118 protein-coding genes and 1 tRNA gene (2 of these 119 cut by a window edge) are annotated in these 109280 nt (G+C 64.9%); 61 read left to right on the forward strand and 58 right to left on the reverse strand.

From position 1 onward, the window contains the following. From KUW62_RS14920 to KUW62_RS14930, 3 genes are all read right to left on the reverse strand, one after another. On the reverse strand, nucleotides 1-75 hold the 5' end (the start) of the coding sequence (locus KUW62_RS14920; RefSeq protein ID WP_224816253.1) for a hypothetical protein. It extends 441 nt beyond the left edge of the window; only the first 75 of its 516 coding nucleotides appear in the window; the start codon lies at nucleotides 73-75; its stop codon lies off the left edge, out of view. Between the two features lie 17 nt (nucleotides 76-92). Continuing rightward, the gene (msrP, locus tag KUW62_RS14925; protein WP_224816254.1) at nucleotides 93-998 is read right to left on the reverse strand and encodes a protein-methionine-sulfoxide reductase catalytic subunit MsrP; all 906 of its coding nucleotides are present in this window, start codon (nucleotides 996-998) and stop codon (nucleotides 93-95) included. Nucleotides 999-1130: 132 nt separating this feature from the next. Next, complete coding sequence (locus KUW62_RS14930) at nucleotides 1131-2627, reverse strand: FMN-binding glutamate synthase family protein (protein ID WP_224817129.1); 1497 nt, start codon at nucleotides 2625-2627, stop codon at nucleotides 1131-1133. A 335-nt stretch (nucleotides 2628-2962) separates the two neighbouring features. Here KUW62_RS14930 and KUW62_RS14935 point away from each other — a divergent pair, with 335 nt between their 5' ends. The 3 genes from KUW62_RS14935 (at nucleotide 2963) to KUW62_RS14945 (ending at nucleotide 4945) form a co-directional block, all read left to right on the forward strand. Then, on the forward strand, nucleotides 2963-3433 hold the full coding sequence (locus tag KUW62_RS14935) for a fasciclin domain-containing protein (RefSeq protein ID WP_224816255.1): 471 nt from the start codon (nucleotides 2963-2965) through the stop codon (nucleotides 3431-3433). 91 nt (nucleotides 3434-3524) lie between these two features. Beyond that, nucleotides 3525-4031, forward strand: a complete 507-nt coding sequence (locus KUW62_RS14940; protein ID WP_224816256.1) for a fasciclin domain-containing protein — start codon at nucleotides 3525-3527, stop codon at nucleotides 4029-4031. 146 nt (nucleotides 4032-4177) lie between these two features. Continuing rightward, nucleotides 4178-4945, forward strand: a complete 768-nt coding sequence (locus KUW62_RS14945; RefSeq protein ID WP_224816257.1) for an SDR family NAD(P)-dependent oxidoreductase — start codon at nucleotides 4178-4180, stop codon at nucleotides 4943-4945. Nucleotides 4946-5039: 94 nt separating this feature from the next. Here KUW62_RS14945 and KUW62_RS14950 read toward each other — a convergent pair whose 3' ends face one another. From KUW62_RS14950 to KUW62_RS14970, 5 genes are all read right to left on the reverse strand, one after another. Further along, nucleotides 5040-5789 carry a M48 family metallopeptidase gene (locus tag KUW62_RS14950; protein WP_224816258.1) on the reverse strand — a complete coding sequence of 250 codons (750 nt, stop codon included), beginning with the start codon at nucleotides 5787-5789 and terminating at the stop codon, nucleotides 5040-5042. A 145-nt stretch (nucleotides 5790-5934) separates the two neighbouring features. After that, on the reverse strand, nucleotides 5935-8550 hold the full coding sequence (gene clpB / locus KUW62_RS14955) for an ATP-dependent chaperone ClpB (RefSeq protein ID WP_224816259.1): 2616 nt from the start codon (nucleotides 8548-8550) through the stop codon (nucleotides 5935-5937). Nucleotides 8551-8620: 70 nt separating this feature from the next. Next, a complete protein-coding gene (locus KUW62_RS14960) occupies nucleotides 8621-9148 on the reverse strand; it encodes a hypothetical protein (RefSeq protein ID WP_224816260.1) in 528 nt (175 codons plus the stop codon). Between the two features lie 253 nt (nucleotides 9149-9401). Beyond that, the gene (locus KUW62_RS14965; protein WP_224816261.1) at nucleotides 9402-9821 is read right to left on the reverse strand and encodes a DUF6855 family protein; all 420 of its coding nucleotides are present in this window, start codon (nucleotides 9819-9821) and stop codon (nucleotides 9402-9404) included. After that, entirely contained in the window at nucleotides 9818-10234 is a 417-nt protein-coding gene (locus tag KUW62_RS14970) for an SRPBCC domain-containing protein (RefSeq protein WP_224816262.1), read from the reverse strand. Before KUW62_RS14970 ends, KUW62_RS14965 begins: the two co-directional genes overlap by 4 nt. A 75-nt stretch (nucleotides 10235-10309) precedes the next feature. On the opposite strand from KUW62_RS14970, the gene KUW62_RS14975 reads away from it, so the two are divergent. The 4 genes from KUW62_RS14975 to KUW62_RS14990 all read left to right on the forward strand — a co-directional run bounded on the left by KUW62_RS14975 (nucleotide 10310) and on the right by KUW62_RS14990 (nucleotide 13036). After that, a complete protein-coding gene (locus tag KUW62_RS14975) occupies nucleotides 10310-10927 on the forward strand; it encodes a YafY family protein (RefSeq protein ID WP_224816263.1) in 618 nt (205 codons plus the stop codon). A gap of 318 nt (nucleotides 10928-11245) precedes the next feature. Further along, nucleotides 11246-11437, forward strand: coding sequence for a hypothetical protein (locus KUW62_RS14980; RefSeq protein WP_224816264.1), 192 nt, complete (start codon nucleotides 11246-11248; stop codon nucleotides 11435-11437). A 61-nt stretch (nucleotides 11438-11498) separates the two neighbouring features. Beyond that, nucleotides 11499-12188: an orotidine-5'-phosphate decarboxylase gene (gene pyrF / locus KUW62_RS14985; protein ID WP_224816265.1), complete on the forward strand. Its 690-nt coding sequence runs from the start codon at nucleotides 11499-11501 to the stop codon at nucleotides 12186-12188. 29 nt (nucleotides 12189-12217) lie between these two features. Then, nucleotides 12218-13036 (forward strand): GIY-YIG nuclease family protein, encoded by an 819-nt coding sequence (locus KUW62_RS14990; protein ID WP_224816266.1) that lies wholly within the window; start codon nucleotides 12218-12220, stop codon nucleotides 13034-13036. Between the two features lie 9 nt (nucleotides 13037-13045). Here the strand turns inward: KUW62_RS14990 and KUW62_RS14995 are convergent, their stop codons facing one another. Genes KUW62_RS14995 through KUW62_RS15005 form a run of 3 tightly spaced genes read right to left on the reverse strand, consistent with a single transcriptional unit; the run spans nucleotide 13046 to nucleotide 15061 of the window. Further along, nucleotides 13046-13912, reverse strand: coding sequence for a hypothetical protein (locus tag KUW62_RS14995; protein ID WP_224816267.1), 867 nt, complete (start codon nucleotides 13910-13912; stop codon nucleotides 13046-13048). Next, nucleotides 13905-14183 (reverse strand): NfeD family protein, encoded by a 279-nt coding sequence (locus tag KUW62_RS15000; protein ID WP_224816268.1) that lies wholly within the window; start codon nucleotides 14181-14183, stop codon nucleotides 13905-13907. Before KUW62_RS15000 ends, KUW62_RS14995 begins: the two co-directional genes overlap by 8 nt. Next, nucleotides 14183-15061 carry an SPFH domain-containing protein gene (locus KUW62_RS15005; protein ID WP_224816269.1) on the reverse strand — a complete coding sequence of 293 codons (879 nt, stop codon included), beginning with the start codon at nucleotides 15059-15061 and terminating at the stop codon, nucleotides 14183-14185. The genes KUW62_RS15000 and KUW62_RS15005 overlap by 1 nt, the downstream gene beginning before the upstream one ends. A gap of 123 nt (nucleotides 15062-15184) precedes the next feature. Between KUW62_RS15005 and KUW62_RS15010 the strand changes: the two genes are divergently transcribed. Next, nucleotides 15185-15640 (forward strand): GNAT family N-acetyltransferase, encoded by a 456-nt coding sequence (locus KUW62_RS15010; RefSeq protein WP_224816270.1) that lies wholly within the window; start codon nucleotides 15185-15187, stop codon nucleotides 15638-15640. Between the two features lie 18 nt (nucleotides 15641-15658). On the opposite strand, the gene KUW62_RS15015 is transcribed toward KUW62_RS15010, so the two are convergent. Continuing rightward, the gene (locus KUW62_RS15015; protein WP_224816271.1) at nucleotides 15659-15970 is read right to left on the reverse strand and encodes a hypothetical protein; all 312 of its coding nucleotides are present in this window, start codon (nucleotides 15968-15970) and stop codon (nucleotides 15659-15661) included. A 69-nt stretch (nucleotides 15971-16039) separates the two neighbouring features. Here KUW62_RS15015 and KUW62_RS15020 point away from each other — a divergent pair, with 69 nt between their 5' ends. Beyond that, a complete protein-coding gene (locus KUW62_RS15020; RefSeq protein ID WP_224816272.1) occupies nucleotides 16040-17293 on the forward strand; it encodes a DNA polymerase IV in 1254 nt (417 codons plus the stop codon). A 97-nt stretch (nucleotides 17294-17390) separates the two neighbouring features. On the opposite strand, the gene KUW62_RS15025 is transcribed toward KUW62_RS15020, so the two are convergent. Further along, nucleotides 17391-18248, reverse strand: coding sequence for an N-formylglutamate amidohydrolase (locus KUW62_RS15025; protein WP_224816273.1), 858 nt, complete (start codon nucleotides 18246-18248; stop codon nucleotides 17391-17393). A gap of 172 nt (nucleotides 18249-18420) precedes the next feature. Here KUW62_RS15025 and KUW62_RS15030 point away from each other — a divergent pair. The 3 genes from KUW62_RS15030 (at nucleotide 18421) to KUW62_RS15040 (ending at nucleotide 19171) form a co-directional block, all read left to right on the forward strand. After that, a tRNA-Val gene (locus tag KUW62_RS15030) sits at nucleotides 18421-18495 on the forward strand. Nucleotides 18496-18657: 162 nt separating this feature from the next. Then, complete coding sequence (gene ykgO / locus KUW62_RS15035) at nucleotides 18658-18783, forward strand: type B 50S ribosomal protein L36 (RefSeq protein WP_008562923.1); 126 nt, start codon at nucleotides 18658-18660, stop codon at nucleotides 18781-18783. 235 nt (nucleotides 18784-19018) lie between these two features. After that, entirely contained in the window at nucleotides 19019-19171 is a 153-nt protein-coding gene (locus KUW62_RS15040; RefSeq protein ID WP_224816274.1) for a hypothetical protein, read from the forward strand. 22 nt (nucleotides 19172-19193) lie between these two features. Here the strand turns inward: KUW62_RS15040 and KUW62_RS15045 are convergent, their stop codons facing one another. Further along, nucleotides 19194-19730, reverse strand: a complete 537-nt coding sequence (locus KUW62_RS15045; protein WP_224816275.1) for a DUF4329 domain-containing protein — start codon at nucleotides 19728-19730, stop codon at nucleotides 19194-19196. Beyond that, nucleotides 19727-21445 (reverse strand): peptidoglycan-binding domain-containing protein, encoded by a 1719-nt coding sequence (locus tag KUW62_RS15050; protein ID WP_224816276.1) that lies wholly within the window; start codon nucleotides 21443-21445, stop codon nucleotides 19727-19729. Before KUW62_RS15050 ends, KUW62_RS15045 begins: the two co-directional genes overlap by 4 nt. 249 nt (nucleotides 21446-21694) lie before the next feature. Here KUW62_RS15050 and KUW62_RS15055 point away from each other — a divergent pair, with 249 nt between their 5' ends. Beyond that, a complete protein-coding gene (locus tag KUW62_RS15055) occupies nucleotides 21695-22015 on the forward strand; it encodes a hypothetical protein (RefSeq protein WP_224816277.1) in 321 nt (106 codons plus the stop codon). A gap of 3 nt (nucleotides 22016-22018) precedes the next feature. Here KUW62_RS15055 and KUW62_RS15060 read toward each other — a convergent pair whose 3' ends face one another. The 14 genes from KUW62_RS15060 to KUW62_RS15125 all read right to left on the reverse strand — a co-directional run bounded on the left by KUW62_RS15060 (nucleotide 22019) and on the right by KUW62_RS15125 (nucleotide 33998). Next, nucleotides 22019-23227, reverse strand: a complete 1209-nt coding sequence (locus tag KUW62_RS15060) for a phenylacetate--CoA ligase family protein (RefSeq protein ID WP_224816278.1) — start codon at nucleotides 23225-23227, stop codon at nucleotides 22019-22021. A gap of 13 nt (nucleotides 23228-23240) precedes the next feature. Continuing rightward, nucleotides 23241-23849 (reverse strand): hypothetical protein, encoded by a 609-nt coding sequence (locus tag KUW62_RS15065; protein WP_224816279.1) that lies wholly within the window; start codon nucleotides 23847-23849, stop codon nucleotides 23241-23243. Next, nucleotides 23849-24691, reverse strand: a complete 843-nt coding sequence (locus tag KUW62_RS15070; protein ID WP_224816280.1) for an ABC transporter ATP-binding protein — start codon at nucleotides 24689-24691, stop codon at nucleotides 23849-23851. Before KUW62_RS15070 ends, KUW62_RS15065 begins: the two co-directional genes overlap by 1 nt. 174 nt (nucleotides 24692-24865) lie before the next feature. Continuing rightward, nucleotides 24866-26146, reverse strand: coding sequence for an ABC transporter substrate-binding protein (locus tag KUW62_RS15075; protein ID WP_224816281.1), 1281 nt, complete (start codon nucleotides 26144-26146; stop codon nucleotides 24866-24868). A gap of 79 nt (nucleotides 26147-26225) precedes the next feature. Next, nucleotides 26226-27311, reverse strand: a complete 1086-nt coding sequence (locus tag KUW62_RS15080; protein ID WP_224816282.1) for a branched-chain amino acid ABC transporter permease — start codon at nucleotides 27309-27311, stop codon at nucleotides 26226-26228. Nucleotides 27312-27374: 63 nt separating this feature from the next. Further along, the gene (locus KUW62_RS15085) at nucleotides 27375-27767 is read right to left on the reverse strand and encodes a hypothetical protein (protein WP_224816283.1); all 393 of its coding nucleotides are present in this window, start codon (nucleotides 27765-27767) and stop codon (nucleotides 27375-27377) included. 5 nt (nucleotides 27768-27772) lie between these two features. After that, on the reverse strand, nucleotides 27773-28759 hold the full coding sequence (locus KUW62_RS15090) for a branched-chain amino acid ABC transporter permease (protein ID WP_224816284.1): 987 nt from the start codon (nucleotides 28757-28759) through the stop codon (nucleotides 27773-27775). A gap of 34 nt (nucleotides 28760-28793) precedes the next feature. Then, a complete protein-coding gene (locus tag KUW62_RS15095) occupies nucleotides 28794-29300 on the reverse strand; it encodes a hypothetical protein (protein WP_224816285.1) in 507 nt (168 codons plus the stop codon). Between the two features lie 2 nt (nucleotides 29301-29302). Beyond that, nucleotides 29303-29743, reverse strand: coding sequence for a hypothetical protein (locus tag KUW62_RS15100; RefSeq protein ID WP_224816286.1), 441 nt, complete (start codon nucleotides 29741-29743; stop codon nucleotides 29303-29305). Further along, on the reverse strand, nucleotides 29736-30368 hold the full coding sequence (locus KUW62_RS15105) for a hypothetical protein (RefSeq protein WP_224816287.1): 633 nt from the start codon (nucleotides 30366-30368) through the stop codon (nucleotides 29736-29738). The genes KUW62_RS15100 and KUW62_RS15105 overlap by 8 nt, the downstream gene beginning before the upstream one ends. Next, the gene (locus KUW62_RS15110) at nucleotides 30361-30837 is read right to left on the reverse strand and encodes a hypothetical protein (RefSeq protein WP_224816288.1); all 477 of its coding nucleotides are present in this window, start codon (nucleotides 30835-30837) and stop codon (nucleotides 30361-30363) included. The genes KUW62_RS15105 and KUW62_RS15110 overlap by 8 nt, the downstream gene beginning before the upstream one ends. 52 nt (nucleotides 30838-30889) lie before the next feature. Further along, on the reverse strand, nucleotides 30890-31711 hold the full coding sequence (locus tag KUW62_RS15115; protein ID WP_224816289.1) for an ABC transporter ATP-binding protein: 822 nt from the start codon (nucleotides 31709-31711) through the stop codon (nucleotides 30890-30892). Further along, the gene (locus KUW62_RS15120) at nucleotides 31712-31966 is read right to left on the reverse strand and encodes a hypothetical protein (RefSeq protein WP_224816290.1); all 255 of its coding nucleotides are present in this window, start codon (nucleotides 31964-31966) and stop codon (nucleotides 31712-31714) included. A gap of 58 nt (nucleotides 31967-32024) precedes the next feature. Beyond that, nucleotides 32025-33998 carry an AMP-binding protein gene (locus KUW62_RS15125; RefSeq protein ID WP_224816291.1) on the reverse strand — a complete coding sequence of 658 codons (1974 nt, stop codon included), beginning with the start codon at nucleotides 33996-33998 and terminating at the stop codon, nucleotides 32025-32027. Between the two features lie 217 nt (nucleotides 33999-34215). Between KUW62_RS15125 and KUW62_RS15130 the strand changes: the two genes are divergently transcribed. Continuing rightward, nucleotides 34216-36123 carry a PAS-domain containing protein gene (locus tag KUW62_RS15130; RefSeq protein WP_224816292.1) on the forward strand — a complete coding sequence of 636 codons (1908 nt, stop codon included), beginning with the start codon at nucleotides 34216-34218 and terminating at the stop codon, nucleotides 36121-36123. Continuing rightward, entirely contained in the window at nucleotides 36120-36821 is a 702-nt protein-coding gene (locus tag KUW62_RS15135; RefSeq protein ID WP_224816293.1) for a response regulator transcription factor, read from the forward strand. The genes KUW62_RS15130 and KUW62_RS15135 overlap by 4 nt, the downstream gene beginning before the upstream one ends. Here the strand turns inward: KUW62_RS15135 and KUW62_RS15140 are convergent. Further along, nucleotides 36818-37294, reverse strand: coding sequence for a DUF2383 domain-containing protein (locus tag KUW62_RS15140; protein ID WP_224816294.1), 477 nt, complete (start codon nucleotides 37292-37294; stop codon nucleotides 36818-36820). The genes KUW62_RS15135 and KUW62_RS15140 overlap by 4 nt on opposite strands. A 131-nt stretch (nucleotides 37295-37425) precedes the next feature. Here KUW62_RS15140 and KUW62_RS15145 point away from each other — a divergent pair, with 131 nt between their 5' ends. Then, on the forward strand, nucleotides 37426-38481 hold the full coding sequence (locus tag KUW62_RS15145; protein ID WP_224816295.1) for a saccharopine dehydrogenase: 1056 nt from the start codon (nucleotides 37426-37428) through the stop codon (nucleotides 38479-38481). Between the two features lie 7 nt (nucleotides 38482-38488). Here KUW62_RS15145 and KUW62_RS15150 read toward each other — a convergent pair whose 3' ends face one another. From KUW62_RS15150 to KUW62_RS15170, 5 genes are all read right to left on the reverse strand, one after another. Then, the gene (locus KUW62_RS15150; RefSeq protein ID WP_224816296.1) at nucleotides 38489-38803 is read right to left on the reverse strand and encodes a DUF3775 domain-containing protein; all 315 of its coding nucleotides are present in this window, start codon (nucleotides 38801-38803) and stop codon (nucleotides 38489-38491) included. Nucleotides 38804-38873: 70 nt separating this feature from the next. Next, the gene (locus KUW62_RS15155; protein ID WP_224816297.1) at nucleotides 38874-39611 is read right to left on the reverse strand and encodes an SDR family oxidoreductase; all 738 of its coding nucleotides are present in this window, start codon (nucleotides 39609-39611) and stop codon (nucleotides 38874-38876) included. Next, complete coding sequence (locus tag KUW62_RS15160; RefSeq protein ID WP_224817130.1) at nucleotides 39611-40843, reverse strand: MFS transporter; 1233 nt, start codon at nucleotides 40841-40843, stop codon at nucleotides 39611-39613. The genes KUW62_RS15155 and KUW62_RS15160 overlap by 1 nt, the downstream gene beginning before the upstream one ends. A gap of 8 nt (nucleotides 40844-40851) precedes the next feature. After that, entirely contained in the window at nucleotides 40852-41616 is a 765-nt protein-coding gene (locus tag KUW62_RS15165; protein WP_224816298.1) for a DUF1365 domain-containing protein, read from the reverse strand. Beyond that, complete coding sequence (locus KUW62_RS15170) at nucleotides 41613-42905, reverse strand: NAD(P)/FAD-dependent oxidoreductase (RefSeq protein WP_224816299.1); 1293 nt, start codon at nucleotides 42903-42905, stop codon at nucleotides 41613-41615. Before KUW62_RS15170 ends, KUW62_RS15165 begins: the two co-directional genes overlap by 4 nt. 239 nt (nucleotides 42906-43144) lie before the next feature. On the opposite strand from KUW62_RS15170, the gene KUW62_RS15175 reads away from it, so the two are divergent. From KUW62_RS15175 to KUW62_RS15195, 5 genes are all read left to right on the forward strand, one after another. After that, nucleotides 43145-43708, forward strand: coding sequence for a sigma-70 family RNA polymerase sigma factor (locus tag KUW62_RS15175; protein WP_224816300.1), 564 nt, complete (start codon nucleotides 43145-43147; stop codon nucleotides 43706-43708). Between the two features lie 25 nt (nucleotides 43709-43733). Next, nucleotides 43734-44375, forward strand: a complete 642-nt coding sequence (locus tag KUW62_RS15180) for a ChrR family anti-sigma-E factor (protein ID WP_224816301.1) — start codon at nucleotides 43734-43736, stop codon at nucleotides 44373-44375. Nucleotides 44376-44449: 74 nt separating this feature from the next. After that, on the forward strand, nucleotides 44450-44653 hold the full coding sequence (locus KUW62_RS15185; protein WP_224816302.1) for a hypothetical protein: 204 nt from the start codon (nucleotides 44450-44452) through the stop codon (nucleotides 44651-44653). Continuing rightward, nucleotides 44650-44886, forward strand: a complete 237-nt coding sequence (locus KUW62_RS15190; RefSeq protein ID WP_224816303.1) for a hypothetical protein — start codon at nucleotides 44650-44652, stop codon at nucleotides 44884-44886. The genes KUW62_RS15185 and KUW62_RS15190 overlap by 4 nt, the downstream gene beginning before the upstream one ends. 7 nt (nucleotides 44887-44893) lie before the next feature. After that, nucleotides 44894-45547, forward strand: coding sequence for an RluA family pseudouridine synthase (locus KUW62_RS15195; RefSeq protein ID WP_224816304.1), 654 nt, complete (start codon nucleotides 44894-44896; stop codon nucleotides 45545-45547). 12 nt (nucleotides 45548-45559) lie between these two features. Here KUW62_RS15195 and KUW62_RS15200 read toward each other — a convergent pair whose 3' ends face one another. Both KUW62_RS15200 and KUW62_RS15205 read right to left on the reverse strand, forming a co-directional pair. Beyond that, nucleotides 45560-46198: a hypothetical protein gene (locus tag KUW62_RS15200; RefSeq protein ID WP_224816305.1), complete on the reverse strand. Its 639-nt coding sequence runs from the start codon at nucleotides 46196-46198 to the stop codon at nucleotides 45560-45562. Nucleotides 46199-46479: 281 nt separating this feature from the next. Next, on the reverse strand, nucleotides 46480-47913 hold the full coding sequence (locus tag KUW62_RS15205) for an aldehyde dehydrogenase family protein (RefSeq protein ID WP_224816306.1): 1434 nt from the start codon (nucleotides 47911-47913) through the stop codon (nucleotides 46480-46482). Between the two features lie 216 nt (nucleotides 47914-48129). Between KUW62_RS15205 and KUW62_RS15210 the strand changes: the two genes are divergently transcribed. Continuing rightward, complete coding sequence (locus tag KUW62_RS15210; RefSeq protein ID WP_224816307.1) at nucleotides 48130-48783, forward strand: peroxiredoxin; 654 nt, start codon at nucleotides 48130-48132, stop codon at nucleotides 48781-48783. Between the two features lie 87 nt (nucleotides 48784-48870). On the opposite strand, the gene KUW62_RS15215 is transcribed toward KUW62_RS15210, so the two are convergent. Further along, complete coding sequence (locus KUW62_RS15215) at nucleotides 48871-49491, reverse strand: L,D-transpeptidase (RefSeq protein WP_224816308.1); 621 nt, start codon at nucleotides 49489-49491, stop codon at nucleotides 48871-48873. 174 nt (nucleotides 49492-49665) lie between these two features. Further along, nucleotides 49666-50130 (reverse strand): Lrp/AsnC family transcriptional regulator, encoded by a 465-nt coding sequence (locus KUW62_RS15220; protein WP_224816309.1) that lies wholly within the window; start codon nucleotides 50128-50130, stop codon nucleotides 49666-49668. A 114-nt stretch (nucleotides 50131-50244) separates the two neighbouring features. Here KUW62_RS15220 and KUW62_RS15225 point away from each other — a divergent pair, with 114 nt between their 5' ends. After that, a complete protein-coding gene (locus KUW62_RS15225; protein ID WP_224816310.1) occupies nucleotides 50245-51033 on the forward strand; it encodes a phenylalanine 4-monooxygenase in 789 nt (262 codons plus the stop codon). A gap of 124 nt (nucleotides 51034-51157) precedes the next feature. Further along, nucleotides 51158-51469 (forward strand): hypothetical protein, encoded by a 312-nt coding sequence (locus KUW62_RS15230; RefSeq protein ID WP_224816311.1) that lies wholly within the window; start codon nucleotides 51158-51160, stop codon nucleotides 51467-51469. A gap of 288 nt (nucleotides 51470-51757) precedes the next feature. Here the strand turns inward: KUW62_RS15230 and pnp are convergent, their stop codons facing one another. The 5 genes from pnp to rpsO form a co-directional block, all read right to left on the reverse strand. Beyond that, on the reverse strand, nucleotides 51758-53887 hold the full coding sequence (gene pnp / locus KUW62_RS15235) for a polyribonucleotide nucleotidyltransferase (RefSeq protein ID WP_224816312.1): 2130 nt from the start codon (nucleotides 53885-53887) through the stop codon (nucleotides 51758-51760). A gap of 234 nt (nucleotides 53888-54121) precedes the next feature. Further along, the gene (locus KUW62_RS15240) at nucleotides 54122-54640 is read right to left on the reverse strand and encodes a hypothetical protein (protein ID WP_224816313.1); all 519 of its coding nucleotides are present in this window, start codon (nucleotides 54638-54640) and stop codon (nucleotides 54122-54124) included. Nucleotides 54641-54901: 261 nt separating this feature from the next. Then, the gene (locus KUW62_RS15245; protein WP_224816314.1) at nucleotides 54902-55612 is read right to left on the reverse strand and encodes a sterol desaturase family protein; all 711 of its coding nucleotides are present in this window, start codon (nucleotides 55610-55612) and stop codon (nucleotides 54902-54904) included. Nucleotides 55613-55797: 185 nt separating this feature from the next. After that, nucleotides 55798-56490, reverse strand: a complete 693-nt coding sequence (locus KUW62_RS15250; RefSeq protein ID WP_224816315.1) for a polysaccharide deacetylase family protein — start codon at nucleotides 56488-56490, stop codon at nucleotides 55798-55800. Between the two features lie 84 nt (nucleotides 56491-56574). Beyond that, the gene (gene rpsO, locus KUW62_RS15255) at nucleotides 56575-56844 is read right to left on the reverse strand and encodes a 30S ribosomal protein S15 (RefSeq protein WP_224816316.1); all 270 of its coding nucleotides are present in this window, start codon (nucleotides 56842-56844) and stop codon (nucleotides 56575-56577) included. A 405-nt stretch (nucleotides 56845-57249) separates the two neighbouring features. Here rpsO and KUW62_RS15260 point away from each other — a divergent pair, with 405 nt between their 5' ends. Then, complete coding sequence (locus tag KUW62_RS15260) at nucleotides 57250-58977, forward strand: calcium-binding protein (protein WP_224816317.1); 1728 nt, start codon at nucleotides 57250-57252, stop codon at nucleotides 58975-58977. A gap of 42 nt (nucleotides 58978-59019) precedes the next feature. Here the strand turns inward: KUW62_RS15260 and KUW62_RS15265 are convergent, their stop codons facing one another. The 5 genes from KUW62_RS15265 to rbfA form a co-directional block, all read right to left on the reverse strand. After that, on the reverse strand, nucleotides 59020-59904 hold the full coding sequence (locus KUW62_RS15265; RefSeq protein ID WP_224816318.1) for an alpha/beta fold hydrolase: 885 nt from the start codon (nucleotides 59902-59904) through the stop codon (nucleotides 59020-59022). Between the two features lie 3 nt (nucleotides 59905-59907). Next, entirely contained in the window at nucleotides 59908-60417 is a 510-nt protein-coding gene (locus tag KUW62_RS15270; RefSeq protein ID WP_224817131.1) for a DUF1643 domain-containing protein, read from the reverse strand. A 124-nt stretch (nucleotides 60418-60541) separates the two neighbouring features. Beyond that, nucleotides 60542-61447 carry a tRNA pseudouridine(55) synthase TruB gene (gene truB, locus KUW62_RS15275; protein ID WP_224816319.1) on the reverse strand — a complete coding sequence of 302 codons (906 nt, stop codon included), beginning with the start codon at nucleotides 61445-61447 and terminating at the stop codon, nucleotides 60542-60544. 33 nt (nucleotides 61448-61480) lie between these two features. Next, a complete protein-coding gene (locus tag KUW62_RS15280) occupies nucleotides 61481-62239 on the reverse strand; it encodes a phosphodiester glycosidase family protein (protein ID WP_224816320.1) in 759 nt (252 codons plus the stop codon). Continuing rightward, entirely contained in the window at nucleotides 62236-62655 is a 420-nt protein-coding gene (rbfA, locus tag KUW62_RS15285) for a 30S ribosome-binding factor RbfA (protein ID WP_224816321.1), read from the reverse strand. The genes KUW62_RS15280 and rbfA overlap by 4 nt, the downstream gene beginning before the upstream one ends. 112 nt (nucleotides 62656-62767) lie before the next feature. Here rbfA and dapB point away from each other — a divergent pair, with 112 nt between their 5' ends. Together dapB and KUW62_RS15295 are read left to right on the forward strand one after the other, a co-directional pair. Further along, nucleotides 62768-63577 carry a 4-hydroxy-tetrahydrodipicolinate reductase gene (gene dapB / locus KUW62_RS15290; protein WP_224816322.1) on the forward strand — a complete coding sequence of 270 codons (810 nt, stop codon included), beginning with the start codon at nucleotides 62768-62770 and terminating at the stop codon, nucleotides 63575-63577. Nucleotides 63578-63633: 56 nt separating this feature from the next. Further along, a complete protein-coding gene (locus KUW62_RS15295; RefSeq protein ID WP_224816323.1) occupies nucleotides 63634-63993 on the forward strand; it encodes a dihydrodipicolinate reductase in 360 nt (119 codons plus the stop codon). Nucleotides 63994-64005: 12 nt separating this feature from the next. Here the strand turns inward: KUW62_RS15295 and KUW62_RS15300 are convergent, their stop codons facing one another. Beyond that, a complete protein-coding gene (locus KUW62_RS15300) occupies nucleotides 64006-64188 on the reverse strand; it encodes a DUF1674 domain-containing protein (protein ID WP_224816324.1) in 183 nt (60 codons plus the stop codon). 88 nt (nucleotides 64189-64276) lie between these two features. Between KUW62_RS15300 and KUW62_RS15305 the strand changes: the two genes are divergently transcribed. From KUW62_RS15305 to rmuC, 10 genes are all read left to right on the forward strand, one after another. Continuing rightward, nucleotides 64277-65509 carry an RsmB/NOP family class I SAM-dependent RNA methyltransferase gene (locus KUW62_RS15305; protein WP_224816325.1) on the forward strand — a complete coding sequence of 411 codons (1233 nt, stop codon included), beginning with the start codon at nucleotides 64277-64279 and terminating at the stop codon, nucleotides 65507-65509. 75 nt (nucleotides 65510-65584) lie between these two features. Continuing rightward, nucleotides 65585-67324 carry a heparinase II/III family protein gene (locus tag KUW62_RS15310; protein WP_224816326.1) on the forward strand — a complete coding sequence of 580 codons (1740 nt, stop codon included), beginning with the start codon at nucleotides 65585-65587 and terminating at the stop codon, nucleotides 67322-67324. Between the two features lie 39 nt (nucleotides 67325-67363). Continuing rightward, nucleotides 67364-68956: a bifunctional phosphoribosylaminoimidazolecarboxamide formyltransferase/IMP cyclohydrolase gene (purH, locus tag KUW62_RS15315; RefSeq protein WP_224816327.1), complete on the forward strand. Its 1593-nt coding sequence runs from the start codon at nucleotides 67364-67366 to the stop codon at nucleotides 68954-68956. An 11-nt stretch (nucleotides 68957-68967) separates the two neighbouring features. Then, nucleotides 68968-69312, forward strand: coding sequence for a hypothetical protein (locus tag KUW62_RS15320; protein ID WP_224816328.1), 345 nt, complete (start codon nucleotides 68968-68970; stop codon nucleotides 69310-69312). Nucleotides 69313-69361: 49 nt separating this feature from the next. Continuing rightward, nucleotides 69362-69835: a signal peptidase II gene (gene lspA / locus KUW62_RS15325; protein WP_224816329.1), complete on the forward strand. Its 474-nt coding sequence runs from the start codon at nucleotides 69362-69364 to the stop codon at nucleotides 69833-69835. Between the two features lie 61 nt (nucleotides 69836-69896). After that, nucleotides 69897-70397, forward strand: a complete 501-nt coding sequence (locus tag KUW62_RS15330) for a DUF3035 domain-containing protein (protein ID WP_224816330.1) — start codon at nucleotides 69897-69899, stop codon at nucleotides 70395-70397. A 122-nt stretch (nucleotides 70398-70519) separates the two neighbouring features. Then, nucleotides 70520-71908, forward strand: coding sequence for a pitrilysin family protein (locus tag KUW62_RS15335; protein WP_224816331.1), 1389 nt, complete (start codon nucleotides 70520-70522; stop codon nucleotides 71906-71908). Next, nucleotides 71905-73224, forward strand: coding sequence for a pitrilysin family protein (locus KUW62_RS15340; protein WP_224816332.1), 1320 nt, complete (start codon nucleotides 71905-71907; stop codon nucleotides 73222-73224). Before KUW62_RS15335 ends, KUW62_RS15340 begins: the two co-directional genes overlap by 4 nt. Before the next feature lie 98 nt (nucleotides 73225-73322). Then, nucleotides 73323-75167 (forward strand): DNA mismatch repair endonuclease MutL, encoded by a 1845-nt coding sequence (mutL, locus tag KUW62_RS15345; protein WP_224816333.1) that lies wholly within the window; start codon nucleotides 73323-73325, stop codon nucleotides 75165-75167. A 3-nt stretch (nucleotides 75168-75170) separates the two neighbouring features. Continuing rightward, entirely contained in the window at nucleotides 75171-76658 is a 1488-nt protein-coding gene (gene rmuC, locus KUW62_RS15350) for a DNA recombination protein RmuC (protein ID WP_224816334.1), read from the forward strand. Here the strand turns inward: rmuC and KUW62_RS15355 are convergent. Continuing rightward, entirely contained in the window at nucleotides 76655-77104 is a 450-nt protein-coding gene (locus KUW62_RS15355) for a GAF domain-containing protein (RefSeq protein ID WP_224816335.1), read from the reverse strand. The two genes, rmuC and KUW62_RS15355, sit on opposite strands and share 4 nt — an antisense overlap. Before the next feature lie 7 nt (nucleotides 77105-77111). Beyond that, on the reverse strand, nucleotides 77112-78284 hold the full coding sequence (locus KUW62_RS15360; protein WP_224816336.1) for an acetyl-CoA C-acyltransferase: 1173 nt from the start codon (nucleotides 78282-78284) through the stop codon (nucleotides 77112-77114). A gap of 88 nt (nucleotides 78285-78372) precedes the next feature. On the opposite strand from KUW62_RS15360, the gene KUW62_RS15365 reads away from it, so the two are divergent. The 3 genes from KUW62_RS15365 (at nucleotide 78373) to KUW62_RS15375 (ending at nucleotide 81212) form a co-directional block, all read left to right on the forward strand. Next, on the forward strand, nucleotides 78373-78720 hold the full coding sequence (locus KUW62_RS15365) for an STAS domain-containing protein (RefSeq protein ID WP_224816337.1): 348 nt from the start codon (nucleotides 78373-78375) through the stop codon (nucleotides 78718-78720). Nucleotides 78721-78726: 6 nt separating this feature from the next. Further along, complete coding sequence (locus KUW62_RS15370; protein WP_224816338.1) at nucleotides 78727-79188, forward strand: ATP-binding protein; 462 nt, start codon at nucleotides 78727-78729, stop codon at nucleotides 79186-79188. 455 nt (nucleotides 79189-79643) lie between these two features. Beyond that, nucleotides 79644-81212, forward strand: a complete 1569-nt coding sequence (locus KUW62_RS15375; protein ID WP_224816339.1) for a gamma-glutamyltransferase family protein — start codon at nucleotides 79644-79646, stop codon at nucleotides 81210-81212. 8 nt (nucleotides 81213-81220) lie between these two features. Here KUW62_RS15375 and KUW62_RS15380 read toward each other — a convergent pair whose 3' ends face one another. Continuing rightward, a complete protein-coding gene (locus tag KUW62_RS15380) occupies nucleotides 81221-83491 on the reverse strand; it encodes a transglycosylase domain-containing protein (RefSeq protein ID WP_224816340.1) in 2271 nt (756 codons plus the stop codon). A gap of 328 nt (nucleotides 83492-83819) precedes the next feature. Between KUW62_RS15380 and KUW62_RS15385 the strand changes: the two genes are divergently transcribed. Beyond that, on the forward strand, nucleotides 83820-84158 hold the full coding sequence (locus tag KUW62_RS15385; protein ID WP_224816341.1) for a P-II family nitrogen regulator: 339 nt from the start codon (nucleotides 83820-83822) through the stop codon (nucleotides 84156-84158). A gap of 40 nt (nucleotides 84159-84198) precedes the next feature. Next, entirely contained in the window at nucleotides 84199-85593 is a 1395-nt protein-coding gene (locus KUW62_RS15390; RefSeq protein ID WP_224816342.1) for an ammonium transporter, read from the forward strand. 91 nt (nucleotides 85594-85684) lie between these two features. Here KUW62_RS15390 and KUW62_RS15395 read toward each other — a convergent pair whose 3' ends face one another. After that, on the reverse strand, nucleotides 85685-86317 hold the full coding sequence (locus tag KUW62_RS15395; RefSeq protein WP_224816343.1) for an SCO family protein: 633 nt from the start codon (nucleotides 86315-86317) through the stop codon (nucleotides 85685-85687). 109 nt (nucleotides 86318-86426) lie between these two features. Here KUW62_RS15395 and regB point away from each other — a divergent pair, with 109 nt between their 5' ends. The 10 genes from regB to KUW62_RS15445 all read left to right on the forward strand — a co-directional run bounded on the left by regB (nucleotide 86427) and on the right by KUW62_RS15445 (nucleotide 99575). Beyond that, nucleotides 86427-87842, forward strand: coding sequence for a sensor histidine kinase RegB (gene regB, locus KUW62_RS15400; protein WP_224816344.1), 1416 nt, complete (start codon nucleotides 86427-86429; stop codon nucleotides 87840-87842). A gap of 122 nt (nucleotides 87843-87964) precedes the next feature. Next, complete coding sequence (locus KUW62_RS15405; protein WP_224816345.1) at nucleotides 87965-89608, forward strand: PAS-domain containing protein; 1644 nt, start codon at nucleotides 87965-87967, stop codon at nucleotides 89606-89608. A gap of 45 nt (nucleotides 89609-89653) precedes the next feature. After that, nucleotides 89654-90175: a tRNA (adenosine(37)-N6)-threonylcarbamoyltransferase complex ATPase subunit type 1 TsaE gene (gene tsaE / locus KUW62_RS15410; RefSeq protein WP_224816346.1), complete on the forward strand. Its 522-nt coding sequence runs from the start codon at nucleotides 89654-89656 to the stop codon at nucleotides 90173-90175. Continuing rightward, nucleotides 90172-91101 (forward strand): aminoglycoside phosphotransferase family protein, encoded by a 930-nt coding sequence (locus tag KUW62_RS15415; protein WP_224816347.1) that lies wholly within the window; start codon nucleotides 90172-90174, stop codon nucleotides 91099-91101. The genes tsaE and KUW62_RS15415 overlap by 4 nt, the downstream gene beginning before the upstream one ends. Continuing rightward, nucleotides 91098-91787, forward strand: a complete 690-nt coding sequence (locus tag KUW62_RS15420; RefSeq protein WP_224816348.1) for a nucleotidyltransferase family protein — start codon at nucleotides 91098-91100, stop codon at nucleotides 91785-91787. The genes KUW62_RS15415 and KUW62_RS15420 overlap by 4 nt, the downstream gene beginning before the upstream one ends. After that, nucleotides 91780-94740, forward strand: coding sequence for a double-strand break repair protein AddB (gene addB / locus KUW62_RS15425; protein WP_224816349.1), 2961 nt, complete (start codon nucleotides 91780-91782; stop codon nucleotides 94738-94740). The genes KUW62_RS15420 and addB overlap by 8 nt, the downstream gene beginning before the upstream one ends. Continuing rightward, the gene (addA, locus tag KUW62_RS15430) at nucleotides 94737-98123 is read left to right on the forward strand and encodes a double-strand break repair helicase AddA (RefSeq protein WP_224816350.1); all 3387 of its coding nucleotides are present in this window, start codon (nucleotides 94737-94739) and stop codon (nucleotides 98121-98123) included. Before addB ends, addA begins: the two co-directional genes overlap by 4 nt. Before the next feature lie 59 nt (nucleotides 98124-98182). After that, nucleotides 98183-98503, forward strand: a complete 321-nt coding sequence (trxA, locus tag KUW62_RS15435) for a thioredoxin (protein WP_224816351.1) — start codon at nucleotides 98183-98185, stop codon at nucleotides 98501-98503. Between the two features lie 140 nt (nucleotides 98504-98643). Then, nucleotides 98644-99204, forward strand: a complete 561-nt coding sequence (locus KUW62_RS15440) for an ActR/PrrA/RegA family redox response regulator transcription factor (protein ID WP_224816352.1) — start codon at nucleotides 98644-98646, stop codon at nucleotides 99202-99204. Beyond that, nucleotides 99201-99575: a hypothetical protein gene (locus KUW62_RS15445; RefSeq protein ID WP_224816353.1), complete on the forward strand. Its 375-nt coding sequence runs from the start codon at nucleotides 99201-99203 to the stop codon at nucleotides 99573-99575. The genes KUW62_RS15440 and KUW62_RS15445 overlap by 4 nt, the downstream gene beginning before the upstream one ends. On the opposite strand, the gene KUW62_RS15450 is transcribed toward KUW62_RS15445, so the two are convergent. Beyond that, the gene (locus tag KUW62_RS15450; protein ID WP_224816354.1) at nucleotides 99572-99976 is read right to left on the reverse strand and encodes a putative signal transducing protein; all 405 of its coding nucleotides are present in this window, start codon (nucleotides 99974-99976) and stop codon (nucleotides 99572-99574) included. The genes KUW62_RS15445 and KUW62_RS15450 overlap by 4 nt on opposite strands. 21 nt (nucleotides 99977-99997) lie before the next feature. After that, nucleotides 99998-100903: a LysR family transcriptional regulator gene (locus tag KUW62_RS15455; RefSeq protein ID WP_224816355.1), complete on the reverse strand. Its 906-nt coding sequence runs from the start codon at nucleotides 100901-100903 to the stop codon at nucleotides 99998-100000. A 79-nt stretch (nucleotides 100904-100982) separates the two neighbouring features. On the opposite strand from KUW62_RS15455, the gene KUW62_RS15460 reads away from it, so the two are divergent. Further along, a complete protein-coding gene (locus KUW62_RS15460) occupies nucleotides 100983-101159 on the forward strand; it encodes a hypothetical protein (protein WP_224816356.1) in 177 nt (58 codons plus the stop codon). Nucleotides 101160-101165: 6 nt separating this feature from the next. On the opposite strand, the gene KUW62_RS15465 is transcribed toward KUW62_RS15460, so the two are convergent. Together KUW62_RS15465 and KUW62_RS15470 are read right to left on the reverse strand one after the other, a co-directional pair. Further along, nucleotides 101166-101651: a GNAT family N-acetyltransferase gene (locus KUW62_RS15465; RefSeq protein WP_224816357.1), complete on the reverse strand. Its 486-nt coding sequence runs from the start codon at nucleotides 101649-101651 to the stop codon at nucleotides 101166-101168. Then, on the reverse strand, nucleotides 101648-102235 hold the full coding sequence (locus KUW62_RS15470) for an HD domain-containing protein (protein WP_224816358.1): 588 nt from the start codon (nucleotides 102233-102235) through the stop codon (nucleotides 101648-101650). Before KUW62_RS15470 ends, KUW62_RS15465 begins: the two co-directional genes overlap by 4 nt. Nucleotides 102236-102443: 208 nt before the next feature. On the opposite strand from KUW62_RS15470, the gene KUW62_RS15475 reads away from it, so the two are divergent. The 8 genes from KUW62_RS15475 to KUW62_RS15510 form a co-directional block, all read left to right on the forward strand. Then, entirely contained in the window at nucleotides 102444-103496 is a 1053-nt protein-coding gene (locus tag KUW62_RS15475) for a hypothetical protein (protein ID WP_224816359.1), read from the forward strand. Nucleotides 103497-103876: 380 nt separating this feature from the next. Continuing rightward, nucleotides 103877-105262 carry an adenosylhomocysteinase gene (gene ahcY, locus KUW62_RS15480; protein WP_224816360.1) on the forward strand — a complete coding sequence of 462 codons (1386 nt, stop codon included), beginning with the start codon at nucleotides 103877-103879 and terminating at the stop codon, nucleotides 105260-105262. Nucleotides 105263-105504: 242 nt separating this feature from the next. Then, a complete protein-coding gene (locus tag KUW62_RS15485; protein ID WP_224816361.1) occupies nucleotides 105505-106092 on the forward strand; it encodes a hypothetical protein in 588 nt (195 codons plus the stop codon). 507 nt (nucleotides 106093-106599) lie between these two features. Beyond that, nucleotides 106600-107460 carry a phytanoyl-CoA dioxygenase family protein gene (locus KUW62_RS15490; protein ID WP_224816362.1) on the forward strand — a complete coding sequence of 287 codons (861 nt, stop codon included), beginning with the start codon at nucleotides 106600-106602 and terminating at the stop codon, nucleotides 107458-107460. Next, nucleotides 107457-108059 (forward strand): HD domain-containing protein, encoded by a 603-nt coding sequence (locus KUW62_RS15495; RefSeq protein WP_224816363.1) that lies wholly within the window; start codon nucleotides 107457-107459, stop codon nucleotides 108057-108059. The genes KUW62_RS15490 and KUW62_RS15495 overlap by 4 nt, the downstream gene beginning before the upstream one ends. A 142-nt stretch (nucleotides 108060-108201) precedes the next feature. Next, nucleotides 108202-108543: a DUF2853 family protein gene (locus KUW62_RS15500; protein WP_224816364.1), complete on the forward strand. Its 342-nt coding sequence runs from the start codon at nucleotides 108202-108204 to the stop codon at nucleotides 108541-108543. Nucleotides 108544-108613: 70 nt separating this feature from the next. Further along, nucleotides 108614-108928 (forward strand): DUF1272 domain-containing protein, encoded by a 315-nt coding sequence (locus KUW62_RS15505; RefSeq protein WP_224816365.1) that lies wholly within the window; start codon nucleotides 108614-108616, stop codon nucleotides 108926-108928. 271 nt (nucleotides 108929-109199) lie between these two features. Further along, nucleotides 109200-109280, forward strand: the start of a protein-coding gene (locus KUW62_RS15510) for a DM13 domain-containing protein (RefSeq protein ID WP_224816366.1). Its footprint extends 348 nt past the window's final position; 81 of the gene's 429 nt are visible here — the first part of the coding sequence; the start codon lies at nucleotides 109200-109202; its stop codon lies beyond the right edge, outside the window.

The following is a 109280-nucleotide window of genomic DNA, read 5'->3' on the forward strand; positions in this document are numbered from 1 at the left end:
CTGGATCTCCGTGGCGGGCAAAGGCGCGTCTTGCGCCACGGCGAATGCCGGGATCGCGCCCGCTCCCAATGCCATTGCGCAGGCTCGCATCATCAGAAGTTGGCTTCCAGATCCATGCCTTCATAGAGGCCTGCGACCTCCTCCTCGTAGCCGTTAAACATCAGCGTCGGTTCGCGGCGCGCGAACAGCCCCCCGCCGATGCGCCGTTCGGAGGCCTGCGACCACCGCGGGTGAGAGACGTTGGGATTCACATTGCTATAGAAGCCGTATTCCCGCGGGTTCGCCATATTCCAGCTGGTCGGCGGCTCCTCCTCCGTCAGGGTGATGCGCACGATCGACTTGATGGATTTGAATCCGTATTTCCACGGCACGACCAGCCGCATAGGCGCGCCGTTCTGGTTGGGAATTTCGCGCCCGTAGATACCGGTCGCCATGATGGTCAGCGGATGCATCGCCTCGTCCAGCCGCAGACCCTCCCGGTAGGGCCAGTCAAGCACGGGGACGTTCACGCCCGGCATCTCGTCGGGGCGCAGCGCCGTCTCGAACGCGACATAGCGGGCGCCGTCCTGTACGCCCACGCGGTTCAGCAGATCGGCCAGCTCGAACCCGTTCCACGGGATCACCATCGACCACGCCTCCACGCAGCGGAAGCGATAGATCCGTTCCTCCACCTCGACGTCGGACATGATGTCTTCGAAGGAATAGGTGCCGGGACTGTCGACCAACCCGTCGATCTCCACCGACCAAGGGCTTGTCGTGAGGGTATGGGCATTGGCGGCGGGATCGCCCTTGCCCGTGCCGAATTCGTAGAAGTTGTTGTAGGTCGTGATCTCTTCCCACGTGTTTGGCTCCAGCGCCTCCTGCGCGGTCGCCCGTCCACCGATCAGCCCCGCCCCCAACAGCGCGCCGGTGCCGGCCATGATCTGGCGGCGATTCAGAAACAGGCGTTCGGGCGTCACGTCATCCCATGTCAGCTTGGATTGATAGCGGCGGGCCATGTGGGTCGTCTCCTCGTCCTAGGTCGGGGCCTTGATGCACCATAGATGTGCCATCCCCCAAGGGCTGACATCACTTATCACGGAACGGTTAAGCGGCGTGATTGGTTTCATCTCCACGCTGGCGATGCCCGGTCAGGCGGCATTCACCCCGTCGGGATAAAGGCGGTCCATCGGCAGGCTCGATCCATCGGGCTGCACGAGCCGCACATGTTCGCGGCGCATCTTCCTTGGCTCGCTCACCCCGACGGAATGGGCGATCACCTCCACCTCCTTGACGATATTCTTCGCGTAATTGGCGACGCGCATGTCCTTGTCCTCAACCACCAACCCCTCCTGGAAGCGCGGATTATGGGTCGTGATGCCGGTGGGACAGGTGTTCTTGTGACATTTGAGCGCCTGGATGCACCCCAGCGCGAACATGAAACCGCGCGCGGAGGTCACGAAATCCGCCCCCGCCGCCAGGGCCCAGGCGACGTCGCCGGGATTGACCAGCTTGCCCGAGGCGACGATCCGGATCCGTTCCCTCAAGCCCGCCTTGTTGCGCAGGTCGGTCAGAATCGGCAGCGCCTCCCGGATCGACATACCCACCAGGTCCATAAGCGGCATCGGCGCGGCTCCGGTTCCGCCCTCCCCACCGTCGAGCGTGATGAAGTCCGGCGCATGTTCGACGCCCCGCGCGCCGACCGCCGCGAAAAGGTCGATGAAGAATTGCTCGCTGCCCATCACCGTCTTGATGCCCACGGGCTTGCCTGTCACGCGTCGGATATGGCCGATCAGGTCCAGCAACTCTTCCGTGTTGCCCGCTTCCCTGTGGCGGTTGGGGCTGATCCCGTCGCGGCCCTTGGGCAGGCCCCGGATTTCCGCGATCTCGTCGGTGATCTTGGCGGCCGGCAGGATACCGCCCTTGCCGGGCTTGGCACCTTGGGCCAGCTTCAACTCGAACATCTTGACCTGCGGCTTGGCAGCGATCTCTTCCAACTTCTCGTCGCTCAGGTTTCCGTCGGCATCCCTGACCCCGTATTTCGCCGTGCCGATCTGGAAGACAAGGTCGCACCCCCCCTCAAGGTGATACGGGCTCAGCCCGCCTTCGCCCGTATTCATCCACGCCCCCGCCATCTGGCATCCCCGGCTCAGCGCGCGCACGGCGGGTTTGGAGATCGCGCCATAGCTCATTCCGGAAAGGTTGAAGAAACTGCCTGCCATGTAAGGTGTGTCGCAATGCGGCCCGATGGTCAGCGGCTCGGAGCTGGAGAATTGGTCGTCCAGCGGCGGAAAGGCCGAGGGTACGAACAAGGGAGTGCCCACCACGGTTATGTTGCGGGTAGAGCCGAATGGCAGGGTGGAGCTTTTGCCCTTGCCCGCGTGTTTCACCCATTCCCGCTGCGCCCGGTTGAACGGCAATTCCTCCCGATCCATGGCGAAGAAATACTGCCGGAAGAATTCACCAAGACTGCTGAACAATCCTCGGAACCGGCCAAGGACGGGATAATTGCGCCGGATCGCGTCGCCGGTCTGGAACCGATCGAGGAAGAACAGGACAACCACGGCCAGCACCGCCAACCCGATGACCAGCCAGAACGCGATCGCCATCGCCTCCAGAAACACGCTGACACTTTCCATCGTTGGCATGTCCATGGTCACTTCCCTTCGCGCTGTCCGAGGCCCGCACCATGTTTCGCCTGCCGGCGATCCACAAGTTTCGTCCGGCGAAATGATGCGAATTTTCGCGAAATTCATAACGGCCGATCACATGATTTCACCTCAATGTGACTGGAACGCCGAAATCGCCCAGGCTTAGGCGGCGCGGCCCGTCCGTCAAGCGGTCCGGCGGAAATTCGCTTCACTTGAAAGGATATGGGGCTGTCGCATCTCGCCTCTCGTCGGACGGCCCAAGCGTCCGGCCCCGGAACCGGGCACACCCTGCCCCGCCGGGTTGACTGACAGACAGCAGAGAGAGTTTCACAATGCGTAACGCAATGCTTGCCCTTGCCGCTTCCATCGCGCTGGCCGCACCCGCCTTCGCGGATGCCCACTCCAACACCATCGTCGATGTCGCAACCGAGGCCGGTTCCTTCACGACGCTTCTTGCCGCAGCCGAGGCCGCAGGCCTGGTCGAGACGCTTTCGGGCGAAGGCCCGCTAACCGTGTTCGCCCCCACCGATGAGGCATTTGCCGCACTGCCCGAAGGCACCGTTGAGGGCCTTCTGGAAGACACCGAGGCGCTGACGGCCATCCTCACTTACCACGTCGTGTCCGGTGCCGTGATGTCCGGTGATCTGACCGACGGCATGACCGCGGCCACCGTGAACGGTGCCGAGATCACCGTGTCGCTCGATCCGGTGATGATCAACGACGCCAATGTCGTGACCGCCGATATCGAGGCGTCCAACGGCGTCATCCACGTGATCGACTCGGTGCTGATGCCGCCGATGTAAGCCTCAAGGGATAGCGGGGGTGGCTTGGACAGCCGCCCCCGTTTTCCACGCAAGACCACTATCTGACACTCAACACCGAAAGGGGACCAAAATGGACCGTCGTCAATTCATCACCCGCACCGCAGGCCTCGCCGCCGCAGCACCCCTCGCTGGCCTTGCCACGCCTGCACTGGCCGTGACGGGCAGCTCCAACATCGTCGAACTGGCCGCCGCCACGCCAGACCTGTCGACCCTCGTGACCGCCGTTCAGGCCGCGGGCCTGGTCGACACGCTGTCGGGTCGCGGAAACTTCACGGTGTTCGCACCCACCAACCGTGCGTTCGACCATCTGCCCGCCGGTACGCTCGACGCGCTGCTGGCCGACATCCCGGCCCTGACCAACGTGCTGACCTACCACGTCTCGCCCGATTACTACCCCGCGTCCCAGTTCGTGGGCCAGGTGGGTGCCGTGCATCAGACCGTCCAGGGCCAGCCGATCCGTGTGGATGGCCGCTCGGGCACCGTTCTTCTGAACGGCAACACGCGCGTGACGACGGCGGATGTCTTCGCCTCCAACGGTGTTGTTCACATCATCGACGCCGTTCTGTTGCCGCACTGATCGGTCCCTATCAGTCCGGCAATCCGCCCCGCGCAGGTCGTCCCCCTGCGCGGGGCTTTCTTGTGGGCGGGCCGGGCGCATCTGTCGGCTTGCCTCCCGCTGCGCTCTGGGGTTCCCTGACGTGACACCGCATCGGAGGGACGTCCATGAAGACCGCCATTGTCACCGGCGCCGCGCGTGGCATCGGCCTTGCCACCACCGACGAATTCCTGTCCCTCGGCTGGCGCGTGGCCATGGTGGATTGGGACGGGGATGAATTGGCCGCCGTCGCCGCAACCCGCAGGGACGTCCTTGCCCTGCCCCACGACATCTCCAACCCGCAGCAGGTGGCGGCGAGCGTGCGCGAAACGCTGGATACGTTCGGCCAGGTGAATGCGCTGGTCAACAATGCCGGCATCGCGGATTTCGGACCCATCGAGGAGACGGATTTCGAGCGTTGGCGGCGGGTGATGGCGGTCAATCTCGACGGGACCTTCCTGATGTCCCAGGCTGCCACACCCGCGCTGAAGGACACGCGCGGCGCGATCGTGAACATCGCCTCCATTTCCGGCCTTCGCGCCTCCACCCTTCGCGTGGCCTATGGCACGTCGAAAGCCGCCGTGATCGCGCTGACGCAGCAGCAGGCGGTGGAATTGGGGGAGCATGGGATCCGCTGCAACGCGGTCGCGCCCGGGCCGGTTCGCACGAAGCTCGCCATGGCGGTCCATACGCCCGATATCATCGCGGCCTACCACGATGCCCTGCCGCTTAACCGCTACGGGACAGAGGATGAGCTTGCCCAGGCCATCGTGTTCCTGTGCTCGGACAAAGCAAGCTACATCACCGGGCAGTGCCTTGCGGTGGATGGCGGGTTCGAAGCGACGGGGATCGGGTTGCCTGCCTTGCGGGGCGGGGCCGAGGGTTATCAAGGTTGATAAAGCGGGTTATCCATCTGAAGCAAAAAGGAATATCTGTTTCCATTAACCTGATGTTAAGGAACTAGGCGCTACTCACGCACCTCTCCGGCAATCACGCAAGCTCGGGTAGCATATCCTCAATCGCCTCGATCCGCGCCTCGGGGGCGGGGTGGGTCGACAGGAATTCCGGCGCGTTGCGCTGCGCCATCGCATCCATGCGCCGCCACAATTCCGCGGCTTCCGCCGGGTCGTAGTCAGCCCGGTGCATCAGGCGCAGACCGTAGGCGTCAGCCTCGATCTCCTGCCGTCTGGAATACGGCAGCAGCAGGCCGTACTGCGCGCCGATCCCCAACGCCCCCGCAATCTCCCTCGCGTATTCGACGTCTCCCAGATCCAGGATCGTCTGCACGGCACGCAGCCCAAATTCCGTTGCCATCTGCGCCTCGACCCGCTCCTTCGAGTGGTCGGCGTCGATATGGCCGATTTCGTGCCCGATCACGGCGGCAAGTTGCGCGCGATTGGCAAAGACCTGGAACATGCCTTCGAACACGCCGATCTTGTTGCCCGGAAGCGCGAACGCATTGGCTTGCGGGCTTGCGAACACCGCCACTTCCCAATCGCGTGGGTCGCGGTCGTCGGCCTCAAGAAGCGCGCGGGCCGTCTCGGACAGGGCTGTTGTAAGCGTCGTGTTCGCGGACAGGGGGATCTCGCGGCGCATCTGGTCCCAACTTGCCTGACCCATCTGTTGCAGCTGCGCGTCCGACACGAGGTCGGGACGGCGGCACGCCGCAAGCGTCGGTGCGGCAAGGGCCGCCACGCCAAGGCTCAGGACGCGGCGCCGGGACAGGCAGGTGACACACATGATTGGACCTCCGTGACGAAAGGCAAACCCTGCGTGTGCGGAATTGGTTCCCGGCCTGGGGAGGCACCTTTTCCACCCACACACATGAAAACGCCCCGCCGGAAATCCGGCGGGGCGCTTCATAGTCTTGGTGGTCAGGCGCGCCTTAATGCACGACGGCATCGTCCGGTTTGGGCCGGTTGGACGCCGCCACACGGTCGCCCACGATCAAGCCATCGGCACCGGCGGAGACGCTGACCTCCGAGCCGTCGAAGACATCGCCGGACAGGATCATTTCCGCCAGCTGGTCCTGCAACGCCCGTTGGATCACCCGCTTGAGCGGCCGCGCGCCGAAGACCGGATCATAGCCTTCATCGGCGAGCCACGTCATCGCGCTGTCGTCGAGCGAGAGGTGGATCTTGCGATCCGCAAGACGCCGTTCCAACCGCTGCAACTGGATCTTCACGATGCCATCCATATCGTCCCGCGTCAGGCGGTCGAAGACGATCATGTCGTCCAGCCGGTTCAGGAATTCCGGGCGGAAATGAGCGCGCACCGCGTCTATCACGTCTTTCTTCGCCTGCCCTGCATCCGTCCCTTCCGGCAGATGGCTGAGCGCCTGTGAGCCGAGGTTCGATGTCAGCACGATCAGCGTCTGCTTGAAGTCGACAACCCGCCCCTGCCCATCGGTCAGGCGACCGTCATCAAGCACCTGGAGGAGCACATTGAAGACCTCCGGATGCGCCTTTTCGACCTCATCGAACAGGATCACCTGATAGGGGCGGCGGCGCACGGCCTCCGTCAGGACCCCGCCTTCGTCGTAGCCAACATAGCCCGGGGGCGCACCGATCAGGCGGGCGACCGCGTGCTTCTCCATAAACTCCGACATGTCGATGCGGACCATCGCCTGATCGTCGTCAAAGAGGTATTCGGCCAGCGCCTTGGTCAGCTCCGTCTTGCCGACGCCGGTCGGCCCGAGGAACAGGAAGCTGCCCAACGGCCGCCCCTCGTCCTGAAGACCTGCCCGCGCCCGGCGCACGGCCCGGCTGACGGCGGAGACGGCCTGTTGCTGGCCGATGACCCGTTTGCCAAGCTCCTCCTCCATGCGCAGCAGCTTCTCCCGCTCGCCTTCCAGCATCTTGGCCACTGGCACGCCGGTCCAGCGTTCGACAACTTCGGCGATCTGTTCGGGGCGCACGGCCTCTTCCACCATGACGTCCTCGTCCTGGCTTTCGGCGGCCTCAAGCTCCTTCTCAAGCTGCGGGATCACGCCATAGGACAACTCCCCGGCCTTGCCGAGATCGCCCCGGCGCTTGGCCTGGTCCAGTTCGGCGCGGGCCTGGTCCAGCCGCTCCTTGATCGTGCGCGCACTTTCCAGCTTGTCGCGTTCGGCCTGCCACTTGGCGGTCATCTCGGCGGATTGCTGTTGCAGGTCGCCAAGCTCCTTCTCCAGCTTCGCCAACCGGTCCTTGGAGGCGGCATCATCCTCCGCCTTCAGCGCCTCTGCCTCGATCTGCATCTGCAGGATCTGCCGGTCGAGTGCGTCCAGTTCCTCGGGTTTGGAATCGACCTCCATCCGCAGGCGCGACGCCGCTTCGTCCATCAGGTCGATGGCCTTGTCGGGCAGGAACCGGTCGGTGATGTAGCGATGGCTGAGCGTGGCCGCAGCGACCAGCGCGGAATCGGAAATCCGCACACCGTGGTGAAGCTCATACTTCTCCTTGATGCCGCGCAGGATGGATACCGTGTCCTCCACCGTGGGTTCTTCCACGACAAGGGGCTGGAACCGGCGGGCCAAAGCCGCGTCCTTCTCCACGTATTTCCGGTACTCATCGAGCGTCGTGGCACCGACGCAGTGCAATTCCCCGCGCGCGAGGGCGGGCTTGATCAGGTTGGCGGCATCCATTGCGCCGTCGGTTTTGCCCGCGCCCACAAGCGTGTGCATCTCGTCGATGAACAGGATGATTTCACCGGCGGCATTTGCGATTTCACCAAGGACGGCTTTCAGCCGTTCCTCGAACTCGCCGCGATACTTCGCGCCCGCAATCAGCGCGCCCATGTCCAGCGACATCAGCGTCTTGTTGCGGAGCGATTCCGGCACGTCGCCGTTGATGATGCGCAGCGCAAGGCCCTCGGCAATCGCGGTTTTACCCACGCCCGGCTCCCCGATCAGGACAGGGTTGTTCTTGGTCCTACGGCTCAGCACCTGCATGGCGCGGCGGATTTCCTCATCGCGGCCGATGATCGGGTCGATCTTGCCCTCGCGTGCTGCTTCCGTCAGGTCGCGGGCGTATTTGTTGAGCGCGTCGTAATTGTCCTCGGCCGACGCGCTGTCGGCGGTCTTGCCCTTGCGCAGATCGTTGATCGCGGCGTTGAGCGCCTGTGCGTTGACAGCACCGGCATCGAGCGCATCCTTGGCCTTGGATTTCACCATGGCAAGCGCCGTCAGAAGGCGTTCGACGGCTACGAAACTGTCGCCAGCTTTCTGGGCCAGCTTCTCCGCCTCATCCAGAACCTTGGTCGTTTGCTTGTCGAGGTAGACCTGCGCGCCATCGCCCGTCACCTTCGGCAATTTCGACATGGCAAGATCAAGCGTCTCGCGCACCCGCTCCGGTGCGCCGCCTGCGCGGGTGATCAGCGTGGTGGCCAACCCCTGCTCGTCGTCCATGAGGGCCTTCAGAAGATGCTCGGGCACCAGTTTCTGGTGATCCTCGCGTTGCGCGATGGTCTGGGCGGCCTGAAGGAAGCCGCGCGCGCGATCCGTGAACTTCTCCAAGTTCATATCGTGTCTCCTTATCAAAGCGCCCGTTTTGGCCCCTGCCCGCTTTGCGGCACATGGGGTCGGTCGGGCCTCACCGATCTAGATGGGGAGGGCGCGCGCCATTCTCAAGATCAATTCCGAACTCTGCGGCCAGCGCCTTCGACCGTGCCCGCATCGCGGCGGAGCGGTTGGTCAGCCCTTGCCTGATCCGGTCGCCAAGATCCTCGGACGCATCCGCGCCCCGGCAATAGGCGTCGAATGCCCAGACCCGGAGGAGGATCTTGTCGTGGCCGTAAAACAGAAAAAGATGCGGACGCAGGAGCCGTGCCGCGTCGGGCGCGTATTGGGCGCATTGCAGCAGGTGCAAAGCGGCGTCGGGCTTGGTGATGTCTGGCAGCCGGTCGAACAGCGTCGCCAGGTGGTGCTGTCCCAACCGGGCCTTTTCCACGAGCGCCTTGACAAGCCACGTGGCCGCGACCTCGTCGGAACCTGGAATAGCGGCGATCAGGGCCGCTTCGGCCTCGGGCGACAGGTCGTCGGCAAGGACGGCCTTGAGCGACGCGGTGTGTTTGCCGTCAAAAGCCGCAAGCGCGGCGGCGATATCCTTGGGCTGACGCATAGACCGGAGTTTGCACGGGAACGTCGAGCCGGTCCATCGCCGTCACGCCGGGGCCCTGCAACAGGCAAGGTCGCGACCATGTGCAAGCCGGGCGCGGGCCTGCCCGTGGGGGTGGCGCCCCGAACTTTCCGACTTGCCACTTTTTTCCGCCAAAGCCCCTCCAGACCATCAGCGTGGCGTTGCGTGGCCAAAGCGCCAGCCCGTCGGGACGGGCAGGCCCTCGCCCGGCGCCTTCGGCTTGATTCCGGGCGAGTTACCCCAAATCCCGCGCACGGATCCGGTTGCCCCTCGGCTTGTGTTCCAGCTCTGCCAGGCCCAGCAGCTCCAGCACCGGCCCCACATAATTCGCGAACCGCCCGCGATACCCCTTGCGCAGCCCGTAATACCCACCGACCGGATTGTCCGCATCCCGCGCCCAGGCCTCCAACGTGCCGCCCTTCACCGGCTTGCCCTCATCGGCATTGCCCAGATCGACCCAATCGCCCCGCCTGCGCAGCATCTCCGCCGCATCGTCCACCGCCCGCCATTGATAGCTCAACTGCGTCTTGCCGACCTGCACGACCAGGGCGGGCGGATCGCGGGTGTCGTCACGCCACGCCTGGTATTCGCTGCTTCCCGGCGGCGTCTTCAGCCGCCAGGGGTCGTCCGCCGTTCCGTCGCCATAGGTAATCATCTCACTGCCTCCCTCGCCAACGCGGCGGCGAATTGTTCCATGGATGCGGTCAGATCGGGGATTTGCTTGAAGATAATGCCCGCCATCGGACCAGTATAGTCTTCTCTCATGTGAAATTCGGTCCCATCCGCAACCGGGCGCAATCGGAACCACCGGGTGCCCCGGAACAGGCCAAGCGGCATCCCGCTTGACCACACCATCTCCCCCGGGGGATTCAACCTGTCCACGCGCAGTTTGAAGGCGCGTTTCGGATCGACTTCGGACCAGAGCGTGATGGTGCGCCCTTCCGCGATCTGCCCCTCGATCTTCGTGATGCCGAACGTCCCGTCCTGTAGACGGCGCGCATCGGTTAGGATCGGCCAGATCCGCTCCGGGCTTGCCGCAATCACCCGTTTCGCCTCGTAGAATCTCATGGCGCGTCCTTCAGCTGAGTCGCCCCTGCCTAGACCCCCTTACATGACATCTTCTGTCATGTTTAAATCCACCCCATGCGCGCGTCCCGCCTCCTCCGAATCCTCCTGATCCTGCAAAACCGGGGGCGCCGGACGGCGGCACAATTGGCGGCGGAGCTGGAATGCGTCCCCCGCACCATCCTGCGCGACGTCGATGCCATGACGGAGGCGGGCCTGCCGATCATTGTGCATCAAGGCAACCAGGGCGGGATCGAGTTGGGCTTCAACTACCGCACCCGCCTGACCGGCCTGACGGAGGAGGAAGCGCGCGCGATGGCGATCCAGCTGTCCGCGCCGACACACGCCATCGACGCACTCGGGATGCCCGCCGCCCTGCATTCGGCGCGCGCCAAGTTCATCGAAAGCCTGCCCGACCGCGCGCGAAAAGCAGCGGAGGCCGCGCTTGCCGAAATTTCCGTCGCCGCGCCGGACGTCGCATCCGATCCCTACGTCATCGCCTTGGCCGAGGCGGTGCGGGACCGCCGTATCGTTCGCCTGCGCGCGCGGTCCGGGGCCTCCGTCGAATGCCACCCCGCGCGGCTTTCCTTCGATGGCGTGGCCTGGGCGCTGCACGATGCCCGCGCGCCGGACGTCGCGATCCCGCAGGGCGATTGGGGCGATCTGAATATCTCCGCCCGCCGCTATTGCGACTGACGGGAAGCGCACGCCGGTTTTCCCCGCAAAATGCGCCTCTCGCCTCCCCACATCTAGTGCAAGGGACATTCCCCCGATGTCCTTCGGCCGCGCCGCCCTCCCCTCAATTCGGCGCGGCCACCCCTCCAAGATACATGCCCATGTTTCGGGCGTGTCGGTCCGGGCCGCAGTTTCGGTGTTTTGCGGTTCGGGCCGGTCTCACAGCCCCGGAAAACCGGGGGTTGAGGTAAGGGGAACCATATCTCGACATGTTGAGTTGTACGTGAACATAACCCCCATAGATGGTGGTTTACGACCCCGTTAACTGGAGTATCGCTGATGTCGACCCAAGCCCTGAGTTTGCACCGCGTCGCTTATGATCCTGAAATGTCCGCCTTCCGTGCCGAGGCGCAGATCCTCGATGCCAGTGGCATCCACCGCCGCCCGATCCTGTGGCGCGGCCCCACCACGGCGGATTTCAAGCGCATCGCGCGCGGCCTGCGGGACGCGGCGCTTGGCGGCACCGCCTGACATGGACTTCCCCCGCCCGCGTCCCTAAACGAGGCGCGTGAGTTGAACCGGGGGAATGGCCATGGCCGATGATCGTCTAATCGTGGCGCTTGATGTGCCAAACGTGGTCCAGGGCCTCGACCTGGCGGAGCGTCTGGGCGACAGTGTCAGCTTCTACAAGATCGGGCTCGGCATGTTGACGGGCGGCGGGCTGGCGCTGGCCAATGAGCTGAAGCAGGACCACGGCAAACGCATCTTCCTCGACATGAAGCTCTTCGATATCAGCGCCACGGTGGAGGCGGCGGTGCGCGGCCTCAGCCAGTTCAATCTCGATTTCCTGACCGTCCATGGCGATCCGCACGTGGTGCGTGCCGCGAAGGCAGGCGCTGCGGGATCGGACACGAAAATCCTCGCCGTGACCATTCTGACCTCGCTCGACCGCGCCGATCTCGACGCTTCGCTGATCCGCGACGGCGCGATCCCCGACCTGGTCGCCGAGCGCGCCAGCCGCGCGTTCGAGGCGGGGGCCGATGGCGTCATCGCCTCCCCCCAGGAAGCCGCGATGATCCGTGGATTGCCCGAGGCCGATGGACGCCTGATCGTCACCCCCGGCGTGCGCCCGACCGGCGCGGCGCTCGGCGACCAGAAACGCGTCTCCACCCCGCGCGAGGCGATCGCGGCCGGAGCCGACCACATCGTCGTGGGCCGCCCGATCTGGCAACACCAGGACCCGCGCGCCGCGGCTCAGATGGTGGTGTCGGAATTGCCATGAGCCTTACTCTCACGACCCTTCTGAGGGCCATGTACCCGGCATTCTCGCCGCTCCAGACGAAACTGCATCTGGCACAATGGAACGGGTTGGAGCACCCGCTGGAGGTGTTCGAGGCGGGAGATTTCGATGTCTGGCAAGCCGCTCAGACGGCCAGGAATTTCAACCGGGATTTTGTCGTTTCTCTGATCGCTACGCCTTCACCGGACACCTGGCTCTTCGCCGGCTGCTGGCATGTGGAGGGCGATCCGGATTTTGGCCCGGCGGACTATGACACGCTGGTAGGGCGCAACGGACCAGACACTTACAACTATACGCTCACGCCGGTTGCGGCGACCGCCGATCTGTCGGGGCGATTGAACATCCGCTACATCAAGACCGCGCGCGCATCGTATCGCCTGTTTGAAACACTATCGGACCAATTGCTTGTCTCCTCCCTCATGGATGCTCCTCGCGGAACCCCGCGTTTCCGTGGCTATCGATCTGTCCGGCTAAAGTGGCGAACACTGCAGCGGATCATAGCCGAGCGTCCCGACGATTGGAGGACGGCCTTGTCGTCTGTCGGGGGCGTCTACCTGATCGTGACCGCCGATGGTCATCAATATGTTGGTTCTGCCCACGGCGAAGAAGGTTTTTGGCGCAGGTGGTCCACCTATGTCGAGACCGGAGGCCATGGCGGAAACGTTGGGTTACAGGCATTGATGCGGGATCAGGCCGACGTTACCCAGTCGTTTCAATTCTCAATCCTCGAAACAGCAGATACGGGGGCGTCGCGTGAACACATCATCGCACGCGAAAGCCATTGGAAACACGTTCTGGGGTCGCGATCTACGGGATTGAACCTCAACTAGCGCCGCGGCTCAGATGGTGGTGTCGGAATTGCCGGCCTGACCCTTTTCACGCGCCTTCTGCATCGCGCGTACCTCGGCCCGCGTGGGCGGAAGCGTCAGATCATCGAGCGTGTCGCAGTAGAATGCGAAGGAATTCGGCAGCCAGAACCGCGCCTCCAGGCTGCGGTGCTGGGTGGCGGCGAAACCCACGATGGGCGATTCCATATCGACCTCGTCGCGCCCCAGCGTCGGATGGGCCATGTCCATCATCAGGCAGGCCATGGCCGCGACACCCTCGGGCGTGGCCTCGAAGATGATCTGATCTGCCGCCGCCGGATCGAAGTCGACATGGTGGGCATCCGCCGCGCCCCAGCCATAGGCGAAAAAGGGGCGGTCCTGCGGATCGACCCTGTGGACGGGCGCCATGGCCCGATCCGCGAAAGGATGGCGCCAGACTTCCTGCGGCCAGTATTCGTACCCGGTGAATTGCTGCGGTTTCTGGCCGAAAAGCTTGTGGTCACGCGGCATCGGGTGGTCGATACGGGTATAAAAGGTCCGGGCGCGGCTCGTCGGATGGGTCAGGGTCAGACCCGCCCATTCGCGGCCCGACAAAAGCAGATGCATCAGCCACAGCCCGAACCGGCGCATCCCCTCAGCCTCGGCATAGACCTCGAACCCGTGGCTGACCCCGATCACCTCGAACGGCAGATCGTTGCCGGCGCTGTCACCGGCCCATCCCATGCTGCGCAGAAAGGCGGTGTCGATGACCATGCCACCGAATTCGGTAAGGTCGGCCAGCGCGTCCGGGAAATCCGCGGGCCGGAAGGTCAGGTCATCGTCCGGCCCAAGCGCCGCCACCTTCTCGGACAGCGGCGCATAGACCGACAGATCAGTCATTGATGTCGTGGTCGAAATTCTTCACCTGCCCCTGATACACGCCCAGCCAGCGCCGCAGCCCCAGCCAGGAAATCAGCGAAAGCACCGCGAAGACGACCAGAAGGATCGGCAGGGAAGCCGCCACGGGCACACCTATCAAGAGCAGGAACGCGATGATCCCCGCACCGATCCCGAACCCCAGCAGCAGGTAGGAGGGCAACAGAACCTCTCCCACCGCCAGTGCGATGGCCGCAACACCCCAGACCCACCATTGGCTCCATAGCGGGTCCATCAGCTGCGCCCTTTCAACATCTGGAACGCCTTGCCGAAGGCATCCACGGCGTCCGCGGGAACCACGATCGTATTACTGCCCGCTCCCGACGACATGGTTCCGATGGCTTTCACCTGCTCCAGCGCGATGTTGTATTGCACCGCTTCCAGCCCGCCCTTGGCGATGGCTTCGGCCACGACGCCCGTGGCGTAGGCTTCGGCGTCCGCGGTGATGCGGCGGGCCTCGGCCACCTGCTTGGCCTCGTAAAGCTGCGCGTCGGCGGCCAGCTCCACCGCCCGGCGCTGACCTTCGGCGCGGGTCACGGCGGCGCGCCGCTCGCGTTCCGCATTCAACTGCTGCAACATCGCGTCGCGCGTTGCCTGGTCAAGGTTCACGTCGAGGATTTCGGCCCGCGTCACCTCGATCCCCCAATCGTTCACCGCCTCTTCCACCTGCGCCTTGATCTGCGTGATGAGGGCGGAGCGGTTCGATTGCACCTCGTCGAGGTCCATCTTGCCCATCTCGGCCCGCACGATCCCGGCGACGGTCGTGGCGATCGCGCCATCCACGTCCCGGATACGGTAGACGGTCTTTTCCGGCTCCAGGATGCGATAGAAGACGGATGTGTCGATCTTCACCAGCACGTTGTCCTTGGTGATCGCGTCCTGCTCGGCATTGGGCAGCTGACGCTCCAGCACCGACACCTTGTGGGCCACCCGGTCCAGGAAGGGCACGATGAAGTTGATCCCCGGCCCCAGCACCGATTTGAGGCGGCCGAACCGCTCGATCACATGTTTTTCCGATTGCGGCACGATGCGGATCGCAAGGAATACGCACAGGATCAGGAATACGAATACGGCAAGCAGGAACAGGTTCCCGCCCAGAATATCTTCGAGCATGGCTAAAATTCCTCTGAATTGATCTTCGATCTTCATATGCTGAGGATATGCGGGTTTGGAGCCTCCGACTCCACCCCTAATCGACGGCGGAAATCCCGCAAAACGCAGCGAAAGGGCCTGAAAGTGACGATCCCGATGCGCAGGGCAGGACCCGAGGATGCGGATGCCGTCGCCGCCCTGGTCGACGCGGCCTATCGCCCCTGGATAGACGTCATGGGCATGACACCCGGCCCGATGCTGGACGATTACGCCGCGCGGATCGCACAGGATTGGGTCGGGCTGCGCGACGATGCGCAGGGACTGGCGGAGGTCATGGTGCTGATCGAGACCGATGATGCGCTGTTGCTCGACAACCTCGCCATCCGTCCCGACCTACAGGGACAGGGGCGCGGCAAGGGCCTGCTCGATGTGGCCGAAGCCGTCGCGCGGGACCGGGGTTTCACCCGCCTTCGCCTTTACGCGCACGAGAAGATGGCGGCCAATATCGCGTTCTATTCGCGCCACGGCTTTGCCATCACCCACCGCGTCACGGAACACGGGCTGCGCCGCGTCTACATGGAAAAACCGCTCACCCCTTGAACGCCGGGTGCCGCGTGGTCAGGCCAGCGCGATCCGCATCGGCCCTTTGCCCGGAAGCCGCACGACCTCTCCGCGCACTTCCATCTCCAGCTTCACCGTCACCACGTGCCAGCCCAGCTTGCCCAGCCGCTCCAGATCATCGGGCTCCATTCTTGCGCCCACCGCGTCACGCAGGTCCCTGTTCAGCATCCCCTCCGCGCCCGCCTCTTCCAGCACGGCGCGAATGGCGGCCCGGACGGCCTCGAATTTCCAGACCGGGATATTGCTCGTCGCGCCCTTGCCCTCCGCCGGAGTGCGGCAGGCGATCCGCTCTTCACTGTCCTTCGCCATGGCGCATCCTCCTCCCGCGCCTGACTACCACATCTTCCGGCCCGGCCCAAAGGCGCGTATCCTGCGCCCATGCCCGCCCTTTGCCGTGATTGCCTGGAAACCTTCGACAATGCACGCCGCTGCCCGGCCTGCCGGTCGCCGCGCGTCACCTCGCATCCGGAGCTTTACGATCTTCCCATCGCCCACATGGATTGCGACGCCTTCTATGCCTCCGTCGAAAAGCGCGACAATCCGGAGCTGCGCGACAAGCCCGTCATCATCGGCGGCGGGCGGCGCGGCGTCGTCTCCACCGCCTGCTACATCGCGCGGATCAAGGGCGTGCGCTCGGCCATGCCGATGTTCCAGGCCCTTAAACTCTGCCCCGAAGCGGTGGTCGTGCGCGGCCGGATGGACACCTATGTGGAGGTCTCCAAACAGATCCGCCAGATGATGGAGGAGATGACGCCCTCCATCGAACCCCTGTCGCTGGACGAGGCGTTCATGGACCTCACCGGCACCGCCCGCGTCCATGGCCGCCCACCCGCCGTGATGCTCGCCCGCCTCGTGAAGCGGATGCGGGACGAGATCGGGATCACCGGCTCCATCGGCCTCAGCCACAACAAGTTCCTGGCCAAGATCGCGTCGGATCTCGACAAACCGCGCGGCTTCTCGGTGATCGGCGCGGCGGAAACGCAGGACTTCCTGTCGGACAAACCCGTGCGGCTCATCTGGGGCATCGGCGCGGTCGGGCAGGCCTCGCTCAACAAGGCCGGCATCCACACCTTCGCGGACCTGCAAAGGTGGCAGAGGGAGGCGCTCCACGACCGCTTCGGCTCCATGGGGGAACGGCTCTGGCATCTGGCACGCGGCGAGGACCACCGGTCGGTCAAACGCAACCGCCCCGTCAAGGGCGTGTCGAACGAGACCACGTTCAACGACGACATCGCCGATACCGACCTTCTGGACGGCCATATCTGGCGCATGGCGGAAAAGGTGTCTGACCGCCTGAAGGCCAAAGGCATTGCCGGGCGCACGGTCACGCTGAAACTCAAGCGGGCCGATTTTAAACTGATCACGCGGCGCTCCACGCTGCCCGATGCGACCCAGACGGCGGATCGCATCTATTCCACCGCGCGGGCGCTCTTCGACCGGATGGAGCACCCCGATCCCTACCGCCTCCTGGGCGTGGGCGTGTCGGACCTGATCCCGGCGGAGCAGGCCGATCGGGAGGGGAATTTGCTCGACCCGCAGGAGGCCGCGCGGCTCAAGGCCGAACGGGCCACCGACGTGATCCGCGACCGCTTCGGGGCCGACGCGATCCTCAAGGGCCGCGCCCTGCGCTAAGGCTCTGGCCTTCTTTGCTTCGAAAATACCTCGGGGGGGCAAGGGGGGCCGCGCCCCCCAAAAGGGGTGGGAGGGCGGGCCCTCCCACCCCTCAAATCTACTCCGCGGCCAACGCCACCCGCCCGGGCATCGCGCCGATCACGCGGGCCAGCACCTGGGTGATGATCCGCTTCATCGCCTCGAAATTCCCGTTCGGACGCACCAGCCGTTCGTTCATGTAAAGCGCGCGGTCGATCTCCACCTGGACCGCGTTCAGGCCGCTGGCCGGACGCCCGTATCTCTGGGTGATGAACGCACCCGCGAAAGGCGCGTTGCGGCTGACCACAAGGCCCGCATCCAGGAAGCCTTCCTCCAGGATGTCCACGATCTCCGTGGCCGCCGATGCGCCGAAACGGTCGCCCAGCACCACGTGGGGCCGGGGCGTGCCGGGGCGCACCACCGCGTCCAGCGCCTCGTGGGGCATGGAATGGAAATCCAGCAAGACCGCGCGCCCAAAATCCGCTTTCGCCGCGCGCATCAGGCGCTCCAATTCCGCGTGATAGGGCTTCCAGACCTGCGCGATCCGCGCCTCCGCCTCCGCGCGGGTCAGCTTGCCGCGATAGATCGACCGCCCGTTGGCCACCACCCGTGGCACCACGCCCAGGCCGGAATTGATCCGCGGCGTCTGCACCACGCGGCTCACCCCGTCGACCACGCCGGGGTCCAGTTCGTCCGCCGCCCGGTTCAAGTCGAGGTAGGCGCGGGGCCATTCCGCGGCCAGAAGCGGCGCGCCCAGGTCCGGGGCCGCCGCGATCAGGCGATCCATGAACGCATCCTCCGACGACCGGATCGTGCGCTCGTCCAGGACCGAGGCGCGCAGGAAACTCGCCGGGTAATGCCGCCCGGAATGGGGCGAGGCCACGATGACGGAGCTTGTCACCTCAACGGGCAGGTCCAGACGAAAAGCGGGGTGCATGGGGGCTCCGGGCAGATGGGACGACGTGGGGTGATATAGCCCGTTTTTCCGCCATGCCAAAAGCCCTTGCGGTACGGGGGGACTCCTTTTATACGACCGCTCACCCACGCGGTCCCCGCGCCCGGATCCATGCCAGCAGGCAAGACCCGGATGCAGGTCAAACGGGCAATACGGGCGATTAGCTCAGCGGTAGAGCACTTCGTTGACATCGAAGGGGTCACTGGTTCGATCCCAGTATCGCCCACCAACCGATACTTTTCGCAGAAAAGTGTCGGGCGACAGGGTCGCCGCGCAGCGGCGGTCCCGGAAGCAGGCCCCCCACCGGGCCACGAGGCATTCACCGGATGCGCCCGCCGCGTCCAAGGATCAACCAGGCGCAGATGACGCGCCGCGATGAAGGAGACGACCCATGAAGGTCAAGAACTCACTCCGCTCGCTCAAGAACCGCCATCGCGACTGCCGCGTTGTGCGCCGTAAGGGCCGCGTCTACGTGATCAACAAGACGCAGCGCCGGTTCAAGGCCCGCCAGGGCTGAGATCGACCCGAGCGATCAGACCGAAATGGCCGTCCCCCGGGACGGCTTTTTCATGTGCGGCTTTCCCATACGCGGCTTTTCCACGCTCAAAAGGCCGGGTTTCGGCGGCGACCCGCCCAAATCCCCACGCAATCGTGACCGGCGCCGCGCTGCGGGAAATACACCATCGGCAGATCGCGGCGAATCCGGTATGCAGGGCGGATATTCATGTTTCTTTTTTCACGAGGCCCCGCCCATGGCACGCCTGACCGCCCTTTTGATGACGCTCCTGACCCTCGCCCTTTCGCAAGCCGCCTTCGCGCAGGCAGCCGACACCTGCGACGGGTCCACCAATACAGCGAATTGCCCACCGTCCGGGGATAACGGCCAGGTCAATATCGACCCCTAAGCCGCAGGCATCCGACATCCGTTCAGCGTTCGCGCGCCCGAATCTCGGCCAGGGTATAGCGGGACGCAATCGGCCCCTCATCGCCGGGGATGAAACCCGGCGCCTGGCCCATGCAGCCCAGCCCGCAGATTTGTGTCGCCACTTGCCGCGCGCCGTCGATGTACCACAGGCGTCCGCCCGGCGTCGCGACATAGCCGTTCACCCCTTCCGCATGATCGCCCATCACGTCGTCCGACGACGGCACCTCGCTCAACGCGCTCCGGTCGAAACCCGCATGGGTGTGGAAGCTCGCCACGATCTCCACGAACCGGCTTTCGTCGGCCCGGCTCAGGCACCCGAAACTGTCGCCGCGCGACACCTCCGTCGCCATCAGCCGCCCGTCCGGCATCCGCCCGATATAGCCGCAATATTCCACGTTTTCCGCGAAGCTGCGCGGCTGCAATTGCAACAGCACCGCGCGCGCCGCCGCCAGTTCCGCCGCGTCCTGCGCCCGTGCCGCGCCCGATCCCACGGGCATCAGCACCAGCGCCAGGAGGGCCGTGATGATCGCCGGTCTCATTCGATCACTCCATCCAGCCGCAGGATACCGCCCACGGTTTCGGCCAGCAGGCGCACGACCGATTGCTGATCCAGATAACCCGTCACCGTGATCCCGCGCGCGCGCTGGTAGCGGCGGATCGCCCGGCGGGAGCGTTCATCGAAACGTCCGTCCACGCGCCCCGGCTCCAGCCCCAGGGCGGCCAGCCGCTGCTCGATCAGGGACCGGGTGACGGGCGGCAGGTTCAGCGACGCCTCGCGCGCCTCGAACTGGGCGATCTGCTGCGGGGTGAACCCGCCGCCCTGCCCGGTCAGGATATCGATCTGCGCGCGGGCCTGGTCGACGAAGGCCCCGTTGGGGTTGTCGTTGATATAGGCGCGGTAGGCCGCGACGCTGTTCTGGGCGCGGGCGACGTCCCACGCGGCGCGGTCGCGGGCCTCCGCCTCGGCGCGGCGGGCGCGGTCGATCTCCTCCACACGCGCCTCCGCCTGCTCGGCGAACAGCCCGTCGGGATAGCGCTCCAGATAGGCGCGCAGCCCCTCCTCCGTGGCGCCCTGCCCCGTCACCTGCCAATAGGCGCGGTCGGCCCGTTCGGCCTCCTCCCGCGCTTGGCGCGCCTCCTCCTCAAGCTCTGCCGCGCGGACCGAGGCCTGCTGGCTGAGGGCGTTGATCTGCGCCGTATCAAGGTAGCCCGTCACGACGAAGCCCCGCGCATTCTGCCATCCCCGGATCGCGTTGCGCGTGCCGGAGCCGAAGATCCCGTCGATGCCCCGCGTATCATAGTCGAGGATCGACAGGCTGCGCTGGATCTGCTGGCGTTGCTGGCGTGTCAGGTTCAGCGCCTCCTCGGCGGCTTGCGCCACGGCGGTGGGGTCATTTTCGAACGTGTCGATCTGGGCGCGGGCATCGGCGGCGTAGAACCCGTTCGGATAGCGGTTGAGATACGCGCGATACGCGCCGACCGTGTCCAACTCCTCCGCCGCTTCCCACAGCGCGATCTCTTCCGCGCCCGGTTGGTTGAGCTGCGGCGACGTGGGCGGCTGGGTCGGCGCCGGCGCGGACGGGGTCGCCGCCGGGAAGAACGGCAATTCGGACGAGACGAACCCGAAGGCCCGCAAACCGCGGCTACTGGACAGCGCCGCCTCAAGGTCCGCACCGGGCACCAGCAAGGTTTCGGTCGTGAAATCCGCAAGGTCATCCGGCGCACCGGCCAGAACGGTCACACCTTGCGGCGCGTCCACCCGGCCCACGCCGACACCAAGGCCCGCGCCCAGGTCGATGCGCCGCCGCTCCAGCCCCAGAAGAACGATAGATCGCCCCGGCGCGGTCGCCGCGACATCCATCAGGACGGACAGGGGCAGGCCATCGCCGCTGACTGTCGCAAGGTTCGGTTCGTCCACGTCCGATCCCAGAAGCCACGAATCGCTGTTGGACCGCGCGAAATGACCCACGGCGGCGACCAGCACACGGTCCTCTTCATCCGCGTTCATCAACCGCTCCAACCCGCGCCGCAGGTCGTCGCCATCCCCGTCGGCCACGGTGATGACGTCAAAGCCCGCCGCCGACAGATCGCCACGCAGACGCTCGATCTCGCTGGCCTGTCGCAGGTTCTGGGCGTTGGAATAGCGGTCGTTGACCAGCAAAAGCGCGGTATCGGCCCGCACCTCCGTGGCAGCGATGGCGGACCCGAGGCCGGTCAAAACGGCGAGTGCCGTGGCGAGGGGGCGAATGGGCATGGCGAAAACTCCGTCCGTGGGATTCGTTGCTTTGCGGTGGTTTAGCATGGTTTCGCGTTGTCACCCGATAGCAGCCTTGGTCCCGCAACCGCGGCGCGCCGTGTCATCGGATGACAAAAGCGGCGGCATCGGCGCGTTGGTGCCGATCCCTCCCCGTCGGGGCGATTGAAACATCCCCCGCCGCCGCACCGTTGCATAGTGAACCGGCCATCGCGCCACCCTTTCTGCACATCAAGGAGGATCCGGACCATGACACGTCTCCCGCACACGGCATTTGCAGGGCTGATCGCGCTCGCATCCGCCACGGCGCTGATCCCGGCCCCGGCCCACGCCCAGTTCGAGGCGCAAAGCGTGCAGAGCTTTCTGGCCGCCGACGCGAACGGGGATGAGCGCCTCACCCCGGGCGAATTCCGCGTCTTCATCCAGCAGATGGCCGCCTATGGCGCACCGATGTCGATCCGCATCCGCAATCTCGGTGCCTATGGATGGGCCTTCCGCCGCGTCGATGCGAATGGCGACGGCCTCGCCACGCCGGAGGAGCTGCGCGCCGCCGAAGCGCGCGGGGAATAGGGCTCAGTCGTAGCTGCGCTGGTCGTCGATCACCTTGCCGTCATTGGGCAGGCTGCCCGGTGCCACGATCTCGACCCGGCCGCTCAGCTTCATCGTGGCTTTCACCTTGTCCGCCAACGCGGCCTCGTCTGCGCCGTCCGCTTCCACCTGCACGACCATCACGTCCCGCTCCCCGTCGCGGCGGGCGATGACGCGGGCCTTGGCAATGCCGGTTTTGGCCACGAACTCCGCCACCTGCTCCGGCCGCACGAACATGCCCTTGATCTTGGTGGTCTGGTCCGCGCGGCCCATCCAGCCCTTAATGCGCGCATTGGTGCGCCCGCACGGGCTTTGCCCCGGCATCATCGCGCTCAGATCGCCCGTGGCGAACCGGATCAGCGGGTAATCGGGGTTGAGGGACGTCACCACGACCTCTCCCACCTCGCCATCGGCGACCGGGTCCCCGGTGCCGGGGCGCACGATCTCAACGATGACCCCTTCGTCAAGGATCATCCCCTCCATCGCCTTGCTCTCATAGGCGATATTGCCCAGATCGGCGGTTGCGTAACATTGCAGGCAGGTGATCCCCCGATCCGCGTATTCCTGCCGCAGGCTCGGGAACAGCGCCCCGCCCCCCACCGCCGCACGGGTAAAGGCCAGCGTTTCCCCCACCTCGTCGGCGTGGTCCAGGATCACTTTCAGGTAATCCGGCGTGCCCGCATAAGCCGTGCAGCCGATATCCTTCGCGGCGCGCACCTGCAATTCCGTCTGCCCCACGCCCGCGGGCAGCACGGCGGCCCCCACGGCCCGCGCGCCGCTCTCGAAGATCATGCCCGCCGGCGTCAGGTGATAGCCGAAGCAATTCTGCACGATGTCCCCCGCGCCGATCCCCAGCGCATGCAGGAACCGGCCCATCCGCCACCAATCGTGGCTGACCCCGCCCGGTTCATAAATCGGGCCGGGGCTCTGGAACACATGGGCGACGTTCGACACGGCCATGCCCCCGAAGGGCGGTTTCTCCGCCTGCCACGCCACCAGGTCCGACTTCCGCAACACCGGAAGCCGCGCCAATTCGCCAAGGTCGCCCAGCGCACCGTCCCCGGGCAGGCAATTGTCCTCCGCCGCCCGCACCCGCGCTAGCTGCGCGTTCAGCGCCTCCAACTGCTCCGCCGCGCGCTGATCCGCGCTGCGCGTCTCCAGCGCGTCGAAATGGCCTTGGCTTTTGTCCAACATTCTTCGCGCTCCTTCAGATCTTGTGACCGCTCAGCCGGGCGGGCGCGCCGACAGCGTCCTCCAGCATCGGTACCACGTCGACATGCCACCATTGCTTGCGCGCCACGGGGTCCGGATCGAGATGCGGCCAGTTCCAGAACTCGATCGCGATGTCCGCAAGAAAGACCGGGTCTTCCAGCGTCCAGTCCGTGACCCTTGGCGCGGCATCGCACAGCACGCATTGCGCCGTGGCCCCATTCACCCCGTCACACCATTCAACGGCCGCGCGGCCGATATGGTCCATCTGGTCGCCGAACTGGTCATCGCCATCGGTAGTCGTGCCGCCACAGACCGGGCAATCGAACCCTTCCGCGAAGCCCAGCGCATAGGCGTTGAAATACCGCTCCGCCATGAACGCGACCCCGTTGGTCCGCATGTCGAGAAGCGTGTCGCCATAGGCCGTGGCCTCCGCCGCTTTCGGCCCGGGCCTCAGGATCAGCGTCCCGCGCCCGGCAAGGACCGCGTCGGGGTCGTGGGACCCGCCGACCAGCCCGGCCTCGCGCAGCGCGGCCTCCGCCGCCGCCACACCCCCCGACACATCCGTCACGCCGGTAAACGCCACCATGGTGACACTTGATCCCATCAGCTCAACCAACGCTTCCGGCGGCGATAGGACCGCACGTCGCGGAAACTCTTCCGCCCGTCCTCCGACATGCCGAGGTAGAATTCCTTCACATCCGGGTTTTCCCGCAATTCCGCCGCCGGGCCGTCCATCACGACGCGACCCGATTCAAGGATGAAGCCGTAATGGGCGAACCGCAGCGCCACGTTGGTGTTCTGTTCCGCCAGCAGGAACGTCACCCCCTGCTCCTCGTTCAGGCGCTTCACGATCCCGAAGATCTGCTCCACCAATTGCGGCGCAAGCCCCATGGACGGCTCGTCCAGCAAGATCGTCTCGGGCCGGGACATCAGCGCGCGACCGATGGCGCACATCTGCTGCTCCCCGCCGGAGGTATAGCCCGCCTGACTCGTCCGGCGCTCCTTCAGGCGCGGGAAGTAATCATAGACGAGGTCCAGATCGGCCTGGATCGCCGCGCGCCCGTCTTTTCTTGTATAAGAACCGGTGAGGAGGTTTTCCTCCACCGTCAGATGCTCGAAGCAATGGCGCCCCTCCATCACCTGGATCACCCCGCGATCGACCAGGTCCGATGGGCTCAGATCCGCCACTGGCTCCCCGCGATAGCGGATGGAACCCTTGGTGACTTCCCCGCGCTCGGAATGCAGCAGGTTGGAGATCGCCTTGAGCGTCGTCGTCTTGCCCGCGCCATTGCCCCCCAGAAGCGCGGTGATGCCGCCCTTGGGCACCTTCAGGGACACGCCTTTCAGCACAAGGATCACGTGGTTGTAGATCACCTCGATATTGTTGACCTCCAGCAGCGTTTCCGCCTGCGCCTCGGTCACGGTCTCTTGCGCCTGATCCAGCATCTTCATCCCCGGTTAAGGTTAACGGCGCCCGCGCGTCCCGTCGCTCCTCGGACCTCCGGCCCTCCTCGCAACGGTTTCATATCGCGCGGCGCTCCGCCCATCTTCGCTTTCCAAATACCTGAAGCCCGACGGCAACGACCCGCGCCGCCGCCGGACATGTCTAGTGCGCCGGGATCAGCTTTCCGCGCATTGCGGCTCGATCCCGTTTTCCTCGGCATATTGGGCCGAATCTTCCATGACCAGCGGCTGGGTCACGCTGTCATCGGGCGCGATGAAATCGGTGAGCGTCACCCAGTTCTCCCCGTCCCATTGCTGCATGATCGCCATGCCGGTGCCGCCGTGATCTTCGCAGGTCACGGTGAATTCCGGCCCGATGCCCGGCATGCCCGCTTCCTCCATCGTGGCCGCGTCGATCACCAGCGCCTCCATCGCGTCGCGCATATGCGCCGCCGTGATCTCGGCCTCGCCCGACATCTCTTGCGCCAGTTCCGCCGCTTCTGCCGCCAGGAAGGCCGCATACATGCCGCGGGTATAAAGCACGTTGCCGATATTGGTGCCGTCACCGGCGGCCAGGCCCGCATCCACGACATGTTCGCGGATCTCGTCAAAGACGGGCATGTCGCCCAGGCGGTTCATGTTCAGCGCCCGGTAGCCCGCGGCGTCCGCACCTGCGGATTCCACGTCATGGTCCGCACCGGCCCACCAATTGCCGATGAAGTTCTCCATCGGGTAGCGGATGTTGATGGCCTCCTGAACCGCGACCTGGTTCATCACGCCCCAGCCCCACATCACGACGTAGTCGGGACGCTCCCGGCGGATTTGCAGCCACTGGTTGCCCTGCTCCTGGCCCGGATGGTCCACCGCGATCTCGGTGAGCGAGAAGCCATGCATCTCCGACAGCGATTGCAGGGTGCGGATCGGCTCCCGCCCGTAGGCGGAATTGTGGTAGAGCAGCGCGATCGTCTGCCCTTCGAGGGAGCCGTCGTTTTCCTCAAGCAACTGGTTCACGATCACGCTCGCCGCATCCCAGTAATTCGCGGGATAGTTGAACGTGTGGCTGAAGACGTTGCCGTTCGCGGCGGATGTCCGGCCATAACCCATCGTGTGAAGCGGGATGCCATCGGCGGTGGTGCGCGGGATCAGCTGGTACGTGATGCCGGTCGACAGCGGCTGATAGACCAGCGCGCCTTCACCACGGGTCGACTCGTAGCATTCCACACCCCGCTCGGTGTTGTAGGCGGTCTCGCATTCCACGACCCGCGCCTCGACCCCGCCGATGCCGCCATCGCGCTGGTTGAGCAGCGTGAAGTAATCGGCGTAGCCATCGGCAAACGGGATGCCTCCCGCCGCATAGGGCCCGGTACGGTAGCTCAGGCTCGGGAACACGAGGTCCGCCATTGCGGGCGTTCCCGCCACCATCGCGCTTGTCAGCGCCAGCATTGTCAGTTTCTTCATCGGGTCATTCCTCCCTTGGATTTTTTCCGATTTCTTGGTTTGCCCGGGCCTCCCGCCCGGTCTTGGCAGCGCGCCCCGCTTAGTGCGGGAAGGGCCACAATCTCAGTTTTTCCTTCGCCAGCCCCCACAATCGCGCCAGCCCGTGCGGCTCCACGATCAGGAAGAACATGATCAGCGCGCCCACGATGACGAACTGGAAATGCGCGCTCAGCGCCGTATCCAGCCCGAAGCTGTCGACCAGCAACAGCTTCAGCGCCACGGGCAGCAGCACCATGAAGGCCGCCCCCGCGAAGCTCCCGAAGATGGAGCCGAGCCCGCCGATGATGATCATGAACAGGACCAGGAACGACTTGGTGATGCCATAGACCTCCCCCACTTCCACGGCGCCCAGATAGACGGTGAAGAGCAGCGCCCCCGACACGCCCACGTAGAAGCTGGAGACGGCGAAGGCGGTCAGCTTGGCCTTCAGGGGGTTCACCCCGATGATCTCCGCCGCGATATCCATGTCGCGGATCGCCATCCATTGCCGCCCCATCGTGCCCCTTGTCAGGTTCCGCGCGACCCAGGCCAGCACGAAGACGAAAAGGAAGCAGAACAGGTATTTCGCCCAGGCCTCCGCGTTGGGGCCGGTCACGGGGATGTTCACGAAGTAGAAGAAATCCCGCTCCGGCGCGCTGATCTGCCCGGAGGCGGAGTAATTGTAGAACCACGGCACCTTGTTGAAGAGCCACACGAGGAAGAACTGCGCGGCCAGCGTCGCCACCGCCAGGTAGAAGCCTTTGATCCGCAATGACGGCAGGCCGAACGCCACGCCCACCATCGCCGTCATGAACCCGCTCAGCAGCGTGATGGAGATCATGTCGAGCCCCGGGAACGCCGTCATCAGCTTGTAGGACGTATAGGCCCCCACTGCCATGAACCCGCCCGTCCCAAGGCTGACCTGCCCGCAATACCCCGTCAGGATGTTCAGCCCGATCGCCGCGATGGCGTAGATCAGGAACGGCACCAGCAGCGAATTCGCCCAGTAATCGTTGATCAGGAACGGCACCACGACGGCACCGACAAAGAGCGCCACGTAGTAACACAGCCGATCGAACTTGATCGGGAAGGTCTGGTTGTCTTCGCCGTAAGTGGTCGAGAAATCACCTGCTTCACGGTACAGCATCTCAAACGCTCCCTTTGTTGGTCAGACAGACCACCATGTCCGTTCTGTTCGTGCGGTCCGCCATCATCTCGACAGCGCGCGAAACGCCAGAGCCATGACCGCGCCATGGCCGACAAAGGCGATGACCCACAGCAGGTAGGTTGCGGGATTGCCGGTCTCGGTTCCGATGAATACCAGCATCCCGGCGATCAAGAGGACCGCCACGATCGCAAGCGTCACCCATCGCATCGGGCCGTCCATCCGCACGATGAGCGCGGTGCCAAACCCTGCAACCCAAATGCCCAGCCCCAGCATCCACTCGCCCCAACCGCTCGCTCGACTGGGTCCACCGGCCCAGTTCGCCACCATCAGAAACGGCACAAGCAGCCCGGTGAACAGGATCGCCAACGCGCAATAGCCACCAACAACGAACAGCAAGAGCCGAACGAGCAGCGGTTTCGGTTGATCCTGCGCCATATGCCTCAAACCCGCTCAATGATCTTCTCCCCAAAGAGGCCCTGCGGCCGGAACACCAGGAACACCAGCGCCAGCACATAGGCGAACCAGTTCTCCGTCGCGCCGCCGATCATCGGGCCGATGGCGAACTCGAACAGCGCCTCGCCCACGCCGATGATCAGCCCGCCCACGATGGCCCCGGGGATTGACGTGAAGCCGCCCAGCATCAGCACCGGCAATGCCTTCAACGCGATGAGCGAAAGCGAAAACTGCACGCCCGATTTCGACCCCCACATGATCCCCGCCACCAGCGCCACCATGCCCGCCAGCGACCAGACCAGGATCCACACGTAGTTTAGCGAAATCCCGACGCTCAGCGCCGCCTGGTGGTCATCGGCCACCGCCCGCATCGCGCGGCCATTCTTGGTGTATTGCGAATAGGCGATCAGACCCATCACGAGGATCGCCGCGATGATCGCCGCCGCGATGTCGAGATTGTCGATGAAGAAGCCATACCCCAACGCCTCGAACGTCGTGGTGTCGATCCAGTCGTTGATCCCCTGCGGCAGACCCACATCGAGGTTCCGGATCTCCGAGCCCCACATCAGGTCGGAAATTCCTTCAAGGAAATAGGCCAGCCCGATCGTCGCCATGAACAGGATGATCGGCTCCTGCCCCACCAGATGCCGGAACACGAACCTCTGCACGAGATAGGCGAAGGCGACCATGATCAACACGGTCAGAAGGATCGCGATCAACGCCGGCACCTCCCACCCGAAATAATGGATGTCGGTCCCGAAGATCGCATTGATCAGATGCCCGAACGGCACGCGGCCCTGCTGGATGCCCACCAGCGTCATCGCCGCGAACAGAGCCATGACCCCTTGCGCGTAGTTGAAAATGCCCGACGCCTTGAAGATCAGCACGAAGCCAAGCGCCACAAGCGCATACATCACGCCGTTCAAAAGCCCGTTCAGGGTCACTTCCATGGCGAAGATTAACTGGTCAGGCATCCTGAGCCTCCTTGGGCAATTGGTGCGGGGCCACTCATTCGCAAACCCCCGGCGGCAACGCATCAAGACCGCCGCTCATGGTGAAGTTCACCCCGCCGCTTGCGGCGAAGATGTTTGCCGTACCGTCCAGCGTGCCGCATAGGGCGAACGGTGCCCGGACAGCGGGGTCATTGATCGGAACAAGGCGTCCCTCGGTCACTTGCGCCGCGATCCAGGCATTCACGACCGGTTCGGCGAGGGACGGATCCGGGCCCGCGCCCGAATACGTACACAACGTCCCGTCCTCGCCGTGCACCACGGACAGCGACAGTCCCATGCCGCCGAAGGCCCCCACGGCGCTGCCGGTGCTTTCGTTGACGCTGGGATAAGGCAACAGCACGTCCAGCCCCGGCGGTGCGAATTCATCGACAGCACCCCCGGCGATCCAGGTCACACAGCTTTGCATGATGTCCACGAACGCCTCGGGCGAAACCTGTGCTTGCGCGGGGGACACCACCCCAAACGTCACGGCCGTACAAAGCGAGATGGAAAAGCGCCTCACCCTCAACTCTCCAAATTCGTCTCGATGACGGTCAGGCGCGCGCCCTCCCGGTCGATTTCCACCTCGATCAGCGGCTCGCGCCACGTGGTCGATTGCAGAAGCTGGATCGCCGGATCGGCGCTGTCGATGGGGCGGTAGCGTCCGCTGTCCAGCGCCGCGCGCACCCAATCGTCCACCTCCGTGCCGAAGGCCCCGTGGATCGCGCAGAACTGGATCAGCGCCTCCGGGGTGGATTGGCTCAACCGCCACGCCCCCGCATCGGCCATCCACGTTTGGCTATCGGAATCCTCCGCCGTCAGGGTCAAACCGTCCGTATCGCTCGCCTCCACCGCTTCCATGGGCGTCAGACAGCGGGCCTCGAACTGCGCGAACGCATCCTCGATCTGGGCCGCGGCGGGAAACGCCACGAACAGCGCCGCCGGGATGAGGCGCAGATCACGCATCGCACGGCACCTCGCCCGGTTGGGTTGGTTCATCGTGGAATTCCACACTCTGCAATCCGAACCCCTCATAGGTGTTTACCGAAAGTCTCAGGGCCGTTCCGTCATTGCGGCACGCCAACAACCGCCCTCTCGCCGAAATCTGACCATGGCCGACATCGTAGTCCGTCACCTCGAACGGCTGAACGACCCGCCTGAATTCGTCCATAACCCCAATGATCCAATTGACGATGATCTGGCGGTTCTCTGATGCCACGGGCGTCAGCCAGACAAGGCAGCCTGCAATGCGGCGCGCATCCTCGGGCGTTTCGAACGGCGAAAACCTGGGGTCATGAGACACGATCAGCATCGTCTGAGACGGATCGCCATCGGCGTTCAGGTCGAAAAACGCATGCCTCAGATCGTCGTCGAAGCTCGCGCCACGATTCGTCTCCCGCGGGGTGCCGGTCACTTCGACAGGCGCCTCCAAAATGATCGCGGCATCGCGCAGCGCGACGGCATTGCTGCACAGGCGTATGCGCTCACCAACCAGATACATCTCGGGCGTGGCTTCAAACCTCGCGCTCTCCTGGGCCGCGGCGGGAAACGCCACGAACAGCGCCGCCAGGATGAGGCGCAGATCACCCATCGCACGCCCCCGCGACGCCCAACGCGTCCTCCGTCCCCCATTCCAGCCGCACGGCCAGCCCCTCGCCCCCGTCAAGCGCGTAGGTGACGGAAAAGAGCCCGCTCGGCACGTCGCAGATCGCGTATCCCGACCCGACCAGCAGCGCCGTGCGCCCGGTCTCCAGAAGCCCGTCCATGTGATCGAAAAGCCGGGCGTAGTCATCGCCTTGGGTCACGGCACCCTGGCCGCCCATGGCGCAGATGACCTCCCCGTCCTCCTGCGTCAATTCGACGGTCATGCCCGTGCCGTCCAGCCGATAGAGGTATTGGCCGGCCACCGCGAAGACCTGCACGTAATCGGGGTCGGCCTCGAAAGGCGTTGCGTCCGCGAAACCGCCCTCGGCCCAATCCATGCAATGCTGCGTCACCCGCAACAGCTCCGTGCCGGGGGCGGTTTGCGCATGGCCCGGTGCGCCCGCTGCAAGGAACATTGCCGTATATACCAAGGCTATACCGACCCTATACCGGTAATATACGCCGGTTTCAGTCATGGGAGACCCCGAGATAAGCGTCGATCACTTCTTGATTGTTACGCACCTCTTCCGGCGTCCCGTCCCCGATCTTCTTGCCGTAATCCATCACGACCACGCGGTCGCTGAGGTCCATGACAACGCCCATGTCATGCTCGATCAGAACGATGGTCGTGCCGAACTCGTCATTCACGTCGAGGATGAAGCGCGACATGTCTTCCTTTTCCTCCACGTTCATCCCCGCCATGGGTTCATCCAGCAACAGGATTTGCGGCTCGGCGGCCAGCGCGCGCGCCAGCTCCACCCGCTTTTTCAGACCGTAGGGAAGGCGTCCCACCGGTGTCTTCCGGATCGACTGAATCTCAAGGAAATCAATGATTTCCTCGGCTTTCGCGCGGTTTCTCGTTTCCTCTTCCTCGGCCTTTCCCCACCACAGAATCTGGCTGGCGAAACCGGCTTTCATGTGGTTCAGGCGGCCCGTCATCACGTTGTCCAGAACGCTCATCCCCTCGAAGAGCGCGATGTTCTGAAACGTCCGCGCGATGCCCTGGCGCGCGACCTGGTAAGGCTTCATCGGCGGCCGCTTGGAGCCGCGATAATACACGTCGCCTTCCTGCGGATGGTAGAACCCGCTGATGACGTTGAGCATGGAGGATTTGCCCGCCCCGTTGGGCCCGATAATGGCGCGGATTTCTCCTTCGCGCACGTCGAACGAGATGTCCTTGATCGCCTCGACCCCGCCGAACCTGAGCGTGATCCCCCGCATCTCCATCACCACCGGCCCGATGGTCCGCCCGTCGGCGGTGACGTAGCTTTCTGTCGCGTTATCAAGCATTTATTCCGCCCCTTCCCGCGACGCCTGCGCGGCCCTGAAGATCAGCGCGCCGATCAGCCCGTAGATGACCAGCGCGATCAGCGCCCAGACGAAATTCGCCTCGATCACCCCCGGCATTCCGATCACCAGCGCCGCCAGCCCGCACAGGCCAAGCGCGCCGCTTTGCACGATCATCGCGCCCTTGCTCACGTACCGCCCCGCCACCCACGACGCGACAAAACCCAGCAAGAAGAAACCGACCGCCACAAGGGTCATGGGCGCACCTCCCGCGGGATGGGGGGCGGGGCGTCGCGCCTGCACGCGCGTCCGCCCGTCATTCCGCAGCCATCCGGTTCGCATCGACCGGCACCGTGGCCGCATCGCGGATTTCCAACGTCGCCGAGATCTTGCCCTTCCGGCCATCCTCGTAGGTCACTTCCGTCTCGGTGTATTTCTCGGACGATCCGTCATAAAGCGCCTCGATCAACTCGCCGAATTTCTCCTCGATGATCCGCCGCCGCACCTTGCGGGTCCGCGTCAGCTCTCCGTCATCGGCGTCCAGCTCCTTGTGCAGCACGAGGAACCGCGCGACTTGGCAGTGGGACAGCATCGGGTCCTCCGCGACGGAGCGGTTCACCGCCTCAACGTGGGATTGGATCGAATCCAGCACCTGGGGATGCCCCGCCAATTCCTGGTAGGAGGCATAGGCGATGTTGTTGCGCTCCGCCCAATTGCCCACAGCGCTCAGGTCGATATTGATGAACGCGGTGCAGAACTCCCGCTCGTTTCCGAAGACCACGGCCTCCAGAATATCGGGATAGAACTTCAGCTTGTTCTCCACGAATTTCGGCGCGAATAACCCGCCCTGGGCCATTTTGCCCACATCCTTGGCGCGGTCGAGGATGCGCAGATGTCCGGTGTCCTCCTCGATGAAGCCTGCGTCGCCGGTGGCCACCCAACCCTCCGCATCCTTGGTGGAGGCCGTGCTTTCGGGGTTCTTGAAATACTCCACGAACGTACCGGGCGAGCGGTAGAAAACTTCCCCGTTATCGCCGATCTTCAATTCCACCCCGGGCGACGGCACGCCGACCGTATCGGGGCGCACTTCGTGGTCGGGTTGCTGGGTGATGAAGACACTCGCCTCCGTCTGCCCGTAAAGCTGCTTCAGGTTGATCCCGAGCGCGCGGTAGAAATCGAAAATCTCCGGCCCGATCGCCTCCCCCGCGGTATAGCCCACGCGCACGCGGCTCATGCCGAGCGTATTCTTGAGCGGTCCGATCACCAGAAGGTTGTCGAGCGCATAGGCCAGCTTTTCGCCGCCCGAGACGGGCTTGCCGTCCAGGATCTTGGGGCCTGTCACCTTGGCGCGCGCCATGGCGCGGTCAAACAGGCCCTTCTTGAATTTCCCCGCATCCTCCATCCGGATCATCACGGAGGTCAGCAGCGTCTCGAACACACGCGGCGGGGCGAAGAAATAGGTCGGCCCGATCTCCCGCAGATCCATCATCATCGTGTCGGCACTTTCGGGGCAATTCACGCAGAACCCGGTCCAGTACGCCTGCCCGATGGAGAAGATGAAATCCCCCACCCAGGCCATCGGCAGATAGGCCAGCACCTCGTCATCGGGCCGCAACCCGTCGAATTCGGAGGAGGATTTCGACGCCTCGATGATATTGCGGTTCGACAGGACAACGCCCTTCGGCTTGCCCGTCGTGCCGGAGGTGTAGAGCATCACGCAGGTGCTGTCATAGGTCAGCTCCGCCTCGCGGGCGGCCAGATCGTCTTTCAGGCTCGCGCCCGCTGCGGCGCCCTTGGCCTGCACATCTTCCAGCGCATGCAGAGCGCCGTGGTCGTATTTCCGCATCCCGCGCTTTTCGACGTAGATCACGTGCTCGATGCCGTGCAGCGTTTCCTGCGCCTCGATCACCTTGTCGACCTGTTCCTGGTCGCCCGCGATCACGAACCGCGCGCCGCAATGGTCGAGCACGTAAGTCATCTCTTCCGCGACGGCATCCTGGTAGAGCGGGACGGGCACGGCGCCCGCCATTTCCACCGCGACCATCGACCAGTAGAGCGCGGGGCGGTTGCGGCCGATGACGGCAACGTAATCGCCCCGGTTCAGGCCAAGCTCCAAGAGGCCGAGGGCGATCTTCTCGATCTCGTCGGCCGTCTCGGCCCAGGTCCAGCTTTGCCAGATCCCGAATTCCTTTTCGCGGTAGGCGGGGCTATCACCGAAGCGCGTCGCGTTACGGCGAAGCAGCGCAGGCACGGATTGCGGCGCGCCCGAAGGCGGTGTCGTATCAGCCAAGATGTCCTCCCTATCACCGGTTTTTCACCGATGCACACGCACCGCGTCCCTTGTTCGGACAAGACGCTGGCCGCGCCCCTTAACGTGCCACAGAAGAGATGTCGGTCAAGCGTTACCTGACTTTTTCGCAATCCTTTCGAATTGTAACAGGCCGTTCAGGGGCCTTGGCGCGGGTCGTGCGCCAAGCTAGCCATGGGGGCGGAGGGACGTTTGAGCCATGCCACGCGAACGCATCACGGAGAGCTTTACCCGCGCCGGTCTGAACCTGATCCAGCAGGCGCTGTCGATCTACGATGCCGATTTGCGGCTGGCCGTCAGCAACCGCCCGTTCCAGGAGATGTTCGGCCTGCCCGAACGTCTGGTCAGTCCGGGCGCCGGGTTCGAAGATACGATCCGCTACCTTGTCGAAAGCGGTGAATATGGCGCGGTCGACGACGTGGACGATTTCGTGCGAACCCGCGTCGAACAGGCCCGCGCGTTTCAACCCCATTACATGGAACGCACCCGCGCGAATGGCCGGACCATCTCCGTCGAAGGCTCGCCCCTGCCCGATGGTGGCTGGGTCACGGTCTATACCGACATCACCCCCGCCAAGCGGCAGGAGGCGCTTTTGCGCGCCCGGTCCGAGGAATTGTCCGACCAGCTTCTGTCCCACGCGGAGGAGCTGTCGCGCACAAACCGCCAGTTGGAGGCCACGATCGCCCAATTGCAGGAGGCGAAGGCCGCCTTGGGGGAGTTGGAGGCCCGCACCCGCACCGTGACGGAGATGACGCCCGCCCACATCGCCCATGTCGATGCGGACGGATATTACACCTTCACCAACCGCCGCCTGTCGTCGCTTTTGCCCGGGCGGCAAAGCGATATCGTCGGACGATCCTTCGCGGAGGCGCTCGGGGCGGACACCGCGGCCATGTTGCAGCCCAAGCTTGCCGCGGCCGCCGATGGCACGCCGACGCTGACGGAATTCACCGATCCCAGTTCCGGGCGGCGCATCCGCACGGCCTTCACGCCCGACGAACGCGGCGAGGGCGGGGTGTACCTTCTGTCCACCGACGTCACCCAGGAAACCCAGGCCCGCGCGGCGCTGGAGCAGACCCACAAGAGAGAGATGGCGGCGCAACTCACCAGTGGCCTTGCCCACGATTTCGCCAACCTGCTGACCATCATCCTCGGCCTGCAAACGCAGTTGGAGAAGATGCCCCTGCCCGACGGCGCAAAGGACCTGACGGCGGCCACGCGCCTTGCGGTGCGGCGCGGCGGGCGATTGCTCGACAAGATCGCCGACATGACCGGCGCGCGGGAGGTGCGGCCCGCCCCGGTCGTGATCGACGACTTCCTCGCCAGTTTCGAGCCGCTGGCCCGCGCGACCCTGCCCGGTTCGGTGACGCTCGACCTGCAGAACGCCCTGTCGCACAAGGCCCTGATGCTGGATGCGGGATCGGTCCAGGACGGGCTTTTGAACCTGGTCCTGAATGCCCGCGACGCGATGGAGGGCAAGGGGGCGATCACCGTGAGCTTGCGCGACGTCAAGGGGACGTGGCTGGAGATCCGCGTCACCGATACCGGCCCGGGCTTTTCGGACGCCGCGTTAGACAGTGCGCTCAATCCGTTTTTCACCACCAAGGGGCAGGACGGTTCGGGCCTTGGCCTGACAATGGTCTACGACCTTGTGAAGCTGGCGGGCGGCACGGTGCAGATCGGCAATACCGAAGGCGGCGCGCAGGTCCTTCTGCGCCTGCCGCTGCGCCCCGTGACCGATGAGACGCAGCCGCGCCTGATCCTCTTGGTCGATGACGTGGACGAGATCCGCACGCAGGTGCGGGAGGATCTGATCGGCCTCGGCCACAGGGTGCTGGAGGCCGCATCGGCGGAGGAGGCGCTGGCCCTTGCCGATCTTCCGGGCCTTGATTGGGTCCTGTCGGATATTCGCCTGGGCGCGGTGGATGGCGTGGCGCTTCTGACGGATATCGCCGCGCATCACCCGCATCTGCACCTCGCCCTCATGACGTCCCTGCCCGCATCCGATCCGCTGCGGATGACGGGGGCACGGCGCTGGCCGGTACTGGACAAGCCGGTCGATCCCGGCGCGCTTCACGCGCTGATGACCCAAGAGGTCGCGGCATGAGCGCGCCCCTCGTCACGATCCTGGATGATGAGCCGCAGATCCGCGCGATGCTGTCCGATGCCCTGACGGAGGCCGGGTTCCGCACCCTCACCTTCGCCCGCGCGACGGAGTTCGAGGCGGCGTTGCGCAAGACCACGCCCGATGTCTGCCTTGTCGATCTGGGCCTGCCGGACCGGGACGGGCTGGCGCTGGTGCATCGGCTGGCGCTCGAATCCGGGTCGTCGATCATCATCATCTCTGGCCGCGCGCAGGTGCAGGATCGCGTGACAGGGCTGGAGCTGGGGGCGGACGACTACATCATCAAGCCGTTCGATCCGGTGGAGGTCGTGGCCCGCGTCCGTGCCCGCCTGCGCAGCCCGAAAGCACCCGATCGTGCGCAGGCCGTTGCCATGTTCAACGGCTGGACCGCGTCCTTCGACAGCTACACGCTGGTGGCCGAAGACGGGTCGCAAACACCGTTTTCCCACGCGGAGGGGGAGGTGCTGCGCCTGTTCCTCGAATCGCCGAAACGCCTGATCTCCCGCCAGCAGATGCAGGAAAGCCTGGGCGGGGCGGCGGGCGAAAGTTTTGACAGGGCGATGGATGTCCGCATCTCGCGCCTGCGCACGAAGCTGCGCGAAGACCCGAAAAACCCGCGCCTGATCAAGACGATCTACGGCGCGGGTTATATCTTTCTCGGTGAAGTGCGCTGGACCTAGTCCGCGATGGCGCGGGCTTCGTCCAGCACCGCTTCCAATTCTGCCAGCATGTCGGCAAGCGCCTGGCGGTCCGGACCTTCCGGCACTTCGGCCATGGCGTCGTGGAAAGCGTCGGTCACGTATTCCTCTCCGTCGATGGCGCGTTCCAGCGCGTCGTCGTCGATCTCATCGAACAGGGCACGGAGCGAGATGACGGTCTTGTTCACCGTCGTCATGACAGAGCCGTCGGTGTCCGGCGTGCCGCCCATCCCGTTGATGAGGGAGGCAAGCTGACCGGCATGAACCCGGTGGATCTCGTGGATCTTGCGCAGGATCGGCAGAACCTCTGCCTCGGCCTCTTCGACCATTTTGTCGTAGCCGGCCAGCGCGTCACAGGTGCGCGTCAGGGCTTTCTGGATGGCGTCGATATCGGCGCGGGTTTCGTCGGCTTCGATCGGTTGCACGGGCGGGTAGGGGGCGGCGGGGGTGGCCATGGCGGGTCTCCGTCACATTGGGTTTCAGAATGTCGTCTGGCAGATCAACCCGCAAAACCGGTGATCGGTTCCCCCGTCCGGCAGCGCCTGCTAGCGTCGGCGCGTTGCTGTCCGCAATCGAAGGGTCCGCCATGCCACATCTCTGGGTTCGCGCCGAGGAGCGCGCCAATGAACGCCGCGTCGGGATCACACCCAAAGGGGTGCAGGCGCTTCTGGCTGCCGGTTTTCAGGTGACGGTGGAGGATAGCGCCACGCGGATCATCCCCGCGCAGGAGTACCGGGACGCGGGTGCGACCACTGCACAGGCCGGCACGTGGCGGGACGCGCCGCACGATGCGATCATCTTCGGGCTTAAGGAACTGCCCGGGGATACGGGGCCGCTTGTTCACCGGCACATCCTTTTCGGCCATGCGTTCAAGGGCCAACCATCCGGCCCCGACCTGCTGCGCCGGTTTCGCGAAGGCGGCGGGGCGCTCTATGATCTGGAATACCTCGTGGATGACACCGGACGCCGGGTATCGGCCTTCGGGTTCTGGGCGGGCTATGTGGGTGCGGCGCTGTCGATCCTGGCCTGGGCGGCGGCGCAGGGCGGCAGCAAGATGCAAGCCGTTACCGACTGGGACCACAAGGAGGCGTTGATCCTCGACGTGACGGAGGCATTGGCCCGCATCGGCCATAGGCGCCCCACCGCCATCATCATCGGCGCCCTTGGTCGCACCGGCACCGGGGCATCCGCATTTTGCGAGGCGATGGGCGTCGCCCCCACCGGCTGGGACATGGCGGAGACGGCGAAAGGCGGCCCCTTCCCCGAGATCCTGACCCACGACATCTTTCTCAACTGCATCCTCGCCTCCCCCGGCGTGCCGGTCTTCGTGCCGGACAACGCCCGCTCAGAGCCGCGCCGCCTGTCAGTGATCGGCGACATCGCATGCGACCCGGACAGCGCCTATTCCCCGATCAAGGTCTATGACCGTGTGACCACATGGTCCGATCCGGTCCTGAGAATCGCCGATGATCCGGTGCTGGATGTGATGGCGATCGACAATCTGCCGTCGCTGTTGCCGCTGGAAAGCTCCCAGGATTTCGCGGACGAGCTTCTGCCGCACCTTTTGGGCCTGGATGACATGGCCTCCGGCGTCTGGGGCCGCGCCAACGAAACCTTCAGAGCGGCCCTGGCCGAGCTTTGAGCCGGGGTCAGAGCAGGTCGTCTTCCTGATCTGCCACGTCAAGACCCAGGGCCTCCGCGCCCGCTTCCAGGTGGTCGGCAAAATGAGGGCTGCCGAACAGGTAGTCCGCGGTCGGCACTGACGCCTCCGCCATCGCCGTCGCGCGGGCCTCCGCGAAATCCTCCGCCTCGAAGCTGCCGCGCCCGATCCAGAAGATCGCGACCAGATCGGCCTGCTCCTCCGGTCCCAATCCTTCCAGAAAGCCGCGCAACTCGCCCTCGGCCCGTTCCATCTCGTGACCCATCAGGATCACCTGCGCCACCGATCTTGCCGTGATGTCCATATCCTGTCCTCCGCTTGCGTATGGGACAGGTCATCATACCACGAGACGCGGTGCCTTGACCGGGATCAAGTCAGCGACGGAAGAACAGCCATTCGTAGATCGACGTGGGAAGGAACCGCGACAAGCGGAAGACGAGGCCGAAGCCGAACGGAAACGCCTTGTGGAAACTGTCGTCATTCATGTGCTCGAACACTTCCTGCGCGGCGGCGTCGGGCTCCATGATGAAGGGCATGTCGAAATCGTTCTGCTCGGTCAGGCGGGTCTTGATGAAGCCGGGATTGGCGATCTGCACCTCCACGCCCGTGGCTTTCAGATCGCCGTGCATGGACTCGGCCAATGCCATCAGGCCGGCCTTCGACGCGGAATACCCGATGGCACCGGGCAGGCCGCGATAGGCCGACAGCGACCCGATCAGCACGATATGGCCCTTGTCGGCCTCCACCATCTTGCCGATTACCTGCCCGACGACGCGCGCGGCACCGGTCAGGTTGATATCGAACATCTGCTCCACCTTGTCGGCGTCCCAATCCTGCGCCTTCATCGGCGAGTAGACCCCGGCAAGGAAGACCATGCCGTCCACGGCCCCGATCTCCGCCGCTGCATCCTCCACCGAGTTGCGGTCGGAGATGTCGACGGGAACGATGCTCGACGCGCCGGGAAGCTCAGCGGCCAATTCCTCCAGCCGGTCGGTGGAGCGTGCCGACAGCACCAGCTCCACGCCCGACCGGCTCATGATGTGGGCGAGGCTGCGGCCAAGGCCCTCGGACGCGCCCACCAGCCAATACTTTTTCCCGCTCCAGTCCCGCATCATCGTTCCTTTCCAATTGGTCGCGGCAGCTCCGTCACTGCCAAAAGGGCCATTGCCAGAAGTTTTAGGGCGCAAGGCAGGCCCGCATAGAGGTAAATCAGCACATCCACCGACATGGGCGTCGGTCCGCCATCATTATTGAACCCCGCCGCATCCAGCGCCGGCAGCAGTGCGATCGCCGCAAGCGCCAACGTGGCCTTGGACACGAAGGCCCACAACCCGAAACCGGAACTCGCATCGGGCGCGATTTGTTCCATCCGTGCCGCAAACGCCGCCGGAAGCAGCGCGAAATCCGCCCCCAGCGCGAAGCCCGTCACGATGCACACGGCGGCGAAGGCCCACAGATCGCCGGGGCCAAGCGCCAGCACGGTGACGAAGCCCGCAACGGCCAGCGTCATCGCCGCAAACAGCATCGGGCGGCTGCCGAAGCGCCGCGCCAGCCGCGTCCAGACGGGGGCCGAAGCTGCGGCCATCAGGAAGAACCCGATCAGGTACGCCCCTTCCCATCCCGGCGCCTGCAACGCGGTTTCGACATAGAACAGGAAGAGGGTGGAGGTGACGGCGACGGGCGCCGCATTCAGAAGCGCGATCAGAAGCAGGCGGCGCGCCAACGGATCGGCCAGGACCGGGCCGAACCCCGCGCCCGCCTCCACCCGGCCCCCGCCCCATTCCGCGCGCATCAGCCACAGCGCCGCCCCGACCAGCACCGCGAACCCCAAGGCGAAGGATGCGAACGGCGCGCCGGTGAAGCCCAGGGCGAAGGGCGCGATGGAAGCCACGCACACCCCGAGAAGCGCGCCCGTCTCCCGCCAGGCGGCGAGGCTCAGATGCCCCCCCGCGCCCAGACGCTGTGCCGCGCCCACACCTTCGGCATACATGCAGATCGTCAGGAACGAGAAGGCGGAGAAGAGGCCGATCATCATCACCGTGAACCAGATCAGCGGGGGCATCGGCGGGGTAACGGCGAACAGGCCCACCATCGAAAGCGCCATGATCGTACCCGCCAAAGCCACCGCCATCCCCCGTGCGGCCCGGGTGCGGCTGGCGACCCATCCCAGCACCGGGTCCTGCACGAAATCGAACAGCCGCAGCACGAAAAGGACACCGGCCAGCGCCGTCAGGCCGACGCCATAGCTGTCGACGTAGAATTTCGGCGCGTGGATGTAGATCGGCAGCCCCGCGCAGGCGAGCGTGGCGGCGAAAACGGCATAGGCGGGACGGGACGGCAGCATCGCGGATGTCACCGCGAGATCTCCTCCGTCGGCGGTTCGGGCCGGACGCGGTAACGCGCGCCCTTCCACCAGAGCTTCAGCGCCTGCCAATGGATCAGGCTCAACACCCGCCGCGATCCGAAGGGACGGCGCAGGGCCGCGCGCAGGATGGAGCCCGTCGTGAGCTCCGCACGCGGGCCGGTCAGGGTCGCATAGACGCCCTCATTGCCGGTGGAAAAGTCGATCCAGATGCCCACGCGGTCCGGACGGATGTCGAAGCGGAACGCATACCCCCCCTCGATCGGCTGGAAGGGGGAGACGTGGAAGATTTTCTGCGCCGTCAACGTATCTTCGCGCTTGATCGGGCGGTGGTCGTGGTGGGCGCAGAGGTAGGAATGCCGGTCCCCGAACGTGTTGGACACTTCCGAAATCACGGCCCGCAGCCGCCCCTGCCTGTCATGGGCCAGCCAGAAGGAGACCGGGTTGAAGACATGGCCCAGGACCCGCGGCTGCGCCAGAAGCATCAGCTTGCCGTCGGTCACATCGCCCAGTCCGTGGGCCGCCAGCGCCGCCCTGGCCCAAGGCGCGCCCTGACCCTGTTTCGGGGGGCCGCCATGGTCCCGATCCCAGAGCGAGAAGAAGCCCGCGCGGTTGCGTCCGAACCCGAACGGGCCGCGCGCGCCGCCCTCCGCATCGAGCATCACGTAGTCGATGCCATAGCGAAACGCATTCTCCACCGGTCCGCGCCTGGTGTGGAGCGTTTGTCCCGCGATATGGTCGATCCCCTCGCTCATGCGGCCAGCACGCTCCGATCCTTTTCCTTCAGGCCCTGCACGACATCCATCGCGCTTGCATAGCCGTCCTCGTGAAACCCGTTCTTCATCCACGCGCCGCAGAACCATGTGGCGTTGTCGCCGTTCAGGCCCCGGATCGTGGATTGCGCGGCCAGTGCGGCAAGGTCGTAGACCGGGTGACTGAACTCCGCCACGTCGTAGACCAGCTTGTCGTCAATCGGCGCGCGGCTGTTGAGCGTCACGAAAAGCGGGTCGCTTTCCGGGATCGGTTGCAGGCAATTCATCCAGTAAGTCAGGTCGATCGGCCCGCCTTCATGGCCCTTCCGCTCGGTGTAATTCCAGCTTGACCACGTCGCGCGGCGCCGGGGCATCGCGCGGGCATCAGCGTGAAGGATTGCGCTGTTGGGCTGGTACCGCACGGCAGACAGGGCGGCCTGTTCCGCGGGCGTCGGATCGGCCAGAAGCGACAGGGTTACATCGGAATGGGTGGCGAAGATCACCTCGTCGAAATGCTCCCAATGGCCCTCTTGTTGGACCTCGACCCCGATGGGGGTGCGCCGCACCGCTTGCGCACCGCGACCCATGCGGATGTCCACGCCCCGTGTGCGCATCGCCCGCTCCAGTCGGGTGACATATTCGATGGACCCGCCCTGCACCGTGTACCATTGGTGCTGACCGGTCGATTGCATCAGATTGTGGTTTCGGAAGAACCGGACCAGCGCCTGGGCGGGGAAATCCATGATCTCCTCTTTCGGGGTGGACCAGATCGCGCCGGAAATCGGCGTCAGGTAGTAGTCGCGGAACCACGGACCCATCTGCATCTGGTCCATCAACGCACCCAGCGTGATGGTGCTGTCGGTCGCCAAGGCCTCCGCCTCCGCGTTGAAGCGCAGAAGGTCGCGGATCATCCGCAGGTAACCGGGGCGCGCTATGTTGCGCGGCTGCGCGAACAACGCGCGCAGATTGCGCAGCCCGTACTCGATCCGCCCCCCGTCGATGGAGGCGGCGAAGGACATGTCGGATTTGGCCGTGGGCACGTCCAGTTCCTTGAACAGGCGCACGAGGTTGGGATAATTGACGTGGTTGAACACGATGAACCCGGTATCGACCGGCTGATCCCCGTTCTTGCCCGCAACGATCGTCCTTGCATGGCCGCCCAATCGCCCCTCCGCCTCGATCAGGGTGACGTGGTGGTCCGGGGACAGGTGATAGGCCGCGGCCATGCCGGATATCCCTGCGCCGATGATCGCGATCTTCTTCGGCGCGGTTTGCATTGTCTCGAACGGCATATCTTCCCCTTGGTCGCCTGCATCAGTGCTTGAAAGGGATACGTGGTGCAACCGCGCGCAGATCAAAGAATTACTTTGCTTAATCCCTGTAAATGAAAGCTTTTCACCGGATAGATTAATGTGATCCAACCTAGGAACTGATCCGTATACCTTGTATGCTGATCGCGAACGACCACGCTGAAGCAACCTATGGTGTACCGATCGGGGCCCTTGGCGGGCCTCGGGACGTTCACCGTGACATGCGTGGGAAGACCGTGACGGCACACGACAACACAGAGGCGCAGTGGATCGCAAGAATAGCGGCCGTTGCGCAGGACCAAGACAGGAAAGCCTTTGCCGAAATCTTTCGGCATTTCGCCCCTCGGGTGAAGGCGTTCCTGATGAAGTCCGGGGCCGATGAAAGCCTCGCTGAAGAATGTATGCAGGACGTCATGGCCACCCTTTGGCACAAAGCGCATATGTATGATCCGTCCCGGGCCTCTGCGGCCACGTGGATCTTTACCATTGCGCGGAATCGCAAGATCGACCTCTTGCGCCGCTACGCCAGGCCCGACCCCGAGGAGCTTCCCTGGGGTCCGGAAGCCGCGCCCGACCAGGCGGATGTCATTGCATTGCAACAGGATTCGACCCGGCTCGTCCAGGCTATCGCCAAGCTGCCGGAAAAACAGCGCATGCTGATTCAACGCGCCTATTTCGGCGATCTCACCCATGCGGAGATCGCGGCGGAGACTGGTCTGCCCCTTGGCACGATCAAATCCCGGATTAGGTTGGCGCTGGACCGGCTGCGCCACTCCATGAGCTGACAGACAAAACGACCAGACCGAAAAAATGACCGATATCAAACACCACGTCCCCGATGACCTTTTGATGGGTTACGCGACAGGCGCGCTTCCCCAAGCGTTCGACCTCGTCGTAGCCACCCATGTCTCCCTGAACGACGATGCGCGCGCCCGGCTTGAAAGCTTCGAGGCGATCGGCGGCGCCGTCTTGGAGGAGCTTGAGCAAGCCGAGATCGCCGAGGACAGCCTTGAACGCACCATGGCGCTGATCGGCGGCAAGCCCCCCACCCCGCGCAATCCGCCCAAGCCCGGCACCTTCCCGGCCCCGCTCCAGAACGCCGTCGGCGGCGATGAGGAGGCCGTGCGCTGGCGCTATATCGGGCGCGGTGTGCGGCAATGCGTTGTCCATTCCGACGAGCACGGGACCGCGCGCCTTCTGCGTATCCCCGCCGGCGGCTCCATGCCCGCCCACAGCCACAACGGGACGGAGATGACGCTGGTTCTCAAAGGTGCGTTCCGGGACGAGGACGGCATCTTCGCCCGCGGCGATCTGGAAGTGGCCGACGACCAGGTCAACCACACGCCCGTCGCCGAACCGGGGGAAGATTGCATCTGCCTGATCGCGACCGATGCGCGCCTGAAATTCCAGGGCCTTCTGCCCCGTATTGCGCAACCCTTCATCGGTATCTGATTGCGCCCACCGCGCCCCCTGCCCCGAACGCCGCGCCAATCGCGCGGCGTTTCGCGTACCGGGACCGTCGCCCCATGAGCCGCTTCGGCCCGGGCCGGGGCGAACACAAGCTGCGTCTGGCCATCAGCCTGGCCGGTCTCACGCTGCTGACCCTGGCCTATGCGCGCAACGGAATAGGTGGTATCGCGTCGCTTGAGATTGCGATCATCGGCGCGGCCTTTTTCGGAGGCTCCGCCCTTTGGTCCGCATGGCAACTCTGGAAGGACCGCCCCGAATGACCACCGGAGCCACAATCCGCTTCATCCTCGAAGTGCTCGTCTTCATCGCCTGGGCGTTTATGGCCTATTCCGTCTGGTCGAAATTGCGCCGCCGGGACGCGGATCAGGCCCACGGCTTTTCGGCACAACTGCGCCATTGGTGGTCGAACGACGCGGACCGGCAGGAGCGGAACACGCTGGTCTGGCTGACTCTCGTCCTGCTCGCCATGCTGGCCATCAACATCGCGCTCTGACCCCGCGATGCCGGACAATTTCGTCTACAACCCGCCACAGACCCAACTCGACATCCTTCACGAAGACCACGAACTGATCCTCGTGAACAAGCCCGCGGGCCTTCTGTCGGTGCCCGGCAAGGGAGATCACCTGGCCGATTGCCTGATCGCGCGCCTGCAGGAGGCATTCCCCGAGGCGCTTCTGGTCCATCGCCTCGACATGGACACATCCGGCGTCATGGTCTTTGCCCGCACGCCCCATGCCCAACGCCATCTCGGGCTGCAATTCGAGAAGCGCCAAACGAAGAAAGCCTACGTTGCGCGCGTCTGGGGAGAGGTCTCGGAGAAAGAGGGGCATATCGACCTGCCGCTCATCGTCGACTGGCCGAACCGCCCCCTGCAACACGTGAACTTAGAGACGGGCAAACCGGCGGAAACCGATTGGCGGCGGATGCGCATCGAGGAGGGCACCACGCGGATGCGCCTTTTCCCGAAAACCGGCCGCTCCCACCAACTCCGCGTCCATATGCGTGAAATCGGCCATCCGATCCTGGGTGATCCGTTCTATGCCACGGGCGCGGCGCGCGACTTTCCCCGCCTGATGCTCCACGCCGAAAGCCTCAAGCTTCGCCACCCCGACGGCGGCATCGGCATGACCTTCCGCGCGCCGGTGCCGTTTTAGGGGTGGCGTAGGCTAAGACGAGACCTCCCAGTCACATCCGGTCAGCGCCGGATTGTCCTCCCGTGGATTCGACGGCGTCTCCGTCACGTCCAGGCAATAGGCAAACTCCCGCATCCGCTCCGCCACCCGGTGGAAGAAGTCGGGTCGATCCGCCGGATTCTCCGGGAAGTAGAGCCGCGCCTTGAGCCAGATCAGATCATCCGGCGGATAGGTCGCCCGCACGACGCACAAGCTCACGGAGAGCATGTCCTCGTTCTGAGTACACCCAACCCGAAATCCCGCCGATGGGTCCGATGGGAAGTACTCAAGCCGCGCCAGGGACCCGTTCGACGGTCCGTAGATGTCAAAGCCTTCAAGGTACATGTGCTCCGGCACCTGCTCCCGGCTCAACAGAACATCGTCGCGCCGATCCGCAATCCTGACCGAAACCGGGATCGTATCGGAAACCGGGATCGACAACGGCACCATGTCCACATGGAAGACCGTTTCACGCAGGATCGGGTCCTCTTCGATGATCGCGTTCAACCATGCGATGCGCTGCGGGGCAAAAAACGGCGGGTCATCCTCCACCTCTCTTGGCACCTCTCCCAGCCAGAATGTGCGGGACGACAGCTCTACCGTCTGGGCCGCGGCACCGGACGCAGCCGTCATGCATGCAAGCCAAACCCATAACGCACACCGTGTGATCACCCTTGCCCCTCTCCAAGACCCGTTACGCCGACACCCCAGACCTGCGCCTTTCGTCTTCCATGTGCCAAAAATATCCCCGCCGGAGGCATCCGACGGACATCACACGCAGTGTCATACGCGATGGACCCATTACGGGAGGGTGGGCGGGGCGATGGCGCAAGCCGAGCGTCGCCCGACCTCCGCCCAGTCGCGACCTGACTGACCCACCGAACCAATCAGCGACCCCAGGACCGAACCGCGGCTCAGCCCCAGCCGGACACCGCCTTCGTCTCCAGGAACTCATGCAGGCCGAACCGCCCGCCCTCGCGGCCATTGCCCGACTGCTTGTACCCCCCGAAGGGAGAGCCCTGGCCGAAGCCCTGCCCGTTGCCCTCGACCATCCCCGACCGCAGCCGCCGCGCCACACGGCGCAGCTTCTCCTGGTCTCCGGTCTGCACGTAATTCGTCAGGCCGTAATCGGTGTCATTGGCAATCGCCACCGCGTGATCCTCGTCGTCAAACGGCATGATCGACAGGACGGGCCCGAAGATTTCCTCGCGATAGATCGTCATGTCTGGCGTGACATCGGCGAACACGGTTGGCCGGATATAGTAGCCCCGGTTCAGGTTCTCGGGTCGCCCCGTTCCCCCGGCCAGAAGGCGCGCACCTTCGTCGATGCCCGCCTGGATCAGGTCCTGGATCTTGTTGAACTGCACCTCGGACACCGCAGGGCCGATATGGCGGCCTTCTTCGCTGGCGGGGCCGACGGTGACCTTGGCCGCCGTTTCCGCCGCCTGCTCAACCGCCTGATCGTAGCGTGAGCGCTCCACCAACATCCTTGTGGGCGCGTTGCAGGATTGGCCGGTGTTGCGGAAGCAGCGGATCACACCTTGCTTGACCGCCTTCTCGTCGGCATCCGCGAAGATGATATTCGCGCCTTTGCCACCCAGCTCCAGTGACACGCGCTTGATCGTCTCCGCCCCGGCCTTTGAAATCAGTCGCCCGGCCCGCGTCGATCCGGTGAAGCTCACCATGTCGACGTCCTCGTGGGCCGACAGCTGGCTGCCCACACCCGGCCCGTCGCCGTTGACCATGTTGTAGACGCCCGCGGGTACGCCTGCTTCGTCCATGAATTCACTGAACAACAGGCCCGACAGCGGCGCGATTTCGGACGGTTTCAGCACCATCGTGCAGCCCGACAGAAGCGCCGGGATCACCTTCAGGACGATCTGGTTCATCGGCCAGTTCCACGGCGTGATCAGCGCGCAAACTCCCACGGGCTCATAGACCGTGCGCTCGGTCGGGGCCCAATCGCCCAGGGGATGATCCCAGACGAAATCCCTTGCGGCGCGGAGGAACCCTTCGAGGTGCCATGAGCCCGCGCCCACCTGCTGCGCCCTTGCGAGGTCAAGCGGTGCGCCCATCTCCTTGCTGATCGCCTGGGCCATCTCCTCGGCGCGCGCGTTATAGACCTCCAGGATCTTCTCCGTCAGCGCGATACGCTCCGCCGGGTCGCTGTGGCCCCAGGTCTTGAAGGCGTCCTTCGCGGCAGCGACCGCCGCATCGGTATCGGCCTGATCCCCGAGGGAGATCGTTTCGCACACATCTTCGGTTGACGGTTCGATCACGTCGAAGTCGCGCGCGGCGGCTGGGGCGACCCACGCGCCGTTGATGTAGAAGTTCTTTGCGTTGCCCATGGCGGCCTCCCGTTCCGTTTCGCGCGGGACCGTGACAGGGGCGCGGGACTTCTGCAAGACGTCTCGTCTTTCCCGACCGCCCGCATCGCGAATGCGCGTTCCGCCCCGCGTATGCCCGCTGGACCGCCCGGCCTTATCCACGCATTACGCCTTCCCGTCCGCCAGGCCGCCGCCTATGTTGTGCCGCAACGAACCGACCCATGAAAGGAGCGTCCCATGGCCCTGCGCATCAACGACGAAATCCCGAACCTCACGGTGGAAACCGATCAGGGCACGATCAGCCTGCACGATTATGTCGGCGACGGCTGGATGATCCTGTTCTCCCATCCCAAGGACTTCACCCCCGTCTGCACGACGGAATTCGGCGCCGTGGCGCAGCTGGCCGATGAATGGGCCGCGCGCGGCACCAAGGTGCTTGGCGTGTCGGTCGATGGCGTGGAAGATCACAAGAAGTGGAAGGGCGATATCGAGGCCGTGGGCGGCGCCAAGGCGGGCTTCCCCATCGCCGCCGACACCGACCTCGCGATTTCGGAGGCGTTCGACATGCTGCCCGCGGAAACCGCGCTGCCGGAAAACCGCACCCCCAACGATACCGCCACCGTGCGGTCGGTCTTCATCATCGGGCCGGACAAGAAGCTGAAGCTGACCATGACCTATCCGATGAATGTGGGCCGCAACTTCGCCGAGGTTCTGCGCGCGCTCGACGGGTTGCAGACAGCGGCCAAGGAAAACGTCGCCACCCCCGCCAATTGGGTGCCGGGTGAGGATGTCGTGGTGCCCGTGGCCGTGTCCGACGAAGACGCGATCGCCAAATACGGCTCCATCGACACCAAGCTGCCCTACCTGCGCATGGCGAAACTGCCGTCCTGAACAAGGACCGTCGGGTTCATCCGCCCGTCACAACAAAAAGCCCCGGCCAGTCGGTCGGGGCTTTTGCAGTCTGAGGGGTTCGCCGGATCAGCTGTGCAGGATCGCGCGGCTGCCGGTCGTCACGTTCTCGGCCAGCTGGATCACATGGTCGTTGACCAGGCGCACACAGCCCGAGGACGCGGAGGTTCCGATGGACCATGGCTGCGGCGTGCCGTGGATGCGCAGATACGTGTCCCGGCCCCCGGCATAGAGGTACAGCGCGCGCGCGCCCAACGGGTTGTCGGGGCCACCGGGCACACCACCGGCATATTGCGCGTAGATATGCGGCTCCCGCGCGATCATGTTGGCGGTCGGCGTCCAGGACGGCCATTCGGCGACACGCTGGATGCGGAATCGGCCGGGCTGGTAAAGGCCCGCGCGACCCACGGCCACGCCGTAGCGCATCGCGGTGCCGTCATTGCCGATGTGATAGAGGTAGCGCGCGGTCGGGTCGACATGGATATCCCCGGGCGTCAGGCCCGCATTATGCGCGACGCGCTGCGGCATGAAGCGCGGGTGCAGACCCCAGGGGTTGGGGCCGTCCGCCGTGGCCTGTTCGATCGTGTCATCCAGATCCAAACCCACGGCATCCTGTGCCAGCGCGGGCATCGCCAGCGCGCCGGAAAACAGCGTGGTGGTCGTAATGATGAAATGGCGACGGGTCAGCATTTTGTTCGTCCTACAGTGTCGGTCGTTAAGAATCACTTGTGTCATTGTGGGATGGCAGGGGACCTGTGGACAAGTCCCCGCCCCCGCGATTCCAATCACAAGTTGGTAAGGAAACCCGGCAAATGAAGCCTCGGTTCCGGGATTCTTACCATTTGTCGCAGTCGGGCGCCCGGATCACGGCAATGGCAGCTCGGTTGTTGCCTTCAATTCCTTCAACACGAAGGTGCTGTGCAGTTCCCGGACATGGGGCGATCGCAGCAAGCTGTGGGTCATGAACGCCTCGTAGGCTTCGACATCCGCCACCCGGATCTTCAGCCAGTAATCCATCGCCCCCGACGTCGCGAAGCATTCCACCACTTCCCCGTGGCGATGGATCAGCTGCGCGAACCCCGCCACCGTCTCCTCCTTGTGGTCCCTCAGGCTCACGGCGGCCAGCACGGTCAGCTTGCAACCGGCCCGCGCCGGATCCAGCAGCGCCACGCGCCCCCGGATCAGCCCCGCCGCCTCAAACTCCTGTACCTTGCGCCAGAGCGTGCTTTGCGCCATCCCGCATCTCTCCGCCAGTGCGGCAAGGGACAGGGACGCATCGCGTTGGATTTCCCGAAGTAAGCGCCGCTCTTGGTCAGAAAATTTCGCCATGGCGCTATATTCCGGCAATTCTTCCCAAAATTCAAGCGCAGGCGGGCCAATCCGGAAACACCTTTCCGGCGCGTTCGGTATCGTCACACCAATTCCGATACAGGAGCGTCCAACATGCCGCTGTCCACCGATTACGCCTCCAAGATCCCCGGCCCCGACGGGCTGATCGCCTACACGGCGGAGGAGCGTGCCGTCTGGCGCGACCTCTACGCGCAACAGATCCCCGTTCTGCGGGACCACGCCTGCCGGGCCTATCTGGAGGGGCTGGATAAACTGGCCATGGACGGCACGGACGTGCCTCAGGTGCGAGATATCGACGCCCGCCTTGCCCGCATTAGCGGCGCGGGCGTGAAAGCCGTGGATGCCCTGATCCCGCAAGACGAGTTCTCCACCCTCCTGAAGAACCGCAAGTTCCCGATGGCCACTTTCATCCGGCGGCGCGAGCATTTCGATTACATCGAGGAACCGGACATCTTCCACGAGTGTTTCGGCCATTGCCCGATGCTGACCAACGACGCCTTCTGCCGCTTCATGGAGCAATTCGGCGCGCTTGCCCTTGATCTGGGCGACGAGTGGTCCGAACGCCTGTTCCGCTTGTTCTGGTTCACGGTCGAATTCGGCGTGATCCGCGAAGGCGGGGCGCTCAAGGCCTTCGGGGCGGGCATCATCTCCAGCCCCGGGGAATTGGCCAATGTCGTCCACGGCACCCCGATGGTGGAGCCGTTCGACCTCCTGACCGTCCTGCGCACGCCCTACCGGATCGACATCGTGCAGCCCGTCTATTTCGAGATCGAGAGTTTCGAGCAATTGGCCGCGAGCCTCGATTGCGACATGGAAGCGATGTTGAAGGAGGCCGCCCACCGGTGTGACCTGCCCGCCCGATTCGAGGCGAAGGCGGCCTGAGATGAGGTCTGCGTACTCCATCCGAACAGTCGCGTTGCGGGTCTAAGCGGGCTCTTGATCGCTGCAATCGCGAAGTGCACATTGTGAGTGCACCGTGACAAGAGTAAATTATGGAGACCCAGTTTTGACGGAAAAACTTCCTGAGCTGGACAAGCAGCTTTCCGACAGCGAGATGACCGAGGAACAAAGAGTGGCGCTCTCGCAAATTGACGCTGAAATCGAGACTATAACAGCACTGATTGACAGTTATTTGGAAGCGAAAGGCATCCCGCTATCCGCTGAGTCAATCTCGTTCACCTTCGACAGAGACAAATCCCTCATGAAAAGAATGAAGGACTTGCCTGACCCGAACACGCCATTCGGCTGTGCGTCGTGCAGATATGGCCCGCGGATTGCTTGCCCCGGCTACATGTGTCCGGGAGAGTATGAGCCATGAATCATGCGCGTTTTGAGCAACGAGCAAGCAGTTGAGAAAGCTGGGCACCGCCTCAAGTAATGCACGGCCCATCTCATTAATGGCGTCTTGCGTTCATCGCAATGGCAGCTACACAGTTTGCGAGCATTTACGCTGAAAAACGTCCGATTTGAGCTATTCTAACTGACATCAATGTCAGCTTTTCGCGCCGTGAGTTCGCTTGCGCCCGTTGTGTTCCCCCTCGTCATCGCCAAACGCAAAAGGCCCCGGCGTTTCCACCGGGGCCTCTCCATTCTCAAAGCAAGCCGCTTATTCCGCGTCTTCCTTCGCCATCTCTTCGCCGGTCTCCTGGTTGACCATCTTCATGGCCAGCCGGACCTTGCCGCGATCGTCGAAGCCGAGCAGCTTGACCCACACTTCCTGGCCCTCTGTCAGGACGTCGGAAGGGTGGTTCAGGCGGCGGTTTTCGATCTGGGACACGTGGACCAGGCCGTCGCGTTTGCCGAAGAAGTTCACGAAGGCGCCGAAATCGACGATCTTCACGACTTTGCCCTTGTAGACCTTGCCTTCCTCCGGCTCCGCCACGATCGAATGGATCATGTCATAGGCCTTCTGGATGCTGTCGCCATTGGGCGAGGCGATCTTGATGATCCCATCGTCGTTGATGTCGACCTTGGCGCCCGACACTTCCACGATCTCGCGGATCACCTTGCCGCCCGACCCGATCACTTCACGGATCTTGTCGGTGGGTACCTGCATCGTCTCGATGCGCGGCGCGTGTTCGGAGAATTCACCGGCTTCGGTCACGGCCTTCGACATCTCACCCAGGATATGGAGACGCCCGGCTTTCGCCTGCTCCAGGGCCTTTTCCATGATCTCCTGCGTGATGCCGGCGACCTTGATGTCCATCTGCAGCGACGTGATACCGGCTTCGGTCCCCGCCACTTTGAAGTCCATGTCGCCCAGGTGGTCTTCGTCCCCCAGGATGTCGGTCAGGATGCCGTAGGAGCCGTCCTCTTCCAGCACGAGGCCCATGGCCACACCGGCAACCGGCGCCTTCAGCGGCACACCCGCGTCCATCATCGACAGCGAGCCGCCACAGACCGACGCCATCGACGACGAGCCGTTGGATTCGGTGATCTCCGACACGACCCGCACGGTGTAGGGGAAGTCCGTCGCCGCCGGCAGAACCGCCTGAAGGGCCCGCCATGCCAGCTTACCATGCCCAATCTCACGACGCCCCGGAGGGCCCACGCGACCGGCTTCACCCACCGAATAGGGGGGGAAGTTGTAGTGCAGCAGGAAGTTGGATTTGAAGTTGCCATGCAGCGCGTCGATGAACTGCTCATCGTCGCCCGTGCCGAGCGTCGTCACAACCAGACCTTGCGTCTCACCCCGGGTAAACAGCGCCGAGCCGTGGGTCCGCGGCAGAACCTTGGTCTCGCACACGATGTCCCGCACTTCGTCGAGCGCACGGCCGTCGATCCGGCGACCGTTCTTCACCACGTCCGAGCGCAGAACCGTCGATTCCAGCTTCTTCAGGGCTGCCGAAAGGTTCGGATCTTCCAACTGCTCCTCGGACAGGCCTTCCTTCACGCCCTCTTTCACCGCGGCCACAGCGTTCTGACGCTCCAGCTTGTCGGTGATCGCATAGGCTTCGCGCATCTTGTCTTCGCCCGCCGCGCGGATCGTCTCGTAGAGCTCCGAATAATCCGGCGCCTGGAAGTCGAACGGCTCTTTCGCGGCGTCTTCGGCCAAGTCGATGATCAGGTCGATGACCGGCTGGATGCTCTCATGGGCGAATTTCACCGCCCCCAGCATTTCGGCCTCGGACAGCTCATAGGCTTCCGATTCCACCATCATCACGGCGTCTTTCGTGCCCGCCACAACCAGGTCGAGCCGCTGCTCGGGGTTGTTGCGCAGGTCGTGCATGTCGTCGACCGTCGGGTTCAGGATATACTCGCCATCCTCGAAGCCCACTCGGCAGCCCGCGATCGGCCCACGGAACGGCGCGCCCGAAATCGTCAGCGCAGCCGAGGCCGCGATCATCGCCACCATGTCCGGGTCGTTCACGAGGTCATGGGACAGCACCGTGCACATCACCAGCGTCTCGTTCTTGAAGCCGGGGACGAACAGCGGGCGGATCGGACGGTCGATCAGACGCGCGGTCAGGGTTTCCTTCTCGGTCGGCCGGGCCTCCCGCTTGAAGAAGCCGCCGGGGACCTTGCCCGCAGCGTAGTATTTTTCCTGGTAGTGAACCGTCAGCGGGAAGAAATCCATTCCCGGCTTCGGTTGCTTCGCGAACGTCACGTTCGCCATGACGGAGGTCTCCCCCAGCGTCGCAATCACAGACCCATCGGCCTGACGGGCCACACGGCCCGTTTCCAGTGTCAGCGTCTCTTCGCCCCACTGGATCTCTTTCTTCACAATGTTGAACATCTGCGTTTCCTATTCGAGGGCCCTCGCGGCCCCTGCCGCGTCCCTCATCCATATGGCGGCCCCATTGCCGCCGACCCCTGTCCTTTGCGGGTGCCGGGGTCAGGGCACCGCGTCTCAGATGCGCGGGGCATACACGGGTTGAGGGGGATTGGGAAGGGGAGGGGTGGTTGGGAAGGAGTTCTGGCCAAACAATTACTTGGTAGCATGACCTAGGAGTGGTCCACAACGCCTTAGCTACTTACCCACTGCATTCAAACTCGCCAGTGCTTCCAAGGCCTTCTTGATAGCGTCTGCGTGTCCATCGTAGATCTTCGAGACGACGTCGAAGTGTTGCGATGACACTGTCAGATACCCATCTTCAAAGTTATCAGCGAGAAGCGATACCTTCGCCATAGTGTTTTCCGCAGCGAAAAATGCGAGCATTACTTTTTGTGACAGCTCAGGCCCGAGTAGTCCCAGTTCCTGGACCACGTTTGGGAGAAATCTGATCTTCAATTCGGGAAATTTGACGAATTCACCATCCTCCGGTTTTGGAAAATCAGAAGCTAACAACATGGCGCCGGACAGAATCTCCAACTCGCTTCGAACTAATGCGGCGACTGCACAAGCCCTCGCGTCTCTCTCACGCTCCTGAAGACGCCTGGCGTTCTTTGCGTTGAACCATAAAGTGAAAATTACCCCGCCGAACCCAACAATACCCACTGCGAGCGACTGAAATCGCTCAAGCGCGTCAATTCCTTCTGCCCAGTCCACTGGATACTCCCCTTACCTGCCTCTAATTGAGCAAAACGCTTCAGCGCCCTTGTGTCTGTTCATATTCAAATAGCATTTGGTTTTGTCCGATGCCCAGCGGGTTAACAGCGGCGAAGCCGCCCCGCCATCGACGGGCCTGCCCCGGGCCCGGCGATTTGGCCACCCCACGCGCTCCGTTCAATCGTCACGATGACCTGGCCACCATAAACTGCCACCCGCACCCGTCAGGATCGCCGCACCCAGGCCCGTCAATGTCGGTGCTCAGCGCCCGGAACCCCGCTCCGGCAACCCATAGGCCTTCCGAGCCGTCACCAGCCGCAGATCCTCCGGGTCCATCCCCAGGCTCATCACCGTCCCCCGATCGAACCGCCCCTTCGCGACGTCCCGGTCATAAACCGTCCCGAACAGCGCATCGATCCAGCCCATCCCGAAACTCACATGGTAATTGCTGTCATGGTCGTTGAAGTGATGCCGCAGATGCTCATGCGTCACCCTCCGCCCGAACCACCCCTTCGGCACGTTCAGATGCGCCAGCGTGTGGCAATATTCATAGAATGTGAACGCAGAAACCGAGCCCAGGAACAGTGCCACCGCCCCGAACACAGCCGCATCGGCCAGCCCAAGCACCGGCCACAACACCAACGTGTGCAGCACCACAGCCCCCACCCCGAATTTTACCGCGAACCAGTCGTCCCCGCCGGTGAAAAACTCCGGGTTGTTCGGAAACTCATGGTGCCCGATATGCGCCCGGTAGAGCGCATTGAACGGCGACTGCTCCGCCGGCGGGTCGCGATGATAGACGAAGCGGTGCAGGACGTATTCAACGAAGAATTGCAGCACGATCCCATAGGCCAAGGCCACGCAAACGAGCCACCCGAAATTCACCGCAAACAGCACAACGCCCGCCACCCAAAACGGCGCCAACCGCTGCAATCCGCCCATATGGATCAACACCCGCACCGTCGCGATCATGGCCTGGCCCTCCTCGTCCAAACCCTAGCCCGACAGCCCCCGACCCGAGAACCAAAACCCCACGTCACCCGCTCCCGCAGGGTGGGTGAAACCCACCAATCCATCCCTTAACAAAGGGTAAACAAGATCGCCTTAATATCATGGTTTCAATGTGTTAAGCCCGGGTTGCAACCTTGCAACCTCACTCACTCCCCCAAAATCTCGCTCACCGTCACGAACTCGAACCCCCGCGCGGCCAGCCCCTCCACGATCTCCGGCAGGGCGTCCCGCGTGGCCGCGCTTCCGCTGAACATGCCGTGCAGCAAAACGATGTCCCCCGCCCCAGCGCGGGTGATGACATGGGCCGCGATATCCGCCGCGCTGGCCCCGGGGCCAAGGTCGGTTTCGGGCTCCAGCGACCACATGATCGTGGGCCGCCCCATCCGCGACAGCACCCAGGGCAGCACGATCAGTTTCTTGCCGAAGGGCGGGCGGAAATGGATTGGGCCATCGTATCCCAGGGCCCGGATCGCCGCATCGGTGTCCTCGATCTCGCGGTGTATTTCGGCGGGTGACATCAGGATCATCCGCGGATGGCTCCACGAATGGTTGCCGACCTCGTGGCCCGCGTCGACGATGGCCTGCGCCGCCTCCGGGTTTGCCACGATGTCCTGCCCGACCAGGAAGAACGTCGCCGGCACATCGCCCAAGGCATCGAGAAGCGGCTGCGTGAACCGGGCCGAAGGGCCGTCATCGAACGTAAGCGCGATGACCGGACGATCCGTCTCCGCCCGCGTCACGATCTCTCCGAACAGCTGAACCGACCGCGCCCGGCTCAATTGGTACGCGCCCACCACAAGCAGGGCGAGGCACAGGATCGCGATCAGGAAGGTCCGCATCGGCCAAGCGTATCTCGGATCGACGCCGCGCAAAACAAAAAGGGCCGCGCGATGCGGCCCCTTCCAATCCCGATACGCGCCGGTTCAGCGGCGGATGCCGAGGCGCTTGATCAGGTCCTGATACCGGGCCTCATCCTTGGCGCGGGTGTAATCGAGAAGCTTCCGGCGCTGCGCGACCATCTTCAGAAGGCCACGGCGGCCGTGGTTGTCCTTCTTGTGGGTCTTGAAGTGCTCGGTCAGGGTGGTGATGCGGCTTGTCAGGATGGCAACCTGGACTTCGGGCGAACCGGTGTCGCCTTCCTTGGTGCCGAATTCCTTCATCAGGCGTTGCTTTTCGTCAGCAGTGATCGACATCGGGGTCTCCTTTGACATTCAAGGGTTATGGCGCAAGCCGGGATGTCGTCCAGCAGGGCCCGTGGAGGGTCCGCATCTTTGCGGATGGCGGCACCTACACCGAATCCCCACCCATGGGAACCCCCCGCGTCCGGCCTGCCCTCGGGGCGGTTAACCAGACCTGGAAAAGTGGGAAGAATTTTCGGGAAGTTGACGGTATAAACCCCTTGGCCTTCAGCATTCGGCAAGACCCATTGCCCAATGTGAACCGGCTGGAGCTTTGTTCGCGATTCCGCCCCCCGGGCGGCGATCCGGCCGGGCAGTTCCCGCATTCGATTGCCAGAAGGCAAAGGCCAGCCTGTCCCGATTGCGGGTCACGGCACCTTCACCACTGCTTTTTGCCACCTGAAACCCGAGGGGTCTGTCATGTTTATCGCCGGAAGTGTCCTTGCCATGCTGCTTGTCGGTCTGGCCGTGGACGGGCTCGTGTCTGGCCCGGACGAGGAGGGGGAGGAGGTTGATCCCCTCGCCCTTGAGGAGGAGGAGACCGATCAATCCGGCGTGCAGAGCACCGCTTTGTCCGACCTCCTGTTCTCCGGCGACGACGCGCCCGAGGAGGGGGAGGAGGACAACCAGGCCGGTCCCGACGCGCTCAACTACACACCGCTCGACCAGATGCCCGAGGAGGAGGCCACACCGGAAGGGCTCGTCCAGTTCGAGGCGGAGCTTGACGAGAATTGGATCGCCGCATCCGAGGATGGCGTCGCGCCCGCTGACCTGCTGGACGTGGAACGCGTGACAACGCTCCAAGATGGCTCCGACGTGCCGCTGGTCGATAGTTTCGAGCCGGGCACGGACCATATCGTGCTGGATTTCGACGGGGCGGAGGATGACGCCCCGACCATCGAAATCGAGGTCAATGAAGCGGATGGCTCCGCCACGATCCTGGCCAATGGCGTCCCGGTCTCCGTCGTGGCCGATGGCGAAGGTTTGACCCCCGAACACATCCGCGTCGTGATGTCCGAGATGGGCGACGGCGATCCGGCCGTTCTTCCCGATGAGGCGGACACGACAAGCGATGCCGAATCGCGCGGCGATGCGGTGGGCGGGCCTGCAACCCTGCCCGGTGTCGGCGACCTTGACCTCCCGGAGATCGGGCCGGATGCACCCCTACCGGGCGATACCACGGATGCCCTGCTTCCTAACGTCATCGAGGAGGCCGACACGATCGTGGGCGACGTGATCGACACCGTTGAGACCGTCTTGCCGCCCATCATTGACCCGATCGTGGACGTGGTGGAGACGATCGGCGATGGCATCCCCGCTGCGGAGGACGTGAACGCGATCCTTGATGGTGTCACGGGGGACCTTTCCGATCTGGGCGGCGCCTCTGACGTTCTGGATGCGCGCGCCGACATGGATGATGCCTTCGGCACCGGCGGGACCGACGCCCTGACCGGCACGTTCAACGATGATGAGATCACCGGCACCGACGGACAGGATGCCTTGTTCGGTGACGAAGGGGACGACACCCTGTCGGGCGGGGCCGGCAACGACGAATTGCACGGCGATTTCGGAGATGACGTCCTCGAAGGGGGTGCCGGCGTCGATTTCCTGTCGGGCGGGGAGGGTAACGACGCGCTCGATGGCGGCGGGGACCGTGACCTTCTGTTCGGGGAAGACGGCGATGACCTGCTTTACGGCGGTGCCGCCGATGACTTCCTGCAAGGCGGCAGCGGCGCGGACACATTGAACGGCGGCTCGGGCAATGACGTGCTCGATGGCACCTTCTCCCACAACGGTCACGATCAGGATGCCGGGGATGCGCTTTGGGGCGGTGATGGCGATGACACGATCATCGTGGGCCAGGACGATACCGCCATCGGCGGCGCGGGCGCGGATGTCTTCACGAGCGGGGATTACATCGACGCCGCCAACGGCGCCATTGCAGGCCACGTGGCCGACTTCGACCCGTCACAGGATCGGATCGAGGTGATCTTCGACCCCGGGATCAACCCCGACCCGGTGGTGGAAGTGCAGGATTTCGATGACGGCTCCGGCGCGGATATCCTGCTGAACGGGGAAGTGATCCTGAGCGTGTCGGGGGCGCAGGGCCTCGATCCCGGCCTGATCGACCTGCGGTCCGTCGCCTGAACCGGGCCTCGCACCGCGCGGACGCCGGTGGGGCAGCCCGTCCTACGCCTCCCGGAAATGGGGAAGAACCGCGTCCAGCACGGCCTGCGGCACTTCCTCCATCGCGAAGTGGCCCGAATTGGCCAGGGCGCAGCCCCGGACATCCGCGGCCCAGTCGCGCCACACGCCCAAGGGGTCACCCGTGCGTGCCGGAAAGCCGCCCTCGGCCCAGACAAACAGCAACGGGGCCGCGATCCTGTCGCCCGACGCGCGGCTTTCCGCGTCGATCCGGCGGTCCAGCGTCGCCCCCGCCCGGTAATCGTTGCACATCGCCGCCACCCGCGCCGGGTCCGCCCCTTGCGCGCGGTAGCTTTCCAAGGCCGCGTCGGAGAAGACGGAAAGGTCCTTGCCATGGGTCCAGCTTGCCAGCGTGAAGTCGATATATCCCGGCCCGTCGGCCAGGATCATCCGCTCCGGCATGGGTGCGGCTTGCGCAAGGAAGGTCCAATGGTAGGCTGCAAGGGCCAGGTCCGCATCCCACGCCGCCCAGAAATCACCGGTCGGCACGATCTCTATGATGCCGAGGCGGTCCACGCGCGCAGGATGATCCAGCGCCAGCCGATAGCTGACCCGCGCGCCCCGGTCGTGGCCAAGGATATGGGCACGGTCCAGCCCCAGCGCATCCATCAGCCCGACAATATCCTTTGCCATTTCCCGCTTGGCATAGACGGCCGCCCCTTCAGGCGCATCGCTGTCGCCATAGCCGCGCAGGTCCGGGACGATCACATCGAACTCTTCAGCCAGGCGCGGGGCGACCTTCTCCCAGCAGCGGTGGTTCTGCGGAAAACCGTGCAGCAGGATCAGCGGCTTGCCCTGCCCGGCCCGGTGGACGCTCAATTCGATGCCATTCGTCGAAACCCGTGACGCCGCTAAGCCCTCGATTGCCATCCCTTATCCCTCCCACAGAACCGGTTGCACGGCATAGCCGATATAGAGCGGATGCTTCGGATGCCCCGCCTTCGACAGACCAAGATGGTAGAGCGGGCGCCCCGACGCACGCAACAGAGCCTCGACCGCCGGACCACGGCCCAGATGTTCGCCATGGGTGCCCCAGGCGCAGATGATCCGGTCCGCCCAGTCCAGACTGTCAAGGATCGCGGCATCGTTGCCGGGCCCCACCGGATCGTCGGCCCGGCGCATATCCCGCGGATCGGTCGCGCGCCACGCGAAGATATTGAGCACCCGGAACGCACCGAACCCAAGCGCGCGGGCGCGGCGCTCGCACCGTTCCACTGTCGGGTCATTCTGGATCTCGGTGGCGGTGGAGGGGTTGAGCATGATGAACAGCGCCCTCTCGCCCGCCGGGTCCCAGACCCGGGTAAGGGAATAGCGATAGTTTTCGCAATCGGAATAGATCGCGATCGATGCCGCATCGTCCTTCTGAAACGTCCGTTCGATCATGCCGTCCATCGCCACCCATCCGCCCGGTGAACAGAACAATGCCGGGCCGTGTAAAGGCAAGTGGCGCATCCGGCGTCGCACGGATTACACGCGCCGCGCCGGCAATCCCGTTCCGGCACGAAGCTCAAAGGTTGAAGACCCGTTCGGGATGAAGCTCCCCCGACCGGAACCGGCCAATCGCGACCGGCTGCCCGTCGAAAGAGGCCCAGGCCAGATCGCCGTATTCCGCGTCTCCGGGCAGGACCTGCCCCGGATTGCCGTTCTTCAGCCGCGTCACTCCGGCTTCGGTCGCACGCAATTTCGGTATGTCGCCAAGGGCAAGTGCCACGGGCTGCAACAGGGCGTCGATCTCCTCGCTCCGCGCCAAGGCCTCGACCCGGTCCAGCGTCACTGCATCCTCGATGTCGAACGGGCCAACCCATGTCCGGCGCAGCCATAGCACGTGGCCAAGGCATCCCAGCGCCGCGCCGAGATCGCGCGCGATGGACCGGACATATCCGCCGGAGCCGCATACAAACAGCAGATCGACATGATCCGCGTCGGGCCGGGCCACGAAGCTCAACTCATCGACATAGAGGTCCCGTGCGGCCAGTTCCATCGTGTCACCCGCGCGCGCAATGTCATAGGCGCGTTCGCCGTCTACCTTCACCGCGGAGAATTGCGGCGGCACCTGGCGGATATCGCCCACGAAGGCGGTCAGGGCGGCCTTGATCTCATCGTCCGAGGGGCGCGCCGCGCGCGTCTCCAACACCGCGCCCTCGGCATCATCCGTTCGCGTGGAGATGCCAAGGCGGACCCGGAATTCGTAGGCTTTCAGCGCGTCACCGAGATATGCGATGGTCTTCGTCGCCTCGCCCAAAGCGACCGGCAACATGCCCGTGGCGTCCGGGTCGAGCGTACCGGCATGGCCCGCCTTCTTGGCATCGAAGGCCCACCGCACCTTGTTCACGACGGACGTGGATGTCAGGCCTGCCGGTTTGTCGACCAGCAGCCATCCCGAAATGTCCCGGCCCTTTTTCCTGCGCGCCATGGGGTGCCTCTCCCTGCCCTGAAGGCCGGTCTGCTAGCCACCCTCGCCCGAGCCGTCAAGCGCCGCCTCGTCCACGACGACGCCGAGGATCGGGCCGATGGGAAAGCCAAGGTCGGACCGCCCGATTTCAGGCGCGTGCAGGCGCGAGACGCGGCCATCGAAATAAAGCGCGTTGGGCGTTTCCAGGTAATCCCGGAAGAACCGCGCGAAATGGTGGAAGTTCACGGCCTGGTCGGAGATGACCATCCACATCCGTCCGCCATCCGCCTCGATCCCCACACCGTTGCGGATGTTGAGGCTGTCGCTGTCGGGCAGGAAACGGGGATGCAAGTCGCCGTCGATCACCAGCATCGGCCCCGATTGGGTCGCGTGGGTGCATTCCGGCGGATTCTCCGCGAAGGCGCGGCTTTCGATCACCGCCGCGCCGTCCTCTCCCAGGCACAGCACGCCATTAGGCAGGAGGCCGAAATTTCCCGGCCCGTCGGAGGTGATGATGCGCATTTCCTGCTCCCCATCCTCCACGTAGAGCCCGACGGGGCTGCGATCCTCGTGGAACATGCCGGCATTCATTGCGATGCCAAGGCGCGCGCCCTGGGGCAGTTCATTCTCGACGCGGCTGAATGTGCCGTAAACCTCGCCCGCATCGTTGCGCAGGAACAGACGGACATTGGCCTGTGTAAGGTCGACCTCGCAGGCGGTAAACTCGGCGCCATCGAACAGCACGGTTTCGCATTGTGCGTCGCCCATCGTGGGGGCCATCATCGCGCCCAGGATGGTGAGCAGACGGATCATTCCTGGTCCTCCCGCCGGTCCACCGCTTCCACGTCGCGGCGCACTTCGGCGCGGGACAGCATTTCGCGGGTCTCATCCATCCGGTCGAACGTCTCGTCGATGACGAAGCGCAGGTCAGGGGCGTATTTCAGGGTCAGGTCCTTGCCAAGCGCGCGGCGCAACTCGCCCTTGTTGCGTTTGAGCGCGTCGATGGCCGCATCGCGGTCCCCGCCGCCGAGCGGCATGACGTAGACGGTCGCGATCTTCAGATCGGGACTCGTGCGCACCTCGGCCACGGTGATCGACATCCCGTTGAGCGCGGGATCATGCACCTCGCCCCGCGACAGCACGCTCGACAGCGTGCGCCGGATCAATTCCCCGACCCGCAACTGTCGCTGCGAGGGTCCGGGGCCGTCGTGATGTGAATTGCGTGCCATGGCTCTTTCCTCAGGCCCCAGAGGTAGGCCATGCGCGCCCATCCCGCAAGCTGGCGCTTCCTTGTTCGGCGCGGTTCCGTTACGACCTGTCGCAGCGAGGACGGAGGTGAAGATGAGCAATGTGGGCATAGCCGTGATGGGCGCATCGGGCCGGATGGGCCGGATGCTGACTGAGACGATCAATGCCTCCGACAAGGCGCATCTCGTGGCTGTCACCGAACGGCCCGACCATGATTGGATCGGGTCCGACCTGGGTGAGGTTCTGGGCGGCGTCGCGTCGGGCGTGCCGGTCCTGGGCGACCCGCTGGAGGCCATTGTGAAGGCCCAGGCGGTCATCGACTTCACCTCTCCAGCCGCCACAATCGCTCACGCGAAATTGACGGCGCAGGCGCGGGCCGTCCACGTGATCGGCACGACCGGCATGTCCGACGACGATATCGCGGCGCTCGATACCTGCGCGCGCCACGCCACCATCGTTCGGGCCGGCAACATGAGCCTTGGGGTCAACCTGCTCGTGCGGCTGGCGCAGGAGGTCGCCGCCGCGCTTGATGACGATTTCGACGTGGAGATCGTGGAGGCCCATCACCGCCACAAGGTCGACGCCCCATCGGGGACCGCCCTGATGCTGGGGGAGGCTGTTGCACAAGGGCGCGGCGTCGATCTGGGCGACGTCTCCGACCGGGGGCGCGACGGCATCACCGGCGCGCGGGAGCGGGGGCATATCGGCTTTTCCTCGATCCGGGGCGGCGACGTGGTGGGCGAACATGACGTGATTTTCGCCGCCGAAGGAGAGCGGATCGTGCTGCGCCATCTGGCGACCGATCGGGCGATCTTTTCGCGCGGCGCGCTGAAGGCCGCACTTTGGGGACAGGGTAAGCCGCCGGGCCATTACTCCATGATGTCGGTGCTTGGTCTGGCTTGAAGCACGGGGGCACTGGCCTAACTTCTGGCGCGACCCAAACGGATCAGGAGCGCCCGATGAAATCCCACCTCACCGCCCTTACCGCACTTGTCGTGAGCTTCGCACCCCTTCCCGCAATGGCAGATCTTGAGCGTATCACCGACCGCGGCGCGTTCCTGTCTGCCGTCGAGGGCCGCGAATTGAGCCGCCTTGGCGTCAGCCTGCGTGTCTCACCGAACGGAACCATCGCCGGACGTGCCCTGGGGCGCGACGTGACCGGGACGTGGTCGTGGGAGAACGGGATGTTCTGCCGGACGCTGGATGCGGGCGACCGCCAATTCGGGCGCAATTGCCAAGTGGTCAGCGTGGATGGCGGCAATATCCGGTTCCATGCCGATCAGGGCACCGGCGACATCGCGGATTTCCGGATCAGGTAAGGGCGCGCGCCGTCAAAAATCGATGGCGATCCCCTTCCGCTCCCAATCGCCATAGCGCACGGGCTCCGGCCCGTCGCGACCGCCAAGCTCCGCCGGCAAGTCCAATTCCCGCGCTTTCTTGCGACGCGCTTCCGCCTCGGCCAGGGCGCGTTGCGCCTCGGGCGGCAGGTCGTCTGGCTTATCAGTCTCGGTCATCGTCCGCGCACTCCGCTTGTGCCTCTCTTCCTCCTGATATACGCGCCGAAGCCTGTCGAACAACCTTTCGGACAAGGATCCGTCTTACATGCAGGCCCGCGAAGCTGCCCTCGTCCTTCTTGACGCCGTTCTGCGCGAGCGCCGGATGCTGGCCCATGTCAACGTCCCCGCCGAAGGGGCGGAGGCGGCGCGCGCAAGCCGTCTGGCGGCCAGCGTCCTGCGCAATCTGGCGGCGACCGATGCATTGCTGAAACGCTATGTCACGCGCAAGCCGCAGATCGCCGTGCAGAACCTCCTGCGCCTCGGAACCGTTGAATTGCTGGTGAACGGGGAGGAGGCGCACGGTGTGACCGACGCGATGGTGGGCCTGGCAAAGGCGAGCAACCGCACGCGCAAGGCCTCGGGCATGATTAACGCCGTCTTGCGCAAGGTGGCCACCGAAGGCCCCGCGATCTGGGCAGAACTTCCGCCGCAACGCCTGCCGCCTTGGGTCGACAAGGCGCTACGCAAACGCATCGGTGCGGATGGCATTCGCGCGATCGAGGCGGCCCACGCCAAGGCGCCCCCCCTCGACATCACACCGCGCGCAGAGGGGTTGGACCTGCCGGGCGCTGAGCGTCTGCCCACCGGCTCGCTCCGGTTCCACAAACCCACGCAGGTCACGGCCCTGCCCGGCTACGCGGACGGCGCGTTCTGGGTTCAGGATGCCGCCGCCGCCCTGCCCGCGCGCCTGTTGGGAAACGTGGCGGGCAAGCGCGTGCTGGATCTGTGCGCGGCCCCCGGTGGCAAAACGATGCAACTGGCCGCGATGGGGGCGCAGGTCACGGCGCTTGATCTGTCGGAGGATCGGATGGCCCGCGTTGCGGAAAATCTCGCGCGCACGGGCCTGAATGTCACACTGGTAACACAAGACGCATTCGAGCATTCGGAGACCTACGATGCGATCCTTCTCGATGCGCCCTGCACCGCCACCGGCACGATGCGTCGCCACCCTGACCTGCCCTTCGTGAAGTCGGGAAAGGATGTGGAGCCGCTGACCAAATTGCAGATGCGGCTGCTCGACCACGCACTCGGCCTGCTGAACCCCGGCGGCACACTGGTCTATTGCACCTGTTCGCTTCTGCCGGTGGAGGGCGAATTTCAGATCACCGCCGCGCTCAAGCGCCATGGTGATCTGCGCGTGATCCCGGCCGATCCGGCCACGCTGGGAGGTGAGCCGGATTGGGCGAGCGCGGAGGGCGGATTGCGTCTCCATCCCGGTCTCTGGCCCGATCTCGGCGGAATGGACGGCTTCTACATGGCCGCGCTGACCCGTCCGTGACAGGGACGCGCACAATTCGTATCGTCCGCCCACATCCCGACCGCCCCTGACCCCAAAGGCCTCTCCCCCGCGCCCATGTCCGACATCGACTTGTCCTCCCCCGGCGGCCCGCGCCTGCAACCGCACCGTCGGTCCGCGTCGCGCCTTGCCATCCTGGCGGCGGGATGGGGGCCGAAAATGCAGGGGTTCCGCTGGCAACCCGAGCCGCGTTTCCCGGGCTCCGCCGTGCGGGGGCGGCAACTTCTGGCGGGCAATTTCCGGCTTGGCGGCGCGTTGGTGGAGGCGCACGGCAAAAGCCCGTGGGATATCACGCCGCCCACGGACGCGTTCGCGCAGGCGCTTCACGGGTTTGACTGGATCGACGATCTGGCCGCCATCCCCGGCGGACTGGGGCGCGCCACGGCGCAGGCGTGGCTGGCCGATTGGATCACACGCTACGGGCGTGGCAAGGGCGTCGGGTGGAGCCCCGATTTGACAGGGCGGCGGCAAATCCGCTGGATCAGCCAGGTCCTGTTCCTGATGAACGGCCAGGACCCCGCCCAGACCCGCGCGTTCGAGGCCTGCCTGTCACGGCAGGCCAATTACATCGCGAAAAGGTGGGACCGAAGCTCCGTCGGATTGCCCCGGTTCGAGGCGCTGACGGGCCTTGTCTACTCCGCATGTTCCCTGATCGGGATGGAGACGCATCTGGGCCCGGCGCTTGGCAATCTTGCCCGCGAATGCGCCACGCAGATCGACAGCCATGGCGGCATCCCCACCCGCAACCCCGAAGAATTGCTGGAGGTTTTTGTCCTGCTCACCTGGGTGGCGCAGATCCTGCAAGAGACGGGCAAGCGCCCCGACCCGGCCATCGATACCGCGATCCTGCGCATCGCGCCCACGCTCCGCGCCCTGCGCCACGCCGATGGATCGCTGGTGCGCGCCCATGGTGGCGGCCGGGGTGCGCCCGGGCGGCTGATCGGCGCGCTGGTGCAATCGGGCGTGCGCCCGTCGCGGATCAAGGGCTTGGCGATGGGCTTTGCGCGGTTGGCCGCGGGGCGGGTGACGGTGATCGCCGATGCCGCCCCGCCGCAGATGGGATCGGCCAGCGCGCACGCCGGAACGCTGGGGTTCGAGATGACGTCGGCCAACCATCCGCTGATCGTGCATGCAGGCTCCGGCACAGCCTTCGGCCCCGATTGGCGGCGGGCGGGCCGCGCCACGGTCAGCCATTCCACGGTGTCGCTTGCGGGCTATTCCTCCTCCCGTTTCGCGGAGAAGGCGATCCAGGCCGCGCCCGACCTGCAAGGCTTTGCAGAAGGCCCCACCGACGTCTCGATCCAGAATTCCGAGATTGCGGGCGGCGAGGGCATCATCATCAGCCACGATGGCTGGCGGCGCACCCATGGCCTTGTCCATTTGCGCGCCCTGACCCTTGAGGATAACGGCAATTTGCTGCGCGGGGATGACGGGTTGGCCGCACTCGACGGCAATGACCGCACGCGGTTCGAGACGGTCAATCGCGCCCTGCCCTACGATGTCGGCCTGCAATTCGCCGTGCGCTTCCACCTGCATCCCGATGTCATCGCAGAGGTCGATATGGGTGGGGCCGCGATCTCCCTCACCCTGCCGAATGAGGAGACCTGGGTGTTTCGCCACGGCAGCGAGGCGGAGGTGGAAATTCGCGCATCGGTCTATTTCGACGCGGGCCGCCTGAAACCGCGCGCGACAAAACAGATCGTTTTATCCAGCCGCGTGAGGGGGTATGGCGCGGCGGTAAGCTGGTCCATCGCACGTCCATCGGCGCTCTTGTCCGGCTCTGACCTGCCCCTGTGATTCTCATCGGGGCGCTGCCTGATAGGATGCTCCGCCAAGATGACCCCCGAAACGCCCACGCCACTGACCCGCGCGCTTCTGTCCGTCTCCGACAAGACCGGCCTTCTGGATTTCGCCAAGGCGCTGGCCGCAAAGGGGGTGGAGCTTCTGTCGACCGGCGGCACGGCCAAGGCGCTGCGCGATGCCGGGCTGGAGGTCGGGGATGTGTCCGAGGTCACGGGATTTCCGGAAATGATGGATGGCCGCGTCAAGACCCTGCATCCGATGATCCATGGCGGGCTTCTGGCGCTTCGCGACAATCCCGACCACGTGGCCGCGATGGAGGCGCACGGGATCGGCGCCATCGACCTGCTGGTCGTGAACCTTTACCCGTTCGAGGAAACGGTGGCGGCGGGCGCGGATTACGACACGTGCATCGAGAACATCGACATCGGCGGCCCGGCCATGATCCGCGCGGCGGCCAAGAACCACGGGGCTGTCACGGTCCTGACCGATGCATCGCAATATGACGGACTTCTGGACCAGCTAGACGCAAAAGACGGCACAACCTTCTCGTTCCGGCAACGCATGGCGCAGGCCGCCTATGCCCGAACGGCGGCCTATGATGCGGCGGTGTCGTCTTGGATGGCCGGCGCGGCCGGGATCGAGACGCCGCCTTACCGCGCCTTTGCCGGAACTCTCGCGCAGGAAATGCGCTATGGCGAAAACCCGCATCAGAAGGCGGCGTTTTATCTTGATGGATCGAACCGCCCCGGCGTGGCCACGGCGACGCAGCATCAGGGCAAGGCGCTCAGCTACAATAATATCAATGACACCGATGCGGCGTTCGAACTGGTGGCGGAGTTTCCGCCGTCGGACGGGCCTGCCGTGGCAATCATCAAACACGCCAATCCCTGCGGCGTGGCGCGGGGCGAAACGATGGTGGAGGCTTACAAAGCCGCCTTCGATTGTGACCGCACCTCTGCCTTCGGGGGGATCGTGGCCCTGAACCGGACGCTTGACGCCGAAACCGCCGAGCAGATCGTCCAGATTTTCACCGAGGTCGTGATCGCCCCCGATGCCGACGAGGACGCCAAGGCGATATTCGCGGCCAAGAAGAACTTGCGCCTGCTGACCACAGGTGGCCTGCCGAACCCGAAAACCCCCGTGACGTCCTTCAAACAGGTGGCCGGTGGGCTTCTTGTACAGGACAAGGATACGGGCCGCGTGGAACCCGACGCCCTGCGCGTCGTCACCAAACGCTCCCCCACGGCGCAGGAAATGTTGGATCTCCGCTTCGCCTGGACCGTTGCCAAGCACGTGAAATCCAACGCCATCATCTACGCCAAGAATGCCGCGACCGTGGGCATCGGTGCCGGTCAGATGAGCCGGGTCGACAGTTCCACCATCGCGGCGCTGAAGGCCGGGCGCATGGGCCAGGAACTTGGGCTGGGGGAGACGCCGGCCAAAGGCTCCGTCGTGGCGTCCGATGCGTTCTTCCCGTTCGCAGATGGCCTTCTGGCGGCGGCAGAGGCCGGGGCAACCGCAGTGATCCAGCCCGGCGGGTCGATGCGGGACGAGGATGTGATCGCCGCCGCGGACGAGGCTGGCCTCGCCATGGTCTTCACCGGCATGCGCCACTTCCGGCATTGAGGGGATCTGACATGCACCGTTCCGTTTCCATTGCATTCGCAGCCCTGATCGCCGCGTCGCCCGTGTTCGCAGATGGCGCCGAAGCCGTTGCCGGCCTTGAAGAGGTTGCGCGCGCAACCTGTGGCCACTCCGCCACGACAATGGATCCGCAGGGCCTGGCCGCAGCACTTGACGGCGTTGTGGGCGACGCGATGGGGTTCCGGAACGCGGAGTCGATCATTGGTATGATCTATGACGGCGACCCGCGCGCGGGCGCCCGCATGTGGGCCTCGACGACGACGGCGCGCGGCGGCTGTCCAACATTGATCCGCATCCTCAGCCAGCCTGCCGAAGCCACCATTGCCGAGGTGCAATAGGCGCGTTCCGGCCCTACCTTAGGCAACAAAGATCTGCGAAAGGCTCCCCATGCGGCTTTTCTACCTCAGCGCGATAATCTGGTTCGCCCTTGATCAGGGGTCGAAATACGGCGTGCTGTACGGCCTCAACCTGCTGGAGCGCCTGCATATCGAGGTGATCCCGGGAATGCTGAACTTCCACCTCGGCTGGAACACGGGCATCAATTTCGGCCTTTTCGGCGGCGGGCCGGAGGTGATGCGCTGGATATTGGTGGGGCTCGCGGCGATCATCGTGGGCTGGCTCTGGTATTGGGCGCGCACGGGGCTGACCCGGCCCATCGCGCTTGTATGCGCAGGCGCGGTGATCGGCGGTGCGCTTGGCAATTCGCTCGACCGGATCATCCACGGCGCAGTGATCGACTTCCTGAACGTGTCGTGTTGCGGAATAAACAACCCCTTCGCCTTCAACGTCGCGGATATCGGCATTTTCGCGGGCGCCATCGGATTGGTGATCTTTGCCGATTCCCACAAAGAACCGGCCTGATACCCCGTGACGGGCGGATTAGGATGCGGTAGACCCAACTCGCAAGGAAAGGTCTTGGCCCATGCGCGTGACAATTTTGGTTCTGGTGGCGGCAGTTTTCGGCCTCTCGGCATGTTCGAACGGCGTGCCGACCCTGATGAATCTGCGGAACACGGAATCCGGCCCCGACGAATTCGCGATTGTCCCCACGCGGGAGCTTGAGCTTCCCGCCACGCGGGAGCTTCCGGCACCGACACCGGGCGGCTTCAACCGCGCCGATCCCACGCCCGAAGCGGACGCGATCGCGGCCCTCGGCGGGGACGTGAACCGGGCCTCGGGGGCCACGTCGGGCCTGATCAACTACACATCCCGTCTTGGGGTTGCCGCCGATATCCGCTCCACCCTGGCGTCCGAGGATCTCGAGTTCCGGCGCAATAACGATGGCCGCCTTCTGGAACGGGTATTCGGCAACAACGTCTATTTTCGTGCCTATCGCGCCCAGTCGCTGGACCGGTACGCGGAATTGCAGCGTCTGCGCGCCGCCGGTATCCGCACCCCCTCCGCACCGCCGCCCGGCCTCTAGGTGCGCGCCCGCCATTGCGGGTTTCCCGACCTTCACCCCCGTAACGTCTGCGTCATGGCTGTTGATGCCTGTCGCGATGGGCATACATTCTGCGCAACCGAAATTTCCCCCGGAGAGATTCCATGATCCGACGCTTCGGCCTGGCGCTCAGCCTTGCCACCGCCCCCCTCGCCGCCCAGGCCGCCGGGGAGGTGACGGAATTCACGCTCGATAACGGGATGCAGGTCGTCGTGATCGAGGATCATCGCAGCCCCGCCGTCACCCACATGGTTTGGTATCGCGCAGGCTCCGCCGATGAGATGCCGGGCCAGTCAGGGGTCGCCCACTTCCTCGAACACCTGATGTTCAAGGCCACCGAAGAGATGGAGAGCGGGGAATTCAGCGAGGTGGTGGAGGCCAATGGCGGCTCCGACAATGCGTTCACCTCGTGGGACTATACCGCCTATCACCAGCGCATCGCCGCCGACCGTCTTGGCCTGATGATGCAGATGGAAGCCGACCGGATGCGCAACCTCGTCATCACCGAGGCAGAGGTTGAGACGGAGCGCCAGGTGATCCTTGAGGAACGCGCGCAGCGCACCGACAGCTCCGCCGGGGCGCTTTTCAACGAACAGATGGCGGCGACGATTTACCTCAACCATCCCTATGGCCGCCCCATCATCGGCTGGCGGCACGAGATGGAGGAGTTGGACCTGCAGGACGCGCTGGATTGGTACAACACCCATTACTATCCCAACAACGCCGTGCTGATCGTGGCCGGGGACGCCACCCCCGAGGAGGTGCGCGCGCTGGCGGAGGAACATTACGGACCGATCCCTGCCAATCCCGATCTGCCCTCGACCGAGGCCCGCATCCGCCCGTCCGAGCCGCCCCATATCGCGGACCGACGGGTGATCTACGAGGACCCGCGCGTGGCCAACCCGTACGTGTCGATCAATTTCCTCGCGCCCGAACGCAACAGCGGCGATCAGGAGGATGCGGCGGCGCTCACGCTCCTGCGCGAGGTGCTTGGCGGGTCCGGTTTCACGTCCGTCCTGCCACGCGAATTGCAGTTGGAAGACGAACGCTCCCTCTTCGCCGGGGCCTATTACAACGGCATGGACCTGGACCCGCGCACCTTCACACTCGTCAACATGCCGCTTCCCGGCACCTCGCTGGAACAGGCGGAGGCTGATCTGCTGGCCGAAATCGACGAATTCCTGGAGGAAGGCATCGACCCCGAACAATTCGCCCGCATCCAGTTCCAGATCGAAGCGGCCCGCATCTACGAACAAGATGACGCCGCAGGGGTCGCCCGGACCTACGGCGCGGCCCTGACCTCGGGCCTGACGGTGGAAGACGTACAGGCCTGGCCCGACATCCTGGCCAACACGACGATCGAGGATGTGATGGAGGCCGCGCGCACAGTGTTTTCGCAAGAAGCGACAGTGACCGGCTACCTGATGCGCCCCACCCCGCCCGCTGAAGACTCAGACGACACCGCCGCGGCGGATGAGGAGATGTCCCAATGATCGTTGCCCGCATCCTTGCCCCGCTTGCCACAATCGCGGCCCTCACCTTCCCGGCGCAGGCTCAGGTGGAAATCCAGGAAGTCACGTCACCGGGCGGCATCGACGCCTGGCTCGTGCAGGACAATTCCATCCCCTTCCTCGCCATCGAAATGTGGTTCGGCGGCGGTGCCTCGCTGGACAGCGCAGAAACCGCGGGGGCGACCAACCTGATGATGGGTCTGCTGGAGGAAGGCTCCGGCGATCTGGACGAGACGGAGTTCGCGACGGCCCTTGAGGGCCTGGCCGCATCGTTCGATTTCGACACCTATCGCGACGAGGTTGTGGTGTCGGCGACGATCCTGACCCAGAACCGGGACGAGGTGCTGGCGCTTCTCCGGCAGGCGCTGGTCGAGCCGACCTTCTCCGAATCCGCCTTCGCCCGGGTGCAGCAGCAGGTCGTGTCGTCGCTGGAATATGACGGCAACGATCCCGACCGGCTGGCCGGATGGGCGTTCAACGAAATGGCCTATGGCGATCACCCCTATGCGGTCCCGTCCGATGGCACGCTGGACAGCGTGGCCGCCTTGACCCGCGATGACATGGTGGCCGCGCACCGTGCCGCCCTGGTGCGGGATCGCGTATCGGTCGGCGTCGCCGGTGACATCACGCCCGAGGAACTTGGGCCGTTGCTCGACGCGCTTCTGGGCGATTTGCCGCTGTCCGAAAGCCCCCTGCCCGGTCCGGCGGAGGTCGCGCTGGAGGCCGGAGTGACCGTCATCGACTTCGCCACGCCGCAATCCTCGGTCTATTTCGGCCATACCGGCATTGCGCGCGATGATCCGGATTTCTTTCCGGCCTTCGTACTCAACCAGGTTTTGGGGGCCGGTGGCTATCGCTCCCGCCTGATGCGCGAAGTGCGGGAGGAGCGCGGGCTGACCTACGGCGTCAGCACATGGCTCAGCCTCAATCGCGGCGCGCCGATGATCCAGGGCGGCTTCTCCTCCTCCAACGCTTTGGTGGCCGAGGCGGTCGACGTGATCCGCTCCGAATGGGCCCTGATGGCGGAGGAAGGGATTTCGGAGGAGGAGCTTGCCGCCGCGCAGCGCTACCTCACCGGGGCCTATCCCCTACGGTTCGACGGCAACGGGCAGATCGCGGGCATCCTCGCGGCGATGCAATCCGACGACATGCCGGTGGATTACATCAACACCCGCAATGACAACGTCATGGCCGTCACGGTGGACGACATCGCCCGCGTGGCAGAACGGTTGATCGACCCCGACAGCCTTCGGTTCGTCGTTGTGGGTCAGCCCGAAGGCTTCGACGCGGCCAATTGATCCCGGACACGGCGCGCCCTTGCGGTGCGCCGTTTTCCTGTGGAGAGCGGCGCGGAATCGGTTCCCCTCCACCCGGTGGTCATGCTAAACCTTGGGTCATGCCCGCGACCAACCCCAATATAGGCGCAGATGTGCGCCCGGTGATCCGTCAATTGGACGAGGTCGCGATCAATCGCATCGCGGCGGGGGAGGTCGTGGAACGCCCGGCCTCCGCCGTGAAGGAGCTGGTGGAAAACGCCGTCGACGCGGACGCGCGCCGTGTGGTGATAGAGGTCGCCCATGGCGGCAAGACCCTGATCCGCGTCACCGATGACGGTGTCGGGATGGAGGCGGCGGACCTGCCCCTGGCCCTCAGCCGCCACGCGACATCCAAGATCGACGGCACCGACCTGCTCAACATCCGGTCTTTCGGCTTCCGGGGCGAGGCGCTGCCCTCGCTTGGCGCGGTCGGGCGGCTGACCATCACCTCGCGGGCGGGCGGCGACGCGCACCGGATCCGCGTGACCGGCGGCCAGGATAGCGCCGTGAAACCCGCCGCGCTGAACCGCGGCACGATGGTGGAACTGCGCGATCTGTTCTTCGCTACGCCGGCGCGCCTGAAATTCCTGCGCAGCGACCGGGCGGAGATGCAGGCGATCACGGATGTGGTCAAGCGGCTCGCCATGGCCGAACCGGCGGTGGGCTTCACCCTGAAGGATGTCACCGACGGGGAACGCGTGGTGTTCCGCGCCGATCCGGAAACGGGTGACCTCTTCGACGCTTTGCGCGGGCGCCTGACGACGATCCTTGGCCGCGACTTTACCGAGAATGCGCTGGCCATTGACGCCGAACGCGAGGGGCTGCGCCTGACCGGCTATGCCGCCTTGCCCACCTATTCCCGTGGCTCCGCCGTCGCACAATTCCTGTTCGTGAACGGGCGGCCGGTGCGCGACAAACTTCTGATCGGGGCGTTGCGCGGCGCCTATATGGACGTGCTTAGCCGGGACCGGCACCCGGCGGCGGCCCTGTTCATTGATTGTCCGCCGGAACGGGTGGACGTGAACGTGCATCCCGCGAAGTCGGAGGTGCGGTTTCGTGAACCGGGCCTGGCGCGCGGCCTAATCGTCAGCGCCCTGCGCCACGCTTTGGCGGAGGCCGGGCACCGTGCCTCCTCGACCGTCGCTGACGCGACGTTGCAGGCTTTCTCAACCGCTCCTCGGGGCGCTCTGGGCGAGCCCCCCTCCTCGCAGCCGACCTTCTCCGGCGCACCGCGGGTGTATCAGATGGATCGCCCGGCGCAGGGTCGGATGGGTGGCTTCGCGGAGGCCACACCGGATTGGGGCAATGCCCCGTCCGCACGGGTCGATGAGCAGTTTATCGAAAGCGACGGCCCCCTCGGTGCCGCCCGCGCGCAGGTCCATGAGAATTACATCATCGCGCAGACCCCGAAGGGAATTGTTCTGGTCGACCAACACGCGGCCCACGAACGGCTGGTCTATGAGCGGCTCAAGGCTCAGATGGCGGAACACGGCGTCGCGCGGCAGGCGCTCCTGATCCCCGAGATCGTGACCCTTGGCGCGGATGCCGATCGCCTGCTCGACCACGCGGCGGAACTGGAACGCTTCGGCCTGCTGATCGAAGCCTTCGGCCCCGGCACCATAGCCGTGCGTGAAACCCCAGCCATCCTGGGGGAGATCAACGCGGAGGCGCTTCTGCGCGACGTGCTGGATGAACTGGACGATCTGGGCGACAGCCAGACCTTGCAGGCGCGGGTTGAAGCGGTGCTCAGCCGCGTGGCCTGCCATGGCTCCATCCGGTCGGGCCGCCAGATGCGCGCCGATGAGATGAACGCGCTCCTGCGCGAGATGGAGGCGACACCGCTCAGCGGCCAGTGCAACCATGGGCGACCGACCTATGTGGAACTGAAACTCAGCGACATCGAACGCCTGTTCGGGCGGACCTGAGCCATGGAAAACGCACCCCTTTTCGATTTCCTCGAAAACGTCGCCGCACGCCTGCGCGACAGCAGCCCCTTCGGGCCGGAGGTCGATCCGCTGCCCGCCTATTTCCTGCTGGTCCTGTTCGCGGCGCTGGCCCTTTTCGCGGCGTGGATCGTCCGGGGCGCGCGCCTGCGCCGGGCGGAACGGGACCTTGCAGGCGTCGAGGATTTGCGCCGCCACATCGCCGCGATGGAAGCGCGCACGGAACGCCTGACGGAACTGGAACAGGCCGTCAGTGACGTGCGGGAGGAACGCGACAGCCTGCTTGGTGCCTTGAACGCGGCGGAGGCCAAGCTGGAGACGGTGAATGCCACCCACGAGGCGCGGCTGGAGGAATTGCGCGGCCTCAACGACGCGCTGCAAAGCCGCTTCAAGAACCTCGCCGGCGAAGTTTTGGAAGGGAATTCAAAGGCCTTCCTCGACCGCGTGACGGAACGCTTCGCCACCCATTCGGAGACGGCAAAGGCCGAACTTGAAGCGCGGCAGAAGGCCATCGACGGCATGGTCAAACCGCTCAACGAGAAACTCGGCGCCTTCGACACGGTTCTGCGCGAGATGGAGAAGACCCGCACCGACGCCTATTCCGCCATCCGCACCCAGGTGGATGAATTGAAGCTGGGGCAAAAGGATCTTACCGGCGAAACGCGCAAGCTGGTCCAGGCCCTCCGCGCGCCCAAAACGCGGGGCCGTTGGGGGGAAATGCAGCTGCGCCAGGTCTGCGAAATGGCCGGCATGTCGGAACATGTCGATTTCGACACGGAAGTCAGCCACCAGACCGATGGCGGCCTGCAACGCCCCGATGCCATCGTGCGGATGCCGGGCGGACGGTCGCTGGTGATCGACGCAAAGACCTCGCTCGACGGCTACCTCGATGCGCTGGAGGCTGAAACGCCGGAGGCCCGCGACATCGCCATCACTCGCCACGCACGGCAGGTCGCCGACCACGTGCGCGCGCTGTCGTCCAAGCGTTACCATGACCTGTTGCAGAACACGCCCGATTTCGTCGTCATGTTCATCCCCGGCGACGTGTTCCTCTCCGCCGCTGTCGAGGCCGATCCCGGCCTGATCGAACGCGCGATGGAGGCCCGCGTGGTCATCGCGACGCCCTCCACCTTGATCGCGTTGCTGCGCACCATTGCCTTCGGGTGGCAGCAGGAGGCGATTGCGGAAAACGCCATTACCATCCACCGCGAAGCGAAGGAGCTTTACGGGCGCTTGGCGACCTTCGCGGGCAATCTGCAAAAGGTCGGCACGGCGCTGAACCGCTCCGTCGACAGTTACAACAAGGCGATGGGGTCACTGGAGGCGCGCGTGTTGCCGTCGGCCCGGAAGCTGGAGGCGATGCAGGTGGTGCAGGAGGCGTCCGACGAACTGAAAGACGCGCCAAGGGTGGAGGCGGTGCCACGCACGCTCACCGCGCCGGAACTCACCGTGGTGAACGGCGACGAGGATTAACGCGCGAAGGTCGCCGCAAGGATCGCTTGCAGGGCCGCCGCGTCGTCTTCCGTAAACGCATCGGGCTGGTCGCTGTCGATGTCGAGCACGGCGATGACCTCCCCCGCCGCATTCCGCACCGGCAGCACGATTTCCGACCGCGTGGACGACGCGCAGGCGATGTGGCCCGGAAACGCACCCACGTCCGGCACCAATTGCACCTCCCCCGTCCGTGCGGCAGCCCCGCAGACGCCGCGCTCGAACGGGATCACCAGACAGCCATGGCCGCCCTGATAGGGGCCGATCTTGAGCAGACCGGGTTCCGTCACACGGTAGAAGCCCGTCCAGTCGAAGCGGTCGTCGGCATGGTGCAGTTCGCACGCGATCGTGGCCATCAGGGCGACCGTGTCGGTTTCGCCTTCGGTCAGCGATGCGATGGTCTTGGAGAGCGCGTCATAGTCAGCCATGGCGGGGTCAGTCACGCTCGATCGCGATAGCCGTGCCCTCGCCGCCCCCGATGCAGATTGCCGCCACGCCGCGCTTGAGATTGCGCGCCTCCAGCGCGTGTAGCAGCGTCACGATGATCCGCGCACCGGACGCGCCGATAGGATGGCCAAGCGCGCAGGCCCCGCCGTTCACGTTCATCTTCTCGCGCGGGATGTTCATCTCGTGCATGAAGGCCATGGGAACGACAGCAAAGGCCTCGTTCACCTCCCACAGATCGACGTCATCCACGCTCCAGCCAAGGCGGTCGAGCAATTTGCGCGCCGCGGGCACGGGGGCGGTGGGGAACAACGCAGGCGCGTGGGCGTGGGAGGCATGGCCGAGGATGCGCGCGCGCACATTCAGGCCCTGGGCTTCGGCCATATCGGCGCGCGCCAGAACGAGGGCTGCGGCCCCGTCCGAAATCGACGAAGAATTGGCCGCCGTGACCGTCCCGCCCTCCCGGAATGCGGGCTTGAGCTGCGGGATCTTGTCGGGCCGCGCTTTGCCGGGCTGCTCGTCTGTCGTGACCTGCACCTCCCCCTTGCGGGTCTTCACGGTGATCGGAGCGACCTCATCGGCAAACGCGCCGGACTGGATCGCGGAGAGCGCGTTTTCCAGTGACCCCAGTGCGTATGCGTCCTGCGCCTCGCGGGTGAACTGAAACGCCTCTGCGCAATCCTCCGCAAAAGTGCCCATCAGGCGGCCCTTGTCGTAGGCGTCTTCCAACCCGTCCAGGAACATGTGATCGAGCGTTTTCTGGTGCCCGATCCGCGCGCCGCCCCGCATAGACGGCATCAGGTAGGGCGCGTTGGTCATCGATTCCATGCCGCCCGCGACGATCACATCCGCCTGCCCCAACGCCAAAGCATCATGGGCCATCATCGCGGCTTTCATGCCCGAGCCGCACATCTTGTTGAGCGTGGTGGCCGGTACGCTCTCGTCCAGACCCGCATGGAACCCGGCCTGTCGCGCGGGCGCCTGCCCCTGACCGGCGGGCAGAACGCAGCCCATCAGCACCTCGTCGGCTGTTGCCGCGCCTGCGCCATCAAGTGCCGCGCGGATCGCGGCCCCGCCCAATTCAGCCGCCGTCACGGGTGACAGCGCCCCCTGAAATCCGCCCATCGGCGTGCGCGCCGCGCCGGTAATGACAACTTGATCCATCTGCCGATCCCTCCCGATCCGGTTGCAAACGAAATTGTAAGGAATGGTCCCTACCGTCCAATGAAACTGGTCTGCAAAGGAACACAGGATGGACTTGTCGTACACACCGCATGGCACCTTTGGCGTGGTCTATGTGGCCGATACCCGCCTGGACGCAAGTATTGCGATCCAATTCAAGGAAGCGTTTCGCACGGCAACGGCGGATGGGGGGGATGTGATCCTGGATCTCAGCGCCGTGGAATTCCTCGATTCCAGCGGCCTTGGCGCGATCGTTGCGGTCTACAAGGGCCTGGGTGAAGGGCGGCACATGGCGCTCGCAGGCCTGCAACCCCCGGTGGAGAAGGTGATGACGCTCACGCGGATGAATTCGGTCTTCGCGATCTTCCCCACCCTTGCCCATGCCGTTGCCGCGGCCAGTCAGACGGCGGCCGAGTAAACGGACGTGTCGGGGGCAGGCACCGATCCATCGCATGACGTGCACGCGCGGGTTCTGGAGCGGGCCTTCGGGTCGAGCCCGGACAATGTCCGCATTGCCCTGAACGACATGAAACAGGCCATGGCGCGGCACGGCACGCCCGCGCCCCTTGCCGATGCCGCGCAGATCATCCTTGGCGAAGTGCTCAACAACGTGGTCGAACATGCCTACGGGTTCGAGGATGGGCATCCCGTCCGCCTCGCCATCGACCACCGTCCGGACGGCCTGTGGTGTGTCATCACCGATCAGGGGCGTGTCATGCCGAACGGCGCGCCACCGGCGGGCATCATGCCGCAAGTTGCAGGCACCCCGCGCGATGATCTTCCCGAAGGCGGCTTCGGATGGGCCATGGTCCGCGAAATGACCGACGGCATCCGTTACACGCGCGCAGACGGGGAAAACCGGCTGGAATTTCTGATTCCCGCCTGACCGGGGCACTTGCCCACGACATGACGCATTAAGCCGTGTCGCCAACGCGTGCGACCCGTCCAAGCGCGGCCGGTCTTTCGCACCGCTGCCTTCCCCAACCGTCTGGTCCGGTGTGAAAACCTCTTTCCTGCCAACGACCTAGCCCAGTCTGCCGTATCGCGACCACCCAGCCGTTCCTAGTCCACCACAGTCCCGGTCCCGGCCGTCCGCCCCCTGTGACCCAAGCGAATTGACACAGGATTGCCGCAATTCCTCCCCATCGCCGCCGCCTTGAAACGCGACAAGAGCCCTGTAGCTGCAGAGGCTTCCCTCGGCGTCGCGTGTCAAAGCCCCCACCCAGTGCGCGATGTCGAGGTCCTCTGCGGCGACACTCCCCCTCCCGAAATATCACTGCGCCCCTTGTCCGCACGCGGCGTCCCTCTAGGCTCTGCCTCCTGACGGGATGGAGGGGCAGGATGCGCGATTTTCAGAAACCGGGACGGTCCGCCGTTTACGCCGATCAGGGCATGTGCGCGACCTCGCACCCCCTCGCGGCAGAGGCCGCCATCACCCTCCTCCGGCAGGGTGGCTCCGCCGTCGATGCCGCCATCGGCGCGGCGATCCTTCTGGGGATGTGTGAGCCGCAGAGCACCGGGATCGGCGGCGACATGTTCGCCCTTGTCGCTCAACCCGACGGGGAAATCCTTGGCCTCAACGCGTCCGGTCGCGCGCCCGCGGGGTTGGATGCCGATGCGATCCGCGCCGGGCACGAGACGATGCCACTCTACGATGTCTCTGCCGTGACGATCCCCGGCGCCATTGACGGGTTCTGCAAACTCCACGCCGATCACGGGCGTCTTCCGCTCGACCAGGTGCTGGCCCCCGCGATCCACTATGCCGAAGCCGGTGTGCCGGTCGCCCCCCGCGTTGCCCACGATTACGCCTCGTCTTCGCATGTCCTGTCAGGCAGGGCGCGCGATTACTTCCTGCATGACGACGCCCCGCTTTCCGTCGGCGCGCGCTTCACCGCCCCGGGTCAGGCGGAGGTTTTGCGCCACGTCGCCGCCCAAGGCCGGGCGGGGTTCTATGAAGGTGACGTAGCCCAGGACATGGTCGACAGCCTGCAAGCCCTTGGCGGCACCCACACACTGGAGGATTTCGCAAAAACCGCCTGCACCTACGTCACTCCCCTGCGCGGCACCTACCGCGATGCGGAATTGATCGAGCTTCCGCCCAACGGCCAGGGTGCGACGGCGATGCTGATCCTCAACATGCTGGAGACGATGACGCCCGAGGCCGACCCCGTCGGCGTGCAGCGTCTGCATCTGGAGGCGGAAGCGACCAAGCTCGGCTACGACGCCCGCGACCGGTTCCTGGCCGATCCCGATCACGCCACCCGGCTGGACCACATGGTGTCAAAGGACACCGCCAAGGCGCTGGCGGGCCTGATCGACGCCGACACGGCTCTGCCCGATCCCCGCGCGGCGACCGACAATATCCACAAGGACACGGTCTATATCACCGTCGTGGACAAGGATCGGCAGGCGGTCAGCCTGATCTACTCGATCTTCCATTCCTTCGGTTCGGGCTTCGCCTCCGACAGGTTCGGCATCCTGTTCCAGAACCGCGGCGCTGGCTTCACGCTGGAGAAGGGGCACCCGAACGAGGCTGGCCCCGGCAAACGTCCGTTGCACACGATTATCCCCGGCATGCTCAAACTTGGCGATGGGTCACTGATGCCCTTTGGCGTCATGGGTGGCTCTTTCCAATCCACCGGCCACGCACGGTTCGTGTCCAACGTGGTCGATTACGGAATGGACCCGCAGGCCGCCATCGACGCACCGCGCGCCTTTGCGGAAGCCGGGAAATTGAAGGTCGAACGCGGATATGGCGCGGAGGTGCGCGCGGCGCTGGAGGCCAAGGGCCACACGCTCATGGAAGATTTCCCGCCCATCGGCGGCGCGCAGGCGATCCGCATACGGCCCGATGGCGTGCTCGAAGGCGGCTCCGACCCGCGCAAGGACGGCATCGCACTCGGCTACTGATTGCGGGCCTAGTTGTTGCGGGGCCCGAATATGTCGTTCAGCACGTTGTTGATCGCGTTGCCGATATTGCCCTGACCCTGCGCATTGCCAATCGGAACGACCGTGCCGCGCGGGGTCACGGGGCCCGTCACCGTGCCGTCCGGCCCGATCACGAGGCCATTGCCGTTGAGCGGTTGTTCCGGCTGTCTCGCCTCCGCAATCGGGTCGATCATCGGCAGGGGGCGGGCCGGAAGCCCGGCATGGACCCCCTCCATCGCCTGTCGCCAGATTTCTGCCGGAAGGCCGCCCCCGGTCACGCCGGACAGGGGCCGGTTGTCGTCGTAACCCATCCAGACGCCCGCGACGTAATCCGCGGTGAACCCCACGAACCACGCATCGCGTGCAGAATTTGTCGTGCCGGTCTTGCCCGCCACGGGCCGATCCGCCAGTGCCGCGCGTGTGCCCGACCCGTTGGTGACAACCTGCGTCATCATGTAGATCAACTGCTGCGCGGAAAATTCCGAGATCACGCGTTCCCGAATACCCGTGCTCTGTTCGAACATCGGCGCATCTTCCCCCAGTAGCCGCAATTCCGTCAGGCCGTAGGGCCGCACGGCGGAGCCACCGTTGAGGATGCCGGAATAGGCGCCCGTCATCTCGATCAGGGTGGATTCCGACGCGCCAAGGGCCAAAGCCGGGCCAAGGGCGAGGTCGGATTCGATGCCGAATTCGCTGGCCACGGTCCGCACCAGATCGCGCCCGACCTCTTCGGACAAACGCACGGCGGCGGTGTTGAGCGAGCGGCGCAGCGCATCGGTCAGCGTCACCTGCCCATAGAATTCGCCGGTATAGTTTTCCGGGCTGTAGGGGCCGGAGCCGGGGACGTTGATCGTCAGCGGCGCGTCGAGGATCAGGTCATCGAACCGCCACCCCAGGTCAAGCGCGGTTGCGTAGACGAAGGGTTTGAAAGCGGAACCCGTCTGTCTGAGCGCCTGCGTGGCACGGTTGAACAGACCCCCGCCCGCAAGGTCGCGGCCACCCACCATCGCGCGCACGGCCCCGTCGGCGCTCATCACGACGATGGCGGCCTGCGCTTCCGATCCGGCACGGACCTGGTTGGCGAAGACATTGGCGATCGCCGCCTCCGCCGCTGCCTGGATGTCCGGGTCGAAGGTGGTGCGGATAATCACGTCCTCCGTCGTCTCACCGGTCAGGAAATCGGGGCCGACCTGCATGATCCAATCGGCGAAGTAGCCGCCGGTATCCTGGTTGGCCGCATCCGACAGGGTGGCCGGATTGGCGCGGGCGCGGTCGGCGGCGTCGGCGCTCAGGTATCCCTGCTCTTCCATCAGGTTGAGGACAACGTTGGCCCGTTCCTGCGCCCGTTCCAGATCGCGCGTGGGCGCGTAATAGGAGGGTGCAACCAGAAGGCCCGCCAGCATCGCGGATTGCTGGGGGTTCACCTCTGCCGCAGACGTGCTGAAATAGCGTTGCGCCGCCGCCTCGAACCCGCGAGAGCCTGCGCCCAGATAGGCGCGGTTCAGATAGACGCTCAGGATTTCCGCCTTGGAATAGCGCAGCTCCATCGCGAAGCTGAACGGCACTTCCTGGATTTTCCGCCAGATCGTCGTGCGGCGGCAATCGGCCTCGTATTCCGCCTCACTCTCCCATTCCTCGGGGTCGAAGCCGACGCCAAGGCATAGGATCTTCGCGACCTGTTGGGTAATGGTGGACCCGCCATGGCCCGAGAGCGGCCCGCGCCCCTCGCGCAGGTTGATGCGGATGGCACTCGCGATGCCGCGCGGGGACACGCCCAGATGCCGCCAGAACCGGCGGTCCTCGGTGGCGACAACGGCGTTGACCAGATGCGGAGAGGTGGCAGCGGCGTCGATCGCCCCGCCGAACTGCTCCCCACGCCAGGCGAAGACCTCCCCGTGGCGGTCCAGCATCGTCACGGACCCACGCTGGCGAGCGTCCAGAAGATCGTCCAGATCGGGCAGCTGCGCGTAGTAATAGCCGGTCGCCAGCGCCAGGATCAGCGTCACAACCACGGCCCCGCGCCAGATGACGCCCCAGATCAGCCGAAAGACGAAGCGGATCACACGCGCGAAAAAGCCGAGGATGCCGCCGCGCTGCGGTGGCTTGCGCCGGGGCGACTTGCGGCGCGGGCGCCGGTTCCCGCCGTTGCCGCCGCCGCTTCCGCTGCCACCGCCGCTTTTGCGTGCGGGCTTGCGGGTGGAGCTTGCATTGGCCCGGCGATCCGCCACCAGCCTGCGTCTGCCATTTCCAGAAGGGCTCATCTCATCTTGCCTCGTATCGGGGGCCGTTGCGGCAAATGCCGGAGCCATCCTCGTTGGGCGTCAAGATAAGCGCATTCGAGTCGCTTGTGGAGGGGGCATGGCGCGCCGCCCCGTGATGCTTTCGCACAAAATTGAGGCAAAGACGCGAAAATGCGCAAAAAATTTGCAAATGCTTCGCTGCACGGCAGCAAATCTGCACCCGCTCCGTTGCCTCACCCCCAAGCCCGGCCTGTCTTTACCCCCACAACGCGCCTGCACGTGCCGCCAATTCGGGGGCGGTGCGTGCCGGTCACAGGGGACAGTCAACAACCGTAAGGGGTGTAGAGACGTGAAACTCATCATTGCAGCAATCAAACCGTTCAAGCTGGAGGAGGTGCGCGAGGCGCTCACCACCATCGGCGTGCGCGGCATGATGGTGACGGAGATCAAGGGCTTCGGCTCCCAATCCGGTCACACGGAGATCTATCGCGGTGCGGAATACGCCGTGAATTTCGTGCCGAAGGTGAAGCTGGAAATCGTCGTGGCCGCGTCCATGGCCGACCAGGTGGTCGAAACGATCCAGTCCACGGCCAAGACCGACAAGATCGGCGACGGCAAGATTTTCGTTCTCGACGTGCAAAGCGCGGTTCGCGTGCGCACCGGCGAAACCAACGACGACGCGCTGTGATCGTGCCCGCGTCCCTGCAACTCAAAGGTATGAGAGACAGATGAAAACCAAGTATCTCCTTCCCGTCGCTGCCGTGGCCCTTGCCGCGCTGCCGTCGATGGGCCTCGCGCAGGAGGGTGGCGAAGCTGCGCCGCACACCTCCTACATCTTCACCACGCTGCTGTTTCTGATCGGCGGCTTCCTCGTGTTCTGGATGGCGGCGGGCTTTGCGATGCTCGAAGCGGGCCTCGTGCGGTCCAAGAACGTCACCATGCAGCTGACCAAGAATATCGCGCTCTTCTCCATCGCCGCGATCATGTATTGGCTGGTCGGCTACAACATCATGTACCCGTTGGGGGAAATGAGCTTTGCCGCCGGTGAGGTCGACACCAGCCTCATCAACTGGACGATCTATTCGCTGTCCGAAGGCGATGACGGCACAGTCAACGTGATCGGCTATCTCGGCGCGTTCGGCCAAGCCGTGTTGCAGCCCGTGGGCACCACCGATGTCGATCTGTCCTACGCCTCCGACGGGTCGGACTTCTTCTTCCAGCTGATGTTCTGCGCCACCACGGCGTCCATCGTGTCCGGCACCCTGGCCGAGCGCATCAAGCTCTGGCCCTTCCTGATCTTCGTGATCGTGCTGACCGGCTTCATCTACCCGATCGAGGCGTCCTGGCAGTGGGGCGGCGGCTGGTTGTCGGCGGCAGGCTTCTCCGACTTCGCAGGCTCCACCCTGGTTCACGCCGCCGGTGGCTTCGCCGCGCTGGCCGGTGCCATCGTGCTGGGTCCGCGTCTGGGCAAGTACAAGGACGGTCGCGTCAATCCGATGCCCGGCTCCAACCTGCCGCTGGCTACGCTCGGTACGTTCATCCTGTGGCTGGGTTGGTTCGGCTTCAACGGCGGCTCGCAGCTGGCGATGGGGACGATCAACGACGTCACCGATGTCAGCCGGATCTTCGCGAACACCAACATGGCTGCCGCTGCCGGTGCCGTGGCCGCGCTGATCCTGACGCAGGTGATGTACGGCAAGTCGGACCTGACCATGATCCTCAACGGCGCATTGGCGGGCCTCGTGTCCATCACGGCCGAGCCGCTGGCACCCACGCTGTTCGGGTCGCTCTGGATCGGGGCCGTGGGTGGTATCATCGTCGTCGTGACGGTTCCGCTGCTCGACAAGCTCAAGATCGACGATGTGGTCGGTGCCATCCCGGTCCACCTGATCGCCGGTGTCTGGGGCACGATCGCGGTCGTCTTCTACAATGGCGACGCCTCGCTTGGCGCACAGCTTCTGGGGATCGCGGCCATCGGTGCCTTCGTCTTCGTCTCCTCGCTGATCGTGTGGTTCATCCTGAAATTGACCATCGGCATCCGCGTGGGCGAGGAGGAAGAGATCACCGGCCTCGACGTTTCCGAACTGGGTATGGAAGCCTATCCGGAATTCTCCAAGGGCTGATCCCTCCACCGACCCTGAAAACGGAAAGAGCGCCCATGATCGGGCGCTCTTTTTTTTGGTGCCACACGCGTCCGCGAACGGCGCGGCGGTGTCAGCTCGCCGCGTCTATGAAACACGCGGTCCGGGATGCCATTTCCTGCGGGCTCGTCTCCCTCGGGAAGAACTCCACGAAGCCGATCCCGGGCATCATCAGGTAGGTGAACGCCGTGTGGTCGACAAGGTAGTAAGGGTCCGTCCCGTCCGCATGGCTCTGGTAATACACGCGGTAGGCATCGGCGGCGGCATCGGTCTGCGCCTGCGTGCCGGTCAGGCCGAGCATCCGTTCATGCACGTTGTCGGTGAATGCGGCCAGAACCTCCGGCGTGTCGCGCGCCGGATCGACGGTGATGAAGATCGGCTGCACATCGCGCCCCACCTCGTCCAGCAGGTCCACCGCCTCCGCGTTGCGCACGGTATCAAGCGGGCAGACGTCGGGGCAAAACGTGTATCCGAAGTAGACGAGCGTCGGCTCGGTGATGACCTCGGCATCCGTCACCTCCTCCCCGGTTTCCGTCACGAGGGTGAAGGGCCCGCCGATACTGCCCGCGCCGCCGGCCACGACGCCTTCGCGGCATTGTCCGAACGGATCGTCATTCGACCCGCCCCACAGGATCGCGACGCCCGTGCCGACCACCAGGACGGAGATCAGCCCGACGGAGGCCAGCGCATAGGTTCGTGTGGTCATTGGACGGGTCCCCTTCGAGACAGGAATGGCGTGCTAAGTCCGTTGAATAGACATTCCACCCGCCCTATCAATTCACGACCTCGTTCCTGTGACAGGATGCCCCGCACCCATGGCCGCCCCCGATTTCGCCGCCGATCCCGCGCTCGCCCTCGTCCGACAGGACAGCCGCGTGGACTGGGTCCGCCTGCGCACGCTTCTGGTGCTGCGCTGGCTCGCGATCGGCGGACAGACGCTCGCGGTGGTGGTGGCCGCTTTCTACATGGGGCTTCAGGTGCAGATCGGCCTGTGCTTCCTCGCCATCGGGGCGTCCGTCGTCTCCAACCTCGTGGCGATGTCGATCTTTCCCGAAAACCAGCGCCTCAGCGACCGGGACGCGATGCTGACGCTCCTGTTCGACCTGTCGCAACTGGCCTTCCTGCTGTTCCTGACCGGGGGGCTGAACAACCCGTTCTCCTTGCTGATCCTCGCGCCCGTGACGATTTCCGCAACCGCGCTGACCCTGCGCTCCACCATGATCCTGGGGCTTCTGGCGGTGTTCCTGATATCGTGCCTGGCCCTGTGGCACTTGCCGCTGACCACCCTGTCGGGGGAGGTCCTGCAACTGCCCGGTCTGTTCATCTTCGGCTTCTGGTTCGCCATCGTCATCGGCATCTTCTTCCTGTCGGCCTACGCCCGCCGCATCGCATCGGAAACCCACCGGATGTCCCAGGCCCTGCTGGCGACGCAGATGGCGCTGGCGCGGGAACAGAAACTGACCGATCTGGGTGGTGTGGTCGCCGCCGCCGCGCACGAATTGGGCACGCCCTTGGCGACGATCAAGCTCGTCTCGACCGAGCTGCTGGAGGAGTTGGGCGATCACCCCGAACTGGCCGAGGATGCGGCCCTTATCCGCGATCAGGCGGATCGCTGCCGCGACATCCTGCAATCCATGGGCCGCGCCGGAAAGGACGACCTGCACCTGCGCCGCGCGCCGTTTTCCACCGTGGTCGAAGAAGCGGCGGAGCCCCATGCCGACCGCGGCATCGCGCTGGTCTATGATTTCCGCGCCGCGCCAGGGGGAGGTGACGCGCCGCAGCCGCAGATCTGGCGCAAACCCGAAGTGATCCATGGCCTGCGCAACCTCGTGCAGAACGCCGTGGACTTCGCCGACCAACAGGTGCGGATCGAAGGGGTCTGGGACGACACCATGGTCCGCCTGCGCATCATCGACGACGGGACAGGCTTTCCGCCCGATCTGCTGGGGCGTCTGGGCGATCCGTTCCTGCGACGCCGCAACCGCACGACCCACGATGTGCGCCCGGGATACGAGGGGATGGGCCTTGGCCTGTTCATCGCCAAGACGCTTCTCGAACGCTCCGGTGCGCGGGTGGCCTTCATGAACGCCGCCGATCCATTTCTCACCGTGGAGGATCGCAAGGGGCTGAGCGGGGCGCTTGTCGAAGTGGTCTGGCCGAGCGAGGCTTTGGTGGACGCCACCGGCCCGACCTCGCAGCCATTGGGCGAGAATCAACTGATAATCGACTGATTTTCCACGTATTGTTTCCATATTGGAAACACGGTGCCGCAAGTCTTCACGCTTCGTTAACCGCCCGTTAACCGTTTTTTCCCATGATCCTGCGGGGGATTTCGAAGGGACGGGGCCGTATCTTGGCAAATGCAACCACAGTGATGTACCTCGCGATCAGCCTCGTCACTGCCATCGGTGCGGTGTTGCTCAGTTCCCGTGTGTTGTTCATGCGCTCCGGTCGCGGGCGGCTCGCGGCGGCGGCGGGGCCGGTGGGCGGCTCCGACATCCTGCGCTGTTACCGGTTCCGCGAAGATTACCTGATTTCCGACCTCGACGCCGATGATGCCTTTCTGGATGCCAGTGTCGACCGTACCGTCGCCTTCGCGCGGCTTTCCGCGGCGCTCGGCCCGCTTTCGCCCGATTTCGGTCCCCACCTCGCGGCCTTGCGCGACCGGGGGGAGGCGTTCTTGCTTGACGGGCGTATCGGAACCGATCCCGTCACGATCTCCGGCCGGGTGGAGGAGGACAGCACCCTTGTCCTGTCCGTGGGCCCGTCGGCGGAGCGGAACGGACGGCAAACCGTGGAAAGCGCCGCACTCGACGCGCTCCAGGGCGAATTGTCGGACCTGCGCGCCGCGCTCGATGCCGGGTCGGTCCCGATGTGGCGGGTGGATGAGGGTGGGCAGGTCGTCTGGGCCAACACGCCCTATTTCGACCTGGTCGAACGCCTGCGCGGCGGTGACGCGCCCGGCTGGCCGCTTCCCCGCATCTTCGCCGATCAGCTTGAACCGGCCCCCAATGACGGCACCAGCCGCCGCTGCCACCTCAACCTGCCCGACCGGGATGAGGCCAGCTGGTTCGAGGTTGCCTGCGACCGGATGCCGGGCGGCTCCGTCCTTTACACGGCGCAACCCGCCGACCGCGTGATCCGGGCAGAGACGACGCTGCGGGAATTCCTCCAGACCACGACCAAGACCTTTGCGGCTTTGCCCATCGGCCTTGCCGTGTTCGACCGCAAACGCCAGTTGGTGACGTTCAATCCGGCCCTCAACGCGCTGACCCAGGCGGGGGTCGAGTTCCTGTCCTCCCGCCCCGATTTGCGCGCGTTCCTGGATCAACTCCGCGAGAAGGGCCGTATTCCGGAGCCGCGCGATTACCGGTCCTGGCGGGATGAGATTGCGCGGCTGGAGGAAGGCGCGGAAAACGGCACCTACCAGGAAATGTGGGAATTGCCCGAAGGCGCGACATTCCGCGTGATCGGGCGGCCCCATCCCGACGGCGCGATCGCCTTCATGATCGAGGATATCAGCGCCGAGGTCTCCCTCACCCGGCAATTCCGGGCCGATCTGGATATGTACCAAGCGGTGCTCGATGCCTCGCCCAGCGCGATTGCCGTATTCGACCATGACGGCGGGATGATCCATTCCAACCAAGGCTATGACGACCTCTGGGGGCGCGACACCGCGCGCGTCGGCGGCCTGCCCCACCTGAGCGAGGCGGTGAGCCTCTGGTCGACCCGGTGCAAGCCCTCCCCCGTCTGGGCGGAGCTTCGGCAATTCGTCTGTCACGAGGTTCCGCGCGATCCGAATGTCGCACAGGTCGAAACCGTCGATGGCATACGGCTGGCCGTCCGGATGGCACCTGCCCGTGGCCGCGCCACGGTGGTGCACTTCATTCCCCTTGATGCGCACCTGCACAATCCGCTGGCCGAATTGTCCCTTAAGCCGCCGGTCGTGATCGACGCGGGCGCGGCGCAACCACTTGGGGCGGCGCGCACCGCCTGAGCGTGCCTTGCGACCGGCGCGGGGATCGCTAGACTCCGCACCACCATGTCCGCGTCCACCCCCCTGCCCCTGCCCGACGACGATGCCCCGGCCCTGCCAGACTGGCCGGAACGGGCCAGTGTCGTGCTGCGGGACGAGGGCGCAACCGACGCACTGGCCACCCGGTTGGCCAAGGCGCTGTCACCCGGCCAGACGCTCCTGCTGTCCGGCCATCTTGGTGCCGGGAAGACCCATCTGGCGCGCGCAATGATCCGGGCTCGCCTTGGCCTGCCCGACACGCCCGTTCCCAGCCCGACCTTCACGCTGGTCCAGACCTACACCGCACCGGATGCGGAGATCTGGCATGCCGACCTCTACCGGCTCGGTGATCCCGGCGAATTGACGGAGCTGGGGCTGGAGGAGGCGATGGGCCACGCCATCTGCCTGATCGAGTGGCCCGACCGCCTTGCCCCCGATTGGCCGCAAGACGCCGCGATGCTGCACCTGCACCGCCAATTCGATGAAACGCGCATCGCGCGCCTTTTGTCCCCCGCCGACACGCCCCTCGCGCAGGCCATCGCCGAATGACGGTAGCGGCATTTCTGGACGCGGCCGGGTGGGGCGAGGCGCAGGCACGTCCCCTCGCCGCCGATGCGTCCGCACGGACATATTCCCGGCTGAGCAAGGCGGGCGAAACAGCGGTCTTGATGGATGCGCCGGTCGATACGGCCCAGGACCGCGCCAGCTTCGCCGCGTTTCGCACCATCGGCGCGCACCTTCGCGGCCTTGGCCTGTCGGCCCCCCGAGAATATGCGGCGGACGCGGAGAATGGCCTGATCCTGATGGAGGATCTGGGCGACCTGACCCTGTCGCACCTTCTGGCCACCGACGCCGACCGCGCGCGCCTTGCCTATGGTGTGACCGTGGACATGCTGCCGATTCTCAAGGCATTGCCGCCCCCCGGCCTGTCCGCGCCCGATGCGCGCGCCATGGCTGCGATGGCGCGGATCACCTTCGACCGGCTGCACGCAAGCGACGCCTTGCGCGACGGGCTTCTGACGGCGCTGGCCGACGCACTGGCCACCCATGCCCATGGCCCGCCGATCCTGTCCTTGCGCGACGTGCATGGCGACAACCTTCTATGGTTGGCAGACCGCACCGGACCCGCCCGCATCGGCCTTCTGGATTTCCAGGACGCGGTGCTGCTGCCGGACGGGTATGACCTCGCCTCGCTGCTCGACGATCCGCGCCGCGTTGTGCCGGAGGATTGGCGGCGCAATCTTATAGAACAATTAGGGCACGATCCCCGCCGCATCGACATCCTGTCGCTTGCCCGCAACCTGCGCATCCTCGGGATCTTCCGCCGTCTCTCGACCGAGCTTGGCAAGCCCCAATACGCCGCGTTCCTGCCACGCACCCGCACGTTGATCGCCCGCGCGGCGGAGCCGTTTCCGACGATCGCACCGTCGGTCGCCGACCTGTTGGACCGGACCAAAGACTGGACCGCCACATGACCCTGCCCTGCCTGATCCTTGCCGCCGGGTTCGGCACACGCATGGGCGCGTTGACGGCGGAACGTCCGAAACCGCTGATCGAAGTGGCGGGGCGCACCCTGCTGGACCACGCCCTCGCGCAGGCGGAGGCCGTTTGTTCACCCGTTGCGGTGAACGCCCATTACCGGGCCGACCAGATCACCACCCACCTTGCCGGACGCGACGTGCGGGTGATGGTGGAGGCACCGGACATTCTGGACTCCGGCGGCGCGGTGAAACGCGCGGCCAGCGTGTTCGGCGGCGTCCCTATGGCCACGCTCAACGCCGACACTGTCTGGCGCGGGGGGAAACCGCTGGCGCAACTTTCGGATGCTTTCGATCCCGGCCGCATGGATGCGCTCCTCCTGCTCATTCCGCGCGACCGCGCCACAGGACGGATCGGCGGCGGTGATTTCGCGATGGACGCGCAAGGTCGCCTGACGTTCGACAAATCCGCCGACAGCCTTGTCTATACCGGCGCGCAGATTCTGAACCCCGCCCGCGCCCTGGCCGAGTCGCGGGATATATTCAGCCTGCGCGATATCTGGGCCGCGATGCAGGCGGAGGGGCGGTTGTTCGGCCTGCTCTATCCCGGCCAATGGGCCGATGTGGGCCACCCCGATGGGATCGCTGCCGCCGAGAAGATGCTGGGGGATGGCGATGTTTGAGACCCTGCCCACGCCACATGTCTTTGCCACGCCCCTCGGCGTCGATTTCTGCGCCGCCCTGATCGACGGGCTGGACGCGCAGTTGAACGGCCAGCCGCCCCACGCCCTAGCGCGGGTGGAGGTGCATGTGGCCAACGCGCGGATGCAGCGCCGCCTGCAAACGCTCTACGCGCAACGCGGCCCCGGCCTTTTGCCGCGCATCCGCCCGATCCTGTCGCTGTCGGAAACCGCTGATCTGGACGGCGTGCCGCCGGCCATGACGCCGCTCGCCCTGCGCTTCCAATTGGCGCAACTGATCGCCAAGCTGATCGACGCCAATCCCGATCTCGCCCCCCGCGCGGCGCTTTATGACCTGTCCGACAGCCTTGCCGATTTCATGGGCGAGATGGTGGAGGAAGGCGTTCCCCCGCAGGAGATTGCGGCGCTCGACATGGGCGATCATTCCGATCACTGGACCCGTGCGCGCGATTTCCTTGGCATTGCCCACGACCTGATCACTGGCGATTTCCGCCCGATCCCGGAGGCGCGACAGGCGCAGGTGGTCGATGCCCTGATCGCGGAGTGGCGGCATAATCCGCCCGACCATCCCGTGATCGTCGCAGGCTCCACCGGATCGCGCCGCGCGACCTTTCGGTTGATGGAGGCGGTGGCGGCCCTGCCGCAAGGCGCGGTGATCCTGCCGGGGATCGACCGGGACATGCCGCGCGCGCTGTGGCAGGGCCTGCTTGACGGGCGGCGCGACGGCCTGGCGGGGGAGGATCATCCGCAATTCCGCCTTGCCCGCCTGCTCGACACGATGGGTATGGACCCGGATCAGGTGCCGCTTTGGGGCGATCGGCAACCGGCCAATCCCGCGCGCAACCGCGTCGTCTCCCTCGCGCTGCGACCCGCGCCAGTGACGGATCAATGGCGCAAGGAGGGGCCGAAGCTGCAGGATGTCGCGGGCGCGATGGCGGGCATCACGTTGGTGGAGGCTCCCAATCCGCAGATGGAGGCGACGACCATCGCGCTGCGCCTGCGCCGGGCGGTGGAGGACGGGCAGCGCGCGGCCCTTGTCACGCCCGACCGGCGCTTGGCGCGCAAGGTCACGGCACAACTGGATCGCTGGCGCATCGTGCCCGATGACAGTGCCGGGCAGGTCCTGTCACAAACCGCGCCGGGCCGGTTCATGGCGCAGGTGGCCGAAGCCATGACGGGGCCGGTGACGGCGGAAGGGCTCGTGGCGCTCCTGAAACATCCGCTCTGCCACACCGGCGCGGATCGCAGCGCGCATATTCTGCGGACCCGCGATCTGGAATTGCAGCTTCTGCGCCGCGGCCTCGCCTTTCCCAATCGTGCGGCACTTGTGGACTGGGCGGAAAAGGCCAATGGCGATCCCGGGCGCCTCGCCTGGGTGGATTGGCTGTCGGACACGCTTTTCGTAAACCCCGCCACGGCACCGCGCCCCATGCCCGACCGCGTCGCGGCCCATATCGCACGGGCAGAGGCTCTGGCCGCAGGGACCGGGACGGACGGCAGCGGGGAGCTGTATGACAAGGATTCGGGCAAGGCGATGCTGCGCCTGCTGGACGAATTGCGGGCCGATGCGCCGTCCGGCGGGGCAATGTCCGCGCGCGATTACGCGGATTTCTTCCAATCGCTGGCCGCCGACCGCGAGGTTCGTTTCGCCCTGCGCCCCCATGCCGACATCCTGATCTGGGGCACGCAGGAGGCGCGCGTTCAGGGCGCGGATTTGACGATCCTTGCGGGCCTGAACGAGGGGACATGGCCGCAAGCGGCGGAGGCTGATCCATGGCTGAACCGGCCCCTGCGCGCTGAGGTCGGTTTGCGCCTGCCGGACCGGGTGATCGGATTGAGCGCCCATGATTTCCAGCAGGGCATCGCGGCGGGCGAGGTCTGGCTCTGCCGGGCCAAGCGCGATGACGAGACCGATACCGTCCCCTCCCGCTGGCTGAACCGCCTGACGAACCTTCTGGGCGGCGCGAGCGCACACGCGGCGCAGGCGCTGGACAACATGCGCGACCGGGGCGCCGACTGGGTGCGCATGGCGCAGGCGCTGACACAACCCGCCCCGGACAAGCGCATCGCCCCCGCCCCGCGCCCTGCCCCGGCGCCGCAGAACGCCCCCCGGCTGACCCGCCTGTCGGTGACGGAGATCGAGCGGCTGATCCGCGACCCCTACGCGATCTACGCGCGCCATATGCTGCGCCTGTCCGCGCTCGACCCGCTGCGCACCGCGCCAGATGCTCGGCTGCGCGGCAACGTGATCCACGACGTGTTGGATGCCTTCGTCGACCAAACCCGCGGCGGCCTGCCCGAAGCGGCCGACCACCTGTTCCTCGCCGTGGCCGACGCCACCTTGCAAGACGCCGCGCCGTGGCCCGCCGCGCGGCGGTTCTGGCGGCAACGGCTGGTCGGTGTGATGCCCTGGTATCTGGCGCAAGAGGCTGAATTGCGCGCCCTGGCCGCGCCGTGGCTGTTGGAGCGGAAGGAGCGTTGGGATGTGCCGGGCCTCGATCTGGAATTGACCGGCAAGGTAGACCGGATCGACAAACTGCCCGACGGGCGGGTGGCGATTTACGATTACAAGACCGGCAAGGTGCCGACCGATGGCGAGGCCAAGCATTTCAACAAACAATTGCTGCTGGAAGCGCTGATGGCGCGTGGGGGCGCATTCGCGGACCGCGCGCTGGAGGTCGCGCGGCTTGCCTATATCGGCCTCGGCACCAATCCGGATATCCGTGACGAGCCCGTCGATGCCGCCGCGATCGAGGAGGTCGCGAATGGCCTCGTCACGCTGATTACCCATTACCGCCAGCGTTTGGTCGGCTTCCCCTCGCGCCGGGCGGTGACGGACACGCGGTTCGATGGCGATTTCGATCACCTCGCGCGGCTTGGCGAGTGGGATGAAACGGACGACCCCGTCGTGATTCCCGTGGGGACGCGCCCATGATCGACGACGCCACCCTCGCCCAGAATCGCGCCGCCGATCCCGGCACCTCCACCTGGCTGGGGGCCAATGCGGGCTCCGGCAAGACGCGGGTTCTGACCGACCGGGTGGCGCGCCTTTTGCTCGACGGGGTGCGGCCCGAACGCATCCTGTGCCTGACCTACACCAAGGCCGCCGCGATGGAGATGCAGAACCGCCTGTTCTCCCGCCTGGGCGCGTGGGCGATGAAGGACGACGGCGATCTGCGGCGCACCCTGACGGAGATCGGGGTGCCGGACGGCCGCCTGTCCGACGATCTTCTGAACCAGGCCCGCACGCTGTTCGCCCGCGCAATCGAGGCGCCGGGGGGCCTCAAGATCCAGACCATCCATTCCTTCTGCTCCTCCGTCCTGCGGCGGTTCCCGCTGGAGGCGCGTGTCAGCCCCGCCGTCACGGAAATCGACGAGCGCGTACAGACGCGGCTTCTGACCGACCTTCTGGACGACATGGCCGAGACGGAAGAGGGGCGCGATGCCATCGACCTGGTCGCACCTTACCTGTCCAGCGATGACAGCGCCGTGGCGCTCGCCCGCGCGGTGGCGGGACAGGCAGAGGCGCTGACACCGCCGCAGGATTGGACGGCGATCTGCGGCGCGCTTGGCATCGACCCGGACCTGACGGAGCACGACATCCTCGCGACTGTCTTCACGGGCGGAGAGGCCGATCTGGCGCAGATCATCCGCACCCATCTTGATCCCGACACCAAGACCCATGTGAGCTTTGGCCGGGCGCTTGAGCGCATCGACTGGGCCGCCCCCACGCTCGACATGCTCAGCACGTTGGAGCGGCTCTTCCTCTATCAATCCGGCGCGAAGGAACACCAGCCCCGGATCGACGCCATCGCCAATGCCGGCGTGCGCAAAGCCATCGGCGACGCGATGGAGGCGGTGAACGATTTCGCACAACGCATCGCGGAGGCCCGCCCCCTGCGCACCGGGCTTCTGACCGCGCGAAGGACCCACGCGCTCCATGGCTTTGCCGCCAGCTTCCTGCCCGCCTACGCCAGCGCCAAGGAGGCGCGGGGATGGCTCGACTTCGACGACCTGATCGACAAGACCCGCCACCTTCTGTCCGACCCGCGCGTGGCGCAATGGGTTCTGTTCCGCCTCGACGGTGGGATCGACCACATTCTTGTAGATGAAGCGCAGGACACCTCGCCCCGCCAATGGGAGATCGTGAAGCAACTGGCCGAGGATTTCGCGGCGGGTGAAGGCGCGCGGGCAGATGTGCAGCGGACGATTTTCGTGGTCGGCGACAAGAAGCAGTCGATCTATTCCTTCCAGGGCGCGGACCCGGCGGAATTCGACCGGATGCGCGCCCATTTCCGCGACCGGCTAGGGGCCATCGGCGCGCCGTTCGACCCCGACGCCGCGCTTGTCCATTCCTTCCGGTCCGCGCCGCCGATACTTGAGCTGGTGGATGCCGTGGCACGTGGCCTTGGCGCGCCGGGTCTGGGTGACAACGTCGAACATCGGGCGTTTTTCGGCACCAAGCCCGGGCGCGTGGACCTCTGGCCGCACATCCCCGCCACGAAAAGCGCCGAGAAACCGGCCTGGGACGACCCGCAGGATATCGTGTCGGAGGATCATCACCGTGCCGTCCTCGCCAAGGAATTGGCATTGCAGATCAAGGAGATGGTGGACAACCCGGTGGAGATCGAGGTCGACGGCAAACGTCGCGCGATGCGGGCGGGCGATATCCTGATCCTCGTCCGGTCTCGCTCACCGCTGTTTCACAAGATCATTGCGGAGTTGAAGGCGAAGGATTTGCCGGTGGCGGGCGTGGACCGCTCGCAACTGACCTCTCCGCTGGCGGTCAAGGACCTGCTGGCTCTCTGCCGGTTCCTTGCGACGCAGGAAGATGACCTGTCGCTGGCCTCCATCCTGCGCTCGCCACTCTGCGGGCTGGACGAGGCGCAGCTTTACGATCTGGCCCATAACAGGCGGGACGGGGCGTATCTTTGGCCCGCCCTCGTCGACCGCGCCGATGAGTTTCCGCAGGTCCATGGGATGCTGAAGGACCTTCGGGACCAGGCCGACTTCCTGCGCCCCTACGATCTTCTGGAACGTGCGCTGACCCGCCACGATGGCCGCCGCCGCCTGATCGCCCGCCTGGGCCCGGAGGCGGAGGATGCCATCGACGCGATGCTGGCGCAGGCCCTGTCCTATGAGGCGAGCGAGGTGCCGTCGCTCACCGGGTTTGTGGGCTGGCTGGAATCGGGCGACGTGCAGGTCAAACGCGATCTCAGCCAGGCGGAGGGGCAGATCCGGGTGATGACGGTCCACGGTGCCAAGGGCCTTGAAGCGCCGGTGGTGATCCTGCCTGATTGTGCGCAGCCGTCTGGGCGCGCCCCGAATGTGAAGCTGCTTCACGCCGAGAATGGCCCGCTCCTGTGGTCGCCCCAAAAAGGGGACGCGGCCGATATCGCCCGCGCGGCGGACGAGGCCCGAAAGGCGCGGGAGGTGGAAGAGGCGAACCGGCTTCTCTACGTCGCGCTGACCCGGGCGGAATCGTGGCTCATCATCGCGGCGTCAGGTGGGTTGGGGGACGACAAGAAACCCGCATCGTCCTGGTACAAGGTCGTCGATGCGGCCCTGGAAGAGATGGCGACCGAACCGCTTGGAATCGGCGGGATCGAGGGCACCGGAAAGCGCGTGCAGAGCGGCGACTGGCCCCATGCGCCCGCGGATCAATCCGACGGGGCGCAGGCGGTCGATCTGCCCCATTGGGCGTCGCAAATCGTCCCTTCCCCCAAGAAAGACAAACCGGCGCGGACGCCGTCGGATCTGGGCGGGGCCAAGGCGCTGCCCGGTGCGGGGGATGAAACCGCCATCGCCATGCGCCGGGGCAGTATCGTGCATCTGCTGCTGGAGCATCTGCCGCGCCTGCCGGAACCCGCATGGCCCGCCGCCGCGCCGGGCATCGCTGCGCTCCACGCCGCCGATGTGGGCGAGGGGGAGCTGGCCGCCCATCTGGAGGAAGCGGCGCGGGTTCTGACCGACCCGGCCCTTGCCCCGATCTTCGCGCGCGATTCTCTGGCGGAGGTGGAGATCACCGGCCACTCCGACACGTTGGGGGCGGAGATGTTCGGGATCATCGACCGGCTGATCATCACGGACGACACCGTGCGCGCCGTCGATTTCAAGACCAACACGACATTTCCGACACGGCCCGAGGAAACTCCCGAAAGCCTTCTGCGGCAGATGGGGGCCTATGCGGAGCTTCTCAAACCCATCTATCCAAACCATAAAATCGAAGTGGCGATCCTGTGGTCGCGCGCCCCGTCGCTCATGGTGCTACCACACGATCTCGTGTCTGCGGCCTTGCAACGCGCAAGGGGTGCTTGACGCACCGGGGGGCGGTCCATAGGTTCAGTCTTCGAAATTCATTCCGCCAGGAGGGCATTATGGCCACCAAAGCTGTCACCGACGCCGATTTTGACGCCCAGGTCAAACAATCCGACATCCCCGTTGTCGTCGATTTCTGGGCCGAATGGTGTGGCCCGTGCAAACAGATCGGCCCGGCCCTGGAAGAGCTGTCGGACGAATACGATGGCCGCGTGAAGATCGTGAAGGTCAATGTGGACGAGAACCCCAACGCCCCGATGCAACTGGGCGTGCGCGGCATTCCAGCGCTTTTCATGTTCAAGGACGGCGAAGTGATCTCCAACAAGGTCGGCGCGGCACCGAAGGCGGCCTTGCAGAAATGGATCGACGAGGCCGTCTGAATCCGGCACGGATCGACCCCCGAAAGGCGCCTAAGGGCGCCTTTTTCTTTGGAATTCCCGAACCTTTTCATCCGCGACAAATTGACCAAAAGTCATTCCTTCCTATACCTTAGAGCGTAGGGAAACGAGGAGACGACCGGATGGCCACGAACGATCGCACCTTGCGAGACATCGGCGCGGACAAATCACTGCTGCTGGTGGATGATGACGAACCGTTCCTGCGCCGCTTGGAACGCGCCATGGAAAAGCGTGGCTTCGAGGTGGAGGCCGCGTCATCGGTCGCGGCGGGATCCGCCATCGCCATCGCACGGCCGCCCGCCTATGCGGTCGTCGATCTGCGGCTGGAGGATGGCAACGGCCTCGACGTCGTGGAAACCCTGCGCGAGAAGCGCCCAGACAGCCGGATTGTCGTACTGACCGGGTATGGCGCGATCGCCACGGCGGTGGCAGCGGTGAAGATGGGGGCCACCGATTACCTGTCCAAACCTGCCGACGCCAATGACATCACCTCCGCCCTGCTTGCGGGCGAGGAGGAGATGCCGCCACCCCCCGAAAACCCGATGAGCGCCGATCGCGTGCGGTGGGAGCATATTCAGCGGGTCTACGAGCTGTGCGACCGCAACGTCTCCGAAACCGCGCGGCGGCTGAACATGCATCGCCGGACGCTGCAACGCATCCTCGCCAAACGCTCGCCCAGGTGAGGGCGCTTCTTGCCCTTCCGCTGGTCATTGCAGGCTGCGTCGGTGGGCAGGGCGCGCCGGACGCGCCCCGTGGCCCCGTGGTTCCGATCCTGTTCGATGGCGGCGGGATCGAGGCGGTCGGCACCGGGCAACGCATTGATTTCGGACGCGATCAGGCCGGGGTGATCCAGACCATGACGCGCCTGCAAGGGGGTGCGCCGACTCTCCTGCCGTGTGATGTGGCCGCCCTAACCGCCGCGCGTTGGCCTGGCGGACCGCTTCTGGTGTTCCGCAACGGCGCATTTGCCGGCTGGTCCATCCCGGATGCCGCGCAATCGGCCAATGGGCAAAGCAGATTTGGGCAGACCTGCGCGCCATTGGCGATCAATTAGCCCCGCCGCCGGTCCTTTCGCTTGTCGACCGACAGGCCCCTGAGCGGCGAGGACACGCCCGCAAGAAGAAATCCCAGCAAGTTGCCAAGCCACCCGCGTTTGCGCGTCGGCGCCGCCTCAGGCGTGTCATCCTCGTCGTCCCACATGCCGTCAGGCGCATGGTTGATGACCGTGCCGTTCGCGATGGCCTGCAGAAGCGCCTTCGCCTCCTCCGCATCGGCGTCGGGGACCAGAACCTCCATCGGGCCGAGGGCCAAGCTGGCATAGGGGATCGTCTCGGACGTCTGCATTCCGGGTGTGATGACCGTGAAACCCGCCCCCTCCAGCGCCGTCTTGGCCATGCGGATTTCGGTGGGCTCGAATGACGCCGCAACGCGGGTGAACCCCTTGAACCGAGACATCTTTGGGCTCACTTTCCGCCGTCAGGCCGTTCCAACGATGCACTTCGCATCGCTTTTCAGCCAAGTCACGAAGGTCTGCGCCCGGCGGCTGAGCGGGCCGGGCAGATGCAGCAGGTGATAGGCCATCACACTGTCCTGCTCCTGCGCCAGAACTTCAAGCCGCCCATCGGCGATATCGGTTTCCACCAGTGCGAGAGGTTGCGCCGACACGCCCGCCCCCGCACGACACGCGGGCAGGATCAGGTTGTTGGACGCAAGCTCCGTCGCGCGGAGCGCATCGCGGTCGATGCCAAGGCGCGTCAGGCGCTTGTTGAACTCGCTGTGTGACGTGTCGAGCAGCCACGGCAGCGTCGCCACCCACGCCCATGCCTCCTGCGTCGTGGGATCAACGGGCCGGGGGGTGAAGCGGCCCGGCTGGCCGACCACGACCATGGTGGCCTGTGTCAGGACATGCCCCTCCAGCCCCGGCCACGGACCCGCGCCATGGCGGATCGCGAGGTCGATCCCATCGCGGCGGAGGTCCACCATGTCCTGGGATGTCTGCACGCTGAGCGGGATATCGGGATGGGCGGACCAGAAGGCGGCCAAGCACGGCATCAGCCAGTTCTCGGCGAAACTGGGCGTGGTGGTTAGCGTGACGGGTCGATCCTCCCGCCCCTGTTTGAGCGCCCGGACCCCCACCGCGATTTCCGCGAACCCGTTGCCCAGGTCGCGGGCCAGCTCCGCCCCGGCCCGGGTCGGCACCATGCCCCGCCCGGACCGGCGCAGGAGCGGTTGGCCGAATTCCCCCTCCAACGCGCGCACATGGGCCGCGATGGCGGCATGGGTGACGTTGAGCGTGCGCGCAGCCTCCGACAGGGAGCCGAGCCTTGCGGCGGCCTCAAACGCGCGGAGCGCCGAGAGGGAGGGGATGTCGCGCCAGTCCATATGTCACCTTGGCTTACATGTTGCCAGTATTGCGGATTCGGCACGGGACGCGCAAGGGCGTAGATATGTCCCATCACAGATGATGGAGACGAAGATGTTCAATATCCTTGCAAGAACCCTGCGCACGGCAACCCGTACAGGCAGAGACTGGAACGCGCCGGCCCGCTGGGTTGACCACGATCCCCGCACCCGCGCCCAGAAGGAACGCGACGCCGCCGAGCGTCGGCGAATGCTGCGCCTGACGGGGCTGATGTAATTCTGGCTAACGAAGATCGAGGCGCTTGAGAACCTTGTCGACGATCGTGCCGTCGGCCATCTCATAGCCCTCGATCCGGCCATAATCCTCGAACCCGCGGGATTGGTAATACGCCAGCCCACTTTCGTTATCGGCGCGGATATTGGCGTTGATCCAGCCATAGCCGAGATCCCTGGCCACCGCGCGTGTCGCCTCGAACAATTTCGACCCGATCCCGAGCCCCTGTTTGCCGGGCTTGGCGAAGGTGGCGATTTCCGCGGCCTCCGGCGGCAGGTAGTCGCCCCCCGGCGCGATGTATTGGAAGCCCAGGATCTCCCCTTCCTCCGTTTCTGCCACGTGCCAAGCCCCGTTCGGGCGGTCCATCCAAGCCAGGATGTCGTCGCGCGTGATCGTCCCGGTCAGCGCCGTGGTGCCGCCGATGGCGATGATCTCGTTCAGCAGGGCCGCGACTTCACCGGCGTCCAAGGCGTGGGCGGGTCGAACCTTTATCATAGGGCCTCCAGAAGTGCGGCGTGGCGGGCGGTGAAATCGGCCCGGACCTGCGCAGGCGGGCGGAGGTGCAGGGTGAGCCCGTCGGTCATGGCGGGGTCGGGTTTGCCGAAAAAGCGGTCCGCCTCACTTTGAGTGAAACCGGCCAGCTGCGTCGCCTCCAACCACGCGGAGATCTTGTCGGCCCGCTTGATCGTGGCCTTGACGGTCTTGGGCAGCGCGGCGGGCAGTCCGAAGCGCAGGTGGATTGCGGCGGCCAGCCTGTCATCGAGCGCGCCATAGCCCGGCCCAACCGCAGCCTTCACGGGAGAAATCATGTCCCCGATCACATATTCCGGCGCATCGTGAAGCAGCGCGGCCAGCCGCCATTTCACCGGCGCATTGGGCGCGAGGCGGGCGTGGATATCGGTGACGAGGATCGAATGCTCCGCCACCGAATAGGCATAATCGCCCTTGGTCTGCCCGTTCCAGCGCGCTACGAAGGCCAGGCCATGGGCGATGTCGTCAATCTCAATATCCATGGGCGTGGGATCCAGCAGGTCGAGCCTGCGCCCCGATAACATCCTTTGCCAAGCCCGCGCCGCCATCGGCCCCTCCTGTTCGCACGGACAATCAATGCCGTGGGAGGGGGAGCGCCGCAAGCGGGGTCAGGATTCCCTGACTACCGCAGGTCCCGCCCATGCCGTAATCTCGAACCTATTAGACCTTCGGGTTCGGGGGCATTTCTCATCGCTCCGGCCCGCATCGCCCCGTATTTTCGGGGCGCCCCATTCCCCAAACTCCGCGAGGTCCGCCATGCCACGCACCATCCCCCTTGCGGTTTTCACCGCATCCTGCCTGTTCGCCCAAACCCTCGCGCCCGCACCGGCGCGCGCCGATGGCCCGGATTGCACCGACGATATCTGTGCGCGTTGGGCCGAACCCACCGGCACGGTGTGCCGCATCGCCGGAACCAGCGCAATCAACGGCGGCAACCGCCTCGAAGGGCAGTTCCGGATAACGCGGGATCTCCTGGATATCGGAACGACCTTCGACCGGGAACGGCCCGATGGCTGTTTCATCGCAAGCCGTCCCTACGCGCTTCAGGGCTTCGTGCTGTTCATGGGAAACCATTCGGTGGACCGGCTGCGGGTGGAACAAAGCCCTGGCCAATATGTGGGCGCGATCCGTGACGGCGATGGGCGCGATCTGGCCTCGGGCGTGATCTGGGCGACGCCGCTGCCCCGGACCACGCCCATCCGCATCGCGGAATTCGACAATTGCGCCTTTTCCTGCCGCTTCGATCTGTCCAGCGCGTCAGACGGCCCGCTGCCGCAGGGCACGCCGGTGATCCTGGGGTTCAACCTGAACCGGGATGGCGGCGATGGCGGGCATCTGCGCGAGATGATGATCGATGTCGGCCCGGGCCCGACGCTTGAGGTGCGCTATGGTGAGCCCGACTGGAGCTTTTCCGGCCGCGTGCAGATCGGCTGGATCGACGAGACGATCCTTGCGGCCGCGGACCAGGAGGTGTCCTTCGACTATCGCGGGCATGATGGTGAGGAGCGGCCGACACCACCGGGCCGCATCCATCCCGACCTTCTGGCGCAGGCCGCATTCCCGCAATTCGACCATGCCCTTCAGGCATTCCACATGCGGTTCGGCAATGGCGGCCATTTCCTGGGCTATATCGGGATCGAACGCGACGGCGACGTTTACGAGGCCTGGGCGCAGGACCAGCAGCCCGAGGCCGACTTTCGCTATCCGGACGACCCGTTCACGATGTCCATTCGCTACGCCTCGATCCTGCCCTATACCGAGGCAATCGAAGGCCCGATTGACTTCGGACCGATCATGATCGTGGAGTGATCCTTCCGGAAAACCTTTAGGAGAACCGCCGCTGTTCAGGTTAGTCTGGCGGTGCGACCTTGATTTGAACGGAGGCATTTAAGCATGGGTAAAGATGGAAAAGGTGGCGGCGACGGCCCACCTCAGACCCCCACGACCACACCACCGCCGGGCGCGGGCGGACCGAAGGGGCCGAACACCCAAACCGGCCCGGACAGTGGCAAAGGCTCTGGCGGAAAATAAGCCCCCGGGCATGACCTGAAATTTGACGAGGCGTTCCTGCCGGGGCGCCTCGTTTTTTCGTTTTGACGATTGGTTCGGGAAGGTCGCATTGCCCGGAACGGACCTGCCTGCTATGGCACCGCCAACACTGATCTGGATGCGCCCGAGGAGGCAGGAATATGGACGACTATATCGTCAAGGATATCGCGCTGGCGGAGTTCGGCCGCAAGGAGCTGGACATCGCCGAGACGGAGATGCCGGGCCTGATGGCGCTGCGCGAGGAATACGGGACGGAGAAGCCGTTGAAGGGCGCGCGGATCGTGGGTTCGCTTCACATGACGATCCAGACGGCGGTTTTGATCGAGACGCTGGTGGATTTGGGTGCGGATGTCCGGTGGGCGTCTTGCAACATCTTCTCTACCCAGGATCACGCGGCGGCCGCGATTGCCAAGGCGGGCGTGCCGGTTTTCGCGATCAAGGGGCAGAGCCTGGAGGAGCATTGGGATTACCTCGACCGGTCGTTCATGTTCCCCGACGGGCCGAACCTGATCCTTGACGATGGCGGCGACGCGACGCTCTACATTCTGTTCGGCGCGCGGATGGAAGCGGGCGAGGACGTGATTGCCGTGCCGACCTCGGAAGAGGAAGAGGTCATCAAGGCGCAGATCAAGAAACGCATGGAAGCCAGCCCCGGCTGGTTCACCAAGATGCGCGATCAGATCAAGGGCGTGTCGGAGGAGACGACGACCGGCGTGCATCGTCTGTATGACCTGCAAAAGAATGGCCAGCTGCCCTTCCCCGCGATCAACGTGAACGACTCCGTGACCAAGTCGAAGTTCGACAACAAGTACGGCTGCAAGGAGTCGCTGGTCGACGGCATCCGCCGCGCCACAGACACGATGATGGCGGGCAAGGTTGCCGTCGTCATGGGGTATGGCGATGTGGGCAAGGGCTCCGCCGCGTCGCTGGCCGGTGCGGGTGCGCGCGTGAAGGTGACCGAGGCCGATCCGATCTGCGCGCTTCAGGCCGCGATGGACGGGTTCGAGGTTGTGTTGCTGGAGGATGTGGTGGCTGACGCGGACATCTTCATCACCACCACCGGCAACAAGGACGTCATCCGCATCGAGCACATGCGCGAGATGAAGGACATGGCGATTGTCGGCAACATTGGCCACTTCGACAACGAGATCCAGGTCGCCGCCCTGAAGAACCACAAGTGGACCAACATCAAGGAACAGGTGGACATGATCGAGATGCCCTCGGGCAATCGTCTGATCCTGCTGTCTGAGGGCCGTCTGCTAAACCTCGGCAATGCCACCGGCCATCCCTCTTTCGTGATGTCGGCGTCCTTCACCAACCAGGTGCTGGCACAGATGGAGTTGTGGATGCGCGGGGATGAATACGAAAACAAGGTCTACATCCTGCCCAAGAAGCTCGACGAGAAGGTCGCGCGCCTGCATCTGGCGAAGATCGGCGTGAAGCTGACACAACTGGACAAGGAACAGGCCGATTACATCGGTGTGCCCCAGGACGGGCCGTTCAAGCCGGAGCACTACCGCTACTGAGCGGAGTAGGCGATTCAAGGCGATGGGGCGGCTTTCTGAGCGGGAAGCCGCCCCTTTCTGTTTGCAGGTGAAAGCATCGGGAACCGGGCCGTGTTCTGGCGCGTTCTATTTTCTTACGCGCTCCGCAACTATTTGATTATTTGGCATTTTTTGATGTTTGGCGGGAACCGGGCCTGTCCGTGCGGGTTGGAAGGGCACACGCCGAGCATATTGGCGACCCCACACAGTCACAGGAGATATCCATGACCTTCAAGACCACATTGCTGAGCACCGTTGCCGCCCTGACCCTCGCCGCACCGGCCATCGCCGACAACCACTCCGTCGCGGCGGATGCCGAAACGGATGTCGAGGTCGAAACCCCGGTTGTCGACGCCGAAGCGGACGTCGATGCAGAGGCCGACGCCGATATGGACACCGATATGGACGCGGACGCCGAGGCGGAAGCCGACGCGGAAGGTGAAACGGAACTCGCCACCGAAGCGCTGGTCACGGACCGCGACGTGCGCGACACCTCTGCCTTCGCAGGCATGAGCGTCGAGAACATCGTCGGCATGGACGTGCATTCCACCGCCGGTGAGGAAGAAACCGATGTGGGCGAGATCGACTACGTGATCGCAGCCGACGAAGGCTACGAGGCCGTGATCGGCATCGGCGGTATCCTCGGTCTGGGCGAATACACCGTGGCCCTGCCCCTGGGCGCCTTCTCCATCGACGCGGAGAACGAGAACCGCCTGATCCTCGATGGCTTTACCCTTGAGGAGTTGGAAGCCATGCCCGAGATCGACGAGAGCGAGCTGGAAGCTCTGCCCGGCGAATACGTGATCGGGTAAGCGACGCTTACGCCAAATCGCGGCCCGGATGTTTCGCGGCATCCGGGCCGTTTTCGTGTGTAAGGCATGGGAATCGTGCGCCGCCGTGTGCGCACGTGGTCGGAGCCTGCAATCGGCCCGACCAGGACCGACCCCTGCATCCCTGCATCCTCGATTGGTGATTTCCGTAAAGGAGACGCGGCGCCGCGTCGTGCGGCGATCGCTGATGCGCCGGGTTCACCCCGACACACCCGGAAAAGTGCGCGTATCCGAGCCTGACATCCTGCACCCGATATTCCCTGTTCGGGAGGGGGTGGTCTTGGGACCTCTGGCAGAGATCGTCATCGTCTACATGCTGACCGGGTGTTAGGCGGCCCGCACGGGTTAACCGCCTGAACGTATCCTATGGCAGGGTTTCGAAATCCCTAACGGAATCGAGAAAATGCGACCAACGGTACGTCGATTTTGCGACAGACGGGCGGTGCGGCGGCCTGAGAGGCTCAGCCACCGGGACAGGGAGGATATCCGATGGCTGGATTGGATCAGGCGCAAATCGCGAGATACAGGGCCGACGGGGTACTGCACCCGGTGCCTGTGATGGACGGAGCGGCGGCGCTGGACCTCAGGCAGCGTGTCGAGGCGCTGGAGGCCCAACACAGGCACGGCGCGGGCGGGCGCGACCTGACGCAGTATTTCCGGGTGAATGGACAACTCGTGATCCCGCTTCTGGCCGAAATCGCGCGTCTTCCTGCGATCCTCGACAAAGTTGAGACGATCCTGGGGCCGGATCTGCTCGTCTGGTCGGTGGAGTTGTTCATCAAGGAACCGGGCGACGGCACCATCGTATCGTGGCACCAGGACCTGACCTACTGGGGGATGGGCGAGACCGACGAGGAAGTGACGGCGTGGCTTGCGCTGAGCGACGTGTCGGTGGACGCCGGGTGTATGCGTTTCATTCCGGGCAGCCATGTGGGCGGACTTGTCCCCCATGGCGACACCTTCGATGCGGCCAACCTGCTGAGCCGCGGGCAGGAGATCGGAGGCGTGGATGAGACGATGGCGATACCGGGGCCGTTGAAACCGGGAGAGATGTCGCTGCATCACGGGCGGTGTTTCCACGCCTCGGCGCCCAACCGATCCGACGACCGGCGCATCGGATGCGCGATCCGCTACGTGACGCCGGAGGTGCGGCTGGGGTTGAACCGCGACTACGCGATGCTGGTGCGCGGGCAGGATCAGGCGCAAGGATGGATCAACGTCGCGGGCCCACGCGGTTTGTTCGACGTTCGCGACCTGGCGCTTTACGAGGAGGTTCTGGCGGCGCAAGCGGCAACGCTCGCCGCGGGGGCGGAGGGGAACGTGGCGATGTATCAGGGGACCAATCCATGAGCGATACGATCAAATTCACCCAGATGAAGGACGGCACGCGCGAGGAATACGAGCTTCTGGAGCGCCTGGAAAAACCGTTTCTGGCCCTTACGGCCGACCGCGTGCTTGAGGAGTTGCGTCGGCAGGAGCATATCTCGCTGGAAGGATACCGGATCACGCGGATGGAACATGCCCTGCAATCGGCCACCCGGGCGGAGCGGGATGGCGCCGATATCGACTGGATCGTCGGCGCCCTTCTGCACGATATCGGCGATGGCCTCGCGCCGCAGAACCACGACCGCATGTCGGCCGAGGTCATCCGACCCTTCGTGCGCTGGGACGTGGCGTGGGTGGTGGAGCATCACGGGATTTTCCAGATGCTTTATTACGCGCATCACTACAATTGGGACCGCAATGCGCGTGACCGGTTCAGGGATCATCCCTGCTTCGACAGCTGCGCGACATTTTGCGAGCGGTGGGATCAATCCAGCTTCGATCCCGATTACGATAGCCAGCCGCTCGCCCATTTCGAGCCGATGCTGCGCCGCGTGTTCGCGCGGAAGGCCCACGCGCCTGACGTCGTGCGGGAAGGCGAAATCTCGCCGCTTGTTGCAGCATAGGCGCAGGGGAGCGCCGGGTTCTTTTTCCCTGCAACTTTTCCTTTCACCATTCCGGGGGGCGCGGTTAACGTGCGCGGCAGGCTGGGGCGGCCATCGCCCCGGTGAGACATGACCGGGACCAACAATTGGGGGGATAGTACCTATGGGAAAACGTGACGACCTGATCGCGCAATATGCCGATGATCTGCGCAACAAGTGCGGGATGGAGCCCGATATGGCTCTGCTGACGAAAGTGACGATCGGCTGCGGCCCGTCCATCTACGATTCCGACGCCTCCACCGTGGCGGCGAGCCAGCCGGGGGAGCTGGAGACGGTAAAGAACAATTTCCTGGTGAAGAAACTGGGCCTGCCCGATGGTCCGAACCTGATGGAAGCGATCAATTCCGTGATCGAGACCTATGGCAAATCCGAGCGCAACAAGTACCGCGCCGTTGTCTATTACATGCTGACCAAGCATTTCGGTAAGGAGAGCGTCTACGGCTGAGCCGGGCGCAATCGGAGACAAGGGCCTGCCCGAGATCCGGGCGGGCCTTTTTCATTTCGGGGGGCAAGACGTGCTGGAACTGAGACCGAATTGCGAATGGTGCGACCGCGATCTGCCGCCTGACACGGCGGAGGCACGGATCTGTTCGTATGAATGCACCTATTGCGCGGATTGCGTGCGGAATGTGCTGCACGATGTCTGCCCGACCTGCGGTGGCGGGTTTCAACCCCGTCCGATCCGGCCCAGACATGCGCATCGTGAGGGGAAGACCCTGGGCCTTGGGCACCAGCCCGCCAGCACCACACGGGTGCATTCCAAATGGACGCGGGCGCAGGTCGACGAGATGGTGGACAAGTTGAAGGCTGTCCCGCCGGAGGAGCGATAGAGATTAGCTCAAATACGGCAGGTATTTCATTTGCTCAACGCACTCCGCCTGACCTAAAGACAATTCGTCCGGCCAGCACGGCGGACCCGAATTCAGTTACACGAGCGGAGCGAGGCCGCGCGTGGGTGGATGGGGGGTCCTGAGGGGTCGGGGCCCCCCATTTTTGTTGGACGTCTTGCCAAGATCACGATGCTGTCCCGTGAACGTGAATAGCTATTTCAACGCGCGGGGCGCTAATCTGCCGGTGGACAGTAAATCTCGGAGACCCCCCATGCGCTATCTTCCCGCTCTCGCCCTTTGCGTGGGCCTTGCCGGACTTGGGAATGTGATCCCGCCCGCCGAAGCCCAGACC

The organism is Hasllibacter sp. MH4015 (assembly GCF_020177575.1).
GTDB lineage: Bacteria > Pseudomonadota > Alphaproteobacteria > Rhodobacterales > Rhodobacteraceae > Gymnodinialimonas.

Bases quoted from the DNA above. Each gene is read 5' to 3' on its own strand.
- KUW62_RS14935 (WP_224816255.1), top strand. From the start codon at position 2,963: ATGCGTAACGCAATGCTTGCCCTTGCCGCTTCCATCGCGCTGGCCGCA.
- KUW62_RS15080 (WP_224816282.1), bottom strand. From the start codon at position 27,311: ATGCTGTACCGTGAAGCAGGTGATTTCTCGACCACTTACGGCGAAGAC.
- mutL (WP_224816333.1), top strand. From the start codon at position 73,323: ATGCCCGCGACCAACCCCAATATAGGCGCAGATGTGCGCCCGGTGATC.
- KUW62_RS15495 (WP_224816363.1), top strand. From the start codon at position 107,457: ATGAGCGATACGATCAAATTCACCCAGATGAAGGACGGCACGCGCGAG.
- KUW62_RS15465 (WP_224816357.1), bottom strand. From the start codon at position 101,651: ATGATAAAGGTTCGACCCGCCCACGCCTTGGACGCCGGTGAAGTCGCG.
- KUW62_RS15165 (WP_224816298.1), bottom strand. From the start codon at position 41,616: ATGAGCGAGGGGATCGACCATATCGCGGGACAAACGCTCCACACCAGG.
- KUW62_RS15260 (WP_224816317.1), top strand. From the start codon at position 57,250: ATGTTTATCGCCGGAAGTGTCCTTGCCATGCTGCTTGTCGGTCTGGCC.
- KUW62_RS15220 (WP_224816309.1), bottom strand. From the start codon at position 50,130: ATGGCGAAATTTTCTGACCAAGAGCGGCGCTTACTTCGGGAAATCCAA.
- KUW62_RS15380 (WP_224816340.1), bottom strand. From the start codon at position 83,491: ATGAGCCCTTCTGGAAATGGCAGACGCAGGCTGGTGGCGGATCGCCGG.
- KUW62_RS14950 (WP_224816258.1), bottom strand. From the start codon at position 5,789: ATGTGTGTCACCTGCCTGTCCCGGCGCCGCGTCCTGAGCCTTGGCGTG.
- KUW62_RS15330 (WP_224816330.1), top strand. From the start codon at position 69,897: ATGCGCGTGACAATTTTGGTTCTGGTGGCGGCAGTTTTCGGCCTCTCG.
- KUW62_RS15145 (WP_224816295.1), top strand. From the start codon at position 37,426: ATGCCACATCTCTGGGTTCGCGCCGAGGAGCGCGCCAATGAACGCCGC.
- KUW62_RS15210 (WP_224816307.1), top strand. From the start codon at position 48,130: ATGGCCCTGCGCATCAACGACGAAATCCCGAACCTCACGGTGGAAACC.
- pnp (WP_224816312.1), bottom strand. From the start codon at position 53,887: ATGTTCAACATTGTGAAGAAAGAGATCCAGTGGGGCGAAGAGACGCTG.
- purH (WP_224816327.1), top strand. From the start codon at position 67,364: ATGACCCCCGAAACGCCCACGCCACTGACCCGCGCGCTTCTGTCCGTC.
- KUW62_RS15475 (WP_224816359.1), top strand. From the start codon at position 102,444: ATGCCACGCACCATCCCCCTTGCGGTTTTCACCGCATCCTGCCTGTTC.
- clpB (WP_224816259.1), bottom strand. From the start codon at position 8,550: ATGAACTTGGAGAAGTTCACGGATCGCGCGCGCGGCTTCCTTCAGGCC.
- KUW62_RS15500 (WP_224816364.1), top strand. From the start codon at position 108,202: ATGGGAAAACGTGACGACCTGATCGCGCAATATGCCGATGATCTGCGC.
- lspA (WP_224816329.1), top strand. From the start codon at position 69,362: ATGCGGCTTTTCTACCTCAGCGCGATAATCTGGTTCGCCCTTGATCAG.
- KUW62_RS15140 (WP_224816294.1), bottom strand. From the start codon at position 37,294: ATGGCCACCCCCGCCGCCCCCTACCCGCCCGTGCAACCGATCGAAGCC.
- KUW62_RS15460 (WP_224816356.1), top strand. From the start codon at position 100,983: ATGATGGAGACGAAGATGTTCAATATCCTTGCAAGAACCCTGCGCACG.
- KUW62_RS14975 (WP_224816263.1), top strand. From the start codon at position 10,310: ATGCGCGCGTCCCGCCTCCTCCGAATCCTCCTGATCCTGCAAAACCGG.
- KUW62_RS15245 (WP_224816314.1), bottom strand. From the start codon at position 55,612: ATGATCGCGACGGTGCGGGTGTTGATCCATATGGGCGGATTGCAGCGG.
- KUW62_RS15420 (WP_224816348.1), top strand. From the start codon at position 91,098: ATGACCCTGCCCTGCCTGATCCTTGCCGCCGGGTTCGGCACACGCATG.
- KUW62_RS15215 (WP_224816308.1), bottom strand. From the start codon at position 49,491: ATGCTGACCCGTCGCCATTTCATCATTACGACCACCACGCTGTTTTCC.
- KUW62_RS15295 (WP_224816323.1), top strand. From the start codon at position 63,634: ATGAAATCCCACCTCACCGCCCTTACCGCACTTGTCGTGAGCTTCGCA.
- msrP (WP_224816254.1), bottom strand. From the start codon at position 998: ATGGCCCGCCGCTATCAATCCAAGCTGACATGGGATGACGTGACGCCC.
- KUW62_RS15075 (WP_224816281.1), bottom strand. From the start codon at position 26,146: ATGAAGAAACTGACAATGCTGGCGCTGACAAGCGCGATGGTGGCGGGA.
- rbfA (WP_224816321.1), bottom strand. From the start codon at position 62,655: ATGGCACGCAATTCACATCACGACGGCCCCGGACCCTCGCAGCGACAG.
- KUW62_RS14945 (WP_224816257.1), top strand. From the start codon at position 4,178: ATGAAGACCGCCATTGTCACCGGCGCCGCGCGTGGCATCGGCCTTGCC.
- KUW62_RS15300 (WP_224816324.1), bottom strand. From the start codon at position 64,188: ATGACCGAGACTGATAAGCCAGACGACCTGCCGCCCGAGGCGCAACGC.
- KUW62_RS15390 (WP_224816342.1), top strand. From the start codon at position 84,199: ATGAAAACCAAGTATCTCCTTCCCGTCGCTGCCGTGGCCCTTGCCGCG.
- KUW62_RS15135 (WP_224816293.1), top strand. From the start codon at position 36,120: ATGAGCGCGCCCCTCGTCACGATCCTGGATGATGAGCCGCAGATCCGC.
- KUW62_RS15020 (WP_224816272.1), top strand. From the start codon at position 16,040: ATGCCCGCCCTTTGCCGTGATTGCCTGGAAACCTTCGACAATGCACGC.
- KUW62_RS15360 (WP_224816336.1), bottom strand. From the start codon at position 78,284: ATGGATCAAGTTGTCATTACCGGCGCGGCGCGCACGCCGATGGGCGGA.
- KUW62_RS15170 (WP_224816299.1), bottom strand. From the start codon at position 42,905: ATGCCGTTCGAGACAATGCAAACCGCGCCGAAGAAGATCGCGATCATC.
- KUW62_RS15100 (WP_224816286.1), bottom strand. From the start codon at position 29,743: ATGCGTGATCTGCGCCTCATCCCGGCGGCGCTGTTCGTGGCGTTTCCC.
- KUW62_RS15225 (WP_224816310.1), top strand. From the start codon at position 50,245: ATGCCGCTGTCCACCGATTACGCCTCCAAGATCCCCGGCCCCGACGGG.
- regB (WP_224816344.1), top strand. From the start codon at position 86,427: ATGGCCGCCCCCGATTTCGCCGCCGATCCCGCGCTCGCCCTCGTCCGA.
- KUW62_RS15305 (WP_224816325.1), top strand. From the start codon at position 64,277: ATGCAGGCCCGCGAAGCTGCCCTCGTCCTTCTTGACGCCGTTCTGCGC.
- KUW62_RS15310 (WP_224816326.1), top strand. From the start codon at position 65,585: ATGTCCGACATCGACTTGTCCTCCCCCGGCGGCCCGCGCCTGCAACCG.
- addB (WP_224816349.1), top strand. From the start codon at position 91,780: ATGTTTGAGACCCTGCCCACGCCACATGTCTTTGCCACGCCCCTCGGC.
- KUW62_RS15005 (WP_224816269.1), bottom strand. From the start codon at position 15,061: ATGCTCGAAGATATTCTGGGCGGGAACCTGTTCCTGCTTGCCGTATTC.
- KUW62_RS15365 (WP_224816337.1), top strand. From the start codon at position 78,373: ATGGACTTGTCGTACACACCGCATGGCACCTTTGGCGTGGTCTATGTG.
- KUW62_RS15000 (WP_224816268.1), bottom strand. From the start codon at position 14,183: ATGGACCCGCTATGGAGCCAATGGTGGGTCTGGGGTGTTGCGGCCATC.
- KUW62_RS14940 (WP_224816256.1), top strand. From the start codon at position 3,525: ATGGACCGTCGTCAATTCATCACCCGCACCGCAGGCCTCGCCGCCGCA.
- KUW62_RS15065 (WP_224816279.1), bottom strand. From the start codon at position 23,849: ATGGGATCAAGTGTCACCATGGTGGCGTTTACCGGCGTGACGGATGTG.
- KUW62_RS15485 (WP_224816361.1), top strand. From the start codon at position 105,505: ATGACCTTCAAGACCACATTGCTGAGCACCGTTGCCGCCCTGACCCTC.
- KUW62_RS15280 (WP_224816320.1), bottom strand. From the start codon at position 62,239: ATGATCCGTCTGCTCACCATCCTGGGCGCGATGATGGCCCCCACGATG.
- KUW62_RS15455 (WP_224816355.1), bottom strand. From the start codon at position 100,903: ATGGACTGGCGCGACATCCCCTCCCTCTCGGCGCTCCGCGCGTTTGAG.
- KUW62_RS15270 (WP_224817131.1), bottom strand. From the start codon at position 60,417: ATGATCGAACGGACGTTTCAGAAGGACGATGCGGCATCGATCGCGATC.
- ahcY (WP_224816360.1), top strand. From the start codon at position 103,877: ATGGACGACTATATCGTCAAGGATATCGCGCTGGCGGAGTTCGGCCGC.
- KUW62_RS15320 (WP_224816328.1), top strand. From the start codon at position 68,968: ATGCACCGTTCCGTTTCCATTGCATTCGCAGCCCTGATCGCCGCGTCG.
- KUW62_RS15110 (WP_224816288.1), bottom strand. From the start codon at position 30,837: ATGTTCCTTGCAGCGGGCGCACCGGGCCATGCGCAAACCGCCCCCGGC.
- KUW62_RS15355 (WP_224816335.1), bottom strand. From the start codon at position 77,104: ATGGCTGACTATGACGCGCTCTCCAAGACCATCGCATCGCTGACCGAA.
- KUW62_RS15055 (WP_224816277.1), top strand. From the start codon at position 21,695: ATGACACGTCTCCCGCACACGGCATTTGCAGGGCTGATCGCGCTCGCA.
- KUW62_RS15155 (WP_224816297.1), bottom strand. From the start codon at position 39,611: ATGCGGGACTGGAGCGGGAAAAAGTATTGGCTGGTGGGCGCGTCCGAG.
- KUW62_RS15395 (WP_224816343.1), bottom strand. From the start codon at position 86,317: ATGACCACACGAACCTATGCGCTGGCCTCCGTCGGGCTGATCTCCGTC.
- KUW62_RS15205 (WP_224816306.1), bottom strand. From the start codon at position 47,913: ATGGGCAACGCAAAGAACTTCTACATCAACGGCGCGTGGGTCGCCCCA.
- KUW62_RS15265 (WP_224816318.1), bottom strand. From the start codon at position 59,904: ATGGCAATCGAGGGCTTAGCGGCGTCACGGGTTTCGACGAATGGCATC.
- KUW62_RS14990 (WP_224816266.1), top strand. From the start codon at position 12,218: ATGTACCCGGCATTCTCGCCGCTCCAGACGAAACTGCATCTGGCACAA.
- KUW62_RS15120 (WP_224816290.1), bottom strand. From the start codon at position 31,966: ATGACCCTTGTGGCGGTCGGTTTCTTCTTGCTGGGTTTTGTCGCGTCG.
- KUW62_RS15045 (WP_224816275.1), bottom strand. From the start codon at position 19,730: ATGAGACCGGCGATCATCACGGCCCTCCTGGCGCTGGTGCTGATGCCC.
- rpsO (WP_224816316.1), bottom strand. From the start codon at position 56,844: ATGTCGATCACTGCTGACGAAAAGCAACGCCTGATGAAGGAATTCGGC.
- KUW62_RS15190 (WP_224816303.1), top strand. From the start codon at position 44,650: ATGACCACCGGAGCCACAATCCGCTTCATCCTCGAAGTGCTCGTCTTC.
- KUW62_RS15090 (WP_224816284.1), bottom strand. From the start codon at position 28,759: ATGCCTGACCAGTTAATCTTCGCCATGGAAGTGACCCTGAACGGGCTT.
- KUW62_RS15105 (WP_224816287.1), bottom strand. From the start codon at position 30,368: ATGGGTGATCTGCGCCTCATCCTGGCGGCGCTGTTCGTGGCGTTTCCC.
- KUW62_RS15335 (WP_224816331.1), top strand. From the start codon at position 70,520: ATGATCCGACGCTTCGGCCTGGCGCTCAGCCTTGCCACCGCCCCCCTC.
- KUW62_RS15150 (WP_224816296.1), bottom strand. From the start codon at position 38,803: ATGGACATCACGGCAAGATCGGTGGCGCAGGTGATCCTGATGGGTCAC.
- KUW62_RS15185 (WP_224816302.1), top strand. From the start codon at position 44,450: ATGAGCCGCTTCGGCCCGGGCCGGGGCGAACACAAGCTGCGTCTGGCC.
- KUW62_RS14980 (WP_224816264.1), top strand. From the start codon at position 11,246: ATGTCGACCCAAGCCCTGAGTTTGCACCGCGTCGCTTATGATCCTGAA.
- KUW62_RS14960 (WP_224816260.1), bottom strand. From the start codon at position 9,148: ATGCGTCAGCCCAAGGATATCGCCGCCGCGCTTGCGGCTTTTGACGGC.
- KUW62_RS15250 (WP_224816315.1), bottom strand. From the start codon at position 56,490: ATGCGGACCTTCCTGATCGCGATCCTGTGCCTCGCCCTGCTTGTGGTG.
- KUW62_RS14930 (WP_224817129.1), bottom strand. From the start codon at position 2,627: ATGCCAACGATGGAAAGTGTCAGCGTGTTTCTGGAGGCGATGGCGATC.
- dapB (WP_224816322.1), top strand. From the start codon at position 62,768: ATGAGCAATGTGGGCATAGCCGTGATGGGCGCATCGGGCCGGATGGGC.
- KUW62_RS15015 (WP_224816271.1), bottom strand. From the start codon at position 15,970: ATGGCGAAGGACAGTGAAGAGCGGATCGCCTGCCGCACTCCGGCGGAG.
- truB (WP_224816319.1), bottom strand. From the start codon at position 61,447: ATGGCGCGCAGGAAAAAGGGCCGGGACATTTCGGGATGGCTGCTGGTC.
- rmuC (WP_224816334.1), top strand. From the start codon at position 75,171: ATGGAAAACGCACCCCTTTTCGATTTCCTCGAAAACGTCGCCGCACGC.
- KUW62_RS15130 (WP_224816292.1), top strand. From the start codon at position 34,216: ATGCCACGCGAACGCATCACGGAGAGCTTTACCCGCGCCGGTCTGAAC.
- KUW62_RS15025 (WP_224816273.1), bottom strand. From the start codon at position 18,248: ATGCACCCCGCTTTTCGTCTGGACCTGCCCGTTGAGGTGACAAGCTCC.
- KUW62_RS15490 (WP_224816362.1), top strand. From the start codon at position 106,600: ATGGCTGGATTGGATCAGGCGCAAATCGCGAGATACAGGGCCGACGGG.
- trxA (WP_224816351.1), top strand. From the start codon at position 98,183: ATGGCCACCAAAGCTGTCACCGACGCCGATTTTGACGCCCAGGTCAAA.
- KUW62_RS15195 (WP_224816304.1), top strand. From the start codon at position 44,894: ATGCCGGACAATTTCGTCTACAACCCGCCACAGACCCAACTCGACATC.
- KUW62_RS15415 (WP_224816347.1), top strand. From the start codon at position 90,172: ATGACGGTAGCGGCATTTCTGGACGCGGCCGGGTGGGGCGAGGCGCAG.
- KUW62_RS15070 (WP_224816280.1), bottom strand. From the start codon at position 24,691: ATGCTGGATCAGGCGCAAGAGACCGTGACCGAGGCGCAGGCGGAAACG.
- KUW62_RS15050 (WP_224816276.1), bottom strand. From the start codon at position 21,445: ATGCCCATTCGCCCCCTCGCCACGGCACTCGCCGTTTTGACCGGCCTC.
- KUW62_RS14970 (WP_224816262.1), bottom strand. From the start codon at position 10,234: ATGAGATTCTACGAGGCGAAACGGGTGATTGCGGCAAGCCCGGAGCGG.
- KUW62_RS15085 (WP_224816283.1), bottom strand. From the start codon at position 27,767: ATGGCGCAGGATCAACCGAAACCGCTGCTCGTTCGGCTCTTGCTGTTC.
- pyrF (WP_224816265.1), top strand. From the start codon at position 11,499: ATGGCCGATGATCGTCTAATCGTGGCGCTTGATGTGCCAAACGTGGTC.
- KUW62_RS15450 (WP_224816354.1), bottom strand. From the start codon at position 99,976: ATGTCTCGGTTCAAGGGGTTCACCCGCGTTGCGGCGTCATTCGAGCCC.
- KUW62_RS15040 (WP_224816274.1), top strand. From the start codon at position 19,019: ATGGCACGCCTGACCGCCCTTTTGATGACGCTCCTGACCCTCGCCCTT.
- KUW62_RS15200 (WP_224816305.1), bottom strand. From the start codon at position 46,198: ATGACGGCTGCGTCCGGTGCCGCGGCCCAGACGGTAGAGCTGTCGTCC.
- KUW62_RS15175 (WP_224816300.1), top strand. From the start codon at position 43,145: ATGCGTGGGAAGACCGTGACGGCACACGACAACACAGAGGCGCAGTGG.
- KUW62_RS14965 (WP_224816261.1), bottom strand. From the start codon at position 9,821: ATGATTACCTATGGCGACGGAACGGCGGACGACCCCTGGCGGCTGAAG.
- KUW62_RS15470 (WP_224816358.1), bottom strand. From the start codon at position 102,235: ATGGCGGCGCGGGCTTGGCAAAGGATGTTATCGGGGCGCAGGCTCGAC.
- KUW62_RS15375 (WP_224816339.1), top strand. From the start codon at position 79,644: ATGCGCGATTTTCAGAAACCGGGACGGTCCGCCGTTTACGCCGATCAG.
- tsaE (WP_224816346.1), top strand. From the start codon at position 89,654: ATGTCCGCGTCCACCCCCCTGCCCCTGCCCGACGACGATGCCCCGGCC.
- addA (WP_224816350.1), top strand. From the start codon at position 94,737: ATGATCGACGACGCCACCCTCGCCCAGAATCGCGCCGCCGATCCCGGC.
- KUW62_RS15440 (WP_224816352.1), top strand. From the start codon at position 98,644: ATGGCCACGAACGATCGCACCTTGCGAGACATCGGCGCGGACAAATCA.
- ykgO (WP_008562923.1), top strand. From the start codon at position 18,658: ATGAAGGTCAAGAACTCACTCCGCTCGCTCAAGAACCGCCATCGCGAC.
- KUW62_RS15180 (WP_224816301.1), top strand. From the start codon at position 43,734: ATGACCGATATCAAACACCACGTCCCCGATGACCTTTTGATGGGTTAC.
- KUW62_RS14995 (WP_224816267.1), bottom strand. From the start codon at position 13,912: ATGACTGATCTGTCGGTCTATGCGCCGCTGTCCGAGAAGGTGGCGGCG.
- KUW62_RS15160 (WP_224817130.1), bottom strand. From the start codon at position 40,843: ATGCTGCCGTCCCGTCCCGCCTATGCCGTTTTCGCCGCCACGCTCGCC.
- KUW62_RS15060 (WP_224816278.1), bottom strand. From the start codon at position 23,227: ATGTTGGACAAAAGCCAAGGCCATTTCGACGCGCTGGAGACGCGCAGC.
- KUW62_RS15340 (WP_224816332.1), top strand. From the start codon at position 71,905: ATGATCGTTGCCCGCATCCTTGCCCCGCTTGCCACAATCGCGGCCCTC.
- KUW62_RS15115 (WP_224816289.1), bottom strand. From the start codon at position 31,711: ATGCTTGATAACGCGACAGAAAGCTACGTCACCGCCGACGGGCGGACC.